The 110,942-nt window shown below is 71.5% G+C and carries 105 protein-coding genes and 1 pseudogene (2 of these 106 only partly in view); 54 read left to right on the top strand and 52 right to left on the bottom strand.

The features are described 5' to 3' along the window. Positions 1-248, bottom strand: the start of a protein-coding gene (locus ABKA17_RS19245; protein WP_353693320.1) for a L,D-transpeptidase family protein. It extends 502 nt beyond the left edge of the window; the window shows 248 of its 750 coding nt (coding positions 1-248); its start codon is at positions 246-248; its stop codon lies off the left edge, out of view. Between the two features lie 41 nt (positions 249-289). Next, positions 290-1,675, bottom strand: coding sequence for a M1 family metallopeptidase (locus tag ABKA17_RS19250; protein WP_353693321.1), 1,386 nt, complete (start codon positions 1,673-1,675; stop codon positions 290-292). A 137-nt stretch (positions 1,676-1,812) separates the two neighbouring features. Here ABKA17_RS19250 and ABKA17_RS19255 point away from each other — a divergent pair, with 137 nt between their 5' ends. Beyond that, complete coding sequence (locus ABKA17_RS19255; RefSeq protein WP_353693322.1) at positions 1,813-2,160, top strand: DUF488 domain-containing protein; 348 nt, start codon at positions 1,813-1,815, stop codon at positions 2,158-2,160. 238 nt (positions 2,161-2,398) lie between these two features. Here ABKA17_RS19255 and ABKA17_RS19260 read toward each other — a convergent pair whose 3' ends face one another. Next, positions 2,399-4,069, bottom strand: coding sequence for an FAD-binding dehydrogenase (locus ABKA17_RS19260; protein ID WP_353693323.1), 1,671 nt, complete (start codon positions 4,067-4,069; stop codon positions 2,399-2,401). A 16-nt stretch (positions 4,070-4,085) separates the two neighbouring features. After that, complete coding sequence (locus tag ABKA17_RS19265; RefSeq protein WP_353693324.1) at positions 4,086-4,712, bottom strand: TetR/AcrR family transcriptional regulator; 627 nt, start codon at positions 4,710-4,712, stop codon at positions 4,086-4,088. 106 nt (positions 4,713-4,818) lie between these two features. Between ABKA17_RS19265 and ABKA17_RS19270 the strand changes: the two genes are divergently transcribed. From ABKA17_RS19270 to ABKA17_RS19280, 3 genes are all read left to right on the top strand, one after another. After that, complete coding sequence (locus ABKA17_RS19270; protein ID WP_353693325.1) at positions 4,819-5,445, top strand: alpha-ketoglutarate-dependent dioxygenase AlkB; 627 nt, start codon at positions 4,819-4,821, stop codon at positions 5,443-5,445. A gap of 156 nt (positions 5,446-5,601) precedes the next feature. Next, positions 5,602-6,348 (top strand): MBL fold metallo-hydrolase, encoded by a 747-nt coding sequence (locus ABKA17_RS19275; RefSeq protein ID WP_353693326.1) that lies wholly within the window; start codon positions 5,602-5,604, stop codon positions 6,346-6,348. 41 nt (positions 6,349-6,389) lie between these two features. Further along, positions 6,390-7,625, top strand: coding sequence for a DUF4032 domain-containing protein (locus tag ABKA17_RS19280; RefSeq protein WP_353693327.1), 1,236 nt, complete (start codon positions 6,390-6,392; stop codon positions 7,623-7,625). A gap of 1 nt (position 7,626) precedes the next feature. Here the strand turns inward: ABKA17_RS19280 and ABKA17_RS19285 are convergent, their stop codons facing one another. Continuing rightward, entirely contained in the window at positions 7,627-8,499 is an 873-nt protein-coding gene (locus tag ABKA17_RS19285) for a universal stress protein (RefSeq protein WP_353693328.1), read from the bottom strand. Between the two features lie 70 nt (positions 8,500-8,569). Between ABKA17_RS19285 and ABKA17_RS19290 the strand changes: the two genes are divergently transcribed. The 5 genes from ABKA17_RS19290 (at position 8,570) to ABKA17_RS19310 (ending at position 15,462) form a co-directional block, all read left to right on the top strand. After that, positions 8,570-8,929, top strand: a complete 360-nt coding sequence (locus ABKA17_RS19290) for a VOC family protein (RefSeq protein WP_353693329.1) — start codon at positions 8,570-8,572, stop codon at positions 8,927-8,929. 93 nt (positions 8,930-9,022) lie between these two features. After that, a complete protein-coding gene (locus ABKA17_RS19295; protein ID WP_353693330.1) occupies positions 9,023-10,699 on the top strand; it encodes an NAD(P)/FAD-dependent oxidoreductase in 1,677 nt (558 codons plus the stop codon). Beyond that, complete coding sequence (locus ABKA17_RS19300) at positions 10,696-12,153, top strand: ATP-binding protein (RefSeq protein ID WP_353693331.1); 1,458 nt, start codon at positions 10,696-10,698, stop codon at positions 12,151-12,153. The genes ABKA17_RS19295 and ABKA17_RS19300 overlap by 4 nt, the downstream gene beginning before the upstream one ends. Next, positions 12,150-12,503, top strand: a complete 354-nt coding sequence (locus ABKA17_RS19305) for a UBP-type zinc finger domain-containing protein (protein WP_353693332.1) — start codon at positions 12,150-12,152, stop codon at positions 12,501-12,503. Before ABKA17_RS19300 ends, ABKA17_RS19305 begins: the two co-directional genes overlap by 4 nt. 40 nt (positions 12,504-12,543) lie before the next feature. Beyond that, positions 12,544-15,462 carry a helix-turn-helix transcriptional regulator gene (locus tag ABKA17_RS19310; protein ID WP_353693333.1) on the top strand — a complete coding sequence of 973 codons (2,919 nt, stop codon included), beginning with the start codon at positions 12,544-12,546 and terminating at the stop codon, positions 15,460-15,462. Here ABKA17_RS19310 and ABKA17_RS19315 read toward each other — a convergent pair whose 3' ends face one another. Genes ABKA17_RS19315 through ABKA17_RS19330 form a run of 4 tightly spaced genes read right to left on the bottom strand, consistent with a single transcriptional unit; the run spans position 15,463 to position 21,983 of the window. Then, on the bottom strand, positions 15,463-16,659 hold the full coding sequence (locus ABKA17_RS19315; protein WP_353693334.1) for an SGNH/GDSL hydrolase family protein: 1,197 nt from the start codon (positions 16,657-16,659) through the stop codon (positions 15,463-15,465). It abuts the gene before it with no gap. Further along, complete coding sequence (locus ABKA17_RS19320; RefSeq protein WP_353693335.1) at positions 16,656-18,971, bottom strand: glycosyl hydrolase family 95 catalytic domain-containing protein; 2,316 nt, start codon at positions 18,969-18,971, stop codon at positions 16,656-16,658. Before ABKA17_RS19320 ends, ABKA17_RS19315 begins: the two co-directional genes overlap by 4 nt. A gap of 21 nt (positions 18,972-18,992) precedes the next feature. Then, on the bottom strand, positions 18,993-20,789 hold the full coding sequence (locus tag ABKA17_RS19325) for an alpha-galactosidase D (RefSeq protein ID WP_353693336.1): 1,797 nt from the start codon (positions 20,787-20,789) through the stop codon (positions 18,993-18,995). Positions 20,790-20,813: 24 nt separating this feature from the next. After that, positions 20,814-21,983 carry an ROK family protein gene (locus ABKA17_RS19330; RefSeq protein ID WP_353693337.1) on the bottom strand — a complete coding sequence of 390 codons (1,170 nt, stop codon included), beginning with the start codon at positions 21,981-21,983 and terminating at the stop codon, positions 20,814-20,816. A gap of 95 nt (positions 21,984-22,078) precedes the next feature. On the opposite strand from ABKA17_RS19330, the gene ABKA17_RS19335 reads away from it, so the two are divergent. Next, positions 22,079-22,819 carry a hypothetical protein gene (locus tag ABKA17_RS19335; RefSeq protein ID WP_353693338.1) on the top strand — a complete coding sequence of 247 codons (741 nt, stop codon included), beginning with the start codon at positions 22,079-22,081 and terminating at the stop codon, positions 22,817-22,819. 15 nt (positions 22,820-22,834) lie between these two features. Here ABKA17_RS19335 and ABKA17_RS19340 read toward each other — a convergent pair whose 3' ends face one another. Beyond that, positions 22,835-24,592, bottom strand: coding sequence for a M4 family metallopeptidase (locus tag ABKA17_RS19340; protein WP_353693339.1), 1,758 nt, complete (start codon positions 24,590-24,592; stop codon positions 22,835-22,837). Between the two features lie 303 nt (positions 24,593-24,895). Here ABKA17_RS19340 and ABKA17_RS19345 point away from each other — a divergent pair, with 303 nt between their 5' ends. From ABKA17_RS19345 to ABKA17_RS19365, 5 genes are all read left to right on the top strand, one after another. Continuing rightward, entirely contained in the window at positions 24,896-26,122 is a 1,227-nt protein-coding gene (locus ABKA17_RS19345) for a serine hydrolase domain-containing protein (protein WP_353693340.1), read from the top strand. Positions 26,123-26,229: 107 nt separating this feature from the next. Further along, entirely contained in the window at positions 26,230-27,726 is a 1,497-nt protein-coding gene (locus ABKA17_RS19350; RefSeq protein WP_353693341.1) for a CAP domain-containing protein, read from the top strand. Positions 27,727-27,782: 56 nt separating this feature from the next. Continuing rightward, entirely contained in the window at positions 27,783-28,460 is a 678-nt protein-coding gene (locus ABKA17_RS19355; protein ID WP_353693342.1) for an AIM24 family protein, read from the top strand. Between the two features lie 112 nt (positions 28,461-28,572). Further along, positions 28,573-29,532 (top strand): threonine/serine dehydratase family protein, encoded by a 960-nt coding sequence (locus ABKA17_RS19360; protein WP_353693343.1) that lies wholly within the window; start codon positions 28,573-28,575, stop codon positions 29,530-29,532. A gap of 126 nt (positions 29,533-29,658) precedes the next feature. Next, positions 29,659-31,272 (top strand): serine/threonine protein kinase, encoded by a 1,614-nt coding sequence (locus ABKA17_RS19365; RefSeq protein ID WP_502994315.1) that lies wholly within the window; start codon positions 29,659-29,661, stop codon positions 31,270-31,272. Here the strand turns inward: ABKA17_RS19365 and ABKA17_RS19370 are convergent. Continuing rightward, a complete protein-coding gene (locus ABKA17_RS19370) occupies positions 31,264-32,679 on the bottom strand; it encodes a serine hydrolase domain-containing protein (protein WP_353693345.1) in 1,416 nt (471 codons plus the stop codon). The two genes, ABKA17_RS19365 and ABKA17_RS19370, sit on opposite strands and share 9 nt — an antisense overlap. Before the next feature lie 84 nt (positions 32,680-32,763). Here ABKA17_RS19370 and ABKA17_RS19375 point away from each other — a divergent pair, with 84 nt between their 5' ends. The 4 genes from ABKA17_RS19375 (at position 32,764) to ABKA17_RS19390 (ending at position 36,118) form a co-directional block, all read left to right on the top strand. After that, positions 32,764-33,738, top strand: coding sequence for an LLM class F420-dependent oxidoreductase (locus ABKA17_RS19375; RefSeq protein WP_353693346.1), 975 nt, complete (start codon positions 32,764-32,766; stop codon positions 33,736-33,738). Positions 33,739-33,834: 96 nt separating this feature from the next. Further along, complete coding sequence (locus ABKA17_RS19380; RefSeq protein WP_353693347.1) at positions 33,835-34,866, top strand: hypothetical protein; 1,032 nt, start codon at positions 33,835-33,837, stop codon at positions 34,864-34,866. A 60-nt stretch (positions 34,867-34,926) separates the two neighbouring features. Continuing rightward, complete coding sequence (locus ABKA17_RS19385) at positions 34,927-35,361, top strand: SsgA family sporulation/cell division regulator (protein WP_353693348.1); 435 nt, start codon at positions 34,927-34,929, stop codon at positions 35,359-35,361. A gap of 64 nt (positions 35,362-35,425) precedes the next feature. Then, positions 35,426-36,118, top strand: coding sequence for a DUF2238 domain-containing protein (locus ABKA17_RS19390; protein ID WP_353693349.1), 693 nt, complete (start codon positions 35,426-35,428; stop codon positions 36,116-36,118). On the opposite strand, the gene ABKA17_RS19395 is transcribed toward ABKA17_RS19390, so the two are convergent. Then, positions 36,039-36,527: a DUF6328 family protein gene (locus ABKA17_RS19395; protein WP_353693350.1), complete on the bottom strand. Its 489-nt coding sequence runs from the start codon at positions 36,525-36,527 to the stop codon at positions 36,039-36,041. The genes ABKA17_RS19390 and ABKA17_RS19395 overlap by 80 nt on opposite strands. A 59-nt stretch (positions 36,528-36,586) precedes the next feature. Then, on the bottom strand, positions 36,587-37,570 hold the full coding sequence (locus tag ABKA17_RS19400; RefSeq protein ID WP_353693351.1) for an aldo/keto reductase: 984 nt from the start codon (positions 37,568-37,570) through the stop codon (positions 36,587-36,589). 136 nt (positions 37,571-37,706) lie between these two features. On the opposite strand from ABKA17_RS19400, the gene ABKA17_RS19405 reads away from it, so the two are divergent. After that, a complete protein-coding gene (locus ABKA17_RS19405) occupies positions 37,707-39,386 on the top strand; it encodes a cholesterol oxidase substrate-binding domain-containing protein (protein ID WP_353693352.1) in 1,680 nt (559 codons plus the stop codon). Between the two features lie 10 nt (positions 39,387-39,396). Here the strand turns inward: ABKA17_RS19405 and ABKA17_RS19410 are convergent, their stop codons facing one another. From ABKA17_RS19410 to ABKA17_RS19420, 3 genes are all read right to left on the bottom strand, one after another. Beyond that, entirely contained in the window at positions 39,397-39,981 is a 585-nt protein-coding gene (locus ABKA17_RS19410; protein ID WP_353693353.1) for a TetR/AcrR family transcriptional regulator, read from the bottom strand. After that, positions 39,978-41,432, bottom strand: a complete 1,455-nt coding sequence (locus tag ABKA17_RS19415) for an MFS transporter (protein WP_502994316.1) — start codon at positions 41,430-41,432, stop codon at positions 39,978-39,980. The genes ABKA17_RS19410 and ABKA17_RS19415 overlap by 4 nt, the downstream gene beginning before the upstream one ends. Positions 41,433-41,515: 83 nt before the next feature. Then, positions 41,516-42,733, bottom strand: a complete 1,218-nt coding sequence (locus tag ABKA17_RS19420) for an FAD-dependent monooxygenase (RefSeq protein WP_353693355.1) — start codon at positions 42,731-42,733, stop codon at positions 41,516-41,518. 307 nt (positions 42,734-43,040) lie between these two features. Here ABKA17_RS19420 and melC1 point away from each other — a divergent pair, with 307 nt between their 5' ends. Together melC1 and melC2 are read left to right on the top strand one after the other, a co-directional pair. Next, positions 43,041-43,400, top strand: a complete 360-nt coding sequence (gene melC1, locus ABKA17_RS19425) for an apotyrosinase chaperone MelC1 (RefSeq protein WP_353693356.1) — start codon at positions 43,041-43,043, stop codon at positions 43,398-43,400. 31 nt (positions 43,401-43,431) lie between these two features. After that, on the top strand, positions 43,432-44,256 hold the full coding sequence (melC2, locus tag ABKA17_RS19430) for a tyrosinase MelC2 (protein ID WP_353693357.1): 825 nt from the start codon (positions 43,432-43,434) through the stop codon (positions 44,254-44,256). On the opposite strand, the gene ABKA17_RS19435 is transcribed toward melC2, so the two are convergent. Together ABKA17_RS19435 and ABKA17_RS19440 are read right to left on the bottom strand one after the other, a co-directional pair. Further along, positions 44,257-44,955, bottom strand: a complete 699-nt coding sequence (locus ABKA17_RS19435; protein WP_353693358.1) for a ribonuclease H family protein — start codon at positions 44,953-44,955, stop codon at positions 44,257-44,259. 34 nt (positions 44,956-44,989) lie between these two features. Continuing rightward, positions 44,990-45,784, bottom strand: coding sequence for a VOC family protein (locus ABKA17_RS19440; RefSeq protein WP_353693359.1), 795 nt, complete (start codon positions 45,782-45,784; stop codon positions 44,990-44,992). Positions 45,785-45,904: 120 nt separating this feature from the next. Here ABKA17_RS19440 and ABKA17_RS19445 point away from each other — a divergent pair. Then, positions 45,905-46,824 (top strand): annotated as a pseudogene (locus tag ABKA17_RS19445) (zinc-binding alcohol dehydrogenase family protein). Here ABKA17_RS19445 and ABKA17_RS19450 read toward each other — a convergent pair. After that, positions 46,796-47,269, bottom strand: a complete 474-nt coding sequence (locus tag ABKA17_RS19450; protein ID WP_353693626.1) for an STAS domain-containing protein — start codon at positions 47,267-47,269, stop codon at positions 46,796-46,798. The pseudogene ABKA17_RS19445 and the gene ABKA17_RS19450 overlap by 29 nt on opposite strands. 170 nt (positions 47,270-47,439) lie before the next feature. On the opposite strand from ABKA17_RS19450, the gene ABKA17_RS19455 reads away from it, so the two are divergent. The 3 genes from ABKA17_RS19455 (at position 47,440) to ABKA17_RS19465 (ending at position 50,774) form a co-directional block, all read left to right on the top strand. Beyond that, a complete protein-coding gene (locus ABKA17_RS19455) occupies positions 47,440-48,114 on the top strand; it encodes a response regulator transcription factor (RefSeq protein WP_353693360.1) in 675 nt (224 codons plus the stop codon). A gap of 10 nt (positions 48,115-48,124) precedes the next feature. After that, the gene (locus ABKA17_RS19460; protein ID WP_353693361.1) at positions 48,125-49,783 is read left to right on the top strand and encodes a hybrid sensor histidine kinase/response regulator; all 1,659 of its coding nucleotides are present in this window, start codon (positions 48,125-48,127) and stop codon (positions 49,781-49,783) included. 79 nt (positions 49,784-49,862) lie between these two features. Next, positions 49,863-50,774, top strand: a complete 912-nt coding sequence (locus ABKA17_RS19465; protein WP_353693362.1) for an SGNH/GDSL hydrolase family protein — start codon at positions 49,863-49,865, stop codon at positions 50,772-50,774. Positions 50,775-50,777: 3 nt separating this feature from the next. Here ABKA17_RS19465 and ABKA17_RS19470 read toward each other — a convergent pair whose 3' ends face one another. Then, complete coding sequence (locus ABKA17_RS19470) at positions 50,778-51,260, bottom strand: VOC family protein (protein WP_353693363.1); 483 nt, start codon at positions 51,258-51,260, stop codon at positions 50,778-50,780. Positions 51,261-51,383: 123 nt separating this feature from the next. On the opposite strand from ABKA17_RS19470, the gene ABKA17_RS19475 reads away from it, so the two are divergent. From ABKA17_RS19475 to ABKA17_RS19485, 3 genes are all read left to right on the top strand, one after another. Next, entirely contained in the window at positions 51,384-52,589 is a 1,206-nt protein-coding gene (locus ABKA17_RS19475) for an epoxide hydrolase family protein (RefSeq protein WP_353693364.1), read from the top strand. 110 nt (positions 52,590-52,699) lie between these two features. After that, positions 52,700-53,338, top strand: a complete 639-nt coding sequence (locus ABKA17_RS19480; protein ID WP_353693365.1) for an ATP-dependent Clp protease proteolytic subunit — start codon at positions 52,700-52,702, stop codon at positions 53,336-53,338. A 1-nt stretch (position 53,339) separates the two neighbouring features. After that, a complete protein-coding gene (locus ABKA17_RS19485) occupies positions 53,340-53,942 on the top strand; it encodes a ClpP family protease (RefSeq protein ID WP_353693366.1) in 603 nt (200 codons plus the stop codon). Between the two features lie 15 nt (positions 53,943-53,957). On the opposite strand, the gene ABKA17_RS19490 is transcribed toward ABKA17_RS19485, so the two are convergent. Then, the gene (locus tag ABKA17_RS19490; RefSeq protein ID WP_353693367.1) at positions 53,958-54,344 is read right to left on the bottom strand and encodes a helix-turn-helix domain-containing protein; all 387 of its coding nucleotides are present in this window, start codon (positions 54,342-54,344) and stop codon (positions 53,958-53,960) included. An 84-nt stretch (positions 54,345-54,428) separates the two neighbouring features. Between ABKA17_RS19490 and ABKA17_RS19495 the strand changes: the two genes are divergently transcribed. Beyond that, positions 54,429-55,208, top strand: a complete 780-nt coding sequence (locus tag ABKA17_RS19495; RefSeq protein ID WP_353693368.1) for a class I SAM-dependent methyltransferase — start codon at positions 54,429-54,431, stop codon at positions 55,206-55,208. 270 nt (positions 55,209-55,478) lie between these two features. Further along, positions 55,479-56,363, top strand: coding sequence for an RNA polymerase sigma factor SigF (locus tag ABKA17_RS19500; RefSeq protein WP_353693369.1), 885 nt, complete (start codon positions 55,479-55,481; stop codon positions 56,361-56,363). Positions 56,364-56,397: 34 nt separating this feature from the next. Here the strand turns inward: ABKA17_RS19500 and ABKA17_RS19505 are convergent, their stop codons facing one another. Continuing rightward, positions 56,398-56,853 carry an ATP-binding protein gene (locus ABKA17_RS19505; RefSeq protein WP_353693370.1) on the bottom strand — a complete coding sequence of 152 codons (456 nt, stop codon included), beginning with the start codon at positions 56,851-56,853 and terminating at the stop codon, positions 56,398-56,400. Positions 56,854-56,950: 97 nt separating this feature from the next. Further along, positions 56,951-58,237, bottom strand: coding sequence for a DUF6777 domain-containing protein (locus tag ABKA17_RS19510; protein WP_353693371.1), 1,287 nt, complete (start codon positions 58,235-58,237; stop codon positions 56,951-56,953). Positions 58,238-58,399: 162 nt separating this feature from the next. On the opposite strand from ABKA17_RS19510, the gene ABKA17_RS19515 reads away from it, so the two are divergent. Next, complete coding sequence (locus tag ABKA17_RS19515; protein ID WP_353693372.1) at positions 58,400-59,704, top strand: streptophobe family protein; 1,305 nt, start codon at positions 58,400-58,402, stop codon at positions 59,702-59,704. A gap of 255 nt (positions 59,705-59,959) precedes the next feature. Here the strand turns inward: ABKA17_RS19515 and ABKA17_RS19520 are convergent, their stop codons facing one another. The 4 genes from ABKA17_RS19520 to ABKA17_RS19535 all read right to left on the bottom strand — a co-directional run bounded on the left by ABKA17_RS19520 (position 59,960) and on the right by ABKA17_RS19535 (position 64,395). Next, entirely contained in the window at positions 59,960-60,949 is a 990-nt protein-coding gene (locus ABKA17_RS19520) for a serine/threonine-protein kinase (protein ID WP_353693373.1), read from the bottom strand. Next, positions 60,939-61,478: a hypothetical protein gene (locus tag ABKA17_RS19525; RefSeq protein ID WP_353693627.1), complete on the bottom strand. Its 540-nt coding sequence runs from the start codon at positions 61,476-61,478 to the stop codon at positions 60,939-60,941. Before ABKA17_RS19525 ends, ABKA17_RS19520 begins: the two co-directional genes overlap by 11 nt. Before the next feature lie 91 nt (positions 61,479-61,569). Next, positions 61,570-63,915 (bottom strand): ABC transporter ATP-binding protein/permease, encoded by a 2,346-nt coding sequence (locus ABKA17_RS19530; protein WP_353693374.1) that lies wholly within the window; start codon positions 63,913-63,915, stop codon positions 61,570-61,572. 69 nt (positions 63,916-63,984) lie between these two features. After that, complete coding sequence (locus ABKA17_RS19535) at positions 63,985-64,395, bottom strand: hypothetical protein (protein WP_353693375.1); 411 nt, start codon at positions 64,393-64,395, stop codon at positions 63,985-63,987. A gap of 347 nt (positions 64,396-64,742) precedes the next feature. On the opposite strand from ABKA17_RS19535, the gene ABKA17_RS19540 reads away from it, so the two are divergent. Both ABKA17_RS19540 and ABKA17_RS19545 read left to right on the top strand, forming a co-directional pair. Beyond that, positions 64,743-65,126: a nuclear transport factor 2 family protein gene (locus ABKA17_RS19540; RefSeq protein ID WP_353693376.1), complete on the top strand. Its 384-nt coding sequence runs from the start codon at positions 64,743-64,745 to the stop codon at positions 65,124-65,126. Positions 65,127-65,192: 66 nt separating this feature from the next. Then, the gene (locus tag ABKA17_RS19545; protein WP_502994317.1) at positions 65,193-65,462 is read left to right on the top strand and encodes a DUF1905 domain-containing protein; all 270 of its coding nucleotides are present in this window, start codon (positions 65,193-65,195) and stop codon (positions 65,460-65,462) included. Positions 65,463-65,493: 31 nt separating this feature from the next. Here the strand turns inward: ABKA17_RS19545 and mgrA are convergent, their stop codons facing one another. Beyond that, positions 65,494-66,489 carry an L-glyceraldehyde 3-phosphate reductase gene (gene mgrA / locus ABKA17_RS19550; RefSeq protein WP_353693378.1) on the bottom strand — a complete coding sequence of 332 codons (996 nt, stop codon included), beginning with the start codon at positions 66,487-66,489 and terminating at the stop codon, positions 65,494-65,496. Between the two features lie 126 nt (positions 66,490-66,615). Between mgrA and ABKA17_RS19555 the strand changes: the two genes are divergently transcribed. The 3 genes from ABKA17_RS19555 (at position 66,616) to ABKA17_RS19565 (ending at position 69,639) form a co-directional block, all read left to right on the top strand. Beyond that, the gene (locus ABKA17_RS19555; RefSeq protein WP_353693379.1) at positions 66,616-67,533 is read left to right on the top strand and encodes a LysR family transcriptional regulator; all 918 of its coding nucleotides are present in this window, start codon (positions 66,616-66,618) and stop codon (positions 67,531-67,533) included. Between the two features lie 68 nt (positions 67,534-67,601). Then, positions 67,602-69,095, top strand: coding sequence for a carotenoid oxygenase family protein (locus ABKA17_RS19560; RefSeq protein ID WP_353693380.1), 1,494 nt, complete (start codon positions 67,602-67,604; stop codon positions 69,093-69,095). A 28-nt stretch (positions 69,096-69,123) separates the two neighbouring features. After that, complete coding sequence (locus ABKA17_RS19565) at positions 69,124-69,639, top strand: mycothiol transferase (protein ID WP_353693381.1); 516 nt, start codon at positions 69,124-69,126, stop codon at positions 69,637-69,639. Here the strand turns inward: ABKA17_RS19565 and ABKA17_RS19570 are convergent. Next, positions 69,621-70,691, bottom strand: coding sequence for an adenosine deaminase (locus ABKA17_RS19570; protein WP_353693382.1), 1,071 nt, complete (start codon positions 70,689-70,691; stop codon positions 69,621-69,623). The two genes, ABKA17_RS19565 and ABKA17_RS19570, sit on opposite strands and share 19 nt — an antisense overlap. 46 nt (positions 70,692-70,737) lie before the next feature. Beyond that, complete coding sequence (locus tag ABKA17_RS19575; protein WP_353693383.1) at positions 70,738-71,127, bottom strand: VOC family protein; 390 nt, start codon at positions 71,125-71,127, stop codon at positions 70,738-70,740. Positions 71,128-71,512: 385 nt separating this feature from the next. On the opposite strand from ABKA17_RS19575, the gene ABKA17_RS19580 reads away from it, so the two are divergent. Both ABKA17_RS19580 and sph read left to right on the top strand, forming a co-directional pair. Beyond that, positions 71,513-71,971 (top strand): pyridoxamine 5'-phosphate oxidase family protein, encoded by a 459-nt coding sequence (locus ABKA17_RS19580; RefSeq protein ID WP_353693384.1) that lies wholly within the window; start codon positions 71,513-71,515, stop codon positions 71,969-71,971. Between the two features lie 123 nt (positions 71,972-72,094). Further along, complete coding sequence (gene sph, locus ABKA17_RS19585; protein ID WP_502994295.1) at positions 72,095-73,078, top strand: sphingomyelin phosphodiesterase; 984 nt, start codon at positions 72,095-72,097, stop codon at positions 73,076-73,078. Here sph and ABKA17_RS19590 read toward each other — a convergent pair whose 3' ends face one another. From ABKA17_RS19590 to ABKA17_RS19605, 4 genes are all read right to left on the bottom strand, one after another. Beyond that, positions 73,079-73,972, bottom strand: a complete 894-nt coding sequence (locus ABKA17_RS19590; protein ID WP_353693385.1) for an aldo/keto reductase — start codon at positions 73,970-73,972, stop codon at positions 73,079-73,081. Positions 73,973-74,012: 40 nt separating this feature from the next. Further along, positions 74,013-74,525 carry a hypothetical protein gene (locus ABKA17_RS19595; protein WP_353693386.1) on the bottom strand — a complete coding sequence of 171 codons (513 nt, stop codon included), beginning with the start codon at positions 74,523-74,525 and terminating at the stop codon, positions 74,013-74,015. Positions 74,526-74,726: 201 nt separating this feature from the next. After that, entirely contained in the window at positions 74,727-76,106 is a 1,380-nt protein-coding gene (locus ABKA17_RS19600; RefSeq protein ID WP_353693629.1) for an aldehyde dehydrogenase family protein, read from the bottom strand. 66 nt (positions 76,107-76,172) lie between these two features. Continuing rightward, the gene (locus ABKA17_RS19605) at positions 76,173-76,610 is read right to left on the bottom strand and encodes a MarR family winged helix-turn-helix transcriptional regulator (RefSeq protein WP_353693387.1); all 438 of its coding nucleotides are present in this window, start codon (positions 76,608-76,610) and stop codon (positions 76,173-76,175) included. 78 nt (positions 76,611-76,688) lie between these two features. Here ABKA17_RS19605 and ABKA17_RS19610 point away from each other — a divergent pair, with 78 nt between their 5' ends. Beyond that, positions 76,689-77,801: a substrate-binding domain-containing protein gene (locus ABKA17_RS19610; RefSeq protein WP_353693388.1), complete on the top strand. Its 1,113-nt coding sequence runs from the start codon at positions 76,689-76,691 to the stop codon at positions 77,799-77,801. A gap of 47 nt (positions 77,802-77,848) precedes the next feature. Continuing rightward, the gene (locus ABKA17_RS19615; protein ID WP_353693389.1) at positions 77,849-78,892 is read left to right on the top strand and encodes an acyl-CoA dehydrogenase family protein; all 1,044 of its coding nucleotides are present in this window, start codon (positions 77,849-77,851) and stop codon (positions 78,890-78,892) included. Between the two features lie 9 nt (positions 78,893-78,901). On the opposite strand, the gene ABKA17_RS19620 is transcribed toward ABKA17_RS19615, so the two are convergent. The 6 genes from ABKA17_RS19620 to ABKA17_RS19645 all read right to left on the bottom strand — a co-directional run bounded on the left by ABKA17_RS19620 (position 78,902) and on the right by ABKA17_RS19645 (position 84,500). Continuing rightward, positions 78,902-80,047, bottom strand: coding sequence for an LLM class flavin-dependent oxidoreductase (locus ABKA17_RS19620; protein ID WP_353693390.1), 1,146 nt, complete (start codon positions 80,045-80,047; stop codon positions 78,902-78,904). A 38-nt stretch (positions 80,048-80,085) separates the two neighbouring features. After that, positions 80,086-81,270, bottom strand: coding sequence for an SfnB family sulfur acquisition oxidoreductase (locus ABKA17_RS19625; protein ID WP_353693391.1), 1,185 nt, complete (start codon positions 81,268-81,270; stop codon positions 80,086-80,088). 5 nt (positions 81,271-81,275) lie between these two features. Further along, entirely contained in the window at positions 81,276-81,830 is a 555-nt protein-coding gene (gene ssuE, locus ABKA17_RS19630; protein WP_353693392.1) for an NADPH-dependent FMN reductase, read from the bottom strand. Positions 81,831-81,901: 71 nt separating this feature from the next. Further along, entirely contained in the window at positions 81,902-83,119 is a 1,218-nt protein-coding gene (locus ABKA17_RS19635) for an acyl-CoA dehydrogenase family protein (RefSeq protein ID WP_353693393.1), read from the bottom strand. 14 nt (positions 83,120-83,133) lie between these two features. Then, complete coding sequence (gene sfnG, locus ABKA17_RS19640; RefSeq protein WP_353693394.1) at positions 83,134-84,255, bottom strand: dimethylsulfone monooxygenase SfnG; 1,122 nt, start codon at positions 84,253-84,255, stop codon at positions 83,134-83,136. Between the two features lie 161 nt (positions 84,256-84,416). Further along, positions 84,417-84,500: a putative leader peptide gene (locus ABKA17_RS19645; protein ID WP_353693630.1), complete on the bottom strand. Its 84-nt coding sequence runs from the start codon at positions 84,498-84,500 to the stop codon at positions 84,417-84,419. Positions 84,501-84,638: 138 nt separating this feature from the next. Here ABKA17_RS19645 and ABKA17_RS19650 point away from each other — a divergent pair, with 138 nt between their 5' ends. Then, entirely contained in the window at positions 84,639-85,607 is a 969-nt protein-coding gene (locus ABKA17_RS19650; RefSeq protein ID WP_353693395.1) for a LysR family transcriptional regulator, read from the top strand. On the opposite strand, the gene ABKA17_RS19655 is transcribed toward ABKA17_RS19650, so the two are convergent. Further along, positions 85,556-85,996 (bottom strand): DUF4240 domain-containing protein, encoded by a 441-nt coding sequence (locus ABKA17_RS19655; protein ID WP_353693396.1) that lies wholly within the window; start codon positions 85,994-85,996, stop codon positions 85,556-85,558. The genes ABKA17_RS19650 and ABKA17_RS19655 overlap by 52 nt on opposite strands. A 57-nt stretch (positions 85,997-86,053) precedes the next feature. Beyond that, positions 86,054-86,221 (bottom strand): DUF8839 family protein, encoded by a 168-nt coding sequence (locus ABKA17_RS19660; RefSeq protein WP_502994297.1) that lies wholly within the window; start codon positions 86,219-86,221, stop codon positions 86,054-86,056. A 150-nt stretch (positions 86,222-86,371) separates the two neighbouring features. On the opposite strand from ABKA17_RS19660, the gene ABKA17_RS19665 reads away from it, so the two are divergent. After that, positions 86,372-87,745, top strand: a complete 1,374-nt coding sequence (locus tag ABKA17_RS19665; protein ID WP_353693398.1) for a cryptochrome/photolyase family protein — start codon at positions 86,372-86,374, stop codon at positions 87,743-87,745. On the opposite strand, the gene ABKA17_RS19670 is transcribed toward ABKA17_RS19665, so the two are convergent. After that, positions 87,720-88,682 (bottom strand): MerR family transcriptional regulator, encoded by a 963-nt coding sequence (locus tag ABKA17_RS19670; protein WP_353693399.1) that lies wholly within the window; start codon positions 88,680-88,682, stop codon positions 87,720-87,722. The genes ABKA17_RS19665 and ABKA17_RS19670 overlap by 26 nt on opposite strands. 131 nt (positions 88,683-88,813) lie before the next feature. On the opposite strand from ABKA17_RS19670, the gene ABKA17_RS19675 reads away from it, so the two are divergent. Together ABKA17_RS19675 and ABKA17_RS19680 are read left to right on the top strand one after the other, a co-directional pair. Beyond that, positions 88,814-89,470: an RNA polymerase sigma factor gene (locus ABKA17_RS19675; protein WP_353693400.1), complete on the top strand. Its 657-nt coding sequence runs from the start codon at positions 88,814-88,816 to the stop codon at positions 89,468-89,470. A 59-nt stretch (positions 89,471-89,529) separates the two neighbouring features. Next, positions 89,530-89,970 carry an SPW repeat protein gene (locus tag ABKA17_RS19680; protein WP_353693401.1) on the top strand — a complete coding sequence of 147 codons (441 nt, stop codon included), beginning with the start codon at positions 89,530-89,532 and terminating at the stop codon, positions 89,968-89,970. A 72-nt stretch (positions 89,971-90,042) separates the two neighbouring features. Here the strand turns inward: ABKA17_RS19680 and ABKA17_RS19685 are convergent, their stop codons facing one another. Then, positions 90,043-90,804 carry an ArsR/SmtB family transcription factor gene (locus ABKA17_RS19685; RefSeq protein ID WP_353693631.1) on the bottom strand — a complete coding sequence of 254 codons (762 nt, stop codon included), beginning with the start codon at positions 90,802-90,804 and terminating at the stop codon, positions 90,043-90,045. A 127-nt stretch (positions 90,805-90,931) separates the two neighbouring features. On the opposite strand from ABKA17_RS19685, the gene ABKA17_RS19690 reads away from it, so the two are divergent. From ABKA17_RS19690 to ABKA17_RS19700, 3 genes are all read left to right on the top strand, one after another. Further along, positions 90,932-91,477 (top strand): nucleoside/nucleotide kinase family protein, encoded by a 546-nt coding sequence (locus tag ABKA17_RS19690; RefSeq protein ID WP_353693402.1) that lies wholly within the window; start codon positions 90,932-90,934, stop codon positions 91,475-91,477. Positions 91,478-91,618: 141 nt separating this feature from the next. Further along, positions 91,619-91,882, top strand: coding sequence for a GlsB/YeaQ/YmgE family stress response membrane protein (locus tag ABKA17_RS19695; RefSeq protein ID WP_353693403.1), 264 nt, complete (start codon positions 91,619-91,621; stop codon positions 91,880-91,882). A gap of 134 nt (positions 91,883-92,016) precedes the next feature. Further along, positions 92,017-92,889: a GNAT family N-acetyltransferase gene (locus tag ABKA17_RS19700; RefSeq protein ID WP_353693404.1), complete on the top strand. Its 873-nt coding sequence runs from the start codon at positions 92,017-92,019 to the stop codon at positions 92,887-92,889. Between the two features lie 19 nt (positions 92,890-92,908). Here the strand turns inward: ABKA17_RS19700 and ABKA17_RS19705 are convergent, their stop codons facing one another. Both ABKA17_RS19705 and ABKA17_RS19710 read right to left on the bottom strand, forming a co-directional pair. Next, positions 92,909-93,826: an NAD-dependent epimerase/dehydratase family protein gene (locus ABKA17_RS19705; RefSeq protein ID WP_353693405.1), complete on the bottom strand. Its 918-nt coding sequence runs from the start codon at positions 93,824-93,826 to the stop codon at positions 92,909-92,911. Between the two features lie 57 nt (positions 93,827-93,883). Continuing rightward, the gene (locus tag ABKA17_RS19710) at positions 93,884-94,660 is read right to left on the bottom strand and encodes a GNAT family N-acetyltransferase (protein WP_353693406.1); all 777 of its coding nucleotides are present in this window, start codon (positions 94,658-94,660) and stop codon (positions 93,884-93,886) included. A gap of 190 nt (positions 94,661-94,850) precedes the next feature. Here ABKA17_RS19710 and ABKA17_RS19715 point away from each other — a divergent pair, with 190 nt between their 5' ends. Both ABKA17_RS19715 and ABKA17_RS19720 read left to right on the top strand, forming a co-directional pair. Continuing rightward, positions 94,851-99,137, top strand: coding sequence for an aminotransferase class I/II-fold pyridoxal phosphate-dependent enzyme (locus tag ABKA17_RS19715; protein ID WP_353693632.1), 4,287 nt, complete (start codon positions 94,851-94,853; stop codon positions 99,135-99,137). A gap of 7 nt (positions 99,138-99,144) precedes the next feature. Then, positions 99,145-99,891, top strand: a complete 747-nt coding sequence (locus ABKA17_RS19720; RefSeq protein ID WP_353693407.1) for a class I SAM-dependent methyltransferase — start codon at positions 99,145-99,147, stop codon at positions 99,889-99,891. Between the two features lie 78 nt (positions 99,892-99,969). On the opposite strand, the gene ABKA17_RS19725 is transcribed toward ABKA17_RS19720, so the two are convergent. Further along, the gene (locus ABKA17_RS19725) at positions 99,970-100,626 is read right to left on the bottom strand and encodes a chaplin family protein (protein WP_353693408.1); all 657 of its coding nucleotides are present in this window, start codon (positions 100,624-100,626) and stop codon (positions 99,970-99,972) included. 261 nt (positions 100,627-100,887) lie between these two features. On the opposite strand from ABKA17_RS19725, the gene ABKA17_RS19730 reads away from it, so the two are divergent. After that, positions 100,888-102,456 (top strand): alpha/beta hydrolase, encoded by a 1,569-nt coding sequence (locus ABKA17_RS19730; RefSeq protein ID WP_353693633.1) that lies wholly within the window; start codon positions 100,888-100,890, stop codon positions 102,454-102,456. A gap of 11 nt (positions 102,457-102,467) precedes the next feature. Here ABKA17_RS19730 and ABKA17_RS19735 read toward each other — a convergent pair whose 3' ends face one another. Continuing rightward, a complete protein-coding gene (locus ABKA17_RS19735) occupies positions 102,468-102,893 on the bottom strand; it encodes a MarR family winged helix-turn-helix transcriptional regulator (RefSeq protein ID WP_353693409.1) in 426 nt (141 codons plus the stop codon). A 79-nt stretch (positions 102,894-102,972) separates the two neighbouring features. Here ABKA17_RS19735 and ABKA17_RS19740 point away from each other — a divergent pair, with 79 nt between their 5' ends. Then, complete coding sequence (locus ABKA17_RS19740; protein WP_353693634.1) at positions 102,973-103,386, top strand: PaaI family thioesterase; 414 nt, start codon at positions 102,973-102,975, stop codon at positions 103,384-103,386. Between the two features lie 4 nt (positions 103,387-103,390). On the opposite strand, the gene ABKA17_RS19745 is transcribed toward ABKA17_RS19740, so the two are convergent. Together ABKA17_RS19745 and ABKA17_RS19750 are read right to left on the bottom strand one after the other, a co-directional pair. Beyond that, positions 103,391-104,647 carry an arginine deiminase gene (locus ABKA17_RS19745; RefSeq protein ID WP_353693410.1) on the bottom strand — a complete coding sequence of 419 codons (1,257 nt, stop codon included), beginning with the start codon at positions 104,645-104,647 and terminating at the stop codon, positions 103,391-103,393. Positions 104,648-104,678: 31 nt separating this feature from the next. After that, positions 104,679-106,097 carry a basic amino acid/polyamine antiporter gene (locus ABKA17_RS19750; RefSeq protein WP_353693411.1) on the bottom strand — a complete coding sequence of 473 codons (1,419 nt, stop codon included), beginning with the start codon at positions 106,095-106,097 and terminating at the stop codon, positions 104,679-104,681. A gap of 113 nt (positions 106,098-106,210) precedes the next feature. On the opposite strand from ABKA17_RS19750, the gene ABKA17_RS19755 reads away from it, so the two are divergent. After that, a complete protein-coding gene (locus ABKA17_RS19755) occupies positions 106,211-107,308 on the top strand; it encodes a baeRF3 domain-containing protein (RefSeq protein WP_353693412.1) in 1,098 nt (365 codons plus the stop codon). A 31-nt stretch (positions 107,309-107,339) separates the two neighbouring features. Here the strand turns inward: ABKA17_RS19755 and ABKA17_RS19760 are convergent, their stop codons facing one another. After that, complete coding sequence (locus ABKA17_RS19760) at positions 107,340-107,753, bottom strand: SsgA family sporulation/cell division regulator (protein ID WP_353693413.1); 414 nt, start codon at positions 107,751-107,753, stop codon at positions 107,340-107,342. Positions 107,754-108,203: 450 nt separating this feature from the next. Here ABKA17_RS19760 and ABKA17_RS19765 point away from each other — a divergent pair, with 450 nt between their 5' ends. After that, entirely contained in the window at positions 108,204-109,631 is a 1,428-nt protein-coding gene (locus ABKA17_RS19765) for a PP2C family protein-serine/threonine phosphatase (protein ID WP_353693414.1), read from the top strand. 75 nt (positions 109,632-109,706) lie between these two features. Here the strand turns inward: ABKA17_RS19765 and ABKA17_RS19770 are convergent, their stop codons facing one another. After that, positions 109,707-110,942: the 3' portion of a DNA-binding protein NsdB gene (locus tag ABKA17_RS19770; RefSeq protein WP_353693415.1), read on the bottom strand. The gene runs 255 nt beyond the window's last position; only the last 1,236 of its 1,491 coding nucleotides appear in the window; its start codon lies beyond the right edge, outside the window; the stop codon is at positions 109,707-109,709.

Here is a 110,942-nt window from a genome sequence, read left to right on the forward strand (position 1 = left end):
CCGCGGCCGGTCACCACGACGGCCTGACGGGCGTCGTCCGGCACCTGTGCCCAGGTCTTGGGCCCCAGGCCGGGCAGTTGCTGCGGGGCGAGGTCCAGCGAGACCGTGGGCGCGGGCTGGACCGTCGTGGCGGCCGGCGGGCGCTCGGAGGACGGTGGCCGCTCGGAGACCGCCGCCGCTCCTCCCCCGCACCCGGTGAGTACGAGGGAGGCGGCGAGCAGCGCGCCTTGGGGTCTGCGTGTGATCATGCGTCGACCTTCGCCGACAGTTGTTTGGAACTCGTCAGGTTCTAGGGGGTGGTCGGCTTGCCCTGTCCGTACACCCACTTCTGGAACAGGCCGTCCAGGTCCTTCCCGGACTCCCGCTCCGCGAGCCGCACGAACTGCGCGGTCGTCCCGTGTCCGGCACGGTGCTCGGTGGCCCAGGCCCGCAGGATCCGGAAGAACGTCCGGTCCCCGACGGCCTTGCGCAGCTGGTGCAGGGCCATCGCGCCCCGGGCGTAGACGGGCGTGCCGAAGATGTTCGCGCCGCTGCCCGGATCGCCGGGCGGGAACTCCCACAGGCCGTCGCTCGCGGGGAGGGCGTACAGGTCGTCGAAGGTCTTCTGCGCGCTGTCGCCGCCGTGCTGTTCGGCGTAGAGCCACTCGGTGTAGGTGGCGAAGCCCTCGTTGAGCCAGATGTCCTTCCAGGAGGTCAGGGTGACGGAGTCGCCGAACCACTGGTGGGCGCTCTCGTGGACGAGGGTGCTCAGGTCGGGGGCCGCGTCGTACACCGGTCGGGTCTGTGTCTCCAGGGCATACCCGACGTTCGGGGCCCGGTCGACGATGGAACCGGCGGCGCGGAACGGGTAGGGCCCGAAGAGCTTGCTCTCCCACTCCAGGACCGACGGCAGCTTCTTCAGGACGGGCGCGGCGGCGCCGGCCTCGCGCGGGTCGACGGCGTTGTAGACCTGGATGCCGTCACGGGTGGTGTACCGCTCCACCTTGAACTTCCCGACCGTCGCCGTGGCCAGGTAGGCGGCCATGGGTTCGGACTGGCGCCAGCGGAACGTGGTCTGCCCGTGGTGGGTGCTCTGCCCGCGGAGGACGCCGTTGGCGACCGCGGTGCGTCCCTCAGGCACGGTGATCGTGAAGTCGTAGGACGCCTTGTCCTTGGGGTGGTTGTTCGCCGGGAACCAGGTCATCGCGCCCTGCGGTTCGCCGGCGACGAAGGCGCCGTCGTCGGTGGGGATCCAGCCGTCGAGCGAGCCGTCCGGGTCGGTGACCGGGGCGGGATTCCCGCTGTAGGTGACGGCGACGCGGAACCACTGCCCCTCGTGCAGGGTCGTGCGCGGGGTGACGACGAGTTCCTGTCCGTCGCGGCTGAAGCCGGCCTTCTTCCGGTCGACGGTCAGGCCGGTGACCTTGAGCCCGCTCAGGTCGAGATCGAAGCGGCTGAGCCGTTGGGTGGCGCGGGCGTAGAGGACGGCCTTGCCCTCGAGACGGCGGCTGTCCGGGTCGTAGCGGAGGGTCAGGTCGTAGTGCCCGACGTGGTAGCCGCCGTTCCCGGCGAGCGGGAAGTACGGGTCGCCTGCCCCCGGCGAGCCCGCCGACGGGGGCGCGGCGGCGCCCAGCAGCGCCACGAGGGCGACGGGGACGGTGGCGAGGACGAAGGTGCGTCTGACGGACTGTGACACATGCGCTCCTACGGTGGGGGCCGGAGACGGCTTCACATTAGGGGTGACATCCGCGGAACTCGCCCTCCATCAGGTCAAGAAGCCCCGCGCCGCGCAGTACGCTCCCGGCACCCCGCCCCCACCGGAGAGGAACCACCGTGAGCGTTCGCCTGCGCCGCGTCTACGAGCCGCCCGAGCCGGAGGACGGTGTCCGTGTGCTCGTCGACCGGCTGTGGCCGCGCGGGTTGTCGAGGGAGGCGGCCCGGATCGACGCGTGGCCCAGGGCCCTGACCCCCTCGAACGAGCTGCGCAAGTGGTATCACGCGGGTGAGGGCTCGTACGAGGAGTTCGCGCGCCGTTACGAGGCGGAGCTGGCCGCACCCGAGGCGGCCGAACTCCTCGAGCGTGTCCGGGAGTCGGCCGCCGAGGGCGACGTGACGCTGCTGACGGCCGTGAAGGTTCCCGAGGAGAGCCACGCGGCCGTCCTGGCCCGTCTGCTGACCTAGGGCCTGTCCGGCGGATCATGCCGCGGACGCGGGGCTTGGCACGCACTCCCCCAGAGGGGGCACCCCCAGCCGCGTTGTCGTCGGTTGCCGACTCCCCCACGCTCGGCTTCGCTCGCGCGGGGGGACCCCCATCGCGTCGCCGCCCTCCTCCGCCTTGCAGCTGCACGCACCAAGCCCCGCTCACCGGCGCCGAAGAAGGCGCCGCAGCTACCCCGCAGCCTGATCCGCCGGACAGGCCCTAGATCTGCCGTGCCGCCGCCCGGCCCGCCGCCCGCCCCGAGAACAGGCAGCCGCCGAGGAAGGTACCCTCCAGGGCGTTGTAGCCGTGCACACCGCCGCCGCCGAAGCCGGCGACCTCACCGGCCGCGTACAGGCCGCCGATGGGCTCGCCGTCGGCACCCAGGGCGCGGGAGTCCAGGTCGGTCTGGATGCCGCCGAGGGTCTTGCGGGTCAGGACGTGCAGCTTGACGCCGATCAGCGGTCCGGCCGCCGGGTCGAGGATGGGGTGCGGGGTGGCGACCCGGCCGAGCTTGTCGCCGATGTAGCGGCGGGCGTTGCGGATGCCCTGGATCTGGGCGTCCTTGCTGTAGGGGTTGGCGAGCTGGAGGTCGCGGGCCTCGATCTGGCGGCGTACCTCGGCCGCGTCGAGGAGCGGCTTGTCGGTCAGCGCGTTCATCTTCTCGACGAGTTCCTCAAGGCCCGGCGCGGTCACGAAGTCCGCCCCCTTGTGCAGGAACGCGTCGACCGGGCCCGGGGCGCCCTTGCCGAGTACGCGCGTCTTGAGGAACCCGATGCGGTCCTTGGCGGTGATGTCGGGGTTCTGCTCGGAGCCCGACAGCGCGAACTCCTTCTCGATGATCTTCTGGGTGAGGATGAACCAGGAGTGGTCGTGGCCGGCGATGTCCTCGGTGGTGCGCAGGTGCTTGAGGGTGCCGAGGGTGTCGTAGCCGGGCAGGCACGGGTCGGGCAGCCGGCGGCCCAGGGCGTCGAACCACATGGAGGACGGGCCGGGCAGGATGCGGATGCCGTGGCCGGGCCAGATCGGGTCCCAGTTCCGGATGCCCTCGGTGTAGTGCCACATGCGGTCGCGGTTGACCAGGCGCACGCCCGCCGCCGCGCTGATGTCGAGCATGCGTCCGTCGACGTAGGCGGGGACGCCGGTGACCATCTCGGCCGGCGGGGTGCCGAGGCGTTCGGGCCAGAAGCGGCGGACGATCTCGTGGTTGGCGCCGATGCCGCCGGTGGTGACGACGACGGCCTGGGCGGTCAGTTCGAAGTCGCCGACGCGGTCGCGGTTGGACTTCACGCCCCGGGCCGAGTTGTCCTCGGCGAGGACGGTGCCGCGCACGCCCTTCGCCTGGCCGTCCTCGATGACGAGCTCGTCGACCTGGTGGCGGTAGTAGAAGGTGAGCAGCCCGTCGCGGGCAGCCTGCTTGGCGTAGTTCACGAAGGGCTCGACGACGCCCGTGCCGGTGCCCCAGGAGATGTGGAAGCGGGGCACGGAGTTGCCGTGCCCGTGGGCCCGCAGATCGCCGCGCTCGGCCCAGCCGACGGTGGGCAGGAACTTGATGCCGTGCCCCTCCAGCCAGGACCGCTTCTCCCCCGCCGCGAACTCGACATAGGCGCGCGCCCAGCGCACCGCCCAGGAGTCCTCGTCGTCCTCGCGGTCGAATCCGGCGCTGCCCTGCCAGTCGTTCCAGGCCAGGTCGAAGGAGTCCTTGATGCCGAGGCGCCGCTGTTCCGGCGAGTCGACGAGGAAGAGCCCGCCGAAGGACCAGAACGCCTGGCCGCCGAGGTTGGCGGCGTTCTCCTGGTCGACCAGCGCGACCCGCCTGCCCCGGCTGGTCAGTTCGTGCGCGGCGACCAGGCCCGCGAGCCCCGCTCCGACGACGATGACGTCGGCATCCATGGCGACCGTCCCTTCCTCATACGTGTGTCCCACTGCCGTCGGTCAGCAGCGCGGTGAGCAGTTGCTTCAGCCAGCCCCGGGCCCGCTCCAGGTCCCGGTCGAGCAGCAGTTGGGTGGTGACACCGTCGTACGCGGCGACCACGGCATGGGCGGCACCGTCGAGGTCGCGGAGCACGGCGGGCAGTTCGGTGTGCCCCCGCGCGCGGGCCAGCCGTTCGGAGATCGCCCCGCGCAGTCGCGCCCGGTGCTCCAGCAGGGTCTCGGCGACGGCCGGTTCCCGGGCGGCGTACACGAGGAAGTCCGTCTTCACCAGCAGCCAGTCCCGGTCCAGGAGCAGCACCTCGGTGACACGGTCGACGGCGGCCGGCACGTCGAGGTCGGGTCCGTCGAGGGCCAGCGCTCCGGAGACCTGGTCGGCGATCAGGTCGGCGCGCTGCCGGTAGAGGGCGAAGAAGAGCTCGTCGAGGCTGTCGAAGTTCGAGTAGAAGGCGCCCCTGCTGTAGCCGGCGGCCTCGCAGACCTCCTCGATGGAGACCCGTCCGAAGCCCTTGGCGGCGAAGACGGCGAAGGCGGCGTCCAGGAGGTTGGCGCGCGTGCGGACGCGGCGTCTGGTCACACGCTTGGTCGTGCTCTCCGCTGCCATGTCCGGCCCTCCGTTCGATACGGGAATGTATCCGATACAGCGATGTATCGAAAGAGCCGGTTTTCGATATAGGAACAGGTTTTCGAATAAGGAGTACGCTGGTCCCATGACCACGCACCTCCAGGCCTCGCTCTTCGACCAGACCGACGACCTGCGGCTCGGCCCCCTCGACGGCATCCGCCGGACCGGGCTGGGCCACGGTGCCTGGATCGACGTACTGCCCGGCTGGCTCGGCGGCTCGGACGCACTGTTCGAACAACTCGCGTCCGAGGTCCCCTGGCGGGCCGAGCGCCGCACGATGTACGACCACGTCGTCGACGTACCGCGCCTGCTCGCCCACTACGGCGCGGACGACGCCCTGCCGCACCCGGTCCTGACCGAGGCGCGCGCGGCGCTCAGCGCGCACTACGCCGACGAACTGGGCGAGCCGTTCGCCACGGCCGGCCTGTGCTACTACCGCGACGGCCGCGACAGCGTCGCCTGGCACGGTGACCGCATCGGCCGCGGCGCCCGCGAGGACACGATGGTGGCCATCCTCTCCGTCGGCGCACCCCGCGATCTGCTGCTGCGACCGGTGCGCGGCGGCGACAGCGTCCGCCGCCCGCAGGGCCACGGCGACCTGATCGTGATGGGCGGCTCCTGCCAGCGGACCTGGGAGCACTCGGTACCGAAGACCACGCGCGCGACGGGACCGCGCATCAGCGTGCAGTTCCGCCCGCACGGCGTGCACTGAGGCGGAGAGGCGGCCGCTTCGGTCACGCACGGGGGGCTGCCTCCGGCGGACGGCGCCGGAGGCAGCCCTTCCACCGACCGGACCCGCCGCCTCCGCCGTCCTGTCGGTCTGCTTTGCTGTGCCTGTCGAGCAGGCACCTCATCACACGGGACGATCATGCAGACGGATGTGCAGCAAGTCGCCGACGGCATCTACCTGGTGCACGGCAGCAACACCAACTGGGTGATCCTCACCGAGGGGGACGCCGTCACCCTGGTCGACACCGGCTACCCCGGCGACCGCGAGCAGGTGCTCGCCTCCCTTGCCCAGGTGGGCAGTTCGCCCGAGGCGGTCACGGCGGTGCTGATCACGCACGCCCACAACGACCACCTGGGTTCCGCCGAGTACCTGCGCAGCACGTACGGCACGCCCGTCCATCTCCACGAGGCCGAACTGGCGCACGCCCGCCGGGAGTTCCTGCACCAGGTGACCGTCGCGGACGTCGTGAGGAACGGCTGGCGGCCGGGCGTCGTGCCGTGGGCGCTGCACGCGATCCGCTCCGGCGGCAAGCTGCACGTCCCGGTCACCGCACCCGAGCCCTTCCCCTCGACGGGCCCGCTCGACCTGCCCGGCCGGCCGGTCCCCGTGCACACGCCGGGCCACACCGACGGCCACGCCGCCTTCCACCTCCCGGACGCCGGTGTACTGATCTCCGGCGACGCCCTGGTGAGCGCCCACCCGACCTCGCGGATCCAGGGGCCCCAGCTGCTGCCCGACATGTTCCACCACGAGCGCGCCCGTGCCGTGGCCTCGCTGGACGTCCTCGCCGCTCTGGAGGGCGACCTGATGCTCCCGGGCCACGGTCCGGCGCACCGCGGTCCACTCCGTGAAGCGGCACTTCAGGCCAGGGAGCGCGCCCTCTAAGGTGAGGTGACGATCACCCGCGAGGCGAGGACGAACGGCCCATGGCACTGCAGATCAGCGCGACGAACCCGGAGCACCCCGCGCTCCTGCTGGAGCTGCCGTGGGACGTCCCCCTGGAGGAGTGGCCGGAGGAGGTCCTGGTTCCGCTGCCGCGCGGTATATCGCGGCACGTCGTGCGGTACGCCCGCGCCGGCGACGAGGTGATCGCCGTCAAGGAGCTCGCCGAGCGGCCCGCGCTGAACGAGTACGACATGCTCCGGGACCTCGACCGGCTGGCCATCCCCTCCGTCGACCCGCTGGCCGTGGTCACCGGCCGCACCGACCAGAACGGCGAACCGCTGGAGTCGGTCCTGGTCACCCGCCACCTGACCGGCTCCATGCCGTACCGGTCGATGTTCGAGACGACCATGCGCCCCGCCACCATGCACCGCCTCATGGACGCACTGGCCGTCCTGCTGGTCCGGCTGCACCTGGCCGGGTTCGCCTGGGGCGACTGCTCGCTGTCCAACACGCTCTTTCGCCGGGACGCGGGCGCCTACGCCGCCTACCTCGTCGACGCCGAGACCGGCGACCTGCACCCGCAGCTCAGCAACGGTCAGCGCGAGTACGACCTCGACCTCGCCCGCGTGAACATCAGCGGTGAGCTCCTCGACCTGGAGGCCTCCGGGGCGCTGCACCCCTCCGTCGACCCGATCGAGTTCGGCATGGAGATCTGCGCCCGCTACCGCGGCCTGTGGGACGAGCTGACCCGCACCTCGGTGTACCCGGCGGGCAAGTACCACTACATCGAGCGCCGGATCCGCCGGCTCAACGAACTCGGCTTCGACGTGGCCGAGATGCAGATCGAGCACGCGGCCAACGGCGACACCGTCACCTTCGTGCCCAAGGTCGTCGACGCCGGCCACCACCAGCGCCAGCTGCTGCGCCTGACCGGCCTGGACACCGAGGAGAACCAGGCCCGGCGGCTGCTGAACGACCTGGAGAGCTGGATGGCCACCCAGGACGACTACGCCCCGGGCGACCCCCTCGGCGCCCGCCCCGAGGTCCTCGCCCACCGCTGGGTACGTGACGTCTTCCGGCCGACCGTGCGTGCGGTGCCCCTCGAAGTGCGCGGGTCGATGGACCCGGCCGAGATCTACCACGAGCTGCTCGAACACCGCTGGTACCTGTCGGAGCGGGCGCAGCACGACATCGGCCTGGACACGGCGGTCGAGGACTACCTCAAGAACGTCCTCCCCAAGGCGCGCGAGACGCTCCAGCCCACCGTCACGGAGTGACTCAGGCGGGCGGGACCACCGCCACCGGGCAGCCCGCGTGATGCAGGACGCCATGGGCGACGGAGCCGATGCGGGCGCCCACGGCGGTGCGGTGGGCGCGCCGCCCGACGACCATCAGCTGGGCTCGGGCCGCCACGGACAGCAGCACCTGCCCGGCGCTGCCCATCTCGACGTGCTCGACCACCGGGACGTCGGGGAAGCGTTCTCGCAAGGGTTCCAGCGCCGCGCCGAGCGCCTGCTTCTCGCGTGGCTCAAGGCCGCCGGCCTCGTCGAGGAGCTTCAGCGAACCGGGGCTGTAGGCGAACACCGGGGGCAGCGTCCAGGCCCGTACGGCACGGATCGTCGCCCCGCGCAGCGCGGCGGTCTCGAACGCGAACCGCAGGGCCGCCTCGCTGTCCTCCGGCTCGCCCTGCTGACCGACGACGATCTCCCGCCCGGCGGCCTCCGCGGACGGCTCGTCCCCGGCGCGGACGAGCACGACGGGCCGCTCGGCCTCCACGATCACCTGCTGTCCGACGGAACCGAGCAGGAACCCGACGACCCGGCCGTGCCCGCGCGAGCCCAAAACCAGCATCTCGGCGTCCGCCGCCGCCTCGACCAGCAGGTCGACGGCGCCGCCCTCCCGGACGTCGGTGCTCACGTCCAGACCGGGGTGCCGCCGCGTCACGGTCCGGGCGGCCTCGGCCACCGTCTCCCGCACCCACCCGGCCTGGGCGTCCGGGGTGACCACCTCGACGGCGTCGTACGTCTGGAACCGCCAGGCCTGCACCAGCCGCAATCCCAGTCCCCTGCGGACCGCCTCCCGGGCCGCCCAGACCAGTGCGGCGATGCTCTCCTCCGACCCGTCGAACCCCGTGGTGATCGGGCGCGTCATAGAGCTGTCTCCCTGTGTCGTGGTCACGTCCATCGGAACAAGTCTCCCCAGTCTTCACTACGCTGCCGACATGAGCCTGGAATGGGAGCAAGTCAACGTCGACGCGGCCGACCCGGTGGCCCTGGGGCGCTGGTGGGCCGAGGCGCTCGGCTGGGTCGTGGTCAACGACTCCCCCGAGGAGTTCGAGATCCAGCCCGAGAAGGACCGTCTGCCGGGCATGATCTTCGCGCCCGTCCCCGAGACCAAGACGATCAAGAACCGGCTCCATCTCGACTTCCGCCCCGACGACCAGGCGGCCGAGGTGGCCCGCCTCCTCGCCCTGGGCGCCCGGCACTGGGACGGCGCCTACGGCGAGTTCCCGTGGGTGACGCTGGTGGATCCCGAGGGCAACGAGTTCTGCGTCCTGGGCGAACGCCGACCCCATAGCTGAGCGAACCGGGACCGTCGAACATACGATGGGCCGAAGCCGACGCGATGCCGGGATCACCGCACCGCACAGCCGAACTCTCGGGGTGGGAGACGCATGGCACAGGCCGCCGAAACAGCGCGGACCGTCATCCTGACCGTGGACGACGACCCGGGAGTCTCCCGTGCCGTCGCCCGGGACCTGCGACGGCGCTACGGCGAGTCGTACCGGATCGTGCGCGCCGAGTCCGGCGAGTCCGCGCTGGAGGCACTGCGCGAGCTGAAGCTCCGCGGCGACCTGGTGGCCGTGATCCTGGCCGACTACCGGATGCCGCAGATGAACGGCATCGAGTTCCTGGAGCAGGCCCTCGACGTCTATCCGGGCGCCCGCCGGGTCCTGCTGACGGCGTACGCGGACACCAACGCGGCGATCGACGCGATCAACGTCGTCGACCTCGACCACTACCTCCTCAAGCCGTGGGACCCGCCCGAGGAAAAGCTCTATCCCGTCCTGGACGACCTCCTTCAGGCCTGGCGGTGCAGCGACTTCCGGCCGGTGCCCAGCACCAAGGTGGTCGGACACCGCTGGTCGGCGCGCTCCTCGGAGGTGCGGGAGTTCCTGGCCCGCAACCAGGTGCCCTACCGCTGGTACTCGGCGGACGAGCCCGAGGGGCAGCGGCTCCTCGCGGCGGCCGGGCAGGACGGGCAGCGGCTGCCGTTGGTGATCACGCCGGAGGGTGCGCCGCTGGTCGCGCCCGAGGCGCCGGAGCTGGCCGCGCAGGTGGGCCTGGCGACCACGCCGACGGCCGAGTTCTACGACCTGGTGGTCATCGGCGGTGGCCCGGCAGGGCTGGGCGCGGCGGTCTACGGGGCCTCGGAGGGGCTGCGGACCGTGCTCGTGGAGCGGTCGGCGACCGGCGGACAGGCCGGGCAGAGCTCCCGGATCGAGAACTACCTGGGCTTCCCGGACGGCGTCTCGGGGGGCCAGCTCACCGACCGGGCCCGGCGGCAGGCCGCGAAGTTCGGCGCCGAGATCCTCACCGCGCGCGATGTGACGGCACTGGAGATCAACGGAGCCGCCCGGGTCGTACGGTTCTCCGACGGCTCGGCGATCGCCGCGCACAGCGTGATCCTGGCGACCGGCGTGTCGTACCGGCAGTTGGAGGCGCCGGGCTGCATCGATCTGACCGGGTGCGGGGTGTACTACGGCTCGGCGCTCACCGAGGCGGCCTCCTGCCATGGGCACGACATCTACATCGTCGGCGGCGCCAACTCGGCCGGGCAGGCGGCGATGTACCTGTCCAAGGGTGCCAAGTCGGTGACGCTGCTGGTGCGCGGGCCCGACCTGTCCGCGTCGATGTCGCACTATCTGATCCAGCAGATCAACGAGGCGCCCAACATCTCGGTGCGCGCGCGGACCGTCGTCGAGGCCGCCCACGGCTCCGACCACCTGGAGCAGCTCACGCTGCGCGACGTCGACACCGGGCAGACCGAACTCGTCGACGCGCAGTGGATGTTCGTGTTCATCGGCGCGGCCCCGCTCACCGACTGGCTGGACGGCACGGTGCTGCGGGACGACCACGGGTTCATCCTGGCGGGGCCCGACCTCAGCGCCGACGGACGGCCGCCGGCGGACTGGGAGCTGGACCGGCCCCCGTACCACCTGGAGACCAACATCCCCGGCGTGTTCGTGGCGGGCGACGCGCGCGCGGAGTCCGCCAAACGCGTCGCGTCCGCCGTCGGAGAGGGAGCCATGGCCGTGATGCTCGTCCACCGGTATCTGGAGCAGTCATGAGCGGGCAGTTGGTGCCGTGCAGCCCCGAGGAGATCGGGTCGCTGTTCCTGTTCGAGAAGCTGCCCCCGGAGCAGTTGGGGCAGTTGTGCGCCGCGGGGCGGGTGGAGAGGTTCGAACCCGGCCCGGTCTACACCGAGGGCGAGCCCGCCACCTGCTTCTACGTGATGATCGAGGGCACGGTGGTGCTCTCGCGCCGGGTCGCCGGCGATGACGTCGAGGTCTCGCGCACCTCCCAACAGGGCGTCTACGCGGGGTCGATGCAGGCGTATCTGGGCGACCGGGTGCCGCAGGTCTACAACAACTCCATGCGGGTCACCGAGCCCACCCGGTTCTTCGTGCTGCCGAGTGAGAAGTTCTCGGGCTTCATGCAGGAGTGGTACCCGTTGGCCGTGCATCTGCTGGAGGGGCTCTTCTTCGGTTCGAAGAGCGCCCAGCGGGCCATCGGGCAACGCGAACGGCTGCTGGCACTCGGCTCGTTGTCCGCGGGACTCACGCACGAGCTGAACAACCCGGCCGCGGCGGCGGTGCGGGCGACGGCGACGCTGCGCGAGCGGGTCGGCAAGATGCGGCACAAGCTCGCCGTCATCGCCCAGGGCAACTACGCCCCCGAGGTCATGGCGAACCTCATCGACATCCAGGAGCGCACGGCCGAACGCGTCGCCAAGGCGCCGACGCTCAGCCCCCTGGAGGCCTCCGACCGCGAGGACGCCCTCACCGACTGGCTCGACGACCACGACATCCAGCAGAGCTGGCGGATCGCGCCCACGTTCGTACAGGCCGGCCTCGACGCCGACTGGCTCGACCAGATCGCGGCGGCCGTCGACGAGTCGATCCTGCCGAACGCGATCGGCTGGCTCAACTACACCGTCGAGACCGAGCTGTTGATGGACGAGATCAACGACTCCACCAACCGCATCTCCCACCTCGTCGACGCCGCCAAGCAGTACTCGCAGCTCGACCGGGCGCCCTTCCAGAACGCCGATGTGCACGAACTCCTCGACAGCACCCTGCTGATGCTGTCCGGGAAGATCGGGCAGCGGATCGCGGTCGTCAAGGACTACGACCGTACGCTGCCGAAGATCCCGGCGTATCCGGCGGAGCTCAACCAGGTATGGACCAACCTGATCGACAACGCGGTCTCCGCGATCAACGGGGCGGGTGGCGAAGGCACGTTGACCGTGCGCACGGCACTCGATCACGAGCGGCTGCTGGTGGAGTTCCGGGACACCGGGCCCGGGGTGCCCAAGGAGATCCGCAACCGTATCTTCGACCCCTTCTTCACCACGAAACCGGTGGGTGAGGGCACAGGGCTCGGCCTCGACATCTCCTGGCGGATCGTGGTGAACAAGCATCACGGTTCCCTCCAGGTCGAGTCGGAGCCCGGTGACACGCGGTTCCAGGTGCTGCTTCCGCTCACCGCCGCCGAGAGTGACACGACCGAGGAGCTGGAATGACCGACATCAGCGGGATCGACACCGACGTGCCGCCGAGCGGGAACGGGTGCGTCGAGTGCGACGCCGCCGGTGGCTGGTGGTTCCACCTGCGGCGGTGCGCCCAGTGCGGGCATGTGGGGTGCTGCGACTCCTCGCCCGCGAAGCACGCCACGGGGCACTTCCGGGAGACCGGGCATCCGCTGGTGCAGAGCTTCGAGCCGGGCGAGGAGTGGTACTGGAACTTCGGGACGCAGGAGATGTTCGAGTCCGGGCCCGCCCTCGCGGCGCCCGACAGTCATCCCGCGGATCAGCCGGCGCCCGGGCCGCAGGGGCGGGTTCCGGCGGACTGGGCCAAGACGCTGCGAGCGTAATGCCTCGGAGGCCGGGTCGGTCCGGTGACAGGATGTGCGTGTGCCTGTGACCTCCTTCTCCTCCCCTCTCGTCGGGCGGAACGACGAACTCGCCCGACTCGCCGGTGTGCTCGAGCGTGCCCGGGGCGGTGAGGCCCGTGCCGTCCTGATCGCCGGGGACGCCGGCGTGGGCAAGACACGGATGCTGGACGAGGCCGCGGGGCGGGCCGCTCTGGCCGGGATGACCGTGCTCACGGGGCACTGTGTCGACCTCGGTGACGTGGGTCTGCCCTATCTGCCGTTCACGGAGATCCTCGGCCTGCTCGCCTCCGACGAACGCTTCGCCCCGGTGCTCACCGGACATCCGGTGGCCGAACGGCTGTTGGGCGGCGGAGGCGACGGCGGGCGGCTTCAGCTGTTCGAGGGGATGGCGGGGCTGCTGGCCGATCTCGCCGACGTCGCACCCCTGTTGCTGGTGCTGGAGGATCTGCACTGGGCCGACCAGTCCTCCCGGGATCTGCTGCGGTTCCTGCTCAGCCGGGGCGTTCTGCAACGGCCGGCGGGCGGGGCGCCCACGCATCGGCTGGCGTTGTTCGCGTCGTACCGGGCCGACGATCTGCACCGGCGTCATCCGCTGCGCCCGTTGCTGGCCGAGCTGGTGCGCCTGCCCGCCGTCGAACGGCTTGAGCTGCGGCCGCTGGCCGACGCCGAGGTGACACGGCTCGTGCAGGGGCTGCGGGAGCGGCCGTTGCCGGAGGCCACGGTCCGGCGGATCGTCGAACGGGCCGAGGGCAACGCCTTCTACGCCGAGGAACTGGTCGCGGCCACGGACACCGAGGCCGGCGGGGTGCCCAGCGGGCTGGCGGATGTGCTGCTGATCCGGTTCGAGCAACTCTCGGACACCGCCCAGCAGGTGCTGCGGACCGCCGCCGTGGCGGGGCGGCGCGTCGAGCACGACCTGCTGCGGGACGCCGTAGGGCTGCCGGAGGACGACCTGGAGACGGCACTGCGTGAGGCCGTCGGGCGGCAGCTGCTCGTGCCCGGGGACAGGGACACGTACTCCTTCCGGCACGCCCTGGCCCGGGAGGCCGTCTACGCCGACCTGCTGCCCGGTGAACGGGCGCGGCTGCACGGCGCGTTCGCCCGGCTGCTGGCCGGGCGCGGACACCGGGCCGAAACGGCCGCCGAGCGTGCCCACCACTACCGCGAGAGCCATGATCTCGCCGAGGCGCTGGCCGCCTCGCTGGAGGCCGCCGACCATGCCCAGCGGATCGGGGCACCCGCCGAGGAGCTACGGCATCTCGAGGCGGCCCTGGACATGTGGTCGGCCGTCGACCCGGCCGCACGTCCCTCCGACGACCGGGTGACGCTCACCCTGCGCGCCTCGGCCGCGGCCGCGCACGCCGGTGAGGCGCACCGCGCGGTCTCCCTCACCCGTGCCGCGCTGGCCGGCATCGACCAGGACGCCGACTCCGAACTCGCCGCCCGGGTCCGCTACACCCTCGCCGGGAACCTGATCGACGTCGACAACCTGACCGCGGCGTTCCAGTACAGCAGCGAGGCGCTCGCCCTGATCCCGGCCGATCCGCCGTCACGGACCTGGGTGTGGGCGGCGGCCACCCATGTCACCGCGGCCCGTCACGTCGGCGAGAACGAGATCGCGCTGCGGGTGGCCCGCGAAGCCCTGCGCGTCGCCGAGCAGTTGGAGGCGAAGGACGCCCGGGCGGACCTGATCATTTCGCTGGCCGCCCTCGAAAGCGGGGGCCGCGGCACGTCGGAGGGCCGTGGCCGGATCACCGAGGCCAGGGAGCTGGCCCACGCCGCGGGCAACGCGTCCGTGGAGATGCGCGCGCTGTTCAACCTCGCCATCGGCTCCTACGAGGCCGGCGATCTGGAGGCGGCCCTGCCCTGGCTGGCCGAGGGCCTGGACCGGGCCCGCCGGGCCGGGCTGCTGTCCGCGGCCTACCCCCGCGCGATGCGCCACCTCCAGCTCGTGGTGCTCTACACCCTGGGCCGCTGGGACGAGTGCCTGCGGGCGGCGGCCGGCGACGCGGAACTGCCCGCGCTGAGCGGGTACGCGGCCGGGCCCGCGCTCTATGTCGCCCTCGCCCGCGGTGACCTCACGGCCGCCGACCGGGCCCGCGCTCTGCTCCAGGGGCCCTTCGACTGGATGGCCACGCTCGTCGCGGGCATCTCGCTGACCGAGGCGGCGGCACTGCACGGTGACGCCGAGACCGCGGTGGAGCAGCTGCGGTCGACGGTCAAGGCCCTCACCGACGACGCGGGCACCCGTCCCGACGTGACGGTCCGGCTCGCCGCCCGCGCGCTGTCCGCGGTCGCCGACACGGCCTCCGGGCTGCGCCTGACCGGCGACGAGGCCGGCGCGGGACGCTGGTCGGCCACGGCCGACCAGCTGGTGGAACTGGCCCGGCACGCGGCCGCGCGCGGTGAGGACGGCACTCCGCAGGGGCCGGAGGGTCAGGCGTGGCTGGCGCGTGCCGAGGCGGAGTGGGCGCGGGCGGTGTCCGGGCCGGACGCGGCGGCCTGGGAGAAGGCGGTCGCCGCGTTCGGCTTCGGCGATCCCTATGAACTCGCCCGCTGCCGACTCCGGTTCGCCGAGGCGCTGGTGGCGGCCGACCGGCGCGAGGAGGCGGCGGCCGAGGCGACCGCCGCCCGGGAGACGGCCGTACGACTGGGGGCGACGCTCCTGCTGGACCAGGCGGACCAGTTGATACGCCGGGGCCGTCTCGCGGCCTCCCCGGCGACCGCGACCGGCGCCTCGCCGCTCACCGCCCGCGAGCAGGACGTTCTGCGGCTGCTGGCCCTCGGGCGCAGCAACCGGCAGATCGGCGAGGAGCTGTTCATCAGCGGCAAGACGGCCAGCGTGCACGTGTCGAACATCCTCGCCAAGCTGGGCGCCGCGAGCCGTACCGAGGCGGTGGCCGTCGCCTACCGGGAAGGCCTGATCGCCCCGGAGTGATCAGCGGTCCGCACAGTCGAGGCTCGGCAGGTCGACGGCGTCGGCCATGGCCTGCATCCCCTTGTCGTTGGGGTGGATGTGGTCGCCGCCGTCGAGGGCGGGGAGCATGCGCTCGTGGTCGTAGGGGCTGCGTAGGATCCGGTCGAAGTCGGTGACCGCGTCGAACTCCCCGCTGTCCCTGATGAAGGCGTTCACCTCCCGGCGTACGGCCTCGGCGGCCGGGTCCCATTCCGACCAGCCCTTGAAGGGCCCGACGGTGGCCCCGACCACGCACTTGCCGGCCGCGTGCGCCCGGCCGACGATCTCCCGGTAGCCGTCGATCAGGTCCTGGGCGGTGACGCCGGTGTGGGCCTTGATGTCGTTGACGCCCTCGAAGAGGAACACGGTGCGCACGCCCGGCTGGGAGAGCACATCGCGGTCCAGCCGGTTCAGGGCGCTCTGTCCGGGGCCGTCGGCCAGCACCTGGTTGCCGGAGATCCCCTCGTTGGCGACGCCCTTGACCAGGCCGCGCGACTTCTGGAGCCGGCGGGCCAGGTAGTCGGGCCAGCGGCGGTTGAGGTCGGTCGTGGACTGCCAGCCGTCGGTGATGGAGTCGCCGAGCGCGACCACGGCCCCGGCGTCGGCGCGTACCGACACCGCGTCCAGGTAGAACCACGACCCGATGGTCTCGGTCCAGTGCGTGCCGCCCTCCTCGGCGGTGTGGTCGCCCCGGGTGGCGTACGAGGTCTGCATGGCCATCCAGTGGCCGGTGAGCGGGCCCGCCGCGTCCGGGGTGTGCACGCTGACGACCAGGTCGCTGCCGGCGGGGAGTCTCCCGGGCAGCGGGTCGCTGTACACGACGGCGCCGGCCGGGACGGTGATGGAGCTCTCGTCGTCGAAGGAGAGGCGCCGGTTGCTGCCGGGGACCAGCGCGGCGCCCTCCCGTCGGATCCCGGCGTAGACGCTGTCGAAGGTCACCGGGCGGTCCCCGAAGGCGTTGGAGAGCCGGATCCGCGCGTCCCGGCCGCCGACGCTGGTGTGCACGACCATCCGGTAGCCGCGGTCGGCGACGGCCTCGCCGATACGGTCGGCGCTCGCGCCCCAGGTGACCACTCCGTCGGGTGGGACGGTCGCGGCCGATGCCGGGGTGGCTTGCAGGACGGCGGCCACGAGGGTGACGGCGAGCAGACGGCAGCCGCGGGCGATACGGCCCGTCACCGGGCGAAGTCCGTCAGTGTGACGGTGGCGCCCGGTTTCATCGACACGGTCCGGGACTTCCCGGCGTACTGGACCGTCGTGGTGCGGCCGCCGATGCTGCGGATGCGTGCCTCGGTCGGTTTCCCATCCCTCCACCGTAGATCGACGACGAAGCCGCCGCGGGCACCGGCCCCGGTGAGGGAACCGGACGCGGCCCAGGCGTCCGGGAGGGCGGGGAGCAGTTCGAGGTGGCCCGGGCGCGAGTAGAGCAGCATCTCGATCATCGCGGCCGGGGTGCCGAAGTTGGCGTCGATCTGGAAGATGCCCCGGCCGCGCTCCACCTCGTAGATGTCGAAGAGGTTGAAGGCGGTGCCGTTGCCGCCGCCGCTCGACGGGCGGAGGTTGTTGACGACCGACCGGTAGGCGTTCTCGGCGTTCTTCAGCCGCGCCCAGCACAGGCCGCGCCAGGCGTTCGCCCAGCCGAAGCTCTCCATGCCCCGCGCGGTGAGCAGGGCGGTGGCGCCCGCCACCAGGGCGGCCGGGGTGGAGCCGTCGGGGCGGATGCGGTCGCCGGGGAAGAGGCCGACGAGCGGGGAGAGGTGGCGGTGGGTGGTCTCGCCGAGGTTGTCGGGGGACATCCACTCCTCCAGCCAGCCGGTGGTGGGGCTGACCCGCGGCAGGTACAGCCGCTTGCGGAGACCGGAGATCGTGGCGGCGAAGCCGGGGTCCTTCTTCAACTCCGCCGCCGCGACGCAGTAGTTGCCGAACAGATCCCGCACCAGCTCCTGGGCGTAGGTGATGCCCTTGGCGTCGAGCGGGCCGTGCTCGGGCGACCAGTCGCTGTCCGCGACGAGCACCTCCTCGGAGCTGCCGGGGAGGGTGGTGGTGAGCAGCCGGGACTCCCAGAACTCGCAGGCGCCCTTCAACAGGGGGTAGATCTTCGCCAGGTGGGCGCGGTCGGCGGTGAACTCGTAGTGTTCCCACAGGGAGTTGCACAGCCAGGCGTTGCCCGCAGGGTGCCACCACCAGCCGCCTCCGCCGAAGGGGTTGGTGGAGATGGCGACCGTCCACCCGGCGTTCTTGCCCGTGGAGTTGCGGTAGCGGTTGCGGGGGTCGTTGAACAGCCGGCGGGTGAGGTCGGTCCACGACGGCAGCTGGGCGACGCAGTAGTCGGTGAACGCGTCGAAGCAGGGCGCGAGGCCGGCCCGGTCGGCCATCCAGTAGTTCATCTGGATGTTGATGTCGGTGTGGTAGTCGCCCATCCAGTCCGGATCGTTGCCGTCGAGCCAGAGCCCCTGGAGGTTGAGCGGCAGGCTGCCGCGCGAGCCGGCGATCATCAGATAGCGGCCGAACTGGAGGTACTGGGCCTCGAGCTCGGGGTCGGGCACGCCGTCCCTGGCGCGGGCCCGGAGCCGTTCCCAGGTGTCGAGGGAGCGCTGCTCGTCGGTGGAGGTGCCGAGGGAGACTCCGAGGTTTCCGAACAGGGCGCGGTGGTCGGCGACATGGGTGCGCAGCAGGGAGCTCGGTGACTGACGGGCCGCCGCCCGGACCCTGGTGCGGGCCTGTCTCTCGGGGTCGAGGGAGGGATCGCGGAATCCCGCCGAGGGGTCGGGCGCGTAGTCGGTGCCGCCGCTCACGATCACGGTGAGGTCCTTGCACCCGGCGAAGGTGATGTGCTGCCCGTCGACCCGGACGCGGCCCCCGGTGCCGTGGGCGGTGACGGCGGCGCCGTAGCGCAGGCCGTTGGAGAGGGCGGCCCCGAAGGAGACCGCGGGGTCCTCGCCGTGCATGCCGTCCAGGGTGACGGTGCCGGTGTAGCGGCCGCCGCCGCTCTGGGTGAAGTGCAGGACGATCACGTCGTCGGGGTGGCTGGCGAAGACCTGCCGTCGGTAGGTCACCCCGGAGCGGACATAGGACGCCCCCACGACTCCCTGGGCCAGGTCCAGGCTGCGGCGGTAGCCGGACACGGCGGACAGGTCGTGGTCGGGGATGTCGACGGTGAGCCGGGCGAGCAGGGTGAACGAGCCGAAGTCCTGGCGGCCGTAGGGGAACTGGCCGTCGGTGTCGAGGGTGTCGTTGCGGCCGCCGGTCCACATCGTGGCGTCGGTGAGGAGAAGGAGTTCACGGCCGGGGTCGTTGCTCGCGAGGGCGCCGAGGCGGCCGTTGCCGACGGGCAGGCCCTGTTCGATCATGGAGTGCTCGTCGGCGGGGGCCTGCCACCAGAGTTCGTCACTCCTGGAGGCGGCCGCCGCCTGGGACGCGGGCAGCAGGGTGAGGGCGCCGGCCGCGGCGGTGAGGGCGAGGACGCCACGTCTGGACGGTTCGATGTGCATGACGGCTCCTGGGGGGCTCGCTCAGGACGACTGGGGGATGTCGATCCGGTCGATGTCCGGCGCGTAGCCGGTGCCGCTGTCGAAGGTGATCGTGTTGGCGCCCGCCTTGAGCGTGACGGGGATGTGGACGCTCGAGACCGTCCCCCAGTCGCCGGTGGCGGGGAGCTTGTGGCGGGTGGCGCCGCCGCCGTTCGCGGAGACGTCCACCGAGCGGGCGTCGCCGCTGATGTAGGAGACCTTGATCTGGTAGGTGCCGGCCTTGGCGACGATGACGTCGTTGAAGGTGAGCTTGCCGCCGAGGTACAAGTTGCCGACCTTCTTTCCGTCGGAGCACGCGGAGCAGTCGGCGACGGAGGCGTTGCCGCCGAGGGTGTTGGCCGGGGACTCGGCCTCGATGCCGGCCCACTTCACGGCCGTTCCGTGCGGGGTGACCGTGAACAGGCGGGAGCCGTGGGCGGGCAGGGCCTGGGTGATGCGGTTCTTGTAGGTGCCGAGGTTCTCGTGGTTCCAGAGGTCGCGGACCGCGGCCTTGCCGGTGAAGCCGAGGGTGGTCCAGTCGGCGGTGACGGCGGCGGGGCTGTCGGCGAGGTTGAACAGGGCGACGGTGTACGTCCCGTCGGGGTTCTTCGCGGCCCAGACCTGCTGCGGGTCGGAGGGGGTGACCGGGTGCGCGGGCGGGTTGGGGCCCTGGTTGAGTGCGATGACCTCGCGGTTGGTCAGCAGGGACAGGCCGTAGGAGTCGAGGCGGGTGAGGTCGTCGCCGGTGTAGAGGGGGGACTTGGCGATGGCCCACAGGGTGGCGTAGCTCTGCCGTTCGGCCTTGGTGAGGCCGTCCATCTGCCCGTTGCCGACGTCGAGGGAGTCCAGGTCGTTCCAGCCGCCGGGCCCCGCGTGCCGGGTCCAGGCCGGGGTGTCGTCCCAGCGGTCGTCGACGGAGTTCTCCCAGCTGACGAGGGTGTTGCAGTAGCACTCGACGTCGGTGTCGAGGCGCCAGCCCTGGGAGTACTTCTTCCAGTCGGCGGCGCGGCCGATGTCCAGGGACCAGGAGAGTTCGAGGTGGATCGGGCGGCCGGTCTCCGCGATCGCCCGGTGCCAGGCGGCCACGTCGGCAACGTTGTCGTACTGGTCGCCGCTCTTGCCGGAACCGGGGCCGACGCCGTCGAGCTTGAGGAAGTCGTAGCCCCAGTCGGCGATCAACCGAGCTTGTGAGTCTATGTACTTGGCCGTGCACGGCTTGGCGAAGTCGAGCTTGTAGGCGCTGTCCCAGCCGTTGGTGGTGCGCAGGTCGTCGTAGACGATGTCGGCGGTGGTGCAGCCCTCGGCGTTCCAGACGGGCGTCTTCCCGTCGCCGTACGCGCCCTTCTCCAGGCCGGCCGGGAGATAGATGCCCGCCTTGAGGCCCTTTGCGTGGAGGTCGTCGGCGACGGCCTTCATGCCGCGCGGGAAGCGGGAGGGGTCGGGCTTCTGGCGGCCGTACTGGTCGAACCCGGACTTCCAGGCCTTGTCCATCCACCAGCCGGCGTCGATGTTGACATACTCGTAGCCGTAGCGCTTCAGCTTGGCGGCCATGGCGCCGGCCTGCTTCAGGACGTTGGCCTCGGTGAGGTAGCTGTAGTCGCCGTCCGGGTTGAGGCCGGGGTACTTGGAGGACTGCATGCTCCAACTGGACCAGCCCATGTAGGGCTTGGCGGCGAGGGCGGGAGCGGTGGTCTCGGCCCTCGCCGCCGGGGCGGCGGTGACGGCGCCGGCGGCGAGGGCCAGCACCACGAGGGCTCTGGCGGTGCGTGCGGGCATGACGGAGTACGGGGATGACCGCATGGGTCGTACCTCCCGGGTCGGGGGTCAGATGTCGGCTCGTATGAAGGACTGGATCGCGGTGGCCGCGGCCCCGCGGGCCCACTCCTCGAAGGGCAGCGGGCGGGTCTGGACGTCGCACTGGGCGGCGGAGCCGAAGGCGGCCGCGACGAAGGCGTCGCGGATCTGTTCGGCGAACAGGTCGTAGGCGGCGAGGCCCTCGCCGGAGATGATCACGCGTTCGGGGCCGAGGAGGTTGGCGACGGTGGCGATCCCCCGGCCGATCGCCTCGCCGGCCCGGGCGTACACCTCGCGCGCCCCGGCGACGCCTCGCCGGGCGAGGGTCAACGCCTCGGCTGCGTCGGCGAGTTCGACGCCGGTGATCTCTTCGATCCGGCGGACGATCGCGGCCTCTCCGGCGATCGCCTCCACACAGCCGCGGTTGCCGCAGTGGCACAGCGGGCCGTCGGGGTCGACGGTCACATGGCCGATCTCGCCGGCCACGCCGTGCGCTCCGGCGACCGCCCGGCCGTGCACCACCAGGCCGCAGCCGATGCCCGCGCCGACGGTCACCACGGCGAAGTCGGACAGGCCCGCGCCGGCGCCGAACCACTGCTCGGCGACGGTCAGGGCGCGCACGTCGTTGTCGACGGTGACGGGCAACCCGGTGGTCATGGCGGCGAGTTCGGCGAGCGGCACGTCGTGCCAGTCGAGGAACGGCGAGTAGCGGACGGCGCCCTCGGTCCGGTCCACGTCACCGGAGACGGCGATGCCCAGACCCAGCACCGGGACGTCGGCCGCCTCGGTCGACAGGTCCTGGACCAGGTCGGCGATGGACGCGAGGACGGCCTTGGGCGCGCGGTCGGGCAGCGGCACCCGGCGGGCGACGCGGATGCGGCAGCACAGGTCGGTGAGGACGGCGATGATCTCGTCGCCGGTCACCTTGACGCCGATGAACAGCGCCCGTCCGCCGTCGACCCGCACGAGGTTGGCGGGCCGTCCGAGCGCCGGGCGGGCCTCGTCGTCGGCGCCCTCCACCAGGTATCCGGCCTCGATGAGGGGCCGGACCGCCTTGGTGACGGCGGCCGGGGACAGCCCGGCACGCCGGGCCACTTCCAGCCGGGCGAGCGGGCCTTGGGACAGAACCGTGGTGAACACCTGCGAGGCCGCGGGGGTGTTGACGGGGAACGTCGTCTCGGCGCGAGGAGTCGGGCGCATGGCCGGGAACTTAGAGGGGTTCTTTTCCGTCGTCAATAAAAGAAGCAGGATTCGTCTGTGACCGGGCTGTCAGTGCCGGGCGGCACAATCACCTCATGACGACGATCAACTGGGCCGAGCTGACGCACGCCTACGGCAGCGCGGAGGACATCCCCGGACTCTTCGCGCGGCTCGGCGGCCCCGAGGACGACAAGGTGTGGAACGACCTGTGGTCCGCGCTGTGTCATCAGGGGTCGGTGTACGAGGCGAGCTGGGCGGCGATGCCGGTCCTCGCGGACATCGCGCTGGGCCGGGCGCCCGGTGAGCCGCTCCAGGCGGTGCTGATGGCCGGGCTGATCACGACGGACGCGGACGCCTCACGCCGCGAGCACTACGCCCACGAGATCGAGGAGTTGCTCGGCGTCGCACGCGCGCTGTTCGCCGCAGGGGGTCTGGAGACGGGCGACTTCGTGTATCTCCAGATGGCCGTCCTGGCCCTGGAGGACGGCGGAGTATGGGCTTCGGCCCTGGAGGGAGTACTCAACGAGGAGTACGAGCTGGAGTGCCCCGCGTGCGAGGACGGCCTCTTCGTCGCCTTCGGCTCCTACGGCCACTTCACCGTGGCGGGCGACTACGTGACCGGCCCGGGCGCGGAGGACGAGGAGGGCAGGGCGCGGCTCGTGCCCACGGCACCGGAGCGGTTCGAGGGGATCGGCGCCCGACTGCACCGGGAGGCCGTGGCGGCGGGCCGGGCGGAGGTGGCGCTCGCGCTCACGTATGTCTTCGGCAGGGCCCACTGCCCCTCCTGCGACGCCGAGTTCGGTGTGTCCGACGAGGTGGAGAGACAGTGGGCGTGACAGCGGGGTGTGCCGTCAGTGCCTGGCGGCCGGGGTGTTGGCCGCGGTGACGTTGACGGCGGCCCAGGACCGGTTCACCGCCTTGTACTCGGCGCTGTTCGCGCCGTAGAGGTCCTTCGCCGCCTTCAGGGTCGCCGTACGGGCGTCGTGGAAGTCGGTGGAGGAGACCATGTAGCGGGTCAGGGCGCGGTAGTAGATCGCCGTGGCCTTGGTGCGTCCGATGCCCTTGGCGGGCAGACCGTCGACGGTCGGCGAGTCGTAGGTGACGCTGCCGATCTTCTTGCGGCCGCTGCCCTCGGCGAGCAGGTAGTACGCGTGCGAGGACACGCCCGAACCGGCGTGCACCTCGGCGTCGTAGACCGCCGGCGACCAGTAGTCGATGGCGCCCTCGAGCACGTCGAGGGAGGGCTTGTCGAGGCGGCGCAGGAACTTCTGGTCCAGGCCGAGCTTCTCGCCCAGGAGGTAGTTCGGCGGGTTCTTCGGGTTGTTGGCGCTGAACTCGACGTTCGAGCCGAAGATGTCCGCCAGGGACTCGTTGAGCGAGCCGGCCTCGCCGTACTGGTTGCCGTCGGCGTCCACCCGGGTGGGCTCCAGACGGGCGGTCGCGTCCACGACACCGTGGGTGAGCTCGTGGCCGGTGACGTCGAGGACGACGAGCGGCTTCTTGAACATGTCGCCGTCACCGTCGCCGTACAGCATGCAGCCGCAGGCCGGGTCCCAGAACGCGTTGGCCACCTTGTTGCCGAAGTGGACCATCGCCTTGGCGCCCTTGGAGTTGTTGGCGATGCCCTTGCGACCGAAGGTCTTCTTGTAGAAGTCCAGGGTCTTGGTGATGCCGTACTGGGCGTCGACGGCGGCGCTGACACGGCTGGAGGTGGTGCCGTTGCCCCACTTGTTGGTGGTGCTGGTGAACTTCTTGCCGCGCGCGAAGTTCTCCAGCTCCTGGCCCTTGGCGTCCCGGGTCTCGGTGCCCCAGCGGTTGGGGTCCTTCAGGACGTAGCTGCGGCTGCCGGTCTTGGTGGTGGTCAGCGTGACCTTGCCGGCGAAGAGGGAGTTGCCGGTGCCCGAGGCGGTCGCCGCGAGGGCGTCCGTGCGCGGGGCGGTGCCGGTGGCCGGGTCCAGCTTCTCGCCCCGCTCGCGCAGGGTGTCGATGAGCTGCGGCGACAGGAACTCGTCGTTGTCCGGCGTGTTGCTGCGCACCTTGCCGGTGAGAGCGTCGACGACGACCGTGCTGGAGCCGCCGGCCTCGGCGGTGGCGCTGTCGCTGACCCGCACCTGGTAGGCGAGGGCCGCGGCGCCGGCGCGGGCGTCGACGACGAGCTCCGCCGGGCCCGCGTCGCCCTTGGCCGCGACGGCGGCACGCTCCTCGGCCTGCTGTGCCGTCAGTCGGGCCTTGGCGGCCTTGGGCTGGACGGCGTGGTCGGCCGCGCGGGTGACTCCGGTGTAGGCCAGCTGCCGGGTGAGGTGGACGACGAGGTCGCCGCCGAGCACCGGCATGCCGCGGTGGGCCCGGACGAACCGAACATGCCGGGCACCCTCCGGGTCGACCATGACGTCCTGGGCCTGGAGTTCGTCGCCCTGGACGACGCCCGTCGCCTCGGCGTGGGCGAACGCGGCGGTGCGGGCCGCGTCGACGACGGACGCGGCGGTGACGGCGGACGGCTTCGCCGACGTCCCCGTGGACGGGTCGGCGAAAGCCGTGCCCGCGAGCCCCGTGGCGGCCGTCGTCACCGCGACGGCGACGGCCAGGCTGCGTATATGGGGTCTACGCACTATTGAGGGTTCCTTCGCGCGAAGGCGGCCGGGATCACCAACCGCCCTGGTGCATGGCGCGGTTGAGCGCCATGGAGGCTGGTCGGGCCTCGGGAACAAACCCTTACGGATGAGTCATGTCCATGTAAAGCCGGAATAGTCGCTTTTCCAGCACTTCATGGCAATACTTTGCGAATCCGCAGCGCTCAGTGAGCGACGAGTCACCAACTGTGCGTCGGCTGTGGAGATGTGACGGAGTGCGAGGAGGTTGCCCGGCGTACGTGTGATCGATCTCGCATCGAGGAGAAACGGGAGAACACTCGGATGACATCAGCAACGCTGCGCAGAGCGACGGTCTCGGGGGCGCTCCTGCTGTCCCTGCTCGCGGTCCCGGCCCACGCCACGACCGCCGGCACCGACACGGTCCCGTCCGGCGCGGCGGCCCTGCCCGACCCCGACCTCACCGGGCTGCGCGGCGTACTGCGCACCGCCGTACGGCAGGGCGCGCCCGGCGCGATGGCCCGCATCGACGACCGCGGCACCGTCCACCGGGTCGTCACGGGCCTCGCCGACCGCAAGAGCCGACGGACCATCAGCACCCTCGACCGGTTCCGTATCGGCAGCGTCACCAAGACCTTCTCCGCAGTGGTCCTGCTGCAACTGGTCGACGAGAAGAAACTGAAGCTCGACGCGCCGGTCAACCGCTATCTGCCGGGCCTGCTGCCCGACGACCGCATCACCGTGCGCCACGTCCTGAGCCACCGCAGCGGACTGTACGACTACACCAACGACATGTTCGCCAGGTCGGTCCAGGGCTTCGAGGCCGTCCGCACCAAGGTCTTCACCTACCGCCAGCTGGTGAACCGCTCCCTGCGGCACGCCCGCACCAACAGCCCCGGCGCCGCCTACTCCTACTCCAACACCAACTTCGTGGTCGCCGGCCTGCTCATCGAGAAGCTCACCGGCCAGTCCGTGGGGACGGCCTACCAGAGCCGCATCATCGAGCCCCTCAAGCTGACCGACACCCTCTACGTCCACCCCGGCACCAAGATCCCCGGACGCCACACCCGCGGTTACATGACGCCCGACGTGGCGGGCGCGGCGCTGATCGACGCCACCCGGCAGACGACCTCCTGGGCACAGAGCGCGGGCGCGCTCCTCTCCACCACCGGCGACCTGAACACCTTCCTGTCCGCCCTGCTCGGCGGGAAGCTCACCTCCGCCAAGAGCCTGGACCAGATGCGCCGGTGGTGGAAGGTCAACAGCACCACGGCGTACGGCCTCGGCCTGCGCCGCCGCACCCTGTCCTGCGGGGTCTCGGTGTACGGGCACACGGGCGCCGTCCAGGGCTACTACACGTACGCGTTCACCTCGAAGGACGGCAAACGCAGCCTCAGCGCGCTCGCCAACACGTCCAACAACGGGACGGTACTCAACACCATGATGGGCACCCTGGAGTCGGCGTTCTGCGGCAAGCGGACGGCGGCGGTGCGCGGGTCCGCGCGGGTCGAGCGGTACGAGGACGTCGCTCCCGGGGTCGCGCTGGACTGACCTCTCGGGAACCCCGGTGCGCGGACGGACGTTCTTCGGACAACCTCACCGGGTGCCGTCTCCGGGCGATCCCAGTGGGTTCCGTACGACGACACCAGGACGGCGCGATGACCGAGTTGGTCCCCGGGGGCAATCTGCCCCTTCCGGCCGGTGCCGTGTCCGTGCGGGTGCCCGGACCGTTCGATCTGTCCGCGCTCATCACCGACGACAGCGGCAGGGTCCGGGGCGACGGCGACTTCGTGTTCTACAACCAGCCCGCCGCCCCGGGCGCCCGGCTGTCCGGCGACACCCTGACCGTCGAACCGGCCCGACTGCGCGCCGGCGCCACCCGGATCACGGTCGCCGTCAGCCCCGCCGACCCCGGCACCGCCCTGGGCCGGCTGCCCGCCCCCACCCTCCACCTCACCGGCCCGGACGGCCGCGCGCTCGCCCGGTTCGCCCCGCCACGCCCACGGCAGGAGACGGTCCTGCTGCTCGCGGAGATCTACCGGCGCGGCACAGGCTGGAAGCTGCGCGCCCTCGGCCAGGGGTACGCGGACGGACTGGCGGGACTGGCCCGGGACTTCGGAGTGGACGTCGCCGACGAACCGACCCCGACCTCCCCGCCGAAGCCCCCGTCCCGCCTTTTCGCCCCGCGCACTCCCCCGACATCGCCCGGAGCCCGGCCCACACCTGTGGCATCCACCGGTGCCAGGCCCGCACCCCCGGCATCCACCGGAGCCCGGTCCGCACCCCCGCCATCCTCCGGAGCACGCACCCCACACCCGATATCCGCCGGATCCCGACCCACGCCCCCGGCACCCCTCGCACCACCGCGCCCTTCCCCCGACGCCGACGGCTTCCTCCGTCTGGTCAACTCCGCGCGCGCCGCCGCCGGTGTCCCGCCCGTCTCCCTCGACGCCCGACTGGTCTCCGCCGCGCAGGCCCACGCCTCCGCGATGGCCACGACAGGCCGCCTCGGAGTCGAGGGCGGGGACGGCGTCTCCGTCTACCAGCGCCTCACCGCCACCGGCTACGCCTACATCACCGTCGGCGAACACCTGGTCTCCGGCCCGCGCACCCCCGCCGAGTTCGTGGACTACTGCCTGCGCACCGCACAGCCCCGCCAGACCCTGCACGACCCGGCCTTCACCCACGCCGGTCTGGCCCGGGCCTCCGGCGGCCGCACCGGCGACACCTACTGGACCGCCCTGTGGGCGAGGCCCTTCACCCCGACGGACCTGAGCCGCACGGCGCAGGAGGTGGTGGACCTGACCAACCGGGAACGCACCCGGCACGGCCTGTCTCCCCTGACCGTCGACCCGATCCTCGCCACCGCCGCGCAGGCCCACAGTGCCGACATGATCGCCCGTGCCTTCTACTCCCACACCTCGCCCGACGGCAGCCAGCCCTGGGACCGGGCGGCCGCCGCGGGATCGGGGCGGCGCTCGATCGGCGAGAACATCGCCTGCGGTCAGCGCTCTCCCGCCGAGGTCGTGGAGGGCTGGATGAACAGCCCCGGACACCGCGCCAACATCCTCAAGCCAGCCTTCACCCACATCGGGATCGGCTTCGCGGGCGGCGGTTCGGCGGGCACGTACTGGACCCAGCTCTTCGGCGCCTGACCGACACGCCGCGGGGCCCCATGGCGGAACGAGAACCTCCGGGCCACCATGCCCCCATGAAGGGTGACCTCTTTTCCAGTGAGCACATGGTCCAGCCGGCCGCGGCGCCGGGTATGTCGGTCGAGAACGCGAAGTGCATCAAGTACGCGGTGAACGGCGAGATGTTCGCCCGGCAGGGCGCGATGATCGCCTATCGCGGCAATCTCCAGTTCGAGCGCAAGGGCCAGGGCGTGGGCGGCATGCTGAAGCGCGCGGTCACCGGCGAGGGGCTGCCGCTGATGACGGTGCGCGGGCAGGGCGAGGCCTGGTTCGCGCAGGAGGCGCAGAACTGCTTCGTCGTCGACGTCGACCCGGGCGACGAGTTCACCGTCAACGGCCGCAACGTCCTGTGTTTCGACGCCTCGCTGTCGTACCGGATCGCGACGGTGAAGGGCGCGGGCATCTCCGGCGGCGGCCTGTTCAACAGTGTCTTCACCGGCAGCGGCAGGCTGGGGCTGGTCTGCGAGGGCAATCCGCTGGTGATCCCGGTCGGGCAGCAGTACCCCGTGTACGTCGACACGGACGCGATCGTGGGCTGGACCGCAGGCCTCCAGACCTCACTGCACCGTTCGCAGTCCATCGGGTCGATGCTGCGCGGCGGCTCGGGCGAGGCGGTACAGCTGATGCTCCAGGGCGAGGGCTACGTCGTCGTACGACCGAGCGAGGCGACTCCGCAGAAACCGCAGCAGCACTGACCTGGCCCGGGGCGGCGGGCGGGGTGGGCGCCGAATCCGTGTTGACGGCGCCCACCTGGCGCGTAAGGGTTCGAAGCGGTGCGGATCGTCCGTGCCGGAAGGGTGAACTGTCTTGATCGGGATCACCGACATCGAAGCCGCGGCCGAGCGGATCGCCGCCCACGTCGTCCGCACCCCGACCGTGCCGAGCCCCGGCCTGTCCGCCCTGCTCGGCGCTCCGGTCACCGCCAAGCTCGAACTGCTCCAGCGCACAGGGTCGTTCAAGGCCCGCGGGGCGACGGCGAAGCTGCTCTCGCTGACCGAGGCCGAGCGGGCCGCCGGGGTCGTGGCGGTGAGCGGCGGCAACCACGGCATCGCCCTCGCCATGATGGCCGCGGCACTCGATGTGAAGGCCACCGTGGTCATGCCGCGCTCGGCGCCCGCCCACGCGGTACGGATCGCGGAGGACGCCGGTGCGTCCGTGCGTGTCACCGACGACATGAGCCGCGCGTTCTCGCTGGTGACCGAGTTGCGGGACGAAGGGCTGACGCTGGTCCACCCCTTCGACGATCCGCTCGTGATCGCCGGCCAGGGGACCGTGGGGCTGGAGTTCGCCGAGGACGCCGGTGAGCTCACCGACGTGCTCGTCAGCATCGGGGGCGGCGGACTGATCGCCGGGGTCGCGGCGGCGTTGCGGGCCCGGCGTCCGGGGGTGCGGATCTGGGGCGTGGAGACCGAGGGCGCCACGGCCATGTCCGAGGCGCTGGCCGCGGGCGGACCGGTGCCGGTCACGCTGTCCTCGATCGTGTCCACGCTGAGCGCGCCGTCCGTGTCGCAGCTGACGTACGACCATGTCGTGGCCCTGGTCGACGAGGTCCTGGTGGTCACCGACCGGGAGGCGGTCGAGGGTTCGCTCCAGCTCGCCGACCACGCCAAGGTGTGGGCCGAGCCCGCCGCCGGCTGCCTCCTGCCCGCGGCCCGGCGGGTGCTGGAACGGGTCGGTGAGGGTGCCCGGCTGGGACTGGTGGTGTGCGGGGGCAACGCGACGACCGGAGATGTCAAAACCTGGGCAGAACGTTTCGAACTGCTCTGACCGTTCGTCAATTCCCTTCCGATGACAGCTCGTCAGGAAAAGCACCTGGCTTTCCGCTGAACGCACCCGGTCACGCCTCCCGTACCAGTGTGAAAGGTGAGAGCCAGGGTTCGGCGAGGGATGACCATGGTCAAGGCGCACGTCTCCACACACGAGTTGGTGGCCGGAAGGTACCGGCTGCTGGAGGTCCTGCATCGCGAGACGAACCGCGTCTGCTGGTACGGGGAGGACGTCGAGGCCGGGCGCCCGTGTCTGCTCACCCAGATCGGGCTGCCACCGGATCCGGACGGGGAGAGTTCGCGCCGTGCGATCGCCCGGGTCATCCGGATGTCCGAGACCATGGGACGGCTCTGCCCCGGCCGGGTCGCCTCGGTCGTGGACGCCGTCGAGGAGTACGGCACCCTGTGGACCGTCACCGAGTGGATCGAGGGCACCCCCCTGGGCGAAGTCCTGGAAAGGGAGGGCACGTTCAACTACGTGCGGGCGGCCCGCATCGGACTCGAACTGCTCGATGTGCTGGAGGCCGGGCACGGCGAGGGCATCACCCACGGCGAGCTCAGTCCCGGTCAGGTGTTCGTGCGGGACAAGGGGCCCATCGTGGTCACCGGCTTCGGCCTGACCGGCGCCACGCTCGCGCCCCGGGTCAGCGCACCGTCGTACGCCTCCCCCGAACAGGCTCGTGACGAGCGCATCGGGCCGGCGGCGGACCTGTGGGCGCTCGGCGCGATGCTGTACACGATGGTCGAGGGCCGTCCGCCGTTCCGGGACCGGGACAGTCCGGAGACCACGCTGAAGGGCGTGGACCGGCTGCCGCTGCGGAGCCCGGTACGGGCCGGGCCGCTGACCCAGACCGTGCAGGGACTGCTGCGCAAGAACTCCCGGGAGCGGCTGAACCGCCATGCGGTGCGCGAGGCGCTCACCCGTGTCGTCTCCGAGGACCCCGGCGCGCCCCTGGCGGCGGTCCCCTCGCCCGGGCTGCGCGGCCTCGCCCTGGGCAGGCCCGGCTGGAGCAGGCGCACCATGGCCGTGGGCACCGCGCTGGCCGTCGTCACCGTGGCGGTGGCGGTCGTCGCCGTGGCCCGCGAGATGCCGGGTGGTTCGGACGACTCCGCGACCGACACGACCACGCCCAGGCCGTCCGCCACGGCCTCCGCCCCCGCCGCACCGCCGAGCCAGGCGCCCAGCCAGGCGCCCACCCCGACGCCGACTCCGACCCGGACGCCGAGCCCGACCCCGACTCCCACGCCCACGAGCGCCCCGCCGTCGGCCCAACAACCGCAGTTCGAGCACTACACGGCGCCGCAGGGCTTCTCCGTCAGCCTCCCCGAGGGCTGGGAGGCGCTGAGCACGAGGACGCAGGACGACCTGGCGTACCGGGTCGTCCTGGGCGCGAAGGGCGACCCGCGCACGCTCGCGGTCACCTTCAGCACACGCGTGGGCGACGACCCGGTCGCCGTGTGGCGGGACGAGGTCGAGCCGGCGCTGAAGCGGGCGGGGGGCTCGTACCAGCGGATCGGGGAGATCCGCGCGAGGACCTACCAGGGCCGCGAGGCCGCCGACCTGGAGTGGGTCGCCACCGTCGACGGCACCCGGCTGCGCACCCTGGGCCGCGGCTTCCTCATCGGCTCGGGCGACGGTTTCTCGCTGCGCTGGACGACCCCCGCCGGTGACTGGGAGGACAGCGCCAACCAGCAGGCCCTGGACACGATCCTGCGAACCTTCCGCATCCCGTCAGACTGAGTCGCGCGGCGCGCGCATCGCCCCGATCCGGGAGCTGTGCAGCGGCTGCGTGCGCCACTTCGCGGTGAACGTCCGGTCCGTGAGCGAGCACGTCAGGTCGACGTGGTGCGGTGTCTCCAGCAGCGCCACGTCCAGCACCAGGGTGTCCTCGTCGGTCCAGCCCCCGCTCACGGCGGCGGGCACCGGACCCTCGGTGACGGTCCAGCCGGGTGCGCCGCACCCGAGCTCCAGCCGCTGCCCGTCCTCGACGAGGGTGACCCGCCGGCCGTCCGCGTCGACCTCCACCGCGGTCAGCTTGGGCAGACCCGCGCAGCCACCCTCGTACGGCGTGAAGACGACGGCCCGCTCCGGCGGCGCCGGCTTTCCTCCGGTCGGTGGCAGCGCGAGCCGGTTCAGCCGCTCGGCCAGTGCGGCGTCCGCCTCCCCGCGTCCGGGCAGCGGGTCGGTGCCGAAGGCCGGCAGCAGATGCCGCCACACCAGCTCCAGCACCTTCTGCATCTCGTCGGTGGCCCCGGTGATCGCGACCACCGCGTCCTGCTCGGGCAGCACCAGGCAGTACTGCCCGTACGCGCCGTCTCCGCGGTAGCCGTGCCGCGACATCCAGAACTGGAAGCCGTATCCGTGGCGCCAGTCGGCCGACCACCCGTCGTCCTGGTTGACGATGTGCGACCGCGTCGCCTCGGCGACCCATGCCTCGGACAGCAGCCGCTCCCCCTCCCAGACGCCGCGCTGGAGATACAGCTGCCCGAGGCGGGCGATCGCGTCGGTGGTGGCGTGCAGTCCGCTGAAGCCCAGCTCGCGTCCGGCCCGGTCGCGCAGCCAGGCGACGTCGCCGATACCGAGGGGGTCGAGGAGGCGCGGGCGCAGATAGTCGGTGAGGGACTGGCCGGTGACCCGCTGGACGATCGCGGCGAGGGTGTAGGTGGTGGGCTGGTTGTAGGCGAAGAACGTGCCGGGGTCGCGCTCCGGCGGCAGCAACAGGAAGCCGCGCACGAGCTCCTCGCGGTCGGCCGCCAGCGCCCGGTCGTGGGTCTCGGCCACATGTCCGCTGGCCATGGACGCCACGTGCCGCACGAGCATGGCGCGGCTGCGCGGGTCGGTGATGTCGGCCTCGAACTCCGGGAAGTACGAGATCACCGGGTCGTCGAGGCGGAGCAGGCCCTCCGCCGCGGCGAGACCGGCGGCGGTCGCGGCGAAGCTCTTGCTCAGCGAGTACAGCAGGTGGAGGCGGTCGGCGGTGTACGGCGCCCACCAGCCGGACGCCACGACCTTGCCGTGGCGCAGGACCATCAGGCTGTGCGGCTCGATGTCCGGGGCGGCTTCGAGGGCGTCGAGGAGGGCGTGGACACCGGTCGCGTCGACGCCTTCGGCGGACGGGGTGCTCGTGGGCAGGGGGCGAACACTCATACGGATATCCTCCCCCGACGCTCACGTCATGATCCAGACGCCCGGGAGCCGTTTTCTGTCCCGGAGGCCGGGGACTCGCCCCTTATGGTGCGAATCGGATACACGATGATGACCGAACAGGCCGGCCCGCGAGAGCTCGTCGACCATGTGGTGCGGGCCGAGGAGGTCGGCTTCGACTTCTCGGTGACCTCGGACCACTACTTTCCGTGGCTGCGCTCACAGGGTCACTCACCGTACGCGTGGAGTGTGCTGGGGGCCGCCGCGCAGGCGACCTCCCGGATCCCGCTGATGACGTACGTGACGTGTCCGACCTTCCGCTACCACCCGGCGGTGGTGGCGCAGAAGGCGGCGACGATGCAGCTGCTCTCCGAGGGCCGGTTCCGGCTGGGGCTCGGCTCGGGGGAGAATCTCAACGAGCATGTGGTGGGCGGTGGTTGGCCGTCGGTGGACGTGCGGCACGAGATGCTGGAGGAGGCGGTGGAGGTCATCCGGGCGCTCTTCCGGGGCGGGCACGTGAACCATCGCGGGACGCACTTCGACGTGGAGTCGGCCCGGCTGTGGGACCTGCCCGCCGAGCCGCCGCCGCTGGGCATCGCGGTCTCCGGCGAGCAGTCCTGCGCGCTCGCGGGCCGGCTCGCGGACCTGGCGATCGCGACGGAGCCCAAGGAAGGGCTGCTCGACGCCTTCGACCGGCACGGCGGCAGCGGCAAGCCGCGCGTCGGCCAGCTGCCGGTCTGCTACGACCCGGACCGTGAGCTGGCGGTGAAGCGCGCGCACGCGCAGTTCCGCTGGTTCGGCGGCGGCTGGAAGGTCAACTCCGAGCTGCCGCACCCCGATTCCTTCGAGTCCGCGACCCAGTTCGTGACACCCGACGACGTCGCCTCCTCGATCCCCTGCGGCGACGACCCGGAGGACTTCGTCGAGGCCGTACGACCGTACGCGGAGGCCGGGTTCACCGAGATCGCGCTCGTGCAGATCGGCGGCGAGTCGCAGCCGGCGTATCTGGACTGGGCGGAGAAGACGCTGCTGCCCGCACTGCACGACGCCCTGGACTCATAGACACACAGGGGCTGCCAAAGCATCTCCAATGGGTGGATATAGGCTGCCGGTCTGCACCTGTGCAGACCCGCCGGCCCCCACCCAGGAGAGTCCCCCGTGACCCTAGCGATCGCCCCGTCCGAGACGTCCCCCGCGCCCCTGTCCGACCTCGTCGCGCGGGACGCGCGTGAGTTCGGCGTCTACGCGCGCACCGGCGGATGGACCTTCGGCCTGATGGTGGCGCGCAGCGTGCGGCCCGGCGGCCAGGGCGCGGACGAGACGCCGAAGGTGTCCGCGAAGGAGTTCGCCGAGCTCGCCGGCTGCTCCCCGGATCGTGTCATGCGCTACTACAAGGCGTGGGACCGGGCCGCCGACGACGGTCTCGTCCCGCACTTCGAGGGACTCACGCCGGGCCAGGAGGTGGAGCTCCCGGACGCCGACGTCTGGCTGAGCTACTACGTCTCCCGCAACAGCGCCTCCTCCGAGCGCGGCACCGCCATCGCCGAGGCCGCCGAGGCGGAGGGCATCCGGCCGACCAAGGCGCTGGAGGTCGCCGAGAACCCCACCGCGCTGCGCGCCGCGATCCTCGCCGACCCCTCCACGGCCCGCGCCGCCCGCCAGGCGCTCCTGGACCGGGTTCGCGAGGACCCCGAGCTCCAGGCCGAGTTGGCCCGTGACGTCGTGCGCACCGATGATCTGAAGAAGGCCGTCGCCACCGAGAGCCGGTCCGTCGACCGGATCGACTACGTCCGTCAGATCGCCGAGTCGGGCCAGATCAAGACCCCCGCCGGGCAGCTCGTCGAGGCGCCCGCCGACCTCCGCCAGGAGGCCGAGCGGCATCTGTCGCTCCTCGACGAACTGGACGAGGACGAGGACACCGGCGAGTGGGCCACCGAGGCCTACGGCACCATGAAGACCCTCGTCGTCGAGGCCGTGGAGGCGGACCCCGAACTCCGCGTCCAGGAACGGCGGACGAAGTTCTACAGCAGCCTGCAGAAGGCGACCAAGGTGTTCGAGGAACTCACCTTCGACGACGCGCAGGACTTCTACGAGGACGACATGGTCCAGCAGCTCGAGGAGTTGCAGCAGGCCATCGGATCCTGCATCACGGCCCTGCGGGGCGCGCGCGGGAATCAGCCTCAGGAGTGAGCATCTTGTGCCCGTGCGGGGTACTTGAGGGCCCCACGCCGTTCTCCCGGAGGCCCTCCCGTGAACCCCTACGTGCACAAGACCCTCGTCGTACAGCTCCAGGCGGGCGACACGGACCGTTTCCCCGTGCTCGCCCACGTGGGGTACGACCCCGCAGACCCGTTCGCCGTCACGGCCGTGTTCAGCCATGACGGCCAGGTCCTGGCCCGCTGGCGGCTGGACCGGGAGATGCTCGCCGAAGGGCTGGAGCGCCCGGTCGGCGTCGGTGACGTGCGACTGCGCCCCGTGTCGTGCGGTGTGTGGGAGGAACTGCGCATGGAGTTCCTCGGCGACGCCCGTGCGAACGGCGGCCGGCATCACGCCGTGGTGTTCGCCTGGGCCCCGGCGCTCGCCTCGTTCCTGCGCAGGACGCACCAGGTGGTGCCGCCGGGTCGGGAGGAGACCCGGGTGGACGACCTGATCTCGGAGGTCTTCGCCCGGGGCAGAGCTGAGTAGCCGTACTCATGCCGCTGCGCCGCCCCGCCGCCACGATGGGGCTCCGAAGACAAGGAGCCCCGCAATGACAGCAGTTCGCCGTCCTGTGCCCATCCTGCTCGCCTGGGTCGTGGTCGCGGGAGTGGCCCTCTCCGCGTGGGGTCCGCGGGATCGCACGACGTGGTTCCTGGAGACGGTGTGGGTGCTGGTCGGGCTGCCGCTGATCGTGCTGACCTGGCGCCGCTTCCCGCTGACGGACCTGCTGTGCTGTCTGCTCGCCGCCCACGCGCTGGTGCTGGTGGTCGGCGGCCACTACACGTACGCGGAGGTGCCGTTCGGGAACTGGCTGCGCGACACACTCGGCCTGGAGCGCAACCCGTACGACCGGTTCGGCCACCTCATGCAGGGCTTCGTCCCCGCCGTGCTGGTACGGGAGCTGCTCAGCCGTACCTCGCCGCTGCGGGGCAGCCGCTGGCTGGCGCCGCTCACGGTGTGCGCGTGTCTGGCCTTCAGCGCCGTCTTCGAGATGCTGGAGTGGCTGGCCGCGGTGATCGGCGGTCAGGCGGCGGACGCCTTCCTCGCCACCCAGGGCGATGTGTGGGACACCCAGTGGGACATGTTCTGCGCCCTGCTCGGCGCCACCGTCTCGGTGCTGGTGTGGAGCCGGCTGCACGACCGGCAGCTGGCCCTCCTGGGCCTCACTTCGACGTATAGCGGCGCCGGACCCACAGCGGCAGCAGGAACCAGCACACCAGGTACCAGCCGACCACTGCGGTGACCAGCCACGGCACGTAGGGATCGTGGGTGGCGACCCGCAGGATGAGCAGGAGCGAGGCGGCCGTCGTGGCGAGCAGCAGCACCAGCCCGACGAAGGTGAGCCGGGCCGCCCACTCCACCGCGCGCGGCTTGATGCGCCGCCCGGACACCAGCCGGTGCAGGGAGACCGGTCCGATGAGGGCGCCGGTGGCGATGGCGCCGAGGACGACCGTCGTGATGTAGATGGTCTGCTCGGTGTCGCCGAGGTCCGCGTACTTCGGTGTGAACACGACGGTCAGCAGGAAACCGAACAGGATCTGTACGCCCATCTGCGCGACCCTGATCTCCTGCATGAGCTCGCCCCACATACGGTCGGCGCGCTCGTCCTCGGTCTCGTCGCGGCCTGTTCGCCTCTCCGCTGCCTGCACCATGCGGGACGGGTAACCCGGCGTCTGATCGTTCAAACAGCCGGGCTTCCGTCTCTCATGGACTACCAGCGGCTCTCGACCTGCTCCTTGATCCGTCGGTCGTAGAGGTCCCGGACCGCGCCGAGCGTCTGCTCGGACAGCTCCGGCAGCGTGGCGGCGGCCGCGTTGGCGCGGGCCTGCTCGGGGTTGCGGGCGCCGGGGATCACGGTGGTCACACCGGGCTGCTGGATGATCCAGCGCAGCGCCAGCTGGGCCGGGGTGTATCCCTCGGGGGCCAGGGCGGAGAACTCGGCGGCGGCCTCCACACCCGTGGTGTAGTCGACGCCGGAGAAGGTCTCGCCGACGTCGAAGGACTCGCCGTGCCGGTTGTAGGTGCGGTGGTCGTTCTCGGGGAAGACGGTGTCCTTGGTGTACTTGCCGGACAGCAGACCGGAGGCCAGGGGCACCCGCGCGATGATGCCGACGCCCGCCTCCCGCGCGGCGGGGAGGACCTGCGCCAGCGGCTTCATGCGGAACGCGTTGAAGATGATCTGGACGCTGGCCACGCCCGGCCGGGCGATCGCGGTCAGGGCCTCCTCGCAGGTCTCCACGCTGACGCCGTACGCGGCGATGCGCTCCTCGGCGACGAGGGTGTCCAGCGCGTCGTAGACCTCGTCCGTCGAGTAGACCGGCGTGGGCGGGCAGTGCAGCTGCACCAGGTCCAGGCGGTCGACGCCCAGGTTGCGGCGGGAACGGTCGTTCCAGGCGCGGAAGTTGTCGAGTACGTAGTTCTCCGGGATCTGGTCGACCCGGCGGCCCATCTTGGTGGCGACCAGCACATGCAGGTCGGGCCGGCCGCGCAGGAACGTGGCGATGGTCTGCTCGCTGCGGCCGTCGCCGTACACGTCGGCGGTGTCGAAGAAGGTGACGCCGGACTCGGCCGCCGCCTCCAGTACCGAAAGGGCTTCCTTGTCGTCCACGTCTCCCCAGTCGGCCCCCAGTTGCCAGGTGCCGAGACCGACGACGGATGCCTGCTGACCCAACCTGCCGAAAGTGCGCTCGTCCATGGCGTCAGTCTGTCATCCGTCACCGGCGGACGCGGAACGGGCTCCTCCGGGCGCGCATCCGCGACTGATTCACTCACATGGGTGAATCATTTCGACGCGCAAGCGCTCTCTGTCAAGGCGGTCCTAGCGTGACCTGGTGACCCACGACTGGACCCGCAGAAGCTTTCTCCTCAGCGCAGCCGCGCTGACCCTCGTACCGGCCGACCCGGCCGTCGCCGCACAGGAACTGCCCGGCTTCCCGGGCGATGTGGAGCTGTACCGCTCGGCGTACCGCAACTGGGTCGGCGAGATCACGGCGACCGGCCTGTGGGCCTGTGCTCCGGCCGACGGGGACCGGACGGTCGCCGTCGTCAACTGGGCCTGGCGCAACGGCTGGCGGGTGCGCGCCCGGGGCTTCTCGCACGGCTGGTCCCCGCTGACGATCACCGAGGGCACCTCCTCGGACGCGCCCGTGCTCCTGGTCGACACGACCGCGCATCTGACCGGACTGGCCCTCCAGGCGCCGGACGCCGTGCGGGCGGGCGCCGGTGTCTCGACCGAGGCCCTGCTGACCTTCCTGGAGAAACGCGGCCTCGGGGTCACCGCCGCGCCCGCGCCCGGCGACCTCACGCTGGGCGGCGCCCTGGCGATCGACGCGCACGGCACCGCCGTACCCGCCGAGGGCGAGGAGCGGCTGCCGGGGCAGACGTACGGCTCGCTGAGCAACCGGGTGCTGTCGCTGACGGCGGTCGTGTGGGACGAGACCGCCGGGGCCTACGCGCTGCGGACCTTCGAACGCGACGAGGCCGACGCCGCCGCGCTGCTGACCCATCTCGGCCGGACCCTCGTCACCGAGGTCGTACTGCGGGTCGGCGCCGATTCGAACCTGCGCTGCGTCAGCCGTACGGACATCCCGGCCGGCGAGCTCTTCGCCGCGCCCGGCACCGGCGGACGCACGCTCGCGGGCTTCCTGGACGAGGCCGGGCGGGTCGAGGCGATCTGGTTCGCCTTCACCGAGTTCCCGTGGCTCAAGGTGTGGAGCGTGGCGCCGACGAAGCCGCTCACCTCCCGGCGCGTGACCTCGCCGTACAACTACCCCTTCTCCGACAACGTCCCGACCCTGGTGTCGGACATCGCCGGGCGGATGGTCTCGGACGCGGCCTGGTACCTGGCGCCGGTCCTGGGCAACGCACAGGCGGACGCGGCCGCGCTCGGGCTGGTGGCGACGCTGTCGGCGGACATCTGGGGCCCGTCCAAGAACACCCTGCTCTACGTCAAGCCCACCACCCTGCGCCTGCACGCCAACGGGTACGCGGTGCTCACCTCGCGGGACCAGGTGCAGCGGGTCGTGGCCGAGTTCACCGCCTTCTACCGCGAACGGCTCACCGTGTACGCGGCCCTCGGCCGCTTCCCGGTCAACGGCTCGGTCGAGATCCGCGTGACGGGCCTGGACGACCCGGCCGACGCCGAACTCACCGGCGCCCGCGCCCCGTTGCTCTCCGCCCTGCGTCCCGACGACGAGCACCCCGAGTGGGACACCGCCGTCTGGCTGGACGTACTGACCCTGCCGGGCACACCGCACGCGGAGGCGTTCCTGCGCGAACTGGAGCGGTTCCTGCTGGACAGCCACGACGGCACCCACGCCCTCACCCGCGTCGAGTGGTCCAAGGGCTGGGCCTACACCGAGGACGCCGTGTGGGACGACGAGGAGGTGCTGGGCACGGCCGTGCCCGGCTCCCTCGGCGAGGCCGCCTGGGGCCAGGCGGCCGGCGTCCTGGACCGCCTCGACCCGCACGGGGTGTTCGGCAACGCCTTCCTGGACCGGCTGTTCGGCTAGGGCTGTTCGGCTAGGGCGTCAACTGCGCCTGCACCACGGGCGCGTACCGGTCGACGATCTCCTCGACCGTGCTCGCCCTGAGGTGCTCGGCGCGGGCGATGCCGTACATGACACCGAGCCCGAGCAGGGTGCCGACGGCGAGTTCGGCGCGCAGGCCCGGCTCGGGGCCGGTGAGGCGGTCGGCGAGGCGGTCGGTGACCTGGGCGCGGAAGTTGGCGCGCAGGATGTCGCCCTGTTCGCCGTGGAGGGGGGCGAACGCGATCCGGAGCAGGGGGTCGGCGCCGCGCTCGGTCTGGCTGACCAGCACATGCCGGACCATGTGCCGGCCCAGTTCCTCCAGCGGGGCGTCCAGCAGGGCTTCCGCGTCCGCCTCGAAGGACATCACGCGGGCGAAGAGTGCGTCCTTGTTGCCGAAGTACTTCAGGATCAACGGCGGGCTGACACCGGCGCGTTCTGCGACCGCCTTGAGAGTGATGTCGGCGTGGGCGTGCCGGGCCAGGAGGTAGCGGGCCGACCTGAGGATGGCCGCCTTCGTCGCCTCGGCGTCCCGGCGTACGGACGCGGCGGCGGTCGGTTCGGTGCTCACGGCACTCATGCTCCCTCCATCACCTCCTTACGGGCTCCCCGGGCCCGGCGTGTCCCGCCGGCCCCCGGGTCGCCGGGGATGCACAGCGCGGTCGCGCAGGCGAGCAGGGCGACCGTGCCCGCGATGCCGAAGGCCAGCAGATAGCCGTCCAGGACGGGGACCGGGACGCCGCCGACCGAGCTGGTGTGCCGGACCAGCACCGCGGCGACGGCGGCGCTCGACACGGCCTGTCCGATCGTGCGCATCAGGACGTTGACGCCGTTGGCTGACGCGGTCTGCCCGGCCGGGACGGCGTGCAGGATGAGGGTGGGCAGCGCCGAGTAGGCCAGGGTGGTGCCGGTGCCGACGACCGCCGCACCGACCATGATCATCCACAGGTCGTGGCTGTCGGCTATGCGCACGGCGTAGCCGGCCGCGATGACCAGGGCGCCGAGGGCGAGGGTGATGCGCGGTCCACGGGCCGCGGAGATGCGGGCCGAGACGGGTGAGAACAGCAGCATGATGAAGCCGCCCGGCAGCAGCACCAGTCCGGTCTGGACGATCGACAGGCCGAGCCCGTATCCGGTGGCCTCGGGGGCCTGCACAAGCTGTGCCGTGACCAGGGAGTTGGCGTAGAACGCGAACCCGGTCAGCAGCGCGGCCACATGGGAGAGCCCGACCCTCGGCTTCGACACCAGCCGCAGGTCGACCAGCGGCCGTTCGGCCCGCAGCTGCTGCCACCACCACAGCGCCAGTACGACGACGGCGGCCACGAAGAGTCCTACGATCCGCGGACTCCCCCACCCCCACTGTCCGCCCTGGGACACCCCGAGCAGCAGACACACCAGCCCGGCGGCCAGGCCCAGCGTGCCCGGCACGTCGAACCGGCCGGGCTCCCGGACGGGCGACTCCCGGACCGCCCACCACACCGAGGTGACACCGATGACGCCGAGTGCGGCGGTGACCCAGAACATGGTGTGCCAGTTCGCGTACTGCACGATGACCGCCGCGAGGGGCAGTCCGAGGGCCGCGCCGATCCCGACGGTCGAACTCATCAGCGCCACCGCGTTGCCGCGCCGCTCGGGCGGGAGTTCGTCGCGCAGGATGCTGATGGAGAGCGGGACGACGGCGGAGGCGGCACCGGAGAGGGCGCGGGCGGCGATGAGCACCCGGATGTCGGAGGACAGAGCGCAGAGCACCGAGCCCACGGCCATCAGCGCGAGCGCCGCCATCAGGACCCGGCGCTTGCCGTACATGTCACCGGCCCGGCCGAGGACCGGGGTGAGGACGGCGCCGGCGAGCAGGGTCGCGGTGACCATCCAGGAGACAGTGCCGGGCGAGGCGCCGGTGAGCCGGGGCAGGTCCGGGAGCAGGGGGACGACCACGGTCTGCATGACGGCCATGAGGATGCCGCCGAACGCCAGCACCGGGACCGTGAGCCGTTCCCGCAGGGAGCGGGGCGGCGCGGCGGGCTCGTCCATCGGCACTCCAGCGGGCATGAAAAATGGGTGAATGGCAATTCACCATAGCTGGTGAATTGCCATTCACCCAAGAGGGAAAACCGCTACTTCCCGCCGCTCACCTTCCGGGCGTGGACGCTGCGCGCCAGCTTCGGACCCAGCCAGCGCTTGAGTCGCCGCAGCGCTTCCAGCCGCCCGGCCGCCTTGTCGATCCGGTAGTACAGCCGGGGCGGGATGTAGGGCAGCAGGGGTGAGTGACGCTGGCCGAGCAGGGCGAACATCTGGTGCGGGGGCAGCTTGATGTAGCGCGGGAGGTTCTCGTACCACTGGGCGCTGTAGCGGGCGGCGCTCTGCACGGAGAGCAGTTCGGCCTTGCGTTGCCGCTCATAGGCGGCGAGGGCCTCGGGCAGGTCGGGGTGTTCGCGCAGCGCTCCGGCCAGGGCGATGGCGTCCTCCAGGGCGAGGGTGGTGCCGGCGCCGATGGAGTAGTGGGTGGTGTGGGCGGCGTCGCCGAGGAGGACGAGGTTGCCACGGGACCAGGTGCGGTTGGTGAGGGTGCGGAAGTTCAGCCACTGGGCGCTGCCGTCGGCCGAGGAGCGGCCGATGAGGGAGTGGCCGTCGAGGATGTCGGCGAAGAGCTTCTCCAGCAGGTTCAGCCCCTCGGCCTCGTCCGCGCGGTCGAGCCCCAGCCCGGACCAGGTCTCGGGGGCGCATTCGATGACGCAGGTGCTGCGGTCGGGACCGAAGCCGTAGCCGTAGGCCCAGATCCAGCCGTGGTCGGTCTCGACGAAGGCGAAGGTGAAGGCGTCGAAGACCTTGCTGGTGCCGAGCCAGATGTAGCGGTTGCGCCCGGCTCTGACCTCGCTGCCGAAGTGGTCGGCGTGTGCGGTGCGCAGGGCGCTGTGGACGCCGTCGCCGGCCACGACCAGGTCGGCTTCGGGCAGGTTCTCGGGGGTGATCCCGTGCTCGAACTCCAGCCGTACACCGAGCGAGCGGGCCCGGGCGGCGAGGAGTTCGAGGAAGCGGTGGCGGCCGATGCCGTGGCCCTCGTCGCCGCGGTGGCGGGTCGTCAGGTTCCGGACGTGGGCGACACCGTCGTTCCAGCGGACGGAGTGTTCCTCGACGGCGCGGGCCGACTCGGGGTCGTGCTCGTGGAGCTTGTCGAGCAGTCCGCGCCAGTAGGTGACACCCCAGCCGTAGGTCGAGCCCTCCGAATCGCGCTCGTAGACGGTGATGTCGTGGGACGGGTCCTGCAGTTTCAGCAGGATCGACAGATACAGGCCGGCGGGCCCGCCGCCGACACAGGCGACCTTCACGCGCACCCCTGGAGTTACTCATAGCGGTCAGTTGACGACGCAGAGTAGCAGGCGTTTGCGCCAGTTTCTCCAGGTGAGCCAGGCCACTGGTGAACCGTCCGACCGAGAGGGATCACCCGAAACACGCGCCCCGACAGAAGGAATTTCCCGTTCCGGCACACCGGGGACCCCGCCAAGGCAAGATCATCTTCGTTCAATGTTGCACGACATGTTGGTAATTGTCCGGATCGCAGCCAACCGGTGTGCAGGGATTTCTCCCGCTCTCACCAGGGCCGATAGGCATGCGGAGTCGTCAGCCATTGAAAGGACTCCCGTGCCCGAACCATCTCGCCGTCACGCGCTCGCCGTCGCGGCCGCACTCGCCACCACGGCCGCCGTCGCACCCCGGGCGGCCGCCCACGACCATCCCACTCCCGGGGCCCCCGGGACCTTCGACGAGGTCTACAAGGGCCGCCGGATACAGGGCCGGCCGGTCGCGGGGGGCGGTCACCATCACGGCGCCGGATACGCCGTGTTCATCGACGGGGCCGAGCTGCATGTGATGCGCAACGCCGACGGCAGCTGGATCAGCGTCGTCAGCCACTACGACCCGGTCCCGACGCCGCTGGCCGCCGCACGGGCCGCGGTCGACGAGCTGCGGGGCGCGCGGCTCGTCCCGTTCCCGGCCAACTGATCTGTCCCGTACGCACCTTGGAGTACCGCACATGACCGTCCGCAAGAACCAGGCGAGTCTGACCGCCGACGAGAAGCGGCGGTTCGTCGCCGCCGTCCTGGAGCTTAAGCGCAGCGGCCGCTACGACGCCTTCGTCACCACGCACAACGCCTTCATCATGTCCGACACCGACAACAGCGAGCGCACGGGCCACCGTTCACCGTCGTTCCTGCCCTGGCACCGCAGATACCTCCTCGAGTTCGAGCGGGCGTTGCAGTCGGTGGACGCCTCGGTGGCGTTGCCGTACTGGGACTGGTCCGTGGACCGCTCCGCGCGCGCCTCGCTCTGGGGACCGGACTTCCTCGGCGGCACCGGACGCAGCCGGGACGGCCAGGTGATGGACGGGCCGTTCGCCGCGTCGGCCGGCAACTGGCCCATATCCGTGCGCGTGGACGGCCGTACGTTCCTGCGCCGCTCGCTGGGCACGTCCGTACGGGAGCTGCCGACCCGGGCCGAGGTCGACTCCGTGCTGGCCATGCCGACGTACGACATGGCGCCCTGGAACAGCGCCTCGGACGGTTTCCGCAACCATCTGGAGGGCTGGCGCGGGGTCAATCTGCACAACCGGGTCCATGTCTGGGTGGGCGGCCAGATGGCGACCGGGGTCTCCCCCAACGACCCGGTGTTCTGGCTGCACCACGCCTACGTCGACAAGCTGTGGGCCGAGTGGCAGCGCAGGCACCCGGACTCGCCGTATCTGCCCGCCGCCGGCACCCGGGACGTCGTCGACCTCGACGAGACCATGAAGCCGTGGAACGACGTACGCCCGGCGGATCTGCTGGACCACCGGGCGCACTACACGTTCGACACCGACTGATCAGGCGTCCGCCGTACGGCACTCCGGGTGGCCCCAGCCCTGCGCGTTCTTGGCGATGTCCGCGCCGGCCGCGTAGGACCGGCCGCACAGGCAGCGGCCGGCGAACTTGGCCTTGATCGTGCGCGAGGAGGAGGCCGAACCGCCGCTCCGCCGGGGCGACTTGGCCTTGGCGGGGCGGGAGGCCTTCGGGGTGTCGGGCGAGGGCGGCGGCTCGGGCGAGCCGTGTTCGCTGCCCGCCGGTTCCTGGACGACGGCGGCCTGGCTGGCGGCGCGGTCCGCGAAGTCGTTGAGCCGGTCGCCGTCGACCTGGTGGGCGGGGACGTAGCGGAAGTCGACCTGGCGGCCGTCGAGCAGCTCGTCGATGCGTACGACCAGGTCCTGGTTGGCGACCGGCTTGCCGGCGGAGGTCTTCCAGCCGTTGCGCTTCCAGCCGGGCAGCCAGGTGGTGACGGCCTTCATGGCGTACTGGGAGTCCATCCGGATCTCCAGCGGTACGTCCGGGTCGACCGCCGTCAACAGGCGTTCCAGCGCGGTGAGTTCCGCGACGTTGTTGGTGGCCTTGCCGAGCGGGCCCGCCTCCCATCGGCTCGGGGTCTCGCCCTCGTCGGCGACGACCCAGGCCCAGCCGGCCGGTCCGGGGTTTCCCTTCGAAGCGCCGTCGCACGCGGCCACCACACGTTCACGCATGGGCCCGATCATGCCACGGGCGGACCGGCCGCCCGGCCACCGGTCCTCAGACCTCCGTGATCTTCGGCATCTCACCCTGTGTGGTGCTCAGGTCGATCACCGAGAAGCTCGCGCCCTGCGGGTCGCTCAGCGCCGCGAACCGGCCGAAGGGGCTGTCCATCGGCCCGAAGCGCAGCACACCGCCGAGCTTGGTGGCCTTGGCCACGGCGTCGTCGCAGTCGGCGACGGCGAAGTAGACATTCACGTACGAGGGGATCTCGGGCGGGAACTCGTCCGTCATCCTCATCCGGCCGAGGACGGTGTTCTCCCCGATGTCGAAGATCCGGAAGTCGATCTCGTCGTGCTCCATCTGCTTCACGTGGTACGGGAAGACGGCCGTGAGGAAGTCGTCGGTCTTCTCCGGCTCGCGGGTGAAGACCTCGGCCCAGGCGTACGCGCCGGGCTCGCCGATCGCCTCGAACCCCTCGTGCTGTCCGGCCTGCCAGACACCGAAGACGGCACCGCTGGGGTCGCGGCCCAGGCACATGGTGCCGAAGTCGCCGACCGCCATGGGCTCCATCAGCACCTCGCCGCCGTTGTCACGGATCTTCGCGGCGGTGGCCGCGGCGTCCGGGCTCGCGAAGTACAGACACCACTGCGACTGACCCTCCTGGCCGGGCATGGGCGGTACGACGGCGGCGACGGCCTTTCCGTTCGCGTAGGCCTGCGTGTAGTTGCCGTACTCCGACGACGACTCGCCGAAGGTCCAGCCGAGGACGTCGCCGTAGAAGCTCTTCGCCCCTTCGACGTCGCTGAACATCGCGTCGGCCCAGCAGGGGGTTCCCTCAGGTTGTACGGCCATGACCGCGTCCCTCTCCGGTTCGGTGGTTCGTCCGGTTTCTCACGCTAGCCACCGCCACGTCGAGCCGCGCGCCGAACGGTTCGGTCCGTTTCAGAGGGGGACGGTTTGGCGGCCGGTTCGATGCCGGTACCGGGGGACGACGAGCTGCTGGTGCGGGTCACCGCCTGCGGAGTGTGCCGCACCGACCTGCACGTCAGCGAGGGGGATCTCCCGGTGCACAGGCCCGGGGTGACGCCGGGGCACGAGGTCGTCGGGGTGGTGGCGCGGGCGGCGGGCGGGTTCGCCGTGGGCGACCGGGTGGGGGTGGCGTGGCTGCGCCGTACGGACGGGACCTGCGCCTACTGTCTCCGCGGGGCCGAGAACCTGTGCCCGGACTCCCGGTACACCGGCTGGGACGCCGACGGCGGCTACGCCGAGTACACGACCGTGCCCGCCGCCTTCGCCCACCGGCTGCCGGCCGGCCTCGACGACGTGGCGGCCGCACCACTGCTGTGCGCGGGCATCATCGGCCACCGCGCCCTGCGCCGGGCCGCGCTCCCGCCCGGCGGCCGGCTCGGGCTGTACGGCTTCGGCGGCAGCGCCCATCTGTGCGCACAGGTCGCGCTCGCCGAGGGCGCCACCGTGCACGTCCTCACGCGCGGAGCGGCGGCCCGGCGGCCGGCGCTCGACCTCGGGGCCGCCTCGGCGCAGGACGCGTACACCCTGCCGCCCGAGCCCCTCGACAGCGCGATCCTGTTCGCTCCGGTCGGCGATCTGGTCCCGGTGGCGCTGCGGGCCCTGGACCGGGGCGGGACACTGGCGATCGCCGGGATCCACCTGACCGACACTCCGCCGCTGCGCTACGAGAGCGAGCTGTTCTACGAGAAGCAGGTGCGAGCGTCACCTCCAACACCCGCGCGGACGCCCGGGAGTTCCTGGCGCTCGCCGCCCGCCACGGCGTCCGCGCGACCACGCATACCTATCCGCTGTCCCGGGCCGACGAGGCGCTGCGGGACCTCAAAGCCGGCCGTTTCAGCGGGGCCGCGGTGCTGGTGCCATGAGTCCGGACATCGCCTCCGCCGGCGTGACGGAAGGATTCAGCAGATCCTGACTGCCGTGCGCGCGCAGCAGCCGCAGCTGACCGGGGTCACACAGCAGGGCGAATCCGCGGTCGGTCTCGGTGACGCGGCGCCGGAAGCGCAGCAGCAGGCTCAGGCCGGTGGAGTCGACGAAGGAGACCGGGCGCAGGTCGACGACGTAGGCCGGGGCGGCCACCGCCACCAGGGAGTCGAGCCAGAACCGCAGGTGGGTGGCGGTGGCGAGATCGAGGTCACCGTGCAGTTCGGCGACCAGCAGCCCGCTCGCCGTACGCAGGAGCGTGTGGTCGCCGACCGATGGCCAGGAGGCCTGGTCGACGGGCTCCAGCTGGTTGTCGTGCAAGCCGTCCGTCCCCGCTTCCGTACCTGCCGCCTGTTCCGGCACGGGCGCGTGCGGTGACTTCGTCATCCCCGCACCGCACGCTCCCGCGCCGGAACTCCCCCTGGGCGGCACCCCCGTACGCCGTGGCCCTTGAACCGTGGGCCTTTACTGTTCTACCTTCGCCACATGGTCGGGGCATCAACGCCCGCTCACCGGTTGCACAACGAGCGGACGGCAGTTGGGCCAGGTGATGCGGCGTGCGTCCGCACCTCACCCTGATCGAGGACGAACCCGATTTCGCACTGATGTGCCGTTCCTATCTGGAACGCGAGGGCTTCACCGTCACCTGGGCCATGGACGCCCGGGCCGGCAAGGCCGCGCTGTACGAGGGTGGAGTCGACCTCGCCGTCCTGGACCTGGGCCTTCCCGACGGCAGCGGTCTGGAGCTGCTGCGGGCCCTGCGCTCCACGAGCCGCCTCCCGGTCATCGTGATCACGGGCCGCGGGGCGGAGGCCGACCGGGTCGCGGGCCTGGAGATCGGCGCCGACGACTACCTCGTCAAACCGTTCTCGCAGCGGGAGCTGGTGGCCCGGATCCGCGCGGTGCTGCGCCGCTCCCAGCCGCCGGAGGCGCCGACCGTGCTCCAGGTGGGCACCCTGCGCATCGACACGGCCGCCCGCCAGGCATCCTCCGACGGCTTCCTGCTGTCGCTGCGGCCCAAGGAGTACGCCCTGCTGGAGCTGCTGGCCGCCGCGCCCGGCCGGGTCTTCTCCGCGGAGCAGCTCCTGGAGCGGATCTGGGGCGCCTCCTGGCAGCAGCCCGCGACCGTGGTCGAGCACGTCTACCGGCTGCGCGGCAAGCTCGCCCGGCTCCCCGCGCCCGCCCCGCGCATCACCACCGTCCGTGGCTACGGCTACCGACTCGATCCCTGAGAGGGCCGCCATGGCCGACGCCCCGGACTTCCGGCGCCTGTTCGACGCCGTCCTCTCCCCGCTGCTCGTGCTCACCCCCGACTTCACCATCGTCGAGGTCAACCGCGCCTACCTCACGGCCACCCGCACCGACCGCGACATCGTCGGGCGCCCGATCTTCGACGTGTTCCCGGACAACCCCGAGGACCCCTCGGCCGACGGCGTGGCCAATCTGCGCCGCTCGCTGGAGACGGTGGTGGCCACGGGACGCACGGACACCATGGCGCTCCAGCGCTACGACATCCCGACGGACGAGGGCGCCTTCGACGAGCGCTACTGGAGCCCCGTGAACGCGCCCGTGCTGGACGAGCGGGGACGCGTGTCGTACGTCATCCACCGGGTCGAGGACGTCACGGAGTTCGTGTATGTGCGCCGGGTGGGGCGGGAGCAGCAGCGGGTGGCCGCCGAGGCGCAGATGCGCGCGGAGGGCATGGAGATCGACCTGTTCGTACGGGCCCGGGAGATCCGCGAGGTCAACGACCAGCTGCGGCGGGTCAACTCCGAACTGGACGCGGCCGGGCGGCGTCTGCGGGAGGAGCAGGAGGCCAAGGACCGGTTCATCGCGACGCTCTCGCACGAGCTGCGCAACCCGCTCGCGGCGGCCACCGCGGCGACCGAGCTGCTCACCCTGGACATGCCCGACGGCCATCCGGCGCTGTCCGTGCTGGAACGCCAGCTCGGCACGCTGGTGCGGATGAGCAACGACCTGCTGGACGGCACCCGGGCGGTGACGGGCCGCCTGGAGCTCGTGCGGGAGCGGATCGACCTGCGGTCCGTCGTCGAGGGTGCCTGCGCGGACATCCGCGGCCTGTTCGGGCACGAGGGCCGCAAGCTCGACGTGGGGGTGCCGGCCGGGCCGGTGACCGTGGACGGCGACCGGCTGCGGCTCGCACAGGTGCTGACCAATCTGCTGTCGAACGCGCTCAAGTACACCCGGCCGGGCGGGCGCACCGAGGTCGCCCTGGGCATCGCGGGCGACCGGGCGCGGCTGACCGTGCGGGACGACGGGATCGGTTTCGAGCCCGGTCAGGCCGAGGACCTGTTCGGGGTGTTCATGCGGGCCGCCCCGGCCGGCCCCGACACCCCGGAGGGCCTGGGGCTCGGGCTGGCCGTCGCGCGGACGGTGGTGGAGCTGCACGGTGGCCGGATCAGCGCGCGCAGCGAAGGGCGGGGGCGGGGCGCGGAGTTCACCGTGACGCTGCCGATCGCCGACCCCGGCGCGCCCGAGCCGGCGCGGCCGGTGGTGATCCGTCCGGCGAAGCGGCAGCTGTCCATCCTGATCGTGGAGGACAACGCGGACCTCGCCCTCACCTACCGCACCCTGCTCCAGCGGCAGGGTCACCATGTCACCGCGGTGCACACCGGCGCCGACGCGCTGACCGCCACCGAGGCCCGCATCTTCGACGCCGTGCTGTGCGATCTGGGCCTGCCGGACGTCGACGGGTACACCGTGGCGCGTACGGTGCGGGCCCGGCCGCACGGGCGGGAGATCCGGCTGATCGCCGTCTCGGGTTTCAGCCAGGGCGCCGACCGTGCCCTCTCCCGGGCGGCGGGGTTCGACGCGCATCTGGCCAAGCCGTTGCCGTTGAACGATCTCATCGACCTCCTGGAGCGCTTCGAGGAGGCGTGACCGGCACGTGTCTTCCGCCCGCTGCCGGGCTGTGCTTGCCTGGGGAACCGTTTTCGGTGTCCGGGGCGGGAGTCGCCGTATGCGCAAGCCGTGGATCGTGGGAATGCTGCTGGCCACAGTGCTGCTCGGGGCGTGCTCCGACCCGTCCTCCGGCCCTGAACAGGCCCCGCGCTCCGTCCCGCCCCCGGCGTCGGCCGGTACGACGCACCAGCGGGCCGCCGGAAGTCCCGCTCCCGGCGCCCGGGCCGAGGCGCCGACGGTGCTGTATCTCGGGGACTCCCTGGCGATGGAGGCCCAGAACGTCGTCGGGCAGGAGCTGCGCCGGGACCTCGGCGCGAGGTACACCGGCAGGCCGTACTCGGGGACGACGGTCTGCGACTACCTGGAGGGCACCGGCGCGAAGTCGCTCGTGCCCGACCGGGACAAGGCGGCCGCCCTGGTGCGCGCGCTGAAGCCGGACTTCGTGGTGCTCCAGTTCTGGGGCAACGCGTGGGGCTACACGTGGTGCATGGACGGCATCACGCATGCCGAGCGGCCGACGACGTACTTCAAGCGGTACAAGGCCGACATGGCCCGGCTGACCGAGCAGATCGCGACGGCGGGCGGCGCCCGTCGGCCGCGGATCGTGTGGGTGTCGCAGGGCCCGGACCCGATCACGCCCGACCGGGTCCGGCGGGTGAACGAGCTCTACGCCGGGCAGGCCGCCGCCTCGGGCGACCTGGTCGCCGACGCGGGAGCCCGGGTGAGTGCCGCCGGGGCCCGCTACAGCTGGGTCCAGTACCTGCCGTGCACCGCCTACGAGCGCGAGCACGACGCGTACTGCACCCAGCCGGGCCGGGACCGGACCGCCCTCCACCTGGACAAGGACTATCTGCACTTCTGTCTGGCGCCCACGACATCGACGCCGAAGCCCTGTCCGGTCCGCTCCCCCGGCATCCTGCGGATCGCCCGGGAGATCACGCGGGTGATCGGCCGGGCCTCCTCCGGCTGACCGTCACTCGCCCGCGTAGGCCTTGTCCAGGGCGGCGATGTCGAACTTGGTCATCGCCATGAACGCCTGGGTGACCCGGGCCGCCTTCGCCGGGTCCGGGTCGGTGACCATGTCCTGGAGCGTGTCCGGGACGACCTGCCAGGACACCCCGTACCGGTCCTTGAGCCAGCCGCAGGGGCCGGGCTCCCCGCCGCCCTCGGTGAGCTTGGTCCAGTAGTAGTCGATCTCCTCCTGGTTCTCGCAGAAGATCATGAAGGAGACGGCTTCGGTGAACTTGAACTCGGGGCCGCCGTTGAGCCCGAGGAACCGGTGGCCGTTGGCCGTGAACTCCACGGTCAGCACGGTCCCGGCGGGCTGGGGCGCGCCCTCGGGGTAGTGCGCGATCTTGCCGATGCTGGAGTTCTTGAAGACCGAGACGTAGAAGTGCGCGGCCTCCTCGGCCTGGCCGTCGAACCAGAGACACGTGGTGAAACCGTCGGTTGCCATGAGTACCTCCTGGGCGTGCGGAACGCTGTCACGGGTGTCGACCGATCCTCGCGCCGGAACTCATCGCTCGCGCGTCCGGAAATCCAGGTGGCCTGTACATCCTTCGGAACTAGAGTCGCGCTCATGACGTCTTCGCCCGCCGACAGCGGCATCCATCCGTTCCGCATCGACATCCCGCAGGCCGACCTCGACGATCTCAACGACCGCCTCGACAGGGCCCGGTGGCCCGAGGAGCTGCCCGGCGTGGGGTGGGCGTACGGCGTGCCGTCGGGGTACTTGCGGGAGCTGGTGCGGTACTGGCGGCACGAGTACGACTGGCGGGCGGCGGAGGCTCGGCTGAACGAGTGGCCGCAGTTCACGACCGAGATCGACGGCGCGCACGTCCACTTCGCGCACATCCGCTCGCCCGAGCCGGACGCCACACCGCTGATCGTCACGCACGGCTGGCCGGGTTCGATCGTCGAATTCCTGGACGTCGTGGGGCCGTTGACCGACCCGGCCGCGCACGGCGGCGACCCCGCCGACGCCTTCCACCTCGTGGTGCCGAGCATCCCCGGCTTCGCCTTCTCCGGGCCCACCCGGGAGACCGGCTGGGAGGCGCGCCGGATCGCGGACGCGTGGGCCGAGCTGATGACCCGCCTCGGCTACGAGCGGTTCGGCGCCCAGGGCGGCGACTGGGGCGCGGGCATCTCCCGCGAGCTGGGCCGCGTCCACTCCGACCGGATCGTCGGCGTCCATCTGAACCTGCTGCCCGGCGCCCAGGCGGCCACCGAGCCGACCGAGGAGGAGCTTCGGGCGCTGAGCCCCGCGGAGCGGGAGCGGACCCTGCACTCGTGGCGCAAGTGGGACGCGTGGTTCCGCGAGGGCACGGGCTACTTCCATGTCCAGTCCACCCGGCCACAGACCCTGTCGTACGCGCTCACGGACTCGCCGGTCGGTCAACTCGCCTGGATCGTGGAGAAGTTCCAGGAGTGGACGGACTCCGAGGAGCTGCCCGAGGAGGCCGTCGACCGCGACCAGCTGCTCACCAACGTGATGCTGTACTGGCTGACCGGTACGGCGGGTTCGTCCGCCCGGATCTACTACGAGCGCGCCCACACCGAGGGCGAGCGGATCGCCGCGCCGCACGAGCCCTCGACCGCCCCGACCGCGGTGGCCTCCTTCCCGGGCGACCCGCAGATCCCACTGCGCCACAAGGCCGAGCGCACCGAGAACATCGTGCGCTTCACCGAGTTCGACCGGGGCGGCCACTTCGCGGCGATGGAGGTACCGGACCTGCTGGTGGACGACGTACGGGCGTTCTTCCGGCAGCTGCGCGAGAAGGGCTGAGGCGCCGCTCTGCCCTCGGCGAATCTGCCGGGGGCAGAGAAATCACCGAAGGGGTTCACCCGAGGTCAACAGTGGGGTCGACGGCATCCCCGCGACCACGAGGAGAACCGATGACTCCACTCACCGCACGCGCGCCACGGGCCGAGGAGGGCGACACCGCGCCCACCCGCTTCGACGACCAGCTGGCCGCCCAACTGCTCGGCCAGCGGATCGTCGTGCTGGGCACCCAGGTCGACGAGGTCTCCGCGAACCGGGTCTGCTCCCAGCTGCTGATCCTGTCCGCGGAGGACCCGCGCACCGACATCAGCCTGTACATCAACAGCCCCGGCGGCTCGGTCCACGCGGGCCTCGCCATCTACGACACCATGCGGCTGATCCCCAACGACGTCTCGACGCTCGCCATGGGCTTCGCGGCCAGCATGGGCCAGTTCCTGCTGAGCGTCGGCACGGCCGGCAAACGGTACGCGCTGCCGAACGCGCGGATCATGATGCACCAGCCGTCCGCGGGGATCGGCGGCACCACCGCCGACATCGAGATCCAGGCGGAGAACCTGGAGCACACCAAGCGGACCATGGAGCGGCTCATCGCCGAGCACACCGGCCAGAGCCAGGAGACCATCTCCCGGGACGGTGACCGCGACCGCTGGTTCACGGCCGAGGAGGCCAGGGAGTACGGCATGGTGGACCGGGTCCTGGAGTCCCTCGCGGACGTCCGCCCGGCCGCCTCCAAGCGACGGATGGGGCTGTGACATGGGGAACTACACGATTCCGTACGTCGTCGAGCGCACCGCGCACGGCGAGCGCTCCTCCGATGTGTTCAGCCGTCTGCTGTCGGAGCGGATCATCTTCCTGGGCACCGAGATCGACGACGGCGTCGCCAACGTCGTCATCGCGCAACTGCTCCATCTGGAGTCGACGGCGCCGGAGCACGAGATCGCGATCTACATCAACTCCCCCGGCGGATCGTTCACTTCGCTGATGGCGATCTACGACACGATGACGTACGTCCAGGCGCCCATCTCCACGATCTGCGTCGGTCAGGCGGCCTCCACGGCGGCCGTGCTGCTGGCCGGCGGGGATCCGGGGCGGCGGATCGTCCTGGAGCACGCGCGCGTGCTGCTCGGCCAGCCGGCCAGCGGCGGCAGCCGGGGCATGATCTCGGATCTGGCGCTCCAGGCCAAGGAGATGGTCCGGATCCGCGCACAGGTCGAGGAGGTATTGGCCCGGCACACCCACCACGACCCGGAGACCCTGCGCGCCGACATGGACCGCGACAAGGTGTTCACCGCCGAGGAGGCCGTGGCCTACGGCCTCGCCGACGAGGTGCTCAGCCGGCGCCTCCTGACGGTCTGAGGCGCCGGGGCCAGCTCAGGCGGCCAGGCAGAGCCCGTCGTACGACGACGTGGGCGCCCTGCGGGCGGCGGCGGACCGCCGGCTGGTGATCCGGACGAGTTCGCCCTGGGCCCGCGTCAGCAGGTCGCCGAGTCCGAGGCCGAGGGCGTGGGCGGCGGCCGCGAGGACCTCCGAGGAGGCCTCCTTGCGGCCCCGCTCCACCTCCGAGAGATAGGGCATGGAGATCCGTGCCGCGTCGGCCACGTCCTTGAGCGTGCGCTCCTGGTCGAGGCGCTCTTGGCGCAGGACGTCGCCGACCAGGTCGCGCAGCAGCGGCTCCTTGGCGGGCGGTGCGGCGGCAGGGCGGGCGGTCCCCGGGCGGAGGGGGATCACGCGGGCTTGGTTCGTCGCTTCTTCGCTCACCTTCCCAGCCTAAAAGCGTTGGACGCCAAGGGAAGGGATCAGCATTCTGCCCTGGGTGGAATCGAGCGAGGCGAAAGGTGCGGCATGGCCTTGAGGGAGACGTTCGACGAGGACGCCGAGCTCTACGACCGGGCGCGGCCCCGGTATCCGGCAGCCCTGGTCGCCGAGTTGGCGCGGACGGCGGACCTGGGTCCGGGGCGCCGGGTCCTGGAGGTGGCGCCGGGCACCGGTCAACTCACCGTTGCGCTGGCCGGGTTCGGCTGCCGGGTCACCGCGGTGGAGCTGGGTGCGTCGATGGCCGCGGTGGCCCGGCGTCGGCTGCGGGACTTCCCCCAAGTCGACGTCGAGGTGGCGGACTTCGAGCGGTGGCCGCTGCCGGCCGAGCCCTTCGACCTCGTCGTGTGCGCCACCGCCTGGCACTGGATCGACCCTGCCGTACGGGTGAAGAAGGCCGCGGACGCGCTGGCACCCGGAGGACGGCTGGCGGCCGTCGTCACCCATCATGTCGCGGGCGGCGACACGGAGTTCTTCCATCGGACCCAGCGTTGCTACCAGCGCTGGGATCCGGACACCCCGCCCGGTCTGCTGCTGAAGGAAGCTGACGAGATCCCCACCGAGACCGCCGAGTTCGAGAACTGCCCGCGTCTGGTGGACCTCGAGGTGGTCCGGCACTTCCAGGACATCACGTACACCACCGACGAGTACATCGACGTCCTGCTCACCTACTCCAACCATCGCGCGCTGCCCGAAGACCTCCGGCACGGCCTGCTCGCCTGCGTCCGCGAGCTGCTCGACACCCGGTACGGCGGCAGCGTCACCAAGCGTTACCTCCACGAGCTGATCACCGCCACCCGCACCGACTGAGGCTGTGATGTCGGTCATACCGGTGCCCCTTTGCCGCATGCCACACGGTCCTCGCCCCCTTCCCCGCGCAGCCCAGGCCCGCCAAGGGCATGCGCCGTCCTGTGCCGGGTAGGCGAACAGGAAGGGTCCGTGCGGGCAACCCGCTGGTCAGCGGCAGGCGCGTGCATACGTCGTCGCGATCCGGGTACCCGGGGACCGCGAAGAAGCAGTGCCGGAGACAACCGAGGCTGAAGAGGCAGACGTCAAGCCGTGACTTGCGTGGGAGAGGTAATGGACACCGCCGTGATCGGGTCGGAGGCACAGGTGGAGAAGACCGCCGGGACCAGCACGGGTGACGCATCACTGCCGGGAATCGTGGACCCGCGGAGCGTCGCTCCGCGCGACGCACGGGAGCTGTCCCGCCAGTTCTTCCGGCGTCTCACCGAGCTAGAGGAAGGCACGCACGAATACCAGTACGCGCGCAACACGCTCATCGAGATGAACATGTCCCTCGTGCGGTTCGCCGCCGGCCGGTTCCGCGGCCGGGGCGACGACATGGAGGACATCGTCCAGACCGGCATGATCGGCCTGATCAAGGCGATCGACCGGTTCGACCTGACGCGGGAGGTGGAGTTCACCTCCTTCGCGCTGCCGTACATCGTCGGTGAGATCAAGCGGTTCTTCCGTGACACCACCTGGGCGGTACACGTGCCGCGCAGGTTGCAGGAGCTGCGGGTGGAACTGGCCAAGGCCCGCGAGGAGCTGGCCAGCCGGCTGGACCGGGAGCCGACCGTGGCCGAGCTGGCCACCTTGATGAACATCGGCGAGAACGAGGTGATCGAGGCACAGATCGCCGCCAACGGCTACAACTCCTCGTCGCTGGACGCCGCCCTCACCGGTGACGGACCCGAGAACGGCGAATCCGTGCTGGCCGACTTCATCGGCGTGGAGGAGGAAGGACTGCGACTGGTCGAGGACTTCCAGTCGCTCGCCCCTCTGATGGCCGAACTGAGCGAGCGCGACCGGGAGATCATCCATCTGCGGTTCGTGGAGGAAGCCACCCAGGCGGAGATCGGTGAACGCCTCGGCTGCTCGCAGATGCATGTGTCCCGGCTGATCAAGCGGATCATCACGCGCCTGCGGACGGGCATGCTGGGCGAGCTGGGCTGCGCCTGAGACGAGGGGTGACCGCCGGAGGCGGCTCCGGCGGTCACCGCTTGTCGAGTCTGAGGACCGCGCTCACTCTCTTGCCGACCGGCACCCGTTCCGCGCTGACGTCGGCCGCCAGCGCGTGGACGATCTCCAGGCCGTGCCGGCCGACCCGCTCGGGATCCTTGGGAAAGCGCAGGGGCAGCGCCGCACTGCTGTCGTAGACGGACACGGTGACGACGGCGTCCGTGCCCTCCAGGTCGAGGATGTACGGCCCGTTGCTGTGCCGGTCGGCGTTGGTGACCAGCTCGCTCACCACCAGGAGCACCTCGCCGTCGGCCCGGTCACCGATCTCGGCGCACCACTCGGTCCTGAGCTGGTCCAGGAAGTGCGCGGTGAAGTTCCGGGCCTCGGCGATGCATCCCGGTTCGCCGGTGTAGTGGGCCGCCCGCCGTAGTGGGTCCACGGGCACGTCGAAACCAGTCGATATCACTGCCCCGTCCAGGTGTTCGATCATGCGTTTCTCTCTCGGAAGCCGGACTGGCCGGACGCCTGCTGCACCAGTGCTCGTACCCCGAGCGGGGCTTCGCAGTCCCCATAACGGGTCGTGTCGGTCACACGGCCGGTGACGTCACCTCGGACCCCGGGGCACTGTACGTGGACGCCGACTCTGTCGTCGTGTCGGAGTCCGGTGGGAGCAGTGGTGCCGAGGAGTCGGGCTGCGGCTCCTGTTCCTGTGTCGTGCCGGGATCGGACGTGGGCGGTGCGGTGCTCGGCGGTGTCGAGGACGGGGCGGTCGACGTGGGCGGGCACAGTGTCGCCGAGCCGGAGGGGGTGCCGGTGGGCGTGCCACTGGGGGCGCCGCTGGGAGTGCCGGTGGCGGTGGTGAGGCACGGCACCGGAGAGCTCGGTCCGGTGGACGGTGACGTCGGTGGTGACGAGGGCGTCGTCGGCGTGATCACGCTCGCGGACGGGGAGGCCGGGTTGTCCGGGGGCTCGGTCGGCTTGTCCTTGCCGCCCGTGTCGCCGCGGTGGCGGGCGATCCAGTCGTCGGAGTCGGGGTCGTAGATCACGAAGATGTTGACGACGGTGACCGACGGGGCGACCACGACGACGTTCGAGGAGCGGTACGACGACCAGGAGTCGCCGGTCCGCTTCGGTGTGCTCTGCTGGGCGACCGGTGGGGTCAGCGGGTTGCCGCAGGCGCAGCGGGCCCGGGGCACACCGTGGCTGTCGACGAGGACGGCGGTGCCGGCCTGGAGGACGGCCTGGTAGGGGGTGGCCCGCCCGTCCCGGTAACCGTGGTTGGTGACGCGGGTGTCCATGCGCAGCTGGACCGGGGTGAGCGAGCGCAGGTAGGCGGGGACGCCGGACGGCTGGACGCCGGCGACCGAGGCGAAGGCCTGGTTGACCGGCGGCTTCGCCTGGAGGGTCTTGATCTGGCGCTCCACGTCGCAGCTGGCGACGTTGCGGGTGCCGCCGTAGAGGCCGGGCGCGCCGCCGTCGACGCCGCGTACCGCGTTGGCGGAGGCCGACTCGGAGGACGGGGCGGCCGAGACGGGCGCGGCGGAGCTGTCCTTCGCCGAGGACTCGGTGAAGGGGTCGGGGCCGGTCTTGCTCGCGGCCTGGAGGAAGACCTCGCCGCCCTTGGCCGAGCCGCCGCCGCCGTCGGAGCGGCTGAACACGAGGGCCAGGATCACGGCGGCCACGACGACGGTGGCCAGCACGGCGATCCGCGGTACGGACCGCCACCACGGGCGGTGCGGCTCCGGCGGGGGCGGTGTTCCTCCGCTGCTGCCCGGGGGCTGCGACGGCGGCCCGGAGGGCGGCTGGGAGGGTCCCGACAGCGGACCGGAGGGCGGTCCGGTGGGCCGGCCGGAGGACGGAGGTTCGGCGCTCACGAGCCCTTCTTCCCGACGTGGGATTCTCGCGGCCTTTGATGCGTTTACGCCGCTTTTATCCACGACATTCCCATTGTGTGCTCCTGTCCCGTGCCCCTCGCAAGCCGACGCGGACGGACCTCTCGGCGGGCGCGCCGCGCAGGTGCTGCTTAGCGTGGCAGGGTGAGCCCGAAAACCCGCTCCGACCAGGCCATTGCCCCGCACGGCTGGGTACAGGCCCTCCTCACGGTCCTGTCCGGGCTGCTCGCCATGGGCGTGACCGCGGCCCTCGGGCTGTGGGCGGCCGGGGCCGACGACCTCCCCGACGGTGCCTTCCCCCGGGTCGTGGCCGCGACGGTGGTCACCGCGGTCGGCGGCACCATCAAGCTGTCCGGGGACGCCGGCGGGCTCGCCGACACCGAGGCGGGCCTCACCGTGATCCCGCTCTCCGTCACGCTCGTCGGGGCTCTGGTGATCGCCGCGGGCTTCCTGCGACCGCTGCGGCACCGGGCCGTCGCGGGCGCCGCGGAACTGGCCGGCTGGGCCGCCAGGGTCGCCGTGCTGTGGCTGCTCGCGCTCCTAGCGCTGGCCCTCGGGGCCCGTCAGACCTTCCAGCTCTCGCTCGGCGGCGGCACGCTCTCCGACCTCGGCGACCTGTTCGGCGTCTCCCCGAAGGTCGGCTTCGAGACGGACCTGCCCCCGACACTGTTCTACGGACTGCTGTGGCTGGCCGGCGTCCTCGCGCTGGCCCTGCTGGTCTCGCGCGGCGCGCCGCTGCCCGCCCGGCTGCTGCGCTTCCAGGCGACGGTCCGGCCCGCGGCGTACGCGATGGTGGTCCTGCTGCTCGCCTACGTGGCCCTGGGCATCGTCATCGGTCTCGTCGTGGCGCTCACGCGCGGGCACGCGGTCGAGACCCTCGCCGTGATCCTGCTCGGCATGCCGAACCTGGTGTGGCTGACGCTGACGCTCGGTCTGGGCGCCACCTGGAAGGGCCGCGTGGAGGGACCGTTCGGGCTGCCGATGCCGCATGTCCTGGACGAGGTGCTGCGCGGCTCGGACACCGCCACGCTGAACCTGCGCACGCTGGCCGAGCACGACGGCCGGGTGTGGTGGCTCGTGGCCGTGAACGCCGTCCTGCTGCTCGCGGCCGCGTTCGTGATGGCGGCGCGCTCCCCGGCCGGCATGCGAGCCTGGCAGCACGCCCTGCACATGGCGGTCGCCCTGGCCCTGACCGTCCTGATGATCTGCCTCCTGGGCCGGCTCACCGCCCACTACGGCCTCTCTGTCCTCGGCATCGGCGACCTCGGCGGAGACCTGGGCGGGGAGCTCCTCCTCAAGCCGCAACTGTGGACCGCGATCGGCCTCGCGGCGCTGTGGGGCCTGGTCACGGGTTTCCTCGGCGCCCTGCTCGCCCACCCGGTACGGCGCAGGGGCGAGACGAAACCGGCTGGTTCCCCCGACGCCGGGCGTGACAGCGTGCGGCCATGACGCTGCCTGTCGAAGACCGCCTGGCCGTCGCCGATCACCGGTGTCGCCGCGCTGCGTGACGCCGCGTTGGCTCGCGGCACCGCGAACCCCATTGCGCACCACGTCACCGACGTGGTGATCGAGGACTCGGCGAGCGACCAGGTGCGGGTCCGCTCCAAGGAACTGGGCATCCTGGCGGACGATTCGTCCGGACCGGTGGGCACTGGCGGATCTCGCACCGCAGGGTGTCGGCGCGGCGGGTGCCGCTGAGCGGGGCTACCGGCCCCTGAAGACCGGTCGGGCCCAGGGTGGTGGTTGTTTCGGGCCCTCTTGGGGTGCCCCTACGACGTGCAGGTCCACCTCTGTCGGCGCGTGGCCGCCGGTGCGGTCGCCGGTCGTGGCCGCGCGCAGGGCCGCGATGAAGGCGAGGCAGGTGTCGTAGCGGTCGTCGGGGCTCTTGGCCAGTCCTCGCGCGAACACGGCGTCGACGGCGGGGGCGAGGTCGGGGCGGGACTCGGTGAGCGCGGGCGCCTCGTCGTACTGGTGGGCCCACAGCAGGGCCATGTCGTCGTCGCGGCAGAAGGGCGGGCGGCCGGCGAGGGCCTCGTACACCACGCAGGCGAAGCCGTACACGTCGCAGCGGCCGTCGACCGGCTTGCCGGAGATCTGCTCCGGGGCCACGTAGTCCAGGGTGCCGACGAACTGACCGACGGTGGTGAACCCGGTCAGCGACAGCGACTTCTTGGTCAGGCCGAAATCGGTCAGGTAGGCGTGCTCGGGGTGGTCGCTGTCGGTGCCGCGGGCGACCAGGATGTTGCCGGGCTTCACGTCCCGGTGGACCAGCCCGTGCTCGTGCGCGGCGTCCAGCGCGGAGGCGACCTGGGCGGCGATGCGCAGGGCGACCGCGGGCGCCAACGGGCTCTGGCGGTCCAGGAGATGGCGCAGGTCGCTGCCCTCGACGTAGCGCATGGCGATGTACAGCACGCCGTCCGTCTCGCCGGCCTCGAAGACGGGCACGATGTGCGGATGGTCGATCGAGGCGGCGGCCCGGGACTCGTGGGTGAAGCGGCGGCGGAAGGTGTCGTTGCGGGCGAGTTCGGGGGCGAGGAGCTTGAGGGCGACCGTGCGCTCCAGGCGCAGGTCGCGGGCGCGGTAGACGACGGCCATGCCGCCCCGGCCGATCTCGCGCTCGATGCGGTAGCCCGCGATGGTCCGCCCGACCAGTTCGGAGGGCCGGCCGGAGAAGAGGCTCGTGTCACGGGCCATCGGGGCTCACGACCTGGGTGGCGGCGTGGTCCTCGGCGACGGCCCGGGGTGCCTCGTCCGTGGCGTAGGTGCTCAGCCGGGTGCCGTCGGCGTACACCCAGCGGCCGTGCTGGGCGTCGTAGAGCCAGACGGACTCGCCGTCGACGACGACTCCGATGCGATGTCCGCGGGTGCGGTCCCGGAAGGACTCGCCGTCGAGGCTGCCCACGGCCAGCTCCTCGACCGCGGCCCGGTAGCCGGCCAGGGTCTGTTCGGCGCGGGCCAGCAGGGGGCGCGGGTCGGCGGTGCGGGCGAGCGGACTGTCCGCCGCGGGCGGGTCCGGGGGTACGGCGACCAGGTAGCGGCCGTCGACCCAGGCCGACCAGCCGTTGGCGCACAGGACATGCCCCCAGTCACCGCGCCGCTCCACCAGCTGCACCGGCAGCAGCGCGTCGAGGGGGACCGTGGGCCGGGCGGGATCGGGGGCCTCCCAGGCGGGCATGCCGTTCTGGGGGACGACGTGGGTGGGCCGGAAGCCGGGGGTCGCCATCATGCGCGCCCGCTTCCCCGGCCGGAGGTCGCGGGCCGATGTGGAGGGAGCCTGAGGTCGCGCCGGGGGCCGTGGGTCGTCATCGTGCCCTCTACTTCCGCAGGACGGCCGGTTCGTGCCGGCGCAGCAGCCGGGACACGACGTAGCCGAAGACGGTCGACAGCACCACCAGCATGGCCACGTTGAGCAGCCAGACCCCCGCCGAGTGCCGGAAGAGCGGATCGCCGGTCAGTTCGCCGGGCACGATCCGGGCGAGGCCCACCGTGCCGGCCATCGCGCCCAGCGCCCACCGGGAGGGCACCAGCCAGGACAGCTGTTCCAGACCCGGTACCCCGTCGAGCTTCAACAGGGCGCCGCAGAAGACCACTTGGACGATGGCGAGCAGCACGAGCAGCGGCATCGTCACCTCCTCCTTGCGCACCAGCGCGGAGACCAGCAGGCCGAGCATCATCGCGGTGAACGCCAGCAGGGCGACGGCGACGGTGATTTCGACAAGGGGCGACATCAACACGCCTTCGCCGCCGGGCGCGTTGAGGTCGACACCGAACAGGCCGACCAGGGTCAGCACGACGGCCTGAAGCACGGTGACCGTGCCGAGCACGACGACCTTGGAGAAGAGATAGGCCGATCTGGACAGGCCGACGGCGCGCTCGCGCTGGTAGATGGTGCGCTCCTTGACCAGTTCGCGCACCGCGTTGGCCGCGCCGGTGAGCACACCGCCGACGCACAGGATCAGCAGCGCGTTCATCGCCGTCTCCTGCGTCAGCTTGCTGCCTGCCAGGGCGCGGGCCATCGCGCCCATCACGAACGGCAGGGCGATCATGATGGCGAGGAAGGTGCGATCGGCGCCGAGCGCGGTGGCGTAGCGGCGGATCAGCGTGCCGAGCTGGGCGCCCCGGCTGCGCGGTCTGGGCGGCGGGGCGATGACGACGGGGCCGGAACGGGGCACCCGGGGCTGGCCGGTGGCGTCGGAGACGTACTGCCGGTGGAAGGACGAGGTGCGGAACTCCCCCGCCCAGTCCCGGCCCTGGTCCCGTTCGAAGGCCTCGAAGGCCTCCGGCCACTGCGCGTAGCCGAAGTAGCCGAGGGTGTCCTCGGGCGGGCCGTAGTAGGCGATCCTCCCGCCGGGCGCGAGGACGAGGAGCCGGTCGCAGACGTCGAGGCTCAGGACGCTGTGGGTGACGACGATGACGGTACGGCCGTCGTCGGCGAGGCCGCGCAGCATGTGCATCACCGAGCGGTCCATGCCGGGGTCGAGGCCCGAGGTCGGTTCGTCGAGGAACAGCAGTGACGGCTTGGTCAGCAGTTCCAGGGCGACGCTGACGCGCTTGCGCTGGCCGCCGGAGAGGCTGTGCACGGGCTGGTCGGCGCGCTGTTCCAGGCCCAGTTCCCGGATGACCTCCTCGACCCGTGCCTGCCGCTCGGCCTTGGCGGTGTCCTGCGGGAAGCGCAGTTCGGCTGCGTAGGAGAGGGCGGCTCGGACGGTGAGCTGGGCGTGCAGGATGTCGTCCTGCGGGACCAGGCCGATGCGCTGGCGCAGCTCGGCGTAGTCGCGGTACAGGTCGCGGCCGTCGTACAGGACGGTGCCGTGGTCGGCGGGGCGCTGACCGGTCAGGGCGCCCAGGAGCGTGGACTTGCCCGCGCCGCTCGGGCCGACGACCGCGAGGAGGCACTTCTCCCCCACCGGGAAGGAGACCTGGTCGAGGAGTGTCTTGCGGCCGTGGTCGACGGCGACGCTCAGGTCCTGCACATCGAGGGAGACCTCGCCGGTGTCGATGTACTCCTGGAGTTCGTCGCCGACCAGGCAGAACGCCGAGTGACCGATGCCGACGACGTCGCCGGGGCCGAGCGGGGCGCGGGTGACGGGGCTGCCGTTGAGGTAGGTGCCGTTGTGGCTGCCGAGGTCGACGATCTCGTACGTGCCGTCGGGCAGGGCCCTCAGTTCGGCGTGCCGACGGGAGACGACCAGGTCGTCGATGACCAGGTCGTTGTCGGCGGCGCGGCCGATGCGGACGGTACGGGAGGGCAGCGGTCGCACGGTGGTGGGCTGCCGGAAGGTGCCGGTCAGGGCGGGCATGGAGACCGCCGACGGGCGCTCCCGGACGGGCGCCGGCGGCGTGGTGCCGGTCAGTACCGCCCTGGGGCCGTCGGAGGGGTTGCCGAAGCGGATCACGCTGCCGGGGCCGACGCTCCACTCTTCGATGCGCCGCCCGTCGGCGTAGGTGCCGTTGGTGCTGTGCTCGTCCTCGAGCGTCCAGTGGTCGGCCTCGGGCCGCAGCACCGCGTGGTGCCACGAGACCCGGGCGTCGTCGATCACGATGTCGCTCATCGGATCGCGCCCGACGTGGTAGTCGTGGCTCGGACTCATCACCGTGGAGCCCGTCTCGGTCTCCAGGACGAGTTCGGGCGCAGTCGGCGTGATCGGCCGCTCTGCCATGCCGAAATTCTACCGATCAGGACGGATATGCGCCTGGCGCGACTCCGGGCCCGGCGGCGGTCCGGCGGCTCAGCCCACGGACACGACCAGCGCCGGGATGGTCCGCTGCATCCGCAGGGCGTCGACCGACTCGGCGAGCAGTTCGTACTCGGTGGTCTCGTCGCAGGTGGCGATCCGGATCAGCCGTCCGGCCGCCAACTCCTCGGCGACCAGCTCCTGTTGGGCGTCGTCGCCGCACCAGGCGCGCAGCACCGCGGGCACGTCGGGCACGGTGTCGGCGACCGGGACGAGCGCGCTGGGCGGGATGAGTCCGACGTCGGGCTGCGGGTCGAGGCGCTCGGCGATCCAGGACGCCCGGTCGCGCAGCCACCACAGCGCGAGTGCGAGGGTGGGGGCACGATAGCTGCCCAGGGGTACGCCGATACGTTTCCCCTCGCAGGTTCCGTACGCGGTGACATGGCACAGGAATTCGTCGTGCACGTTCACTCCCCCGTCGCGTCGTGCGCCTCTCGGCTTGCCTCGCTTTCGGTGCGGCTCTCGTGCTCGCGGGTACCGCGGATCATGTGCGGTGCGTGATGGCATCCTCGCTGGATGTGAATGCCTTGTCAGTTGAGTATGTTCACTACTGAAACACTGTCACCACGTCTTTTTGGCCAGTCTCCTGGCATATTCACCAAGGGAGTTGGCCGAAATCCGGCGGCCGCCGCCATTACCCGAGGGGTAATCGACGGGCCGCGGCGCCGCGGGCACAGTTGCGGTACCGGGTCACCAGGACCGGGATCCGGACCCTGACCAGCAGATACGACCTCGACGGAGGCTGATTTCGCATGCCCGCCACCACCGACCGTTACGAAAACGCCGTCACCCGTTACTTCGAGGCCTGGAACGCGGGCGACGAGGAGACCCTGGCCAAGGCGGTGGCCGCCGCCTGGGCGACCGACGGCACCTACACCGACCCGCTGGCCGACGTCGGCGGACACGAGGCCATTGCCGCGCTCATCACGGCGGCGCACCAGCAGTTCCCCGGGTTCGTCTTCTACCCCACGGGTGTGGTGGACGGCCACCACGACACCGCGCGCTTCACCTGGGAGCTGGTGAACGAGGCCGACGGCAACGCGCCCGTCGCGGGCTTCGACGTGATCACCCTGGACGACCGGGGCCGCATCCGGTCGGTGCTCGGCTTTCTGGACCGGGTGCCCGCCTCGCGATGAGTTCCGCCGCTCGCGGTGGTCTCTTGAGGAGAAGGCCACCGCTAGCGAGAGGCACCGATCATGACCATGAAACTGGACCAGCAGTTCACCGCCGAGCTGGTCAAGAGCCCGAACGACGGTGGCTGGACCTATCTCGTCTGGCCCGACTCGGTCGCGTTCTTCGGCACGCGCGGCCTGGTGAAGGTGCGCGGGACGATCGACGGACACCCGTTCCGCAGTTCCTTCATGGCGCTCGGCGACGGCAGGCACAAGCTGCCCGTGAAGGCCGAGGTGCGCAAGGCCATCGGCAAGGAGGCGGGCGACACGGTCACCGTCCGCCTCCAGGAGCGCGTCTGAGCGAGCGGCGGCTCTCGGCGAGCCGCGCGTCCTACTTCTTGAGCACGGCGTCGATGCGGGCCAGCTCCTCCGCGTCGAAGTCGAGGTTGCGGATGGTGCCGACGCTGTCCTCGATCTGCTGCGGGCTGCTGGCGCCGACCAGGGCCGAGGTCACGCGGCCACCGCGCAGCACCCAGGCCAGGGCCAGCTGGGCGAGGGTCTGGCCGCGGGACTGGGCGATGTCGTTCAGCGCGCGCAGCTGGGCGACGAGGTCCGCGGTGACGGCGTCCGAGTTCAGGAACGGGCTGTCGCTGGCGGCCCGCGAGTCCTCCGGGATGCCGTCCAGGTAGCGGCCGGTGAGCAGGCCCTGCTCCAGCGGGGAGAAGACGATCGAACCGGCCTGGACCTCGTCCAGGGCGTCCAGCACGCCCTCGTCCTCGGGGCGCCGGTCGAGCATCGAGTAGCGCGGCTGGTGGATCAGCAGCGGGGTGCCGAGCTCACCGAGGATCCGGGCGGCCTCGCGGGTCTGCTCCGCCGAGTAGTTCGAGATGCCGACGTAGAGCGCCTTGCCCTGCTGCACGGCGGTGTGCAGGGCGCCCATCGTCTCCTCGAGCGGAGTCTCCGGGTCGGGGCGGTGCGAGTAGAAGATGTCGACGTAGTCCAGGCCCATCCGGGTCAGGCTCTGGTCCAGGGAGGACAGCAGGTACTTGCGGGAGCCCCACTCGCCGTACGGGCCGGGCCACATCAGGTAGCCGGCCTTGGTGGAGATGATCAGCTCGTCGCGGTAGCCGGCGAGGTCGGACTTGAGGGCCTCTCCGAAGGCGGACTCGGCGGCGCCGGGCGGCGGGCCGTAGTTGTTGGCCAGGTCGAAGTGGGTGACGCCGAGGTCGAAGGCACGGCGCAGGATGGCGCGCTGGGTCTCGACGGTGCGGTCCGCCGGGCCGAAGTTGTGCCACAGACCGAGCGAGATCGCGGGGAGCTTCAGACCGCTGCGTCCGGTGCGCCGGTAGGGCATGTCCGCGTAGCGGTCGGGGTGTGCGGTGTACAACGCGACTCCAGAGGGGTTGACACGGTGGGGGCGGTTTACCTGAGAACCGTGTCCACTCTTTCGTGACCTGTGGGCATTGGTCCAACAGAAGAATCCGATGGAATTCAGCGGATACGCTTCTGAGTCATGGAACTGCGCCATCTCCAGCACTTCGTCGCGGTCGCCGAGGACCAGCACTTCACCCGGGCCGCCGAACGCCTGCTGGTGTCCCAGTCCGGCCTGTCCGCGTCCATCCGCGCCCTGGAGCGGGAGCTCCAGACGCCGCTGTTCGTGCGCACGACCCGGCGGGTGACGCTCACCCCGGCCGGGCGGGCGCTGCTGGGCGAGGCGGAACGGATCCTGGCGCAGGTGCGGGCCGCCCATGAGGCGGTGGCCGCGGTGCAGGGCGTACTGCGCGGGATGCTCACGCTCGGCTCCGAGCAGTGCATCGCGGGGGTGCACGTGGCGGGGCTGCTCGCCGCGTTCCGCCGGAGCCACCCGGACGTGGAGATCTGTCTGCGGCAGGCGGGCTCCGGCGCGCTCGCCGAGGAGGTCGCGGCCGGGCGCCTCGACCTGGCGTTCGCGGTACGGGGGCAGCAGGAGGACCTCGACCAGCTGAGGGTCGTACCGCTGTCCGGGGAGTCGATGACCGTCCTGTGCCATCCGACGCACCGGCTCGCGCGGGCGGGCGCGGCCGTGACGCCGGAGGATCTGGCCGGCGAGGTCTTCGTGGACTTCCATCCCGACTGGGGCCCGCGCCGGACCACCGACGCCGCGTTCGCCGCGGCCGGAGTGCGCCGGTCGGTCGCCCTGGAGGTCAACGACGTGCACAGCCTCCTCGACCTGGTGGAGGAGGGCCTGTGCGTCGCCGTCGTACCGCGCCACTTCCGGCACAAGCGGCCGGGGCTGACCGCGCTGCCGGTCAAGGGCACCGGCGAGACCGTGTACGAGACGGTCGCCCTGCTGCCGCCCGAGCAGGCGACCAGTCCGGCGGCCCGGGCGCTGATGGCCCTGCTGGAAACCGGGGGCCTGGATACACCCCAAGAGGGGGCCCAGCACTCCTGACCTGGCCCGTCTCCCACCGCAGACTCATGACCGTCCCCTTACGGCAACTGCGGTCAGGAGTACGGAAGATGACGGACCACACACGACGGAACGTACTGCGCGGCGCGGCGGCGATCGCCGCGGCCGGCGGGCTCGTCGGCGCCGGAGCGCAAGCACGTCCGGCCGCCGCGGCGCCCCGGACCCCTACGACGCGGCACTTCCCCTTCCTGGAGGGTGCCTTCGAGCCGGTCACGCAGGAGCTGACGGCCTTCGACCTGTCGGTCACCGGGCGTATCCCCACCGACCTGAACGGCCGCTATCTGCGCAACGGTCCCAACGTGCTCGGCCTGGAGGACCCCCGCGCCCACCACTGGATGCTCGGTGATGGCATGGTCCACGGCGTCCGACTGCGCGAGGGCCGTGCCGAGTGGTACCGCAACCGCTGGGTGCGCTCCTCCCAGGTGGCGAAGAAGCTCGGCGAGCCCTACCCGGGCCCGGTGCCGCCGGACGACTTCCCGTGCAACACCCATGTGATCCCCTACCGGGGCCGGATCCTCACGCTCCAGGAGAGCGGGCCGCTGCCGTACGAACTCGACGACGAGCTGAACACCGTCGGCACCTACGACTTCCGGGGCACCCTGAAGGGCCCGCTCACCGCGCACACCAAGTTCGACGTGCACGCCGGTGAGCTGCACGCCATCGCCTACTACCCGACCTGGGACCACGTCCGGCACCTGGTCGTGGACCCCGCGGGACGGGTCTCCCGTACGACCAGGATCCCGGTGGCGGACGCGCCGATGATCCACGACTTCGCCCTCACCGAGAACCACGTCGTCATCCTCGACATGCCCGTCACCTTCGACCCGGCGGCCGCCGAACGCGGCGACATCGTCCCCTACGTCTGGAACGACAAGCACCCGGCGCGGGTCGGCGTGCTGCCCCGCAAGGGCGGCAGGGTCCGCTGGTTCGAGGTCGACCCGGTCTACTACTCGCACACCCTCAACGCCTACGAGGAGGGCTCGAACATCGTCGTCGACATGACGAACTTCGACGCGCCGTTCCTCGTCGCCGGCAACGGCTCGGGCGGCCCCTACGCGACCGGCACCCCGAGGCTCGACCGCTGGACGGTCGACCTGCGGCACGGCCGGGTGTGGACCCGGACCCTGGACGACCGCCCGCAGGAATTCCCGCGTGTGAACGAGGCGCTGGTGTCCCGTCGGCACCGCTACGGCTACGCGGCGGCGTCCGCCGAGATGTCGCTGGCCTATATGGCGGTCGACGGCAACCCGCCCGACCGGGCGTTCGGCAACGCGCTCATCAAGCACGACCTGTTCCGCGGCACGACCCAGGTCCACCGGCTGCCGCGGGGCGCCGCCGCGAGCGAGGCCGTGTTCGTGCCGCGTGAACACGCCAGGGCGGAGGACGACGGCTACGCGATCGCGTACGTCCACGATCCCGACCGCGGAGCGTCCGACCTGGTGATCCTCTCGGCGCAGGACTTCACCGGCGAGCCGGTGGCCAGGATCCATCTGCCGGGGCGGGTGCCGCTCGGCTTCCACGGGAGCTGGATTCCGGACGCATGAGTCGGCCGGGTGCGCGATGGTGGACGGTATGCATGCCAAGGACATCCTCATCGACGGCTTCAGCCGCATCCAGGAAGAAGTCCACGCCGCCGTCGAGGGCCTGAGCCCCGACGACCTCAACGCCCGGCCCGGCCCCGACGCCAACTCCATCACCTGGCTGGTCTGGCACCTCACCCGGATCCAGGACGACCACCTGGCCCACGCGTTCGGCCTCGACCAGGTGTGGCTCGCCCAGGAGTGGCAGAAGCGCTTCGGACTCGACCTGCCGCCGCGGGACCACGGCTACGGTCACACCTCCGCGCAGGTCGCGAAGGTGCGGGTCGACTCCGCCGAGCTGCTGACCGGCTATTACGACGCCGTCCACGCCCAGAGCCTGGAGGCGCTGGGCGGACTGACCGCCGCGGACCTGGAACGTGTCGTGGACACGAACTGGGATCCGCCGGTCACGCTCGGCGTCCGCCTGGTGAGCGTCCTGGCCGATGATCTGGAGCACGTCGGCCAGGCCGCCTACCTGCGGGGGCTGTATCAGAGCGCGGCTTCGTAGCCCGGCAGGACGACGTCCTCGATGAGGGCCTTGCGCTCGTCGAAGGGGATGAACGCGCTCTTGAGGGCGTTCACCGTGACCGTGCGCAGGTCCTCGACACCCCAGCCCGCCTCCTCGACCAGCAGGGACATCTCACGGGTCATCGTGGTGCCCGACACCAGACGGTTGTCGGTGTTCAGGGTGACCCGGAAACCGAGGTCCTTGAGGGCCGTGATGGGGTGCTCGGCGATCGAGGTGGCGGCGCCGGTCTGAAGGTTGGAGGTCGGGCACATCTCCAGGGCGATACGGCGGTCGCGCACCCAGCCGGCGAGCCGGCCGAGCTTGCCGTCCACGATGTCCTCGGTGATACGGACGCCGTGGCCGATGCGCTGGGCGCCGCAGACCTGGAGGGCCTGGTGGATGCTGGGCAGGCCGTGGGCCTCGCCGGCGTGGATGGTGAACGGGACGCTCTCGCGGCGCAGGTGCTCGAAGGCGGCGAGGTGGTCGGCGGGCGGGAAGCCGTCCTCGGCACCGGCGATGTCGAAGCCGACGACACCCGCGTCCCGGAAGGCGACGGCCAGGTCGGCCGCCTCGCGCACCCGGTCGAACATCCGCATACCGCACAGCAGCGTGCCGACCCGCACCGGGGCACCGGCGGCCGCGGCCTTCGCCATACCGGCCGCCAGACCCTCCTGGACGGTCTCCACGACCTCGGCCATGGTCAGCTCGCCGTTGGTGTTCAGCTCGGGGGCGTAGCGCACCTCGCCGTAGACGACACCGTCGGCGGCGAGGTCGAGGACGTACTCCTCGGCGGTGCGCAGCAGGCCCTCGCGGGTCTGCATCACGGCGAGGGTGTGCTCGAAGGTGGCTATGTAGCGCACCAGGTCGCCGGAGTTCGCGGCGTCGTAGTACCAGGCGGCCAGCTCGTCCGGGTCGGTGGTGGGCAGGGTGTGGCCGAGCTCCGCCGCGAGCTCCACCACGGTGGCGGGGCGCAGGCCACCGTCGAGGTGGTCGTGCAGGACCGCCTTGGGGAGGCGGCGGATCACATCGGCGTCTACGCGCGTAGCAGTCATGGCGGGTCTTTCCTCGGGCGGGGCGGTTCAGGGAGCGGGCGGAGCGTCAGCCGGCCGGCTGGAGCAGGTCCCAGCGGTTGCCGTACAGGTCCTGGAAGACGGCGACCGAGCCGTAGGGCTCGTGACGCGGCTCTTCGAGGAAGGTCACGCCGGTGGCACACATCCGGGCGTGGTCGCGGGCGAAGTCGTCGGTGTGCAGGAAGAACCCGACGCGCCCGCCGGTCTGGTCGCCGACGCGGCCGCGCTGGGCCTCGTCCTTGGCGCGGGCCAGCAGCAGGGCGGTGCCGCCTTCCGCGCCCGGTTCCACGACCACCCAGCGGGACCCGTCGGGGCGCGGGGCGTCCTCGGCGAGCCGGAATCCGAGGGCCTCGGTGTAGAAGCGGATCGCCTCGTCGTAGTCGTCGACGACGAGGGTGACCAGGGCGATGCGTCTCATCGGGGCCTTTCGGGGCGCGGGATTAGCGGGAGACGTTATACGTAAAACTCCGGGAGCGCCAGTCGTACGTGGATCCGGGGCGGTCCCGGTGGACCGAGGCGGTCCGGCGGACCGAGGCTGTCCGGCGGGACCGGTGCGGTCCCGGTGGACCGGTGCGGTCCGGTGGACCCGGGGTCGGGCGCCTCCGGGTCACCTCGACGTGCAGCCGACGCGGGCCCGCTGCCGCCTTGGCCGCTGCCTTGGCCGGCCCCGCTTGCGGCTGCCCCCATTCCCACGCTCGCCTTCGCCACCCCCTCGCGACCGCTCGGCCTAGGTCCCGCGGCCGAGGCGGAGCGGGTCCCTGGACCGACGTGCGGTGGGCCGTCGGGCGGCTACCGTCCGGCTCATGAAGATCGACAAGCCGCCGCGCGGCGGTGATGAGCGCAAGCGCGACGTCCTGGACCGCCTCGAGCGGGAGATCGACATCTGGGTGGCCTCCGCGGACGGCGACGGACTGCCATGCATGGTCCCGCTCTGGTTCGTGTGGCACGCCGAGTGCGTGTGGCTGGTGACCCGGGTGACCAACCCGACCGGCCGCAACCTGCGGGACGGCGGCCGCACCCGGCTGGCCTTCGCGGACACCCGGGACGTCGTGCTCATCGACGGTGACGTCCGGACCCATCGACTGACCGAGGTGCCGGCCGAGGCCGCCGAGGCGTTCCTGGCCAAGACAGGCTGGGACCCGCGGCAGGACAGCGCCTCGTACGCCTTCTTCGAGGTGCGCCCCTCCGCGGTACAGGCCTGGCACGAGCAACGTGAGCTGCCCAAACGGCACATCATGCGGGACGGTGTCTGGCTGGTCTGAGCCGGCCGCCCCGGACGTACCCCCTGCCGACATCCTTTCCCTGCACAGGAGTTACCTGGGAGTAATCACCAGTGGTTTGATGTGCGGCGCCACTCAGGCCCCCGCCACCCTCAGGGAGATCCAGTGACGCCTCTCGCCTCGCGCCGCACCCTGGGCGCGACCGTACTCGCGCTCGCCCTCGCGGCCACCGCCGCACCCACCGCGACGGCGGCCTCCGCCGCCGAACCGGCGCCGCCCGTGCGGGTGTTGACGTACAACGCCTTCCTCTTCAGCAAGACGCTCTACCCCAACTGGGGCCAGGACCACCGTGCCGCGGAGATCGCCAAGGCACCCTTCTTCCACGGCAACGACGTCGTGGTGCTGCAGGAGGCCTTCGACAACTCCTCGTCGGACGCGCTGAAGAGGGCCGCGGCGGGCGAGTATCCGTACCAGACGCCGGTGGTCGGGCGGAGCAGGGACGGTTGGGACGCGACCGGCGGGGCGTACTCGGCGACGACACCCGAGGACGGCGGCGTCACGGTGCTCAGCAAGTGGCCGGTGCTGCGCAAGGAGCAGTACGTGTTCAAGGACGCGTGCGGGGCGGACTGGTGGTCCAACAAGGGCTTCGCGTATGTGGTGTTGAACGTCGGCGGCGCGCGGGTGCACGTCGTCGGGACCCATGCCCAGTCGACCGACCCGGGCTGTGGCGCCGGCGAGGCGGCCGCGATGCGCGGACGGCAGTTCAAGGCGATCGACGCGTTCCTGGACGCCAAGAACATCCCGGCGGGCGAACAGGTCGTCGTCGCGGGTGACATGAACGTCGACTCCCGCTCCGCCGAGTACGCCTCGATGCTCGCGGACGCGGGCCTGACCGGCGCGGACGCGCGCACCGGGCACCCGTACTCCTTCGACACCGAGGCGAACTCCATCGCCCTTGACCGCTACCCGGACGACCCGCGCGAGGACCTGGACCACGTCCTTCACCGCGCGGGTCACGCCCGTCCGCCGGTGTGGCGGAACGAGGTCGTCAAGGAGGAGTCGGCGCCCTGGACGGTGACGAGCTGGGGTACCGACTACACGTACACGAACCTCTCCGACCACTATCCCGTGATCGGCTCGATCGGCTGATCAACTCGCCTGTGCGTGCGCGGTGTTGAGGCGGGCCAGCTCGTCCTCGGTCAGCCGGATCGCCCCGGCCGCCACGTTCTCGACGAGGTGGTCGGGGTTGCCGGTGCCGGGGATGGCGAGGACGTGCGGGCCCTGGTGCAGGGTCCAGGCGAGGCGGATCTGCGCCGGGCTCGCGCCGTGGGCGCGGGCGATGGTGAGCACCTCTTCGTCATGGCTCGTGGTCGCGCCGCGCTCGCCCGCGTCACCGGCGACCGCGTAGAACGGGACGTAGGCGATGCCCTGTTCGCCGCAGATGCGCAGGAGTTCGTCGGGGCGGTCCAGGGCGTAGCGGTTCTGCACGCTGACCACGGGGGCGATGGCCTGGGCCTCGGCGAGGTGGTGGGGTTGTACGCCGGAGATGCCCAGGTGGCGGATCAGCCCCGCCTCCCGCAGTGCGGCCAGGGCGCCGAAGTGCTCGGCGATGGAGTCCTGCCCCATGCGGCGCAGGTACACCAGGTCCAGGTGGTCGCGGCCCAACTGGCGCAGGTTCTCCTCGACATGGCCGCGCAGGTCTTCGGGGCGGGCCGAGGTGCCCCACTCTCCCGAGTAGTCCCGGAAGGGGCCGACCTTGGCGGCGATGACCAGGTCCTCGGGATACGGGGACAGCGCGGTGTTGATCAGTTCGTTGGCCGAGCGCAGGGCGGAGAAGTAGAAGGCCGCCGTGTCGATGTGGTCGACGCCGAGCTCGATCGCCTTGCGCAGCACGGCGATCGAGCGTTGCCGGTCGCTCGGTGTGCCGTGGTGGAAGGCGGCGCTGCCGGTCAGCCGCATCGCGCCGAGGCCGAGGCGGTTGACGGTGAGGTCGCCCAGTTTCCAGGTGCCCGCGGCGTCCGCGGTGATCGTTTCGGAGGTCATCAGCGGAGTGTCACACACGGTGTGCCGTCGAACGGATCCTTTACGCACCCATGGGTCGGCTCCGCCAGCGCGGGGCCTCGTCATCGGGGACGTCCGGGGAAGGGAAGTGGAACGGCACGCCGAGGTGGTCGGCCAGGGCCCGGCCCGCCTCGGCGGCGCGGGCGCTCGGCGAGGGTCCGTCGGAGCGCTGGTGGACGATCGCCAGGTCGCCTTCCCCCGCGGGGTCGTCCAGGACCGCGACCAGCACCACGAACCAGTCGTGGACGGTGTCGCCGTCCCAGAGGGCCTCGACGGCGGCGACCGGGCCCGGAAGCGCGGCCGCGCGGGCCACGAGCGACGGGGTGTCCAGGGGGTCGGGCGGCCGGTGTCGCACCCGGTCACCGAGTGCCTCGTAACGTGCCTGGACCACCTTCTCCGCGTGGTGCAGGCCCACTTCCAGTGGTCGCAGGGCTTCCCAGACGGTCTTCACCGCCGCGATCCGGCGGTCCCGCAGCACGTCCGCGTCGACCTCCTGCCGGGTCCGTTCCTCCAGGTAGGCCCACCAGCCGCTCATCGGGCGGCCGGGCGGACTCGTACGGCGTGCGTCATGGCACGACCGTACGACAGGACGCGACTCGGGAGGCGAGCCGGACCCCTGCGCCACGAGGTCCGGCGAGGGGCTCGACCGCCACCCCGACGGGCCGGTCCAGGGCCGCCGAAGGTACGTCGACTCCCACGACACGTGCGCGCATGGGGTCGGTTCACCACGGCGGGCTCAGCCGAGGGGCTTGTCCAGGACCGCCTTGCGGTGGCTGAAGGTCTCGATCGAGTAGCGCCCGTGGTAGTTGCCCATGCCGCTCTCCCCGACTCCGCCGAACGGCAGGTCGGAGACGGTGAGGTGGGCGAGCGGGAGGCCGTAGCCCAGGCCGCCGGAGGAGGTCTCGGCGGCGAGGCGGTCCCGGGTCTCCTGGGAGGTGCTGAAGACGTAGAGGGCGAGCGGCTTGTCGCGGTCGTTGATGAAGTCGATCGCCCCGTCGAGGTCCGGCACGGTGACGATCGGGAGGATCGGGCCGAAGATCTCCTCCCGCATGACGGGCGAGTCGGGGTCGACGTCGGCGAGGACGGTGGGGGCGATGTACTTGGTCGTACGGTCGCCGACGCCGCCCACGACGACACGGCCCGAGTCGAGCAGGCCGCTCAGCCGGTCGAAGTGGCGTTCGTTGACGATGCGGCCGTACTCGCCGGAGGTCGAGGCGTCGGCGCCGTACGCCGCTTCGACGGCCTTGGCGAGCACGGGCTCCAGGGCGGCGGCGGTCTCCGGGTCGGTCAGGACGTAGTCGGGGGCGACGCAGGTCTGGCCGGCGTTGAGGAACTTGCCACGGGCCAGCCGGTCGGCGACGACGGAGAGGTCGGCGTCGCGGTCGACGAACGCCGGGGACTTGCCGCCGAGTTCGAGGGTGACCGGGGTGAGGTGCTCGGCGGCGGCGCGCATGACGATGCGGCCGACGGCGCCGTTGCCGGTGTAGAAGATGTGGTCGAAGCGCTCGGCCAGCAGGGCCGTGGTCTCCGGGACGCCGCCCTCGACGACGGCGAAGGCCTCGGTGTCGAGGAACGCCGGCAGGAGGCGGGCCAGGGCGGCGGAGGTGGCCGGGGCCATCTCGCTGGGCTTGACCACGACCGCGTTGCCGGAGGCCAGCGCGCCGACCACGGGGGCGAGCAGCAGCTGGGCCGGGTAGTTCCAGGGGGCGATGACGAGGACGACACCGAGCGGGTCGTACTGCGTCCAGGCGGTGGCGTCGGTGCCGAGGTGCGGCGGGACGGGGGCGGACTCGGGGCGCAGCCAGCCGTCGAGGTGCTCGAGGGTGTGGTCGATCTCGCGGATCACGAAGTCGATCTCGGTGCGGTGGGCCTCGGTGGCGCTCTTGCCCAGGTCGGCGTGGAGGGCGGCGGCCAGGTCGGCGCCGTGCTCGGTGAGCATCTCGCGCAGCCGGCGCAGCTGACCGGTGCGCCACTCGACGGGCTTGGTGCGGCCGGTGCGGAAGGTGGCGCGCAGCCGGGCCACGATGTCGGCGGGCTGCTCGGGGGCGGTCTGGTTCACGGTGCCTCGCTGGTGCTGCGCGGGCCGCTGGGCACGGCCACGAACGGTTGGATGTATATGCCAACCTTTTCTACACCCGGATGCATTCCCTCGCCATGCGAGCAACTTTGGGTTACGTCGCGATCACACTCGGGTGGAGTCGTCGAGCGTGTCCGCCAGCCGGTCCAGCAGGGCGCGCAGGAGTTCGTCGTCGCTGTCGCCGAGGGTGGGCCAGTTGGCGCGGACCGCGTGGTCGACGCGCTGCCAGTACTCCTGGCCGCGCGGGGTGAGGTGGGCGAGGACGCGCCGCCGGTCGAGCGGGTCGACACGGCGGTGGACCAGGTTCCGGTCGACGAGGTGGTCGACGAGCTTGGTCAGCGTGGGCGGCGGCAGGAACGCGGCCTCGGCTATCGCCGTCATGTGCTGCCCCTGCCCGTCGGAGAGCAGTGCGAGCACCCGCCAGGCGTCGAGCGAGCAGCCCTCCTCGTCCAGGGCGGCCTGTAGGCGGCGCGCGGCCAGCCGCTCGGCCCGCGTCAGGAGCTGCACGAGGTCGCGGGGCGGGCGCGCGGATGAGGAAGGCATCGTGCTCCTAGGTCACGGGGTGTGTACATCGTATGAGACGGGCTGGAGTTCACCGGGCGGACCGGAAATCATGACGCCATGTTCCGGCACGATCCCCCCGCACCCGACTGGTTCACGGCCGACGACTCCGTGTTCGGCGTCGCGCTCGTGTTCCCGCAGCAGGGGCCGGCGGGGATCTTCGGGCCCACCTGCGAGCTGTGCGCGCGGCTGGCGGCCGAGGAGGTCAACCGCGCGGGCGGGGTGCTGGGAAGGGAGCTGTGGCTGCTGCCCGTCGACGGCGGCGCCGCTCCCCGCGAGATCGCCGACCATGTCGAGGCGCTGGTGGATCTGGGGGTCGTGCAGGGGGTCACGGGCTGGCACATCTCCTCGGTGCGGCAGGCGCTGGCGCCGAGGATCGCCCACCGGGTGCCGTACGTCTACACCGCTCTGTACGAGGGCGGCGAGCACACGGCCGGGGTGTTCCTGACCAGCGAGACGCCGCGCGACCAACTGCGGCCCGCTATGGGGCTGTTGGCGCATGAGCGCGGGGCGCGCCGGTGGTTCGTCGTCGGCAACGACTATGTGTGGCCCCGGCGTACGGCACGGGCGGCGCACGGGTACGCGCGTGAGTCGGGCGGGGCCGTGGCGGGGGAGGTCTATCTCCCGCTCGGTACCCATGACTTCGAGCCGGTGCTGCGGCGCATCGAGCGTTCCGAGGCGAACGCCGTGCTCATGCTGCTCGTGGGCAGCGACGCCGTGCGCTTCAACCGGGCGTTCGCCGCCTACGGGTTGCCCGCGCGCTGTCTGCGGCTCAGCACGCTGATGGACGAGAACATGCTGATGGCGAGCGGCCCTTCGGCCACCGAGGACCTCTACAGCACCGCCGGTTTCTTCGCCTCGCTGGCCAACCAGGACACTCTGGACTTCCACGGCCAGTACGCCGACCGGTACGGCATCGAGGCACCCACGCTCGGCAGTCTCGGCGAGTCCTGCTACGAGGGTGTGCTGCTGCTCGCCGCGCTCCTCAAAGGGGCCGGGACACTCGATGTGGCGGCGATCGGGGCGGCGGCCGGGACAGTGTCGTACGAGGGACCGCGCGGGCTCATGCATCTGCGCGACCGGCATGTGCGCCAGCGGATCTACCTGGCCCGCGCCGACGGGCTGGACTTCGACGTCCTCACGGAGCTCGATCCGCACGGCTCGCGCTCCTGACGTGCCGGATCGACACCGCGCACCACGCGATAGGGAGAATCCTCTCCATGAACTTCGCACCGCACCCGCTCGTCGTCCGCACCCGGGAACTAGCCGACCGCCTCCTGGCTCCCGAGGCGGCCCAGGTCGACCGTGCGGAGGTGCCGGCGAGTCATGTCGAGGAGATCCGGCGGTCCGGGCTGCTGGGGGTGAGCGCGCCACGCGAGTACGGCGGGGCGGGCGCCCCGGACTCGGTGGCGCGCGAGATCCAGGAGATCCTGGCCGGGGCGTGCTGCTCGACCTGGTTCGTGCAGACCCAGCACCACACTCCGGTGCGGATGCTCGCCAAGTCCGAACTCCCGGTGCGGAAAAGGCTGTTGCGGCCACTGGCGACCGGTGAGCTGCTGGCCGGTATCGCCTACGCCCATGTCCGGGCCTTTCCCCGCGTCCCCGTGCGGGCGACGGCGCAGCGGGACGGCTGGCGGTTCGACGGGACGGTGCCCTGGTACACCGGCTGGGGCCTGAACGACGTGATGCTCCTCGCGGGTGTGACCGACTCCGACGAGGTCGTGTTCGCCTTCGCCGACGCCCGCGAGCAGCCGGGGCTGCGTGCCTCGGAGCCCATGCGGCTGGCGGCCCTCACCGCCGCCCGCACCGTCTCCCTGGAGCTGGCGGGCCTGTGGGTGCCCGAGGAGAACGTCGTGCTGCGCATCCCGCAGGACAAGTTCGCCCTCGTCGATCTGCCGCGCAGCACCAACGCCTCCCCGGCCGTGTTCGGAGTGGCGTACGCCGCGCTGCGGGTGCTCGAGGACAGTGGCGAGGCGGGGACGGCCCAGGAGCTGCGCGGCCGGGTCGACGAGGTGCGGCGGCAGGCGTACGAGCTGGCCGAGCACCCCGTCGCGCACGAGCACGTCGAGGAGCGGCTGGCGCTGAGGACACGGTCGTACGACCTGATGCGTGCGGCCACGACCGCGGCGGTCGTGGCCGGGGGCGGCCGCACCATGGACGTACGCCATCCCGCTCAACGGCTGTTCCGGGAGGGGATGTTCCTGCTGGTGCAGGGGCAGACGTCGGTGGTGCGGCGGGCACACCTCGACGTGCTGGCCTCCTGAGAGGGGCCGCTAGCTCGCGAAGGGGACCTGTGCCGAGGGGACGTCGTCCTTCTCGAACGGGTGCTGCCACAGCCCCTGTGCGGCCAGCCGCGGCAGTACGCCCTCGCCGAACCAGTACGCCTCCTCCAGGTGGGGATAGCCGGACAGGACGAACTCGTCGATGCCGAGGGCGTGGTACTCCTTGATCCGCTCGGCGACCTCGTCGTGGCTGCCGACCAGCGCGGTGCCCGCGCCGCCGCGCACCAGGCCGATGCCGGCCCACAGGTTGGGGTGGATCTCCAGTCCGTCGCGGCTGCCGCCTTGATGCAGGGCCAGCATCCGCTGCTGTCCCTCGGACTCGCTCCGGGCGAGCCCTTCCTGGACGGACCGCACGGTCTCGGGGTCGAAGCCCGCCAGCAGCCGGTCCGCCTCGGCCCACGCCTGTTCGGCGGTGTCGCGGGTGATGACGTGCAGGCGGATGCCGAAGCGGAGGGTACGGCCGTGCCGGGCGGCCAGCCCCCGGACCCAGGCGATCTTCTCGGCGACCTGGGCGGGCGGCTCGCCCCACGTGAGGTACACGTCGACGTGCCGGGCGGCGACTTCCCCGGCGATCGGCGAGGAGCCGCCGAAGTACACCTCGGGGACCGGGTCGGGTACCCGGGCCAGCTTCGCGTCCTCGACCCGGAGGTGCTCGCCCTTCAGATCGACCGTCTTGCCGTCCCACAACCCCCGTACGATCTCCAGGAATTCGTCGGTACGACGGTAGCGGTCGTCCTTGTCCAGGAAGTCGCCGTAGGCCCGCTGCTCGTGGCTCTCGCCGCCGGTGACGACGTTGAGCAGGAGCCGTCCGCCGGACTGCCGCTGGAAGGTGGCCGCCATCTGCGCGGCGAGGGTCGGGGAGACGAAGCCGGGGCGGAAGGCGACGAGGAACTTCAGCCGCTCGGTGTTCTGACTGACCATGGCGGTGGTCAGCCACGCATCCTCGCACCAGGCGCCGGTCGGGGTGAGCGCGCCGACGAACCCGAGATCCTCGGCGGCGCGGGCGATCTGGCTCAGATAGGCGACCGTCGGCGGCCGGTCCCGTCCGGAGACGGTGGCCGGGGTGCCGTGGCCACCGCCGACGACGTGGCGGCTGTCGCCGTTGGTGGGCAGGAACCAGTGGAAGGTGAGGGACACGTGGGGGTCTCCGATCAGACATACAGGGGTGCTGGGGGTCAGAGCAGGCCGTGGCGGGGTGGCCGGGTGCCGTTGAGCACGTACCGGCCGATGTGCTGGACCTTCCAGCGGGTCGGGTCGTGCAGGGTGTGGGTACGGGCGTCGCGCCAATGACGGTGCAGGTTCAGGGAGTTCAGGGCGGAGCGGGTGCCGGAGACCTCGAAGAGCGCGCTCGCCACGTCGACCGCTGCCCGGGCGGCCTGCACCTTGGCGATGGCCACGGCTATCGACGCCTCGGCCGCCGAGTCGTCGGTGAGCCCGTCCCGCGCCGCCTGGACGACGCGCGCCGCCTCTCGCAGCAGGGCCTCCGCCGCCCGTACCTGGAGGGCGAGTTCACCGAAGCGCTGGATCAGCAGCGGATCCTCGGCCGCCGTCTCGACGCCGCTCTCGAACCACGGCCGGCTCTTCGTCCGTACGAACTCCGCCGCCTCCGCGAGCGCGGCCCCGGCGAGCCCGGTGTCGATCGCGGCGTGCAGCAACTGGGCCACTGCGCCGTGGAGTTGGGGGCCCTCGAAGGTGAGGTGATGGGGCAGGATCCGGTCTGCCGGCACCACGACGCCCTCGAGACGGACCGTGCCGCTGGCGGTCGTGCGCTGGCCGAGGCCGTCCCAGTCGTCGATCACCGTCAGGCCCGGCGCGTCCCGGGGCACGTAGGCGACATGGAGCTTGTCGTACTCGGCTCGGGCGAGCACCGGGATCCAGTCCGCGAAAAGGGCACCCGTGGAGTAGTGCTTGACGCCGTCGAGGACGTACGAGCCGTCGGGCCGGGGCGCGAGGCGGGTGCGGATGTCCTGGACGTGCTTGGTGCCCGCCTCCGACTGGGCGTTGCCGAAACGGCGGCCGGCGAGGAGTTCGGCGAAGAAGAACTTCCGCTGCTCCTCGGTGCCCTGACGGCGGATCACGTTCACGTAGGCGAAGTGGCTCTGCGGGATCTGGGCGAGGCTGCCGTCGGCGGACGCCAGCAGACGGAAGATCTCCGCGAGGGTCGGCGCGCCGACGTCCGCTCCCCCGTGGTCGGCGGGAACGGTGACGGCGAGCAGACCGGAGGCGGAGAGCCGGTCCAACTCCGCGCGCGGCAGCCTGCGTTCGGAGTCCCGCGCGGAGGCTCCCGCGCGGAACTCCGCGGCCAGGGCGGCCGCGACAGCGAGGGCCTCCGCGTCGTCGGCGATCACATGCGCGGTCATCGGGGTCAGCTCGCCACGGCCAGGACCGGGGTACGGCCGAGTGCGCCCGAGAACTGGTCGACCACCTGGGCCAGGGCCTGGTGGGTGGTCGCCGGAAGGCTCAGCGTGCCGTCCTCGTGCACGGTGATGTCCTTGTCGAGGGTGAACCAGCCCTGCACGATGTGGGCGGCGCCCATGGAGTTGAGGACCGGGCGGAGCGCGTAGTCGATGGCCAGGACGTGCGCGGTGGAGCCGCCGGTGGCGAGCGGCAGCACGGTCTTGCCGGTGAGGGCGTACTGCGGGAGCAGGTCCAGCAGGGCCTTGAGGACTCCGGAGTACGACGCCTTGTAGACGGGGGTGGCGACGACCACGCCGTCGGCGCGGGCGATGAGTTCGGTGGCCTCGACGATCGCCGGGTGCTTGAAGTCGGCGCCCAGGAGGGCCTCGGGGGGGATGGTGCGGACGTCGAGCGGGATCACCTCGTGGCCCTGCGCGGTCAGCCGCCGGTCGAGGTGGCGCAGCAGACGGTTGGTGCGGGAGGAGGCGGAAGGGCTGCCGGAGACGGACAGGACGGTGGCCATGCGGTCCTCTTTCGGGGAGGAGGAGGGGCGGGGCGCCCCCGGTTCAGGCGGGGGCGCCCCTGGGGAAGCGGTCAGGAGTACCAGGTGGGTTCGGGCAGCTCGCCCTCGAGGACCCAGCGGCCGACCTCGCGCCGCTTGTAGGCGACGGGGTCGTGGAGGGTGTGGGTGCGCACGTTGCGCCAGAACCGGTCGAGGCCCTCGGCGGTGGTCGTGGAGCGGGCGCCGGTCACCTCGAAGATGCGGTTGGCGATCTCCAGGGACACGTCGGTGGCCCGGGCCTTCACCGCGGCCACCCGCACCTCGAAGTCGCCGCGGGTCTGCTCCGTGACCGCGTCGGGGTCGTCGTGCAGCTTCTGGCCCTCGGCGGCGACGGTGTCGGCGAGCGCCTCGACCGCCCAGAGCTTCGCGGTGAGGTCGCCGTAGGTGTCGATGACGTACGGCTCGTCGACCGCGCGCTCGTGTCCGCCGTGCAGCCAGGAGCGGGTCTTCTCCCGGGTGTAGGCGGCGGCCGTCTCCAGGGCGCCGCCCGCGATACCGAGATAGAAGTTGACGAACACCAGCTGGATGGTGGGGACGTTGAGGGTGTTGTACGTACGCGGCTGGAAGACCTTGTCGACGTAGCCGGCCGCCGACGACCAGGGTGTGCGCACTCCGTCGAGGGTGACGCCGCCGCTCTCGGTGAGCCGCTGGCCGATGTTGTCCCAGTCGTCGTGGAAGGTCAGTCCCTCGGAGTCGGACGGCACGATCGCGAAGACATGGTCGTCGGTGCCTTCGAGGACGCCTTCCAGGACGGTGACGTCGCTGACCTTGCTGCCGGTGGAGAAGGTCTTGCGGCCGGTGAAGACGAGGTCGTCGCCGTCCTCGGTGACGGTCACGTCCTTGTCGCGGGGGTTGACGGCGCCGCCGAAGAACCAGCGGCCCCGGGCGGCCTCGGCCTCCACGTGCTGCCACTGCTCGCGGGTGCCGACCAGACGGGCGGCCCAGTTCCACAGGTAGTGGTAGCCGAGGAGCTGCCCGATGGAGCCGTCGGCCTTGGCGACCTCGCGTACGACGCGGTACGCGGTGGGCCAGTCCTGGCCCGCGCCGCCGTGCTCCGTGGGGCCGAGCAGGGTGACGAGGCCGGAGTCCTTGAGGAGCTGGACCTCGGCGTGGGGGGTGGCTCCGGCGCGGTCGCGTGCGGCGGCGTCGGTGGCGAGGACGGCGGCGACCTCGGCGGCTCGGGCGATCCAGTCCTGGGCGGTGCGCGGGGCGGGGCGGGTGTCCCAGTCGTTGGGGGTGACGGTGCTCATCTCTGCTGACCTCCTCAGGCCTGGACGCCGGCGAGTTCGGGCGCGGTGTCGGGGAGTTGGGTCTCCAACTCGCGTACGAGGGGCAGCACCCGCTTGCCGAAGTACTCGACCTCCTCGTGGTAGTGCAGGAAGCCGAGGAGGAGCAGGTCGACGCCGAGCCGCTTGTAGGCGACGATCCGTTCGGCGATCTGCTCGGGGGTGCCGATGAGACCGGTGCGGAAGCCGTCGTTGTACTGGACGAGGTCCTCGAAGGAGGAGTCCTGCCACATGCCCTTCTTGTCGGCGGTGGACTGTCCGGCCTGCTTCACGGCGGCGCCGAAGCCCTCGACGGCCTCGGTGTCGGCCTTGGCGACGATCTCGCGCAGGGTGTCGCGGGCCTCGGCCTCGGTGTCGCGGGCGATGAGGAAGCCGTTGAGGCCGAACTTCGGTGCCCTGCGGCCGACTTCGGCGGCGGCGTGGCGTACGTCGGCGATCTGCTCGGTGACGCCGTCGAAGTCCTTGCCGTTGGAGAAGTACCAGTCGGAGACCCGGCCGGCCATCGCGCGGGCGGCGGTGGAGTTGCCGCCCTGGAAGATCTCCGGGTGCGGGCGCTCGGGGGTGTTGAGGGGCTTGGGCTTGAGGGAGAAGTCGCGCAACCGGTAGAAGTCACCGGCGAGTTCGGTGTGGTCCTCGGTCCAGATCTGGCGCAGGGCGCGGATGAACTCCTCGGAGCGGCGGTAGCGCTCGTCGTGCTCCAGCCAGGGCACGCCGAGCGCGGTGAACTCGCCCTTGAACCAGCCCGACACGACGTTGACGGCGAAGCGGCCGTTCGACAGGTGGTCGGCGGTGGCGCCGAGCTTGGCGAGCACGCCGGGGTGCCACAGGCCGGGGTGGACGGCGGCGATGACCTTCAGGCGCTGGGTGGCGAGGAGGAGGGCGAGGCTGAAGCTGGTCGACTCGTGCTGGAACTCGGCGCCGTAGCTGGCCATGTAGCGGACCTGGCTGAGCGCGTAGTCGAAGCCGTTGTTCTCGGCGAGGACGGCGAGTTCGCGGTTGTAGTCGTAGCCCCAGTCGGTGCGCTGCTCGATCCTGCTGGTGACGAGGCCGCCGCTGACGTTGGGGACCCAGTAGGCGAATTTCACGGGCTCTGCGGGCATGCGGAACTCCTGTTGCGGAATGCGTGTGCAATGCGTGCGGATGCCGACGCCATGTTTTCGGGCACGCCTAATTCAACGGGGTCGCCAAAGGGTGCCCGGGCGCGCTGAATTCAGGTGCGGAAAACGGAGGACGCGGCGGATCCTGTGAAGAGGGAGGGGGATCAGGCCGCAGCGCAACAGGAGGCGCTGGAGACGCGCGCGAGGTCGACATGGCGTCGCCGCGTGAGGTCCAGTCGCATCATCATGTTCTCGATCGTGACAGCCGCCGGTCGGGGCCGTCAAGGTAAACCCGACCGGTCTCGAATCCCGGACCATTGAATTTCACGAAGGTGTGACAGGGAAACCCTTGAACGGCTCGGTAAATGGGCCGCATTCTGCCTGCCATGCGCACCGAACAGCTCGAATACATCGCCGCGGTGACCCGACTGGGTTCACTGCGCCGGGCCGCGGAGGAACTCCGCCTGTCGCAGCCCGCGTTGAGCGAGACGGTGCGGAATCTGGAACGCGAGCTGGGTGTGGACCTGCTGGAGCGCAAGCGTTCGGGCGCGACGATGAGCGCGGAGGGCCGGGAGCTGCTGCCGCACATCATCGATGTGCTGGACGCGGTGGACCGGCTCCGGGCGGCGGCGGGCGAGCAGCACCGCATCAGCCGGATGGTGCGGGTGGGCACGGTGAACGCGGCGACCGTGCCGCTGCTGATCCCGGCGGTGCGCGCCTTCCGCGCCACGCATCCGGTCACCCAGGTCGAGGTGGTCGGCGCCCAGCAGACCGACATCCACCGCGCGCTGTCCGAGGGCGGTCTCGATCTCGGCCTCGTCAACCACCTGGAGGGCGACGACGTGCCCGCCGAGCTGGAGAGCACGGAGCTGCTGCGCGGCCGCCCGGTGGTCTGCCTGCGTCCGGACAGCCCGCTGGCCGCGCGCGCCGCCCTGTCGGTGACCGACCTCCTGGACACTCCGCTGATCGCGATGCGCTCGGGCTACGTCATGCATCGCTACGTCCACCGTCTGCTCGACGGCCGGGCGCCCTCCTTCTCTTACTCCACCGACGGCGCCGAGATGGGCAAGCTGATGGTCGCGGAGGGGCTCGGTGTGACGGTCCTGCCCGACTTCAGCGTCCTCGACGACCCCCTGGTCCGTAGCGGCGCCCTCACCCACCGCCCCCTCACCGGCGACTCCACCCACGTCCTGCTGATGCTCCAACGCCGCCGCACGGACCCGGTACCACTCGCGGTACGGGACCTGCACGAAGTCTTCGTCGCCAGGGCGCTGGCCCTGTCCGCGACAGCGGAGACGGCACCTCACGACGGCCGGACACCGGCCCACCCGGCCGTGTTCGAGAAGGACTCGTAGGAATAGCGAGTGTCGCGATCCCACTCCTCGCCCGTGATGTGCAGGTAAGCCCGATCCGGCACATAGAGCAGCGGCTCCGCCCAGATCAGATCCTCAGCAAACGGAACGAACAGCCGCGGATCGCGCAGTGTCGCCTCGTAGGTCTCCCGACCCGCGGCCACCACAGCTGCACGGGTGTAGAGGAAGCAGTCGCTCGACAGGTCGTGCCCGTACTCCTCGCGGTCCATCCGGTACAGCGCCCACGACAGCTGTTCGGCGAACCCGATGACGGCCGTCAGAGGGCCGGCGGACAGACGGCTCGTCAGTGCCGCGGCCAACCGTTCGGCGTCCGGGTCGGGGGTGGGCGGTGTGCAGGCGTCCATGAGCTGCCAGAAGGCGTTCTCGTTCACGGGCAGAGCATGACGGACGGCACTGACAGTGCCGGGCCCCGGCCGGATCGCGCCCCGTCAGTCCTCGTCCGGGCCCGGGACCACCACCAGGAAGGCGTCCGACTTCAGGTCCATCACGACCGTCGCCGGTTCGCCCGCTTCGCGGCGTTCGGCCGCGTACTCCTCCGCCGGCCACGATCCGCGCGGAGCTCCCGCCGGGAACCGCTCCAACACCTTCGCGCCCATAGCGGCAGGCACCTCCCTCATCGACCACCGACCTGGTTCTTCTTCGTCTGCCCTCGATCGGCGTGGGCATGTTCCGCCGGGCGCATCCAGGAGACGGGTTCGGGTGGAAGGAGATCACAGACCACCCCTTTTCGTTCCGGGAGCCGCACCATGACCACCTCGGTCGTCCTGTTCACCTGCGATCTGCGCCTGCACGACCATCCGCCGCTGCGGGCGGCCCTCGCCGGCGGGCGCGAGGTGGTGCCGCTGTTCGTGCGCGACCGGGCCGTTGAGCGGGCCGGTTTCGCCGTGCCGAACCGGCTCGCCTTCCTGGCCGACTGTCTGCGGGATCTCGACGCGGGGCTGCGTGAGCGGGGTGGGCGGCTCGTCGTCCGGTCCGGTGAGCTCGTCGAGGAGGTGTGCCGGGTGGCCGCGGAGGCGGAGGCCGAGGAGGTGCATCTGGCCGCCGACACCGGCCCGTACGCGCACCGCCGTGAGGAGCGGCTGCGCGAGGCGCTGGCGGCTCAGGGGTGTCGGCTGCGGGTGCACGACGCGGTGAGCACGGTCGTGCCGCCGGGTGCCGTGACCCCGGCCGCGTCGGACCACTTCGCGGTCTTCACCCCGTACTTCCGCCACTGGTCGGGGCAGCCGCTGCGGGACGTCGTCGGCGCCCCGCGCGTGGTGCGGGTGCCCGACCACGTGGGGTCGGAGGAGCTGCCGTGCCGCAAGAGCCTGTCCGGGGTCTCGCCGGGGCTGGCCGCCGGCGGTGAGGCCGAGGGCAGGCGGCGGCTGTCGGCGTGGCTGCGGGACGGCCTCGCCGAGTACGGGGAGCGCCACGACGACCTGGCCGGCGACGCCACCTCCCGCTTCTCGCCGCACCTGCACTTCGGCACCCTCTCCCCCGTCGAGCTGGTCCACCGGGCGCGGCGGGCCGGCGGCCCCGGCGCCGAGGCGTTCGTCCGGCAGCTCGCCTGGCGCGACTTCCACCGCCAGGTCCTGGCGGCCCGGCCGGCCGCGGCCGCCTCGGACTACCGCGCGCGGCACGACCGTTGGCGAGCCGGGAGCGCGGCGCGGGCGGACGTCGAGGCGTGGCGGGAGGGCCGTACCGGCTATCCGGTGGTCGACGCGGCGATGCGCCAGCTGCGCCACGAGGGCTGGATGCACAACCGCGGCCGGCTGCTGACCGCGAGCTTCCTCAGCAAGACCCTGTACGTCGACTGGCGCGTCGGCGCCCGGCACTTCCTGGACCTGCTGGTCGACGGGGACGTGGCCCAGAACCAGCTCAACTGGCAGTGGACGGCCGGGACGGGCACCGACACACGCCCCAACCGGGTCCTCAACCCCGTCACCCAGGCCAAGCGGTACGACCCGGACGGAGCGTACGTCCGGCGTTGGGTGCCGGAACTCGCGGGCCTCGCGGCGTCCGCGGTGCACGATCCCTGGAAGCTGAAGGGCCTGGATCGCGCCGCGGTCGACTACCCCGATCCGATCGTCGACCTCGCCGACGGGCTCGCCCGCTTCAGACAGGCCCGCGAGAGCCGCTGAGCGGCCCGGCGGACAGCACGTCCAGCGCCTCCGGCAGTCCGGTCGGCCGCAGCATCCCCGCGGGCAGCCGGCCCGACCAGCCCGGTCCGCCGAGCATCAGCACAGCGTGCCGGCGCGCACCGGTCACGCCCCACTCCATGGCGGCGACGTGCGCGGCCAGCTGGGGGCTCGCGGTGGAGCGCGACTGGGACCACAGGACCACCGCCGCGGGCCCCAGCCGTCGTACGGCTCCCGCGAGCACCTTCGACGGTACGTCGGCGCCGAACATGCGGGTGGGCAGGCGCAGTTCACTCAGTCCGGCGTTCAGCGCCTCCAACGCAAGGGTGTGCTGCTCGCCGGGGACGCAGGCCAGTACGACGGGCCCGGGGACCGTGTCGTCGCCCGGCGTCGCGGTCGGCCGGGTGGCGTGGCGCAGGGTCGTGGAGACGTGCCAGGACAGGAGGTGTTCGACCTCGACGTAACGGTCGCCGGACGCGGCCCACTTACGGCCCACGGCGTGCAGGGTCGGCACCATCACCTCCTGCCAGGCGAGCACGAGCCCGTGCCGCTCGACGGCCGCGGCCAGCAGCTCCTCCACCGCCGGCGCGTCGAGCCGTACGGCGGCCCGGGCCAGGCCGCGGCATTCCTGCCGTACGTCACCCAGCGGGAGGGTGCCCGCGGCCCGCGAGCGCACCGGCGTCCCGGCGGCCGGGTCGCCGGAGCGCGCCGCACGGGCCGCCTCGGCGGGCGGCACCCCGGCAGCCGTGAGCCGGCACATCGTCTCCAGCACCGCCACGTCGGCGGGTGTCCAGCGGCGGTGCCGTCCCTCGGCGCGGACCACGGGGCCGAGGCCGTAGCGGCGGTCCCAGGAGCGCAGCGTGGTGGGTGACACCCCGAGCCTGCGCGCGAGGGCGCCGGTGCTCAGAGCGGTCTCGTCCCTGCCGCGATCAGCCACCATGCCTTCGACGATACGACGCACAATCGATGCGAGTTGCAGCGCGCACGCCCGCCCGCACACGATGGCTTGACCGGGTCGGCATCGGCGACCTGGGCGGATGTCGGTCCGCGCATGCACGAGGAGCCGCCGTCATGAACGAGCTGCTGTGGGCTCCGGCCGAGGACGCGCTCTGCGACGAGGAGCTGGCCCGGGGCGTGGTCGCGGGCGACGACGACTGTCTGGCCGCGGCCTGCCACCGGTTCTCGCCCCTGGTGCGCTCCCTCGCCCGGCGCTCACTGGAGGACTCGGCGGAGGCCGAGGACGTGGTCCAGCAGGTGTTCCTCGGCGTGTGGCGGGGGCGTCGGGGCTACCGCCCTGAGCGCGGCTCGTTCGCGGGGTGGCTCGTGGGCATCACCCGGCGCAAGGTCGCCGACGCCCTGTCCGCCCGTACCCGCCGGTACGAGCTGACGGTGTCGGCCGGCAGCGCCCTCCTGGCCTCGGACGCCGTCGCCGACCGGCTCGACGCCGCCCTCGACCGGCAGCTCGTGCGCACCGCGCTGGCCGAACTCCCGGCGCCGCAGCGGCTGGTGCTCGTCCTCGCCTACTACGAGGACCTGACGCAGGCGCAGATCGCGGAGCACACCGGCTGGCCGCTCGGCACGGTCAAGAGCCACACGCGGCGTGGGCTGCGACGGCTGCGGGCCGCGCTCCCACAGGAACCGTTCGCCCCCGGAGAGAGTCGGCGCTCTTCGGGGGCGAACCCGTGGACCTCTACACATAAAGGTGAAATAAGCGCAGAATGGAACTAAGCGGCGCTTACCGCATACCGCAAGTCGCGGTCCGGCCTGTGAGTCAAAGGAGACGCGTCATGGCCAACGTCTCGCCCACCAGAGGTGACATAGGCAGCCACCCTGATGTTTCCGAAATGCGGGCACGGTACGCCCGTATGCTCGGCGGTCGCGATGTGGCGCTCGTGGACGGACCGGTGTTCCTGCTCGGTCTGTACTGCGCCGTATCCCCCTGGATACTCCACTACACGACGAGCCAGCCGGCCCTCGTGCCCCACAACCTGATCGTCGGCATCGCGATCGGCCTGCTGGCCCTCGGGTTCACCCGGGCCCCGGAACGCATGTACGGCCTGAGCTGGGCCTTCTGCGCGGTAGGGGTGTGGATGATCGTGTCGGCGTGGATCGTCGGCGACAGCCCGGACGCCGGCGTCGTGCTCAACAACGTCATCATCGGCGCCCTGGCCGTGATCCTGGGGCTGATGTGCGCCGGCACGGCGGCGAAGAGCGCCCCCCGGACGTAGGAAGAACCGGAAGGGAACGCCTCGGCCGGTCCGTGTCACGCGGGCCGGCCGCTTCCCGTCACCCGGCGAGGGTCACGGCACCAGCCAGGGCTCCTGCGGCAGCGGGCTGCCGGTCTCCAGCAGCGACTTGAGGTTGGAGAGCACCGCCGCCCAGCCGGCGGCCGCCTCGGCGCGCTCCGCGTCGTCGGCGAGGTTCTCGTGGGTCACGGTGAGCCGGACGATGTCGCCGTGCCGGCGGATGTCGAAGGTGACGCGCGAGTGCCTTTCGTCGCGCCCCGCGTCCTCAGGAGCGGCCCAGCTGGTGACGAGACGGGTGGGACGCTCGCTCTCCAGGACGGTGCCGACGACGTCGGCGATCCGGGAGCCGTCCGTGCGGACGTGCTCCCAGCGGGAGCCCTCCGCCCAGTCGGAGACGTTGCTGTGCCCCCAGTAGGCAGCCGTGAGGTCGGCGTCGGTCAGGGCGTCCCAGACCTTCTCGGGTGTGCTCTCGATGTACGTGACGTACACGAACGTGGGCCTGTCGGTCATGGCTTCCTCGGCTCGTCGCTTCACGGCGCCGAGCGCGCTCAGGCGCGGGCGCTCGAACTTGTCGATCCACCGCTCCTGGATCTCGTGGAGCGGGACCGGGTTGAGGTAGTGCAGCTTCTCCCGCCCTCGCCGCACCGTGCCGACCAGGTTCGCGGCCTCCAGGACGGCGAGGTGCTGGGTCACCGACTGGCGGGTCATCGCGATGCGCTCGCACAACTCACCCAGCTTCTGCCCGTTGTGCTCGTGCAGCCGGTCCAGGAGGCGTCGGCGCGTGTCGTCGGCCAGCGCCCTGAAGACCTTGTCCATACCGGAGTCGCCGCTCTCTGATCGCACACTCAACGTTATGCAGTCTTTTGCCTGCATGTCAATGCCGCCCCGAGGAGCCGGCGAAATGAGGTGTCCGGGGCGGGGCCACGGCTGCCATGCTCCTGGCATGGGTGATCCGGAGGTGCTGCTCATCGGTGGTCGGGCGGGGGTCGGGAAGACGAGCGTGGGGTGGGAGGTGTCGGCGCAACTGCGAGCCGTGGGCGTCGGGCATGCCGTGGTCGACGGGGACTTCATGGGGCAGTTGCATCCGGCGCCGGAGGACGACCCGCACCGGGCCGCGGTCGCCGAGCGCAACCTGACCGCCGTGTGGGGCAACTACGCCGAGCTCGGCTGCCGGCGCCTCGTGTACACCAACACCGTCAGCGTGCTGGCCGAGACCGAGGGGACGTTCCGGCGGGCCATGGGCGAGGGCGTGCGGATCGTGCGGGTGCTGCTCACGGCCACCGACGAGACGGCCGAACAGCGCCTGACCGGGCGGGAGCTGGGATCCGAGCTGGAGCAGGAGCTGCGCGGCAGCGCTCGCAAGGCGCGGCTGCTGGACGCGCAGGCGCCCGCCGACACCCTGCGGGTGGTGACCGACGGGCGCACGGTGATCGACATCGCGGCCGAGGTGGTGGCCGCCACCGGATGGGCTCCGGGGACGGCCGACTGACGGTCCGCCGACCTGGCCGCGGTGAGGTTGGACCGGGCCAGAGCTTGACGCCGTGTCGACCGGTGGTTGAAGTCGCACGGACTGCGCGCGTCTTCCGGGGGCATCCGAACTACTGCGGGGGTCTTGAGAAGAGGGGCGGAGATGGAGATCTCGGGCATCATCAGTGCCATCGTGATCGGCATCGTCATCGGTGTGCTGGGACGGCTCGTGGTCCCGGGCCGGCAGCACATCGGGATCCTGCTGACCATCCTCGTCGGCATCGCGGCCGCACTGCTCGGCTCGGCGATCGCCGCGGGGTTGGACGTGGCCGACACCAAGGGCGTCGACTGGGTCGAGTGGCTCATCCAGATCGGTCTCGCCGCGCTCGGCGTCGCCGCGCTTGACCGGCCGCGGGCGCGCCGCTGACCGTACGGGACAAGGACGAGGACGAGTGCGGGACGCCTGCGGGACACGTGCGCCGCGGATACCCCGTTGCGCACCCGGCCCGGCGGTGGTTTGCTGCTGCGGCTCATCGCCGACCCGACCGTGACGGAGTCCCGTTGACCCTGCGCATCGTCCCGCTGACCGATCCCGAACCCGGCGCTTCGAGCCGCCGACTGGCCTGGCTGGCCTCGACGAACGACGGAGCACCGGCCGGATCGGCGTTCCTGCGGCTGTTCACGAAGGCCGGACAGGACCACCTCGCGGAACTGGAGATCGCGGTGCACCCCGCCGAGCGACGGCGGGGCGTCGGCACCCTGCTGCTGGACGCCGCCGTGACAGCGGCACGGTCCGAGGGGCGCAGGTCCGTCATCGCCCAGGCCGAACAGGGCTCCCCCGCCGACCGGTTCCTGGCCGCCCGCGGCTTCCGCCCTGTGCTCTCCCTGACGTACGCCAGACTCGCGCTGGCCGACGCGGATGTCACGGCCCTGGCGGAACAGCCTTGCCCGGGCTACGAGTTGACCGAGTGGGACGGCACCGTGCCCGCCGAGCTGGCGCAGTCGTACGCCGACTCGCGGCGCGCCATGGACGACATGCCCATGGAGGGCACCGACTACGGCACGGTCGTCTGGGACGTGCCGCGGGTGGTCGCCGCGGCCGAGGCGGTCGCCGCGCGCGGCGAACTCCTGCACACCGTCGCCGCGGTGGACACGGCGGACGGATCGGTCGTCGGCTTCTCCGAACTCGTCGTCCCGGGCGACGGCCGCGGCGACGGGCAGCACTACGGTACGGCGGTCCTGCCGGAGCACCGAGGCCGCGGCCTCGCCCGCCGGATGAAAGCCGCGTCCATCCGCCGGACCCGCCGACAGCACCCGGAACTGGCCGGGTTGTGCACCGACACCGCGGACAGCAACGCGCCCATGCTCGCCGTCAACGAGGCCCTCGGCTACCTGCCCACGCACAAGGCGGTGGAGTACCAGCTGGACCTGTGAGCGACTGGGCCTGCGAGCACTAGACCTGCGAGGCGCGCAGCGCGGCCAGGCCCTCGCGGCTCGACGGGTACACCGGCGTCCAGCCCAGCTCCCGCTCGGCCTTCGCGATGGAGACCCGCAGCGACGACGCCGCGATCTGGTAGGCGTACGACATGGGCTTCATCATCCACATCGGTACGGTCATGGGCTTCGGCAGGCCGAACTCCTCGGCCACCATCACGACATGGGCCCGGAACCCGAGCGGAGTGCGGTCCGCGATGTTGTACGCCTGTCCCGGGCGCCCGCGCTCCACGGCGGCGACCATCGCGCGGGCCGCGTCGGTGAGCTCGATCCACGGCAGGACCCGGTGCAGGTCGGCGGGGACCGGCAGCTGCCGCTTGCGGAGCATGGGCAACAGGTTCTCGGTGCCGCCGGGGCCGTAGAAGGCCCCGTAGCGCAGGGCGACGCCCTCCAGACCCTCGGCCTCGAAGGTCAGCCGCTCCTTGGTCCGCATGCCGGCGAGGTGGCGCTCCAGCTCCGGGTCGTTGCCGGGCGGGCCGAAGACGGCCTCGTCCTCGGTGAGTTCGCGGTCGTCGTGCTCGCCGTAGCCGTAGCCGAAGACCATCGACTCGGAGACGAAGCGGCGGGCTCCGGTGGCCCGGGCGGCCTCGATCAGGTGGGCGGTGCCCTCCACCCGCAGCGCGTCGGTGGCGTACATGTCGCGGTGGCGCATGGGGACCTTGCGCAGGGCGGTCACGGCGTGGATCACGGTGTCGAAGTGCTGCCCGTCGACGGCGCGCAGCAGGCCGTCGCGGTCCATGAGGTCGGCGCGGACCTCGTTGCCCTGGCTCCGTCCGAGCCCGGTGACCTTGTGGCCCGCCTCGGTGAGGGCCTGGGTGATGTGGCGGCCGAGGACTCCGCCGGCGCCGGCGAGGAGGATGCTCTGGTTCGTCGTCATGCCCTTGCGACGGATCGGGCGGCCCCGGATGTGACATCCCGGGGGAGATGGCCTACGTCACGGCGTGTACAGGTACGGCGTGGTCGTCGTCAGGGGCTCGAAACCGAGGCGCTCCAGGATGGGGCGGCTGGTGGGCATCGCGTCGACCTGGAGGTACCGGTAGCCGCGCTCCACGGCCTCCCGGGCCCGCAGGGCGACCAGGGCGCGGTAGATCCCGCGGCCGCGCCAGGCCTCGACGGTGCCGCCGCCCCACAGTCCGGCGAACCGGGTGCCCGGCACGAGTTCCATCCGGGCCGCGCTGACCGGCGTCTCCCCGGCCAGGGCGACGACCGCGACCACGGTGTCGGGGTCGGCGGTGAGCTGGGCGAGCAGCTGGTGTCGCAGCCGGGTGCTGTCGGTGCCGAAGGCCGCTTCGTGCACGTCCGCGACGAGGTCGACGCCCGCGCGGTCGGTGACCGCCAGGACGCGGATGCCCTCGGGCGGCTCGGCGTCGAGAGTGAGGTCGTTGACCTCGCCGATCATCAGGGTCTCCTCGGGCTGCGCGGTGAACCCGGCCGCTCTGAGCCGCTGCCCGAGGTCCACCGGCAGGTCGTGCCCGTAGAGCTTCCACTCGAACTCGCGGCCGAGCCCGGAGAAGTACGCGATCTGCTCGGCGATCGCCGCGTCCGCGCCGCCGGCGTCCAGGTCGGACCAGACCACGCCGTTCCAGCCCTGCTCGGAGGAGATCTGACGGACCACCTTGCCGACCCGCTCGATCCGGGACTCCGGGCTGTCCGGCTGCGCGCCTTCACGCATGTCCCGGTCGTACAGGGCGAGTACCGCGGCATGATCCATGGGTTCACTCCAGCATCCGGCAGGGCCCGGGGCAACACCATTACGGGACAGGCTTCAGCGGCCCCGACGGTCTCGGGATGCAGCGGTCAGCCCCCGGTGCCTACGATCGAGGGGTATCCCGGACCAGGTGGAAGGCCCGGTCTCCTCCACCGGGGGGAGGCGCTTGCCCTTGCTGCCGGCACATCGGCTGATGGCCGTCCATGTCTGTACGGTCGCCGTCGCCACCGCCGTCTACATGACGGTGCCCAGCACGCGCACCCCGCTGTGGGCCGTCATCGGCCTCGCCGGTGTCGGGGCCGTACTGGTCGGTAGCCATCTGCACCGTCCCGCCCACCGCTGGCCCTGGCTGGTGCTCGCCGCCGGTCTGCTGACCTTCATCGCGGGCGACACGTACTACAACGTCATGGAGGAGTACTTCCACGCCTCCAACCCCTTCCCCTCCCCCGCCGACGCCCTGTACCTGACCACCTACCCGCTCTTCGCGATCGGTCTGTCCGGCCTCGTCCGCTACCGCTGGGACGGCCACGACCTGCCCAGCCTGCTGGACGCCCTGATCTTCACCGCCGGTCTGGGACTGCCCGTGTGGGTCTACCTGGTGCAGCCGCTCAGCGCACTGGAGGGCATGACCTGGCAGCAGCGGGCGATCAGCATCGCCTATCCCCTCGGTGACGTGCTCGTACTGGCCCTCCTGGCCCGCATGCTCACCGCGAGCACGGTGGACGGCCACAACCGGTCCGTCCGACTGCTGGTAGTCGGCACCGTGACCCTGCTCGGCTTCGACATCGCGTACGGCATCATGCAGCTCAACGACACCTGGCAGGCGGGCACCCTGCTCGACACCGGGTGGATCGTCTTCTACACGGCCTGGGGCCTGGCCGCCCTGCACCCCTCCATGGTCGAGCTGACCGCCGCCGTGCCGCGGCAGGAGACGCTGCTCCCGAGGCCCCGCCGACTGGTGATGCTCACCGTGGCGACGCTCATCGCGCCGGGGATCCTGCTGTACGAGGGCGTGACCGGGGTGGCCCACCACGCCGCCGTGATCGCCGCGTTCTCGGGTGTGCTGTTCCTCCTGGTCATCCTGCGGCTGACCGGGATGGTCGTGGCCCACCGCAAGGCGACGGCACGGGAGCTCGCGCTGCGCCGGGCGGGCGCCTCCCTGGTCTCCGCCGTACGGCAGCAGGAGGTCGCCCGGTCCTGCGAGGCGGCCGTCGACACCCTGCTGGGCCCCGCCGTCCGCCACCGCACCCTGCTGTTGGCGGCCGACCGGGCGGCGGACCTGAATCTGGCGCCGGGCGGCAGCCGGATGCTGCCCACCTACGTGCTGAGCCCCGACGTCGTCGGCGGGCTGGACGGTCTGCGCACCGTCCTGGCCTGCCCGATGACCCCGCCCGACCGCCCGGCGGCGCAGGTCCCGGGCGTCCTGGTGGTCGCCGGACCGCCCGAGTCCCTCTCGGAGACCCGCGGCTCGCTGGAGATCCTCGCCGCGCACGCGGGCCTGGCCATGGAACGGGTCGTACTGCGCCAGGAGGTGATCCGCCGCGAGAGCGAGGCGTACTTCCGCACCCTGGTGCGCAACACCTCCGACGTCATCCTGATCGTCGAGGACGACAACACCATCCGGTACGCCAGCCCGTCCGCCTCCTCCGTCTTCGGCACCGCCGACCTGGTCGGGGCCGCGCTCCCGGAGCTGGTGGACGCCCGGGACCGCAACCGCGCGGCCCGTGAACTGACGGCGATACGGGAGAACGGGCCACGTGCCACCCACGACCACTGGTGGGTGCGGCACCGCAGCGGCCGCGTCGAGGTGGAGGTGCGGTGCAGCGACTTCCGGGACGAGCGCACCGTGGCCGGCCTCGTGGTCACCCTGCGGGACGTCACCGAGCAGCGGCGCCTGGAGCACGAGCTGACCCAGCGCGCCTTCCACGACTCGCTGACGGGGCTGCCCAACCGGACCCTGCTCCTGGAACGCATCGAGCGCGCGCTGCTGCGCGGCCGCCGCGAGGGGTCCCTGACCTGTCTGCTCTTCATCGACCTGGACGACTTCAAACTCGTCAACGACACCCTCGGGCACTCCGCGGGCGACCATCTGCTCGTCGCCGTCGGCAGCCGGCTGTCCAAGGCGCTGCGGCGCACGGACACCGCGGCCCGGCTCGGCGGTGACGAGTTCGCCGTCCTGATGGAGGACGCCCGCGAGCCCCTGGACGCCGAACTGCTGGCGGCGCAGGTGATCCAGACGCTGACCCGCCCCTTCGTGCTCGGCGAGGAGACGGTGACGGTGTCGGCCAGCGTGGGCGTGGCCACGGCGCGGGACAGCACGGACGCGGACGAACTGCTCGGCCACGCCGACCTCGCGCTCTACGCGGCGAAGGCGGCCGGCAAACGACAGTGGCGCCGCTTCCAGCCGCTGCTGCACACCCGCATGGTCGAGCGGCACGATCTGCAGAGCCGGCTGGCCCGGGCGGTCGCCGACAAGGAGTTCGCGCTGCGCTACCAGCCGGTCGTGGACATCGCCGCGGGCGAGGTCGTCGGGTTCGAGGCGCTGGTCCGCTGGCCCTCCCCGCGCCGGCGGCCGGTGGCGACCGAGCAGTTCATCACGCTGGCCGAGGAGACCGGGCAGATCGGGATGCTCGGCTCGTGGGTGCTGGAGAACGCGGTGCGGGACATCGCGGCGCTCCAGCGGCTGCCCGGTGCGCCGCCGTACGTCAGTGTGAACGTCTCCGCCCGCCAGTTCCGCGACGGCGGGTTCGTGGACCAGGTCGGCGACGCGCTGCGGACGCCGGGGCTGATGCCGGGTTCGTTGCAACTGGAGCTCACCGAGACGGTGCTGCTGCGCCACGACGCGCAGATCCAGGCGGTGCTGGAGGCCCTCAAGGAACTCGGGGTGCAGATCGCCGTCGACGACTTCGGCACCGGCTTCTCCTCGCTGCGTTATCTGCGGGACTTCCCGATCGACGTGCTGAAGATCGACAAGACCTTCATCGACGACATCACGCACGACCCGCAGCAGGTCGCGCTCGTCGAGGGCATCGTCCGGATCGCCGACCGGCTGGGGATGCAGGTGATCGCCGAGGGGATCGAGGAGGTCGGGCAGCGGGATCTGCTGGCGGGCATGGGGTGCCGGTTCGGGCAGGGCTATCTGTTCGCGCGGCCGATGACCGTGCAGCAGAGCGAGCGGGTGCTGCGGAACCGCAACGGAACGCGTGTCCCGCCGGCCGCCCCGGAGCCGCCCCGCCCCGCCGTGCCCGTGCCCGCGCCCGGTGGGCCCGCCACCCGGTGCGCCGACCTGGAGCATCTGCGGCGCACCAGCCTCATGAGCGACGCGGTCCTCGACGAGGTGCGGGGCCGGCACATCCGCAGCCGCGGCCACTGGCTGATCGACTTCGCGTCCTGCAACTACCTCGGTTTCGACTGGGACCCGGAGGTCGCCGACCGCATCGAGCCCACGGTGCGCCGGTGGGGCACCCACCCGAGCTGGTCGCGGCTCATCGGCAGTCCGCGGCTCTACCCGGACATCGAGGAGCGGCTCACCGAACTGCTGGGCGCGCCCGACACGTTGCTGCTGCCGACCCTGACGCTGATCCACTCCTCGGTGATCCCGGTCCTCGCCGACGGCGGGCATGTCTTCGTGGAGGCCACCGCGCACCGCACGGTCTACGACGGCTGTGTCGCCGCCCGCGCCCAGGGCGCCACCCTGCACCGCTTCCACGCCGAACACCCCGACGAACTGGACCGGTTGCTGGCCACGCTGCCCGGCAACGGGCCCCGCCTGGTGTGCCTGGACGGCGTCGACAGCATGACCGGGAACATCGCCGACCTGCCCGCGCTGGCGGCCGTGTGCCGGAGCAGGGGCGCCACGCTGTACATCGACGACGCGCACGGGTTCGGGGTGATCGGCGAGCGCGGGCCCGGGGAGCCCTGCCCGTACGGCTCGCGCGGCAACGGCGTGGTGCGGCACACCGGCGAGTCGTACGAGGGGATCGTGCTGACGGCCGGGTTCTCCAAGGCGTACTCGTCGCTGCTCGCGTTCCTCGCCCTACCGACCGAGCTGAAGGACCGCCTGAAGACGGCGGCGGGCCCCTATCTGTACTCGGGACCCTCGCCGACCGCGTCCCTGGCCACCGCGCTGGCCGGTCTCGACGTCAACGAGCGCCGGGGCGACGGCATCCGGGCCGACCTGTACCGCAAGACGGTCCGCGTGCTCGACCATCTCGAGGATCTCGATGTGCTCACGCTCAACACCGACCGGCTGCCCGTCATCGAGGTCCCCCTGGCCGACCCGGCCGACCTCGACGCGGTCGCCGCCTATCTGTGGGAGGAGGGCATCTACGTGACACTGGCCGCCTATCCCCTCGTACCGCGTGACCGGGTGGGTTTCCGCATCCAGGTCACGGCGCTGAACTCCGAGGAGGACATCGACCGGCTCACCGCCACCCTGTCCCGGCTGGCCGCCCGTTTCCCCCTGCGGTCGAGGAGCTGAGCGGGCCATGACGACACACAACGACGACGTGGACTGGGACCGTTGGCCGGTCGCCGACTATCTCGCGGAGAACTACCGCGATCTGCATCCCTCGGACGCGGCGATCATCGCCCATCACTCGGCCTTCTACCGGCGGCTCGCGCCGGGGAGCATCGCGCGTTCGGTGGAGTTCGGGGCCGGGCCCAACCTCTATCCGCTGATCCTCGCTGCCGCCGCGAGCCGCCGGATCGACGCGGTCGAGGCGGGCACGGGCAATGTCGCCTATCTGGAACGACAGCTGCTGTGCGGGCCGGACGCGAGCTGGCTGCCCTTCCACGCGCTGTGCCGACGGCTGAACCCCGCCCTGCCCGCCACGCTGGCGAGTTCCCTCGCGCGCGTGGACGTCGTCCACGCCGACGTGCGGGACCTCGAACCGGGCGGGTACGAGCTGGGATCGATGCACTTCGTCGCCGAGGGCGCCACCGAGGATCCGCGGGAGTTCACGGACTTCTGCCGGGCCTTCGTGCGCTGTGTGGCGCCGGGCGGGCGGTTGGTCGCCGCGTTCATGGAGAACATGCCGACGTATCGCATCGGCCCGGCGTCGACGTGGCCGGGCTGTCCGGTCGACCCGGAGCTGGTGCGGGCCGTGTTCGCGCCGCTGACCGAGGAGTTGACGATCACCCGGATCGACTCCGACCCGACCCTGCCGGACTACGGGGACTCGGGGATGGTGCTGATGACCGGGGTGGCCGGCGGGTGGGCACGGACGTCCTGACAACGGTCCGCCGTGATCGGCGGAGGCCCCACCGGTCGTCGCCCGGCGGGGCCTTCCGTCTCTCCGGGGAGCGTGCGGTCAGCGCGTCGCCCGCGGCCGGAAGCGGCGGTAGAGGGTGGCTCCGCCCAGGAGCAGCGCGGCGCTGCCCGCGACGGCGGGGAGGGTCTGGTCGGTTCCGGTGTGGGCGAGCGAGGCCACGGGCCGCCGCGGCTCGGGCACGGTGGCGTGCGGGCCGGGGTGCGTCTTCGGCGGCGCCGCGTCCGGCTTCGGCGCCGGCTTCACCGGGGTGCCCTGGGGCTCGTCGCCGGGGGTGTTGACGGACTCGTTGCCGACCGAGGCGTTGCCGACGCCGACCACGCTCACACCGTTGCCTGTGACGTTCACGGGGAGGTGGACCGGCAGTCGGACGCCGTTGCCGGAGACCACTCCCGGTGAATCCTTTCCGCCGCTCCGCGCGGCGGCGCCCGTCTGCGTCTGCGCCGGGGTGTCCGCGCCGCCCTCGTTCACACAGGTGTTGCCGGCGGCGGGGTTGAGCAGCCCCACCACGTTCACGGTGTTGCCGCACACGTCGACCGGCACATGCACCGGGAGCTGGATCGTGTTGCCGGAGACCACTCCGGGCGAGCCGGCCGTGTCACCGTCCGCCGCCGAGTCGGCGTACGCGGGCATCGTCACGGCCATCGCGCCTGATACGGCGGCGACGGCGATCACACCGTTTCGGGTAACCCTTCTCATAGGTTCCCTGCCTTCCAGACTTGGTTCGCGGGCACTCGCCCGCACCGCGTAAAACGCAGGCGAACCATCCGAGTTATGGCTTATCGGCCTTTCACCCCATCGAGCGTCACGGTTGTCGAACTAGTCGTAAAACCGTCGAATGCATACGGAGGGGCGCAGGATAAGGCACTCCGCCCGGTCCGGCTCGCCCAGAGGCGGCGTCCGCGGGAGCCGCCTATCGTGATCGAGGGCGCTGTGTTCGCGCTCCGCCTGGAGGCATCGATGCTGGCCAAGCTGTCAACGCGGCGCTGTGTGCTCGCCGGGGCGGTCGGAGTCGGACTCGCTCTGCTGGGCACAGGGCTGCCGACGGCCGCGGACGACAAGGGACCCGACCTGTCGCGCTTCTACGACCAGAAGGTCACATGGTCCACATGCAAGGGCATGGAGACGCCCAAGGACCTCCAGTGCGGCAAGGTGACCGTCCCCCTCGACTACACCGAACCCTCCGGGGGCACCCTCGAACTGGCCCTCGCCCGCTATCGGGCGACCGGGAAGTCCAGGGGCTCGGTGCTGCTGAACTTCGGCGGGCCGGGCGGCGCCGGGGTCGGTGAACTCGCCGCGAGCGGCAACGAGTTCATGGGGCTGGCCAAGGGCTACGACGTGGTGTCCTTCGATCCGCGCGGTGTCGGCCGCTCCTCGCCGGTCAGCTGCGGGGACGGCACCGACGAGGCCTTGGCGGCGACCGAGGACGGCGACGACCCACGGGCGCTGCTGCGGCAGTTGAAGCGAGTGGCCGCCGACTGCGCCGAGCACTCCGGACCCGTCCTGCCCCACATAGGCACCGTCAACGCCTCCCGGGACCTGGACGTGATGCGGGCGGCCCTCGGCGACAAGAAGCTCAACTACCTCGGCTTCTCCTACGGGACCCGGCTCGGCGCGGTGTACGCGGCCCAGTTCCCCAAGAAGGTGGGCCGGCTGGTGCTCGACGGCGTGGACACGCTGACCGAGCCGCTGACCGAACAGAGCAGGGTGGGCGCCGAGGGCCAGCAGACCGCGCTGGAGGACTTCATCGACTGGTGCTCGGACGACGTCGCCTGTCCCTTCGGCCAGGATCCGCGCAAGGGCCGGGAGCAGGTCGTGAGGCTCGTCGGCTCCCTCGACGAGGACCCGGTGCCCAGCGACTGGGGCTACGACTTCACCGGCCAGGACCTCGTGGGCGCCATCGGGCAGGCCCTGTACAGCAGAGAGCTGTGGCCCCTGCTGGAGCGGGCCCTGGCCCAGCTGGTCGAGGACGGGGACACCCGGGGCATCGAGGCGTTCGCGTCGGGCGGGAACGCGCTGCCCCCTCGCTCCGCCGCCGACGACGGCGACGGCGGCCTCGCCGACGAGGACGAGGTCCCGCTGGACAACCTTCCGGCGGCGCTGATGGCCATCAACTGCGCCGACGACCCGGACCGGCCCACCGCTGACGAGATCACCCGGAACATCGGCCGACTGCGCGCCGAGTACGAGAAGGCGTCCCCCGTCTTCGGTCGCTACCGTCTCACCGAGGTGCTGACCTGCTACGGCCGCCCCAAGGGCACCGACTTCATCCGCGAGGAGGTCCGGGACGTCGACACTCCGAAGATGCTCCTCGTCGGCACCCGCGGCGACCCCGCGACGCCGTACCGCTGGACCGTGGAGACCGCGAAGCGGCTCGGCGACTCGGCGGTGGTCCTCGACAACAAGGGCGAGGGCCACACCGGGTACGCCTCGTCGACGTGCGTCCAGCGCAAGGTCGACGCCTTCCTGCTCTACGGTTCCCTGCCGCCCAGCGGCAGCTCCTGCGGGTCGGAGGAGGACGCGCCCTGACCGGTCGGGGGTCAGCCCTCCCAGTACGCGAGGCTCTTCAGGGCGACCGCGGTCTCGTCGAAACCCTCGTCGCCCAGTACGGCCCGCATCTCGGCGTTGAAGCGGTCGATCTCCGGCTGGGCGGCGCGCAGCGCGGCCACCCCCGCGTCCGTCAACTCCAGGACCACGGCCCGGTGTTGACGCGGATGCGGCTGCCGGGAGAGCAGCCCCGCCGTGGTGAGGCGTCCGACGAGTCCGGTGACGGCGGACTCGCGCAGACCGAGTGTGCGGGCGAGCTCCTGCTGGGTGACGCCGGGCTCGTCCTGGACGGCGAACAGCGCGCCGAGCTGGGCGGTGGTGACGCCGGCGGTGGCGAGGCAGCGCCGGTCCAGGGTGGTGCGCAGTCGGTGGGCCGCCCGCTGGAGCAGGTAGTAGAGGCGTTGATCGGGCTCGGGCATGGGCCGATGTTGACAGAGGACACCGGCTCGCGCCACTCTCACTTCACCAGTGAAGTGAGGTGTGGACGTGAGCAGGACGATGGATCTGGAACTGGCCCGGAAGATCCTCGCGGAACAGCCCTTCAGCAGACTGCTGGGCGCCAGGCTGACCGCATTCGGGGACGGCGAGGCCACCCTGGAGCTGGACATCCGTGAGGAACTGCTCCAGCAGTACGGCTATGTCCACGGCGGAGTGCTCTCCTACGCCGCCGACAACACGCTGACGCTGGCCGCGGGCAGCCTCGTGGGGACCGGGCTGATCACGTCGGGTTTCACCGTCGACTATCTGCGTCCGGCCACGGGCGCGGTCCTGCGCGCGCACGCCCAGGTGGTGCGGGCCGGGCGCACCCGGGTCGTGTCCCGCTGTGATGTGCTCACGGTCGACTCCGCCGGGGCGGAGACCCTGTGCGCGGTGGCACAGGGCAACATCGCGGTGCTCGAGCCCGCCGCCTGACCGTTCAGAACTCCACGGGGTCCCGCACGATCGGGCATGTCATGCAGTGCCCGCCACCGCGGCCGCGGCCCAGTTCGGCGCCGACGATGGTGATCACCTCGATGCCCGCCTTGCGCAGCAGCGTGTTGGTCTGGGTGTTGCGGTCGTAGGTGAAGACCACGCCGGGCTCAAGGGCGACGGCGTTGTTGCCGCTGTCCCACTGCTGCCGCTCGGAGGCGTAGATGTCCCCGCCGGTCTTCACCACCCGCAGACCGGGCAGGCCCAGCGCCTTGGCGACGACGTCCACGAACGGGGTCGAGCCCTCGTCGATGAGCTCCACGCCGGGCGCCTTGTCGCTGGGCCGCAGCGAGAAGGTGTGGACGGCGTCCATGATGGTCGGGTAGAGGGTGACCAGGTCGCGGTCGGCGAAGGTGAAGACCGTGTCGAGGTGCATCGCGGAGCGCAGCTTCGGCATACCGGCGACGATCACGTGCTCGGCGGCGCCGTTCCCGAACAGCGCCGAGGCCACCTGGGTGATCGCCTGCCGCGAGGTGCGCTCACTCATGCCCATGAGGACCACGCCGTTGCCGACGGGCATGATGTCGCCGCCCTCGAACGTCGCCTGTCCCCAGTCGAGTTCGGGGTCGCCCCACCAGACGGTGGAGCCCGCGAAGTCGGGGTGGAAGCTGTAGATCGCCTTCATCAGCAGGGTCTCGTCGTGCCGGGCGGGCCAGTACAGCGGGTTGAGCGTGAGGCCGCCGTACAGCCAGCATGTGGTGTCCCGGGTGTACAGGGTGTTGGGCAGCGGCGGCATCAGGTACTCGCGTACGCCCGTGGACTCGCGGGCGAGTTCGAGATAGGGCGAGCGGAAGTCCTCGGGCAGGTCGGTCGTCGCCAGGCCGCCGATGAGGTACTTGGCCAGGCGCTCCGGTTCCAGGGACTCGAGGAAGGCGCGCGTCGGGTCGACGAGGCCGAGACCGACCTCATTGGCGACGATCTTCCGGTCCAGGAGCCAGTCCCGGGCGCCGGGGACCGCCATGGTCTGGGCGAGCAGATCGTGCAACTCCACGACGTCGACGTCGCGTTCGCGCAGTTTGTTGACGAAGTCGGCGTGGTCGCGCTGGGCGTTCTCCACCCACATCACGTCGTCGAAGAGCAGGTCGTCGGAGTTGGTGGGGGTGAGCCTGCGGTGGGCGAGCCCGGGGGCGCAGACCAGCACCTTGCGCAGTCTGCCGACCTCTGAGTGGACGCCGTACGCGGGACGGATGTCTTGACTGGTCACGGTGGGTGCACCTTTCCGAACGGCCGGGAGGTCAGAGGCTGATCCAGCCCAGGGCCAGCGCGACGATCCCGAGGACCGCGCCGGCCACCGAGACGGCGAGGATGACGTACTCGCGCGGCGAGAACAGCCGCCTGCCCTGCTCCCTGCGTGCCATCACGAACAACACGGTGGCGGGGGCGTAGATGATGAAGGAGACGAGGACGAACTTCAGGCCGGCCGCGTAGATGAGGAACGCGGTGTAGATGGTGGCGAGGGCGGCGATCACCAACTGACCCTGTGGCCCGCCCCAGCCGATCTTCACCGCGAAGGCGGCCGCCAGCAGGAAGGGAATCAGCGTCAGCGCACTGGTCAGGTCGAGGGCGAAGTTGAACGCGTCGTCCGAGAACAGGGTGATGACGAGGAAGACCTGACTGAGCAGCGTGGACATCACGAGGGCGGGCACGGGCACGTCGGCCGGCGTGGCGCGCTTCAGGAACCTCGGCATGTCGTCGTCCTTGGCGGCCACGTACAGCACCTCGGCGGCCATCAGGGTCCAGGCGAGATAGGCGCCGAGGACCGAGACGATCAGGCCGACGCTCACGAAGACCTTGCCCCAGGTGCCGACGGCGTGCTCCAGCACCTCCGCCATGGAGGGCTGGCGCAGTTCGGCGATCTCCGCCATCGGCATCAGTCCGTACGACACGATCGTCACCGACGCGAAGACCGCGAAGACGCTGAGGAAACCGAGGATCGTGGCCCGGCCGACGTCCGCACGGCGTTTGGCGTGCCGGGAGTAGACGCTGGCGCCCTCGACACCGAGGAACACGAAGACGGTGGCCAGCATCGTGCCCTTGACCTGGTTGAACAGCGAACCGGCGTAGTCGGCGCCGCCGAAGTTGTCGGCGAACACGCTCGGCTTGAGATAGAAGAGCGCCAGGATGACGAAGACGATGATGGGTACGACCTTGGCGACCGTGACGATCCGGTTGATCGCCGCCGCCTCCTTCACGCCCCGGCTGATGAGCGCGAAGAACAGCCACAGCCCCACCGAGGAGAGCACCACCGCGAGCACGGTGTCGCCGTCGCCGAGCGCGGGCGCGATCGCGCCGACCGTCGACATGATCAGCACCCAGTACGTCACGTTGCCGACGCAGGCGCTCGCCCAGTAGCCGAACGCCGAGAAGAATCCGAGGTATTCGCCGAAACCGGCCTTGGCGTAGGCGTACACGCCCGCGTCGAGGTCGGGTCGGCGCACCGCGAGGGTCTGGAAGACGAAGGCCAGCATCAACATGCCGGTGCCGGCCACGGCCCACGCGATCAGGGCCCCGGCCACGCCGGTCTCCTGCGCGAACCTGCGCGGCAGGGAGAAGACACCCGCGCCGACCATCGAGCCGACCACCATGGTGGTGAGCGTCGGCAGGGAGAGCTTCGCGGCGGGTGGTGCCTGGGTCTGTGTGTCGGCCTGGCTCATGGGCGTCCTCGAAGTCATTCGGCGACCCAGGTGACGCTAGCAGCGAATTGTCCGCAATGCCTGACTTAGCTGCCCCTAATGCCCTATCCGGCAAACGGTCCTATCGTGCTGATATGGAGCACGCACTCAGTCCCACGACCCTCACCGAGCTGCGGCGCCCGCGCCCCTATCCGGCCGTGTCCGTACTGACGCCGACACATCGCCGGGAGCCCGAGAACACCCAGGACCCGGTCCGGCTGCGCAATGTCGTGGCCGAGGCCAAGAAGCAGTTGGAGGCCGATCCCGCGGTCAGCCGGGAGCGGCGCGCCGATGTCGCCCGACAACTCGACCAGGCCCTCGCCGAGGTCGACCTGGCCCATACCGAGGAAGGCCTGGTGATCTTCGCCGCTCCGGGTGAGCACCAGGTGTGGTCGCTCGCCCGGTCCGTGCCCGAGCGGGTGGTGCTCTCGGACACCTTCCTCACCCGCAACCTCGTCTCCGCACAGGCGGCCGAGCGGCCCTTCTGGGTGCTCTCGGTCTCCGCGGACCACGTCACGCTGTGGAACGGCGGCACGGACCGGGTCACCGAGCACCGGGCCGGCGGCTTCCCGCTGACCAGGAGCCAGGAGAACTTCGACGCCGAACGCCAGGAGCGGATCGGCGATCTGCCGAGCACCTTCCGCGACGAGGGCACCCGCCATTTCCTGCGCGAGGCCGACACCGCGATGGGCAGGCTCCTGCGCGAGAACCCGCGGCCGCTCTACATCACGGGTGAGACCGCGGCACTGTCCGCACTGGACGAGGTCGGCGGCGCCACCAGGCACGCCGTCCACGTGCCGCACGGCGGACTCGCGCACGGCACCCCGGACGCGGTGTGGCAGGCGGTGCGGCCCCTGCACGAGGCCGAGACCCGCAAGAACACCGCAGCCGTGGCCCGCGAGCTGGAGACGGCCCGTGGCCGCAGGGCCTTCGCCGCCGGCGTCGACGAGCTCTGGCAGAGCGCCCGGGAGGGCCGAGTCCGGCTGCTCGCCGTCGAGGAGAACTACCGGGTCACCGTCCGCGACGAAGGCGGCGACCACCTGGTCCCCGCCGCGAGCGGCGATCTCGACGCCCGCGAGGACATCGTGGACGAGATCGTCGAGCAGTGCCTGGAGACCGGCGCCGACGTCCGTTTCGTGCCGGACGGCGCGCTGGGCGACGCCCGGGGGATCGCGGGGATCCTGCGGTACTGACCGCGGTGCCCCCTCAGACACCCCCGCCTGCTCAGACACTTCCGAACAGCGAGCTCAGACCGCGGTCCACCGCCGCGCCGAGGTCCTCCTGCCCGGCCGCCACCACGGCGTAGGTCCGCAGCAGGAAGCCGCGCAGCGCCGAGGTGTCGAACTGGAGCAGGGCCAGCCCGTACGGCGAGTGGAGTTCCACGACCGTACGGGCCCGCCCGCATGGCCACAGGTGCACGTCCCCGCCGCCCGCCGGGCCGCGCAGCCCCTCCTCCAGCAGCGAGCGGGCGAAGGTCCAGGTGACCAGCTCGCCGTCGAGGGAGACGTCGGACGGGAAGTCGAGATGCACCGCGAGCGGGTCCGCGGAGGTGTAGCGGAGCGTCGTGGGGACGGGCAGCTCCTGCTCGTCGGCGGTGATCAGACGCCCCTGGGCGGACTGCTCGAGGTCGATGTCCATGCGTCGATCTCCCCTGCGGGTCGAAGGCCGGCCGTAGTGCCGATGTCTGTACGACCTCGCAAGTGCCGTTCGCATTACGCGAAAGCCCTTACCAATTGATGTGACGTGCGTCACTCTTCAGTGCGCGGTCCGCGAGGTGACGACACCGCCGGCCCCCTGGACCGCGCGGCAGGTCTCGCCCGTAGAACACGGGGCCGTCGAACACACAAATGAATGCCGACCCGGAGGCCCGGACAGTCCGTCAACTCACGTACTCTGACTACGACTTGCCCCACCGGGTGACGTACACCAATCACACGGCGAAACCCCTCCGTGAAGACTGTGGCATATGCCAGAAGCACCACCGTATCGTGTGTTGCCGAATCCCTTACAGGGCGTCGCGGGCTGTGCCACAGTCGTAACGGTCCCTCCGCCAGTCTTGGTCGTACCCTCCCCGCATCGGAGCGCGTCATGCCGTCCCATCTCTCTGCGGACCGCCCAGCCGCCCAGCCGCCAGGTCGCGGCTCGGTCGACGCGCTCATATCGCAGACGCGACGGCTCAAGGGCGACGTGGACGCCGTACGGCGGGACGCCCAGGACGAGGGATCGGACCCGCAGGGACGCTGGCAGCGCGCGCTGTACGACCTGGCGCTCCACCAACTCAACGACCTCGACGAGCACTTGGCCCAGCTGCGGGAAGGCCCGCCCGGCCCGGCGGCGGTCCGGCCGACGCCCGCCACCCCGGCCGCGCCGACCGCTCCCCGGCACGGCTCCCTCCTCAGCAGGGTCGGCAGCGCGGAGTGGAACCTGCTGACGGACGAGGCGAGTTGGTCCGGAGAGCTCTTCCAGATCCTGGGCCGCGACCCGGCCACTGCTCCGCTCACCCTCGACGAGCTGCCGTCCCTGGTGCTCGACGAGGACCGGCCGAAGCTGACGTCGATGGTCACGGACTGCCTCGTCGACGCCAAACCCATCGACGGGGAGTTCCGTGTGGTGCGCCCGGACGGTGCCGTGCGCACCGTGCACATGATGGGCGAGCCCGTGCTCGACGCCGACGGCAGCACCGCGTCCATGTGGGCCGTACTGCGCGACGTCAGCGAACTGCGCCGCAGCCAACGGGTGGTGAGCGAGACCCGTGACTCGCTCCAGCACCACCAGCACCGCGCGCAGACCGAGCACCGGCTCGCGGTAGAGTTGCAGGAGGCCGTGCTGCCGCCGTGGCACGGCTCCCTGCGGCTCCCGCGGCGCAGCCCGGAGACCCTGGATCTCGCGGCCCACTGTCTGCCGTCCTCGGCCAGCGCCCTGATCGGCGGCTACTGGTTCGACGCGCTCGAACTCGCCGACGGCGACACACTGCTCAGCGTCGGCGACCTCACCGGACACGGCGTCGCCGTGGCGTCCGGCATGGCGACGCTGCTGGGTGCCGTACGCGGTATGGCGATGGCGGGCACTCAGCCGGGGCAACTGCTGTCCTGGCTGAACCAGTTACTCGACGCCACCGTGCAACCCGCACTCGGCAGCGCGGTCTGCTGCCGCTACCGGCCCGAGACCCGCACCCTGGCCTGGGCGCAGGCCGGACACCCCGCCCCGCTGCTGTTCCGCGACGGGACGGGGCGCAGGCTGAACGCACCGGACGGCGTCCTGCTCGGCGCGACCCCGGGTGCCGCCTACGAGCAGGCCGAACAGACCCTCGAAGCCGGCGACCTGCTCCTGCTCCACACCGACGGGCTGGTGCCCGGGCACGACGAAGCAGAGGCCCTGGACCGTCTCCTCGACCTGGCCCCGCGCTTCGACGAGGCGTGCTCCGCACAGGACTGCGTACGGCTGGTCGTGGAGGAGTTCGGCGAGACCGCGCGTGAGAACGACGCCTGCGTGCTCATCGCCAAGGTGACGACCTGAGGGTCCACACCCTGACAGGGGTCCACACCCCGACAGCAGACGACCCAAGCATTACGTCAACAGCGCACAAACCCCCTATGCCCGTGCGCTGTTCCCGCCCTTCACCGGCCTCGGCAGGGCCAGCTTGATCTCCTCCCTCAGCTCGTGGATCTTCGGGTAGCTGGAGTACTCCGCGGTGAGCCGGTACATCTGGCGCAGCCGGTCCCAGGTGCGGTGCGAGGAGTTGGATCCCATCGACACCAGGGCCAGCCGGGCGTAGGTGCCACCCTGTTCCGGATCGTCCGCGATGAAGCAGGCGGAGGCCATGGACAGGAAGTCGAAGATCTTCGACCGCTGTCGTCCGTCGACCCGCAGGGCCAGGGCCTTCTCCGCGTAGTGCTGGGCGTGCGCGGCCGCCGACGGCTCGTGCTCGGCCAGCGTGCGGTAGGCCAGGGCCTGCATGCCGTACAGATCCTCTTCCTTGAACATCTGCATCCAGCTCGGCGGTGGCACATCGCTCCGGTCGGAGACGAAGAGATCCTCCGCCCGGCCCAGGGTGCGGCGCATCGCCTGCCCCTTGCCCATGGAGGCCTGTGCCCAGGCCTCGACGGTGTAGAGCATCGCCATGGTGCGCGGCAGCACCTCGTCCCCTGAACCGGACTGGGCGAGCTTCATCAGGTCGAGTGCGTCGTCGGGCCGGCCCAGGTGCACCATCTGGCGAGCCGCTCTGGAGAGCGCCTCCCCGGCGCGGGGCCGGTCGCCGCCCTCACGGGCCGCGTGGGCGGCGATGACGAAGTACTTCTGGGCCGTGGGCTCCAGGCCGACGTCGTGCGACATCCAGCCCGCGAGGACGGCGAGGTTGGCGGCAACGCCCCACAGGCGCCGCTGGAGATGTTCGGGGTGTCGGTAGGCGAGCATGCCGCCCACCTCGTTGAGTTGGCCTACGACTGCCTTGCGCTGAAGCCCGCCTCCGCGAGCCGCGTCCCACGCCCGGAACACCTCGACGGAACGCTCCAGTTCCTCGATCTCCTGCGATCCGATGGGGGCGGCCTCGTAGCGGTCGAACCCAGCGGGGTCGGCGTGCAGTGGATCGTCGAAACGGGGAGCGTCGGCCGTCAGGGCCGGATCGGTGTGGAGCCAGTCGTGCATGGCGCTGCTGAGGGCGGTTCCCGCGGCGAGCGCGGCACCCGCGCCCACCAAGCCGCGTCGGTTGAGCATGAGGTCCATTCCCGTGAATTCGGTGAGGACCGCAGCCGTCCGCTCGGGCGCCCACGGCACACCGTCGGGATGTTCCGCACTCCCGCCGCCCTGCCGTTTCCCCGCGCGCCCGTG

Source organism: Streptomyces sp. RG80 (genome assembly GCF_040446465.1).
Classification (GTDB): Bacteria; Actinomycetota; Actinomycetes; order Streptomycetales; family Streptomycetaceae; genus Streptomyces.

Bases quoted from the DNA above. Each gene is read 5' to 3' on its own strand.
- ABKA17_RS19660 (WP_502994297.1), bottom strand. From the start codon at position 86,221: ATGGGCGCGAAGGTGTTGGAGCGGTTCCCGGCGGGAGCTCCGCGCGGA.
- ABKA17_RS19275 (WP_353693326.1), top strand. From the start codon at position 5,602: ATGCAGACGGATGTGCAGCAAGTCGCCGACGGCATCTACCTGGTGCAC.
- ABKA17_RS19480 (WP_353693365.1), top strand. From the start codon at position 52,700: ATGACTCCACTCACCGCACGCGCGCCACGGGCCGAGGAGGGCGACACC.
- ABKA17_RS19615 (WP_353693389.1), top strand. From the start codon at position 77,849: ATGAACTTCGCACCGCACCCGCTCGTCGTCCGCACCCGGGAACTAGCC.
- ABKA17_RS19470 (WP_353693363.1), bottom strand. From the start codon at position 51,260: ATGGCAACCGACGGTTTCACCACGTGTCTCTGGTTCGACGGCCAGGCC.
- ABKA17_RS19260 (WP_353693323.1), bottom strand. From the start codon at position 4,069: ATGGATGCCGACGTCATCGTCGTCGGAGCGGGGCTCGCGGGCCTGGTC.
- ABKA17_RS19565 (WP_353693381.1), top strand. From the start codon at position 69,124: ATGCATGCCAAGGACATCCTCATCGACGGCTTCAGCCGCATCCAGGAA.
- ABKA17_RS19415 (WP_502994316.1), bottom strand. From the start codon at position 41,432: ATGGACGAGCCCGCCGCGCCGCCCCGCTCCCTGCGGGAACGGCTCACG.
- ABKA17_RS19330 (WP_353693337.1), bottom strand. From the start codon at position 21,983: ATGCGCCCGACTCCTCGCGCCGAGACGACGTTCCCCGTCAACACCCCC.
- ABKA17_RS19295 (WP_353693330.1), top strand. From the start codon at position 9,023: ATGGCACAGGCCGCCGAAACAGCGCGGACCGTCATCCTGACCGTGGAC.
- ABKA17_RS19570 (WP_353693382.1), bottom strand. From the start codon at position 70,691: ATGACTGCTACGCGCGTAGACGCCGATGTGATCCGCCGCCTCCCCAAG.
- ABKA17_RS19575 (WP_353693383.1), bottom strand. From the start codon at position 71,127: ATGAGACGCATCGCCCTGGTCACCCTCGTCGTCGACGACTACGACGAG.
- ABKA17_RS19495 (WP_353693368.1), top strand. From the start codon at position 54,429: ATGGCCTTGAGGGAGACGTTCGACGAGGACGCCGAGCTCTACGACCGG.
- ABKA17_RS19320 (WP_353693335.1), bottom strand. From the start codon at position 18,971: ATGCACATCGAACCGTCCAGACGTGGCGTCCTCGCCCTCACCGCCGCG.
- ABKA17_RS19680 (WP_353693401.1), top strand. From the start codon at position 89,530: ATGGCCAACGTCTCGCCCACCAGAGGTGACATAGGCAGCCACCCTGAT.
- ABKA17_RS19730 (WP_353693633.1), top strand. From the start codon at position 100,888: ATGCTGGCCAAGCTGTCAACGCGGCGCTGTGTGCTCGCCGGGGCGGTC.
- ABKA17_RS19410 (WP_353693353.1), bottom strand. From the start codon at position 39,981: ATGAGTGCCGTGAGCACCGAACCGACCGCCGCCGCGTCCGTACGCCGG.
- ABKA17_RS19625 (WP_353693391.1), bottom strand. From the start codon at position 81,270: ATGACCGCGCATGTGATCGCCGACGACGCGGAGGCCCTCGCTGTCGCG.
- ABKA17_RS19370 (WP_353693345.1), bottom strand. From the start codon at position 32,679: ATGAGTGTTCGCCCCCTGCCCACGAGCACCCCGTCCGCCGAAGGCGTC.
- ABKA17_RS19705 (WP_353693405.1), bottom strand. From the start codon at position 93,826: ATGACGACGAACCAGAGCATCCTCCTCGCCGGCGCCGGCGGAGTCCTC.
- ssuE (WP_353693392.1), bottom strand. From the start codon at position 81,830: ATGGCCACCGTCCTGTCCGTCTCCGGCAGCCCTTCCGCCTCCTCCCGC.
- ABKA17_RS19720 (WP_353693407.1), top strand. From the start codon at position 99,145: ATGACGACACACAACGACGACGTGGACTGGGACCGTTGGCCGGTCGCC.
- ABKA17_RS19365 (WP_502994315.1), top strand. From the start codon at position 29,659: ATGGTCAAGGCGCACGTCTCCACACACGAGTTGGTGGCCGGAAGGTAC.
- ABKA17_RS19450 (WP_353693626.1), bottom strand. From the start codon at position 47,269: ATGACGAAGTCACCGCACGCGCCCGTGCCGGAACAGGCGGCAGGTACG.
- ABKA17_RS19280 (WP_353693327.1), top strand. From the start codon at position 6,390: ATGGCACTGCAGATCAGCGCGACGAACCCGGAGCACCCCGCGCTCCTG.
- melC2 (WP_353693357.1), top strand. From the start codon at position 43,432: ATGACCGTCCGCAAGAACCAGGCGAGTCTGACCGCCGACGAGAAGCGG.
- ABKA17_RS19465 (WP_353693362.1), top strand. From the start codon at position 49,863: ATGCGCAAGCCGTGGATCGTGGGAATGCTGCTGGCCACAGTGCTGCTC.
- ABKA17_RS19665 (WP_353693398.1), top strand. From the start codon at position 86,372: ATGACCACCTCGGTCGTCCTGTTCACCTGCGATCTGCGCCTGCACGAC.
- ABKA17_RS19740 (WP_353693634.1), top strand. From the start codon at position 102,973: ATGGATCTGGAACTGGCCCGGAAGATCCTCGCGGAACAGCCCTTCAGC.
- ABKA17_RS19560 (WP_353693380.1), top strand. From the start codon at position 67,602: ATGACGGACCACACACGACGGAACGTACTGCGCGGCGCGGCGGCGATC.
- ABKA17_RS19285 (WP_353693328.1), bottom strand. From the start codon at position 8,499: ATGACGCGCCCGATCACCACGGGGTTCGACGGGTCGGAGGAGAGCATC.
- ABKA17_RS19520 (WP_353693373.1), bottom strand. From the start codon at position 60,949: ATGGCCCGTGACACGAGCCTCTTCTCCGGCCGGCCCTCCGAACTGGTC.
- ABKA17_RS19325 (WP_353693336.1), bottom strand. From the start codon at position 20,789: ATGCGGTCATCCCCGTACTCCGTCATGCCCGCACGCACCGCCAGAGCC.
- ABKA17_RS19725 (WP_353693408.1), bottom strand. From the start codon at position 100,626: ATGAGAAGGGTTACCCGAAACGGTGTGATCGCCGTCGCCGCCGTATCA.
- ABKA17_RS19485 (WP_353693366.1), top strand. From the start codon at position 53,340: ATGGGGAACTACACGATTCCGTACGTCGTCGAGCGCACCGCGCACGGC.
- ABKA17_RS19290 (WP_353693329.1), top strand. From the start codon at position 8,570: ATGAGCCTGGAATGGGAGCAAGTCAACGTCGACGCGGCCGACCCGGTG.
- ABKA17_RS19270 (WP_353693325.1), top strand. From the start codon at position 4,819: ATGACCACGCACCTCCAGGCCTCGCTCTTCGACCAGACCGACGACCTG.
- ABKA17_RS19500 (WP_353693369.1), top strand. From the start codon at position 55,479: ATGGACACCGCCGTGATCGGGTCGGAGGCACAGGTGGAGAAGACCGCC.
- ABKA17_RS19605 (WP_353693387.1), bottom strand. From the start codon at position 76,610: ATGCCTTCCTCATCCGCGCGCCCGCCCCGCGACCTCGTGCAGCTCCTG.
- ABKA17_RS19690 (WP_353693402.1), top strand. From the start codon at position 90,932: ATGGGTGATCCGGAGGTGCTGCTCATCGGTGGTCGGGCGGGGGTCGGG.
- ABKA17_RS19475 (WP_353693364.1), top strand. From the start codon at position 51,384: ATGACGTCTTCGCCCGCCGACAGCGGCATCCATCCGTTCCGCATCGAC.
- ABKA17_RS19755 (WP_353693412.1), top strand. From the start codon at position 106,211: ATGGAGCACGCACTCAGTCCCACGACCCTCACCGAGCTGCGGCGCCCG.
- ABKA17_RS19750 (WP_353693411.1), bottom strand. From the start codon at position 106,097: ATGAGCCAGGCCGACACACAGACCCAGGCACCACCCGCCGCGAAGCTC.
- sfnG (WP_353693394.1), bottom strand. From the start codon at position 84,255: ATGCCCGCAGAGCCCGTGAAATTCGCCTACTGGGTCCCCAACGTCAGC.
- ABKA17_RS19530 (WP_353693374.1), bottom strand. From the start codon at position 63,915: ATGGCAGAGCGGCCGATCACGCCGACTGCGCCCGAACTCGTCCTGGAG.
- ABKA17_RS19335 (WP_353693338.1), top strand. From the start codon at position 22,079: ATGACGACGATCAACTGGGCCGAGCTGACGCACGCCTACGGCAGCGCG.
- ABKA17_RS19435 (WP_353693358.1), bottom strand. From the start codon at position 44,955: ATGATCGGGCCCATGCGTGAACGTGTGGTGGCCGCGTGCGACGGCGCT.
- ABKA17_RS19305 (WP_353693332.1), top strand. From the start codon at position 12,150: ATGACCGACATCAGCGGGATCGACACCGACGTGCCGCCGAGCGGGAAC.
- ABKA17_RS19545 (WP_502994317.1), top strand. From the start codon at position 65,193: ATGAAACTGGACCAGCAGTTCACCGCCGAGCTGGTCAAGAGCCCGAAC.
- ABKA17_RS19715 (WP_353693632.1), top strand. From the start codon at position 94,851: ATGGCCGTCCATGTCTGTACGGTCGCCGTCGCCACCGCCGTCTACATG.
- ABKA17_RS19735 (WP_353693409.1), bottom strand. From the start codon at position 102,893: ATGCCCGAGCCCGATCAACGCCTCTACTACCTGCTCCAGCGGGCGGCC.
- ABKA17_RS19350 (WP_353693341.1), top strand. From the start codon at position 26,230: ATGACCGAGTTGGTCCCCGGGGGCAATCTGCCCCTTCCGGCCGGTGCC.
- ABKA17_RS19555 (WP_353693379.1), top strand. From the start codon at position 66,616: ATGGAACTGCGCCATCTCCAGCACTTCGTCGCGGTCGCCGAGGACCAG.
- ABKA17_RS19670 (WP_353693399.1), bottom strand. From the start codon at position 88,682: ATGGTGGCTGATCGCGGCAGGGACGAGACCGCTCTGAGCACCGGCGCC.
- ABKA17_RS19685 (WP_353693631.1), bottom strand. From the start codon at position 90,804: ATGGACAAGGTCTTCAGGGCGCTGGCCGACGACACGCGCCGACGCCTC.
- ABKA17_RS19595 (WP_353693386.1), bottom strand. From the start codon at position 74,525: ATGAGCGGCTGGTGGGCCTACCTGGAGGAACGGACCCGGCAGGAGGTC.
- ABKA17_RS19400 (WP_353693351.1), bottom strand. From the start codon at position 37,570: ATGGACGAGCGCACTTTCGGCAGGTTGGGTCAGCAGGCATCCGTCGTC.
- ABKA17_RS19675 (WP_353693400.1), top strand. From the start codon at position 88,814: ATGAACGAGCTGCTGTGGGCTCCGGCCGAGGACGCGCTCTGCGACGAG.
- ABKA17_RS19590 (WP_353693385.1), bottom strand. From the start codon at position 73,972: ATGACCTCCGAAACGATCACCGCGGACGCCGCGGGCACCTGGAAACTG.
- ABKA17_RS19635 (WP_353693393.1), bottom strand. From the start codon at position 83,119: ATGAGCACCGTCACCCCCAACGACTGGGACACCCGCCCCGCCCCGCGC.
- ABKA17_RS19710 (WP_353693406.1), bottom strand. From the start codon at position 94,660: ATGGATCATGCCGCGGTACTCGCCCTGTACGACCGGGACATGCGTGAA.
- ABKA17_RS19540 (WP_353693376.1), top strand. From the start codon at position 64,743: ATGCCCGCCACCACCGACCGTTACGAAAACGCCGTCACCCGTTACTTC.
- ABKA17_RS19650 (WP_353693395.1), top strand. From the start codon at position 84,639: ATGCGCACCGAACAGCTCGAATACATCGCCGCGGTGACCCGACTGGGT.
- ABKA17_RS19760 (WP_353693413.1), bottom strand. From the start codon at position 107,753: ATGGACATCGACCTCGAGCAGTCCGCCCAGGGGCGTCTGATCACCGCC.
- ABKA17_RS19580 (WP_353693384.1), top strand. From the start codon at position 71,513: ATGAAGATCGACAAGCCGCCGCGCGGCGGTGATGAGCGCAAGCGCGAC.
- ABKA17_RS19390 (WP_353693349.1), top strand. From the start codon at position 35,426: ATGACAGCAGTTCGCCGTCCTGTGCCCATCCTGCTCGCCTGGGTCGTG.
- ABKA17_RS19765 (WP_353693414.1), top strand. From the start codon at position 108,204: ATGCCGTCCCATCTCTCTGCGGACCGCCCAGCCGCCCAGCCGCCAGGT.
- ABKA17_RS19610 (WP_353693388.1), top strand. From the start codon at position 76,689: ATGTTCCGGCACGATCCCCCCGCACCCGACTGGTTCACGGCCGACGAC.
- ABKA17_RS19265 (WP_353693324.1), bottom strand. From the start codon at position 4,712: ATGGCAGCGGAGAGCACGACCAAGCGTGTGACCAGACGCCGCGTCCGC.
- ABKA17_RS19300 (WP_353693331.1), top strand. From the start codon at position 10,696: ATGAGCGGGCAGTTGGTGCCGTGCAGCCCCGAGGAGATCGGGTCGCTG.
- ABKA17_RS19645 (WP_353693630.1), bottom strand. From the start codon at position 84,500: ATGATGATGCGACTGGACCTCACGCGGCGACGCCATGTCGACCTCGCG.
- ABKA17_RS19440 (WP_353693359.1), bottom strand. From the start codon at position 45,784: ATGGCCGTACAACCTGAGGGAACCCCCTGCTGGGCCGACGCGATGTTC.
- ABKA17_RS19355 (WP_353693342.1), top strand. From the start codon at position 27,783: ATGAAGGGTGACCTCTTTTCCAGTGAGCACATGGTCCAGCCGGCCGCG.
- ABKA17_RS19395 (WP_353693350.1), bottom strand. From the start codon at position 36,527: ATGGTGCAGGCAGCGGAGAGGCGAACAGGCCGCGACGAGACCGAGGAC.
- ABKA17_RS19460 (WP_353693361.1), top strand. From the start codon at position 48,125: ATGGCCGACGCCCCGGACTTCCGGCGCCTGTTCGACGCCGTCCTCTCC.
- ABKA17_RS19375 (WP_353693346.1), top strand. From the start codon at position 32,764: ATGGTGCGAATCGGATACACGATGATGACCGAACAGGCCGGCCCGCGA.
- ABKA17_RS19345 (WP_353693340.1), top strand. From the start codon at position 24,896: ATGACATCAGCAACGCTGCGCAGAGCGACGGTCTCGGGGGCGCTCCTG.
- ABKA17_RS19525 (WP_353693627.1), bottom strand. From the start codon at position 61,478: ATGGCGACCCCCGGCTTCCGGCCCACCCACGTCGTCCCCCAGAACGGC.
- ABKA17_RS19695 (WP_353693403.1), top strand. From the start codon at position 91,619: ATGGAGATCTCGGGCATCATCAGTGCCATCGTGATCGGCATCGTCATC.
- ABKA17_RS19505 (WP_353693370.1), bottom strand. From the start codon at position 56,853: ATGATCGAACACCTGGACGGGGCAGTGATATCGACTGGTTTCGACGTG.